The 106,159-nt window shown below is 64.2% G+C and carries 90 protein-coding genes, 3 tRNA genes, 2 rRNA genes and 4 pseudogenes (1 of these 99 running past the window's edge); 36 read left to right on the forward strand and 63 right to left on the reverse strand.

What is annotated here, in order from left to right; genetic code table 11:
• Positions 1-53: 53 nt before the first annotated feature.
• Both gap and tkt read right to left on the reverse strand, forming a co-directional pair.
• Positions 54-1,064, reverse strand: coding sequence for a type I glyceraldehyde-3-phosphate dehydrogenase (gene gap, locus OKW28_RS32925; RefSeq protein WP_184066779.1), 1,011 nt, complete (start codon positions 1,062-1,064; stop codon positions 54-56).
• A gap of 109 nt (positions 1,065-1,173) precedes the next feature.
• Positions 1,174-3,195: a transketolase gene (gene tkt / locus OKW28_RS32930; RefSeq protein ID WP_429451726.1), complete on the reverse strand. Its 2,022-nt coding sequence runs from the start codon at positions 3,193-3,195 to the stop codon at positions 1,174-1,176.
• 269 nt (positions 3,196-3,464) lie between these two features.
• Here tkt and speE point away from each other — a divergent pair, with 269 nt between their 5' ends.
• From speE to OKW28_RS32945, 3 genes are all read left to right on the forward strand, one after another.
• Complete coding sequence (gene speE / locus OKW28_RS32935; protein WP_429347496.1) at positions 3,465-4,367, forward strand: polyamine aminopropyltransferase; 903 nt, start codon at positions 3,465-3,467, stop codon at positions 4,365-4,367.
• Between the two features lie 104 nt (positions 4,368-4,471).
• Complete coding sequence (locus OKW28_RS32940; RefSeq protein WP_090801864.1) at positions 4,472-4,885, forward strand: VOC family protein; 414 nt, start codon at positions 4,472-4,474, stop codon at positions 4,883-4,885.
• A 19-nt stretch (positions 4,886-4,904) separates the two neighbouring features.
• A complete protein-coding gene (locus OKW28_RS32945) occupies positions 4,905-5,645 on the forward strand; it encodes a 16S rRNA (uracil(1498)-N(3))-methyltransferase (protein WP_429451728.1) in 741 nt (246 codons plus the stop codon).
• 129 nt (positions 5,646-5,774) lie between these two features.
• Here the strand turns inward: OKW28_RS32945 and OKW28_RS32950 are convergent, their stop codons facing one another.
• The 3 genes from OKW28_RS32950 to OKW28_RS32960 form a co-directional block, all read right to left on the reverse strand.
• Complete coding sequence (locus tag OKW28_RS32950) at positions 5,775-6,335, reverse strand: barstar family protein (protein ID WP_090805466.1); 561 nt, start codon at positions 6,333-6,335, stop codon at positions 5,775-5,777.
• Positions 6,336-6,351: 16 nt separating this feature from the next.
• Positions 6,352-6,765 carry a ribonuclease gene (locus OKW28_RS32955; protein ID WP_429451729.1) on the reverse strand — a complete coding sequence of 138 codons (414 nt, stop codon included), beginning with the start codon at positions 6,763-6,765 and terminating at the stop codon, positions 6,352-6,354.
• 421 nt (positions 6,766-7,186) lie between these two features.
• Positions 7,187-9,526, reverse strand: coding sequence for an NADP-dependent malic enzyme (locus OKW28_RS32960; RefSeq protein WP_429451732.1), 2,340 nt, complete (start codon positions 9,524-9,526; stop codon positions 7,187-7,189).
• Between the two features lie 177 nt (positions 9,527-9,703).
• Between OKW28_RS32960 and thiL the strand changes: the two genes are divergently transcribed.
• From thiL to OKW28_RS32980, 4 genes are all read left to right on the forward strand, one after another.
• The gene (gene thiL / locus OKW28_RS32965) at positions 9,704-10,705 is read left to right on the forward strand and encodes a thiamine-phosphate kinase (protein WP_429451734.1); all 1,002 of its coding nucleotides are present in this window, start codon (positions 9,704-9,706) and stop codon (positions 10,703-10,705) included.
• Positions 10,695-11,270: a phosphatidylglycerophosphatase A family protein gene (locus OKW28_RS32970; RefSeq protein ID WP_429451737.1), complete on the forward strand. Its 576-nt coding sequence runs from the start codon at positions 10,695-10,697 to the stop codon at positions 11,268-11,270. Before thiL ends, OKW28_RS32970 begins: the two co-directional genes overlap by 11 nt.
• A gap of 108 nt (positions 11,271-11,378) precedes the next feature.
• Positions 11,379-11,879 (forward strand): CinA family protein, encoded by a 501-nt coding sequence (locus OKW28_RS32975; protein ID WP_429451739.1) that lies wholly within the window; start codon positions 11,379-11,381, stop codon positions 11,877-11,879.
• 31 nt (positions 11,880-11,910) lie between these two features.
• Positions 11,911-12,441: a cupin domain-containing protein gene (locus OKW28_RS32980; RefSeq protein WP_429451741.1), complete on the forward strand. Its 531-nt coding sequence runs from the start codon at positions 11,911-11,913 to the stop codon at positions 12,439-12,441.
• A 51-nt stretch (positions 12,442-12,492) separates the two neighbouring features.
• Here the strand turns inward: OKW28_RS32980 and pyrF are convergent, their stop codons facing one another.
• The 16 genes from pyrF to mpl form a co-directional block, all read right to left on the reverse strand.
• Entirely contained in the window at positions 12,493-13,308 is an 816-nt protein-coding gene (gene pyrF / locus OKW28_RS32985; RefSeq protein ID WP_429451742.1) for an orotidine-5'-phosphate decarboxylase, read from the reverse strand.
• A 150-nt stretch (positions 13,309-13,458) separates the two neighbouring features.
• Positions 13,459-14,526 (reverse strand): aldose 1-epimerase, encoded by a 1,068-nt coding sequence (locus OKW28_RS32990; RefSeq protein ID WP_429451744.1) that lies wholly within the window; start codon positions 14,524-14,526, stop codon positions 13,459-13,461.
• 243 nt (positions 14,527-14,769) lie between these two features.
• On the reverse strand, positions 14,770-15,711 hold the full coding sequence (locus OKW28_RS32995) for an SMP-30/gluconolactonase/LRE family protein (protein ID WP_429451746.1): 942 nt from the start codon (positions 15,709-15,711) through the stop codon (positions 14,770-14,772).
• The gene (locus OKW28_RS33000; RefSeq protein ID WP_429451748.1) at positions 15,708-16,508 is read right to left on the reverse strand and encodes an SDR family NAD(P)-dependent oxidoreductase; all 801 of its coding nucleotides are present in this window, start codon (positions 16,506-16,508) and stop codon (positions 15,708-15,710) included. The genes OKW28_RS32995 and OKW28_RS33000 overlap by 4 nt, the downstream gene beginning before the upstream one ends.
• A gap of 41 nt (positions 16,509-16,549) precedes the next feature.
• Positions 16,550-17,566 (reverse strand): L-arabinose ABC transporter permease AraH, encoded by a 1,017-nt coding sequence (gene araH, locus OKW28_RS33005; RefSeq protein ID WP_429451749.1) that lies wholly within the window; start codon positions 17,564-17,566, stop codon positions 16,550-16,552.
• A gap of 54 nt (positions 17,567-17,620) precedes the next feature.
• Positions 17,621-19,195, reverse strand: a complete 1,575-nt coding sequence (gene araG, locus OKW28_RS33010) for an L-arabinose ABC transporter ATP-binding protein AraG (RefSeq protein ID WP_429451751.1) — start codon at positions 19,193-19,195, stop codon at positions 17,621-17,623.
• Positions 19,196-19,349: 154 nt separating this feature from the next.
• Entirely contained in the window at positions 19,350-20,348 is a 999-nt protein-coding gene (locus OKW28_RS33015) for an arabinose ABC transporter substrate-binding protein (protein WP_027198868.1), read from the reverse strand.
• 121 nt (positions 20,349-20,469) lie between these two features.
• Entirely contained in the window at positions 20,470-21,258 is a 789-nt protein-coding gene (locus OKW28_RS33020) for an SDR family oxidoreductase (protein ID WP_429451754.1), read from the reverse strand.
• A complete protein-coding gene (locus OKW28_RS33025; protein ID WP_429356159.1) occupies positions 21,255-21,935 on the reverse strand; it encodes a 2-dehydro-3-deoxy-6-phosphogalactonate aldolase in 681 nt (226 codons plus the stop codon). The genes OKW28_RS33020 and OKW28_RS33025 overlap by 4 nt, the downstream gene beginning before the upstream one ends.
• Positions 21,936-21,980: 45 nt before the next feature.
• Positions 21,981-23,096, reverse strand: coding sequence for a 2-dehydro-3-deoxygalactonokinase (locus OKW28_RS33030; protein WP_429451756.1), 1,116 nt, complete (start codon positions 23,094-23,096; stop codon positions 21,981-21,983).
• Positions 23,093-24,121, reverse strand: a complete 1,029-nt coding sequence (locus tag OKW28_RS33035; protein WP_429451758.1) for an IclR family transcriptional regulator — start codon at positions 24,119-24,121, stop codon at positions 23,093-23,095. The genes OKW28_RS33030 and OKW28_RS33035 overlap by 4 nt, the downstream gene beginning before the upstream one ends.
• 363 nt (positions 24,122-24,484) lie before the next feature.
• On the reverse strand, positions 24,485-25,219 hold the full coding sequence (mtgA, locus tag OKW28_RS33040) for a monofunctional biosynthetic peptidoglycan transglycosylase (RefSeq protein ID WP_429451760.1): 735 nt from the start codon (positions 25,217-25,219) through the stop codon (positions 24,485-24,487).
• Positions 25,220-25,244: 25 nt separating this feature from the next.
• Complete coding sequence (aroE, locus tag OKW28_RS33045; protein WP_429451762.1) at positions 25,245-26,108, reverse strand: shikimate dehydrogenase; 864 nt, start codon at positions 26,106-26,108, stop codon at positions 25,245-25,247.
• Positions 26,105-28,243, reverse strand: a complete 2,139-nt coding sequence (locus OKW28_RS33050; RefSeq protein WP_429451764.1) for a ribonuclease catalytic domain-containing protein — start codon at positions 28,241-28,243, stop codon at positions 26,105-26,107. Before OKW28_RS33050 ends, aroE begins: the two co-directional genes overlap by 4 nt.
• Before the next feature lie 216 nt (positions 28,244-28,459).
• The gene (locus OKW28_RS33055) at positions 28,460-29,074 is read right to left on the reverse strand and encodes a YqiA/YcfP family alpha/beta fold hydrolase (RefSeq protein ID WP_429451766.1); all 615 of its coding nucleotides are present in this window, start codon (positions 29,072-29,074) and stop codon (positions 28,460-28,462) included.
• Positions 29,071-30,465 (reverse strand): UDP-N-acetylmuramate:L-alanyl-gamma-D-glutamyl-meso-diaminopimelate ligase, encoded by a 1,395-nt coding sequence (mpl, locus tag OKW28_RS33060; protein ID WP_429451768.1) that lies wholly within the window; start codon positions 30,463-30,465, stop codon positions 29,071-29,073. Before mpl ends, OKW28_RS33055 begins: the two co-directional genes overlap by 4 nt.
• 188 nt (positions 30,466-30,653) lie before the next feature.
• Here mpl and OKW28_RS33065 point away from each other — a divergent pair, with 188 nt between their 5' ends.
• From OKW28_RS33065 to OKW28_RS33110, 10 genes are all read left to right on the forward strand, one after another.
• The gene (locus OKW28_RS33065) at positions 30,654-31,304 is read left to right on the forward strand and encodes a UDP-N-acetylmuramate--alanine ligase (protein WP_429451770.1); all 651 of its coding nucleotides are present in this window, start codon (positions 30,654-30,656) and stop codon (positions 31,302-31,304) included.
• A gap of 19 nt (positions 31,305-31,323) precedes the next feature.
• Positions 31,324-31,884, forward strand: a complete 561-nt coding sequence (locus OKW28_RS33070) for a TlpA family protein disulfide reductase (protein ID WP_429451771.1) — start codon at positions 31,324-31,326, stop codon at positions 31,882-31,884.
• Between the two features lie 208 nt (positions 31,885-32,092).
• The gene (gene aroQ, locus OKW28_RS33075) at positions 32,093-32,548 is read left to right on the forward strand and encodes a type II 3-dehydroquinate dehydratase (protein ID WP_090801901.1); all 456 of its coding nucleotides are present in this window, start codon (positions 32,093-32,095) and stop codon (positions 32,546-32,548) included.
• A 77-nt stretch (positions 32,549-32,625) separates the two neighbouring features.
• Positions 32,626-33,099, forward strand: coding sequence for an acetyl-CoA carboxylase biotin carboxyl carrier protein (gene accB, locus OKW28_RS33080; RefSeq protein WP_429451773.1), 474 nt, complete (start codon positions 32,626-32,628; stop codon positions 33,097-33,099).
• 116 nt (positions 33,100-33,215) lie between these two features.
• A complete protein-coding gene (gene accC / locus OKW28_RS33085; RefSeq protein WP_184006568.1) occupies positions 33,216-34,580 on the forward strand; it encodes an acetyl-CoA carboxylase biotin carboxylase subunit in 1,365 nt (454 codons plus the stop codon).
• A gap of 3 nt (positions 34,581-34,583) precedes the next feature.
• Entirely contained in the window at positions 34,584-35,486 is a 903-nt protein-coding gene (prmA, locus tag OKW28_RS33090) for a 50S ribosomal protein L11 methyltransferase (RefSeq protein ID WP_429451775.1), read from the forward strand.
• A 47-nt stretch (positions 35,487-35,533) separates the two neighbouring features.
• Positions 35,534-36,916 (forward strand): zinc-ribbon and DUF3426 domain-containing protein, encoded by a 1,383-nt coding sequence (locus OKW28_RS33095; protein ID WP_429451777.1) that lies wholly within the window; start codon positions 35,534-35,536, stop codon positions 36,914-36,916.
• 72 nt (positions 36,917-36,988) lie between these two features.
• Positions 36,989-37,489 (forward strand): thiol peroxidase, encoded by a 501-nt coding sequence (tpx, locus tag OKW28_RS33100; RefSeq protein WP_090801909.1) that lies wholly within the window; start codon positions 36,989-36,991, stop codon positions 37,487-37,489.
• Between the two features lie 95 nt (positions 37,490-37,584).
• A complete protein-coding gene (locus tag OKW28_RS33105; protein ID WP_090801910.1) occupies positions 37,585-38,523 on the forward strand; it encodes a carbohydrate kinase family protein in 939 nt (312 codons plus the stop codon).
• Between the two features lie 25 nt (positions 38,524-38,548).
• Entirely contained in the window at positions 38,549-39,025 is a 477-nt protein-coding gene (locus OKW28_RS33110) for a glycine zipper 2TM domain-containing protein (RefSeq protein ID WP_429451778.1), read from the forward strand.
• A gap of 224 nt (positions 39,026-39,249) precedes the next feature.
• Here OKW28_RS33110 and OKW28_RS33115 read toward each other — a convergent pair whose 3' ends face one another.
• The 7 genes from OKW28_RS33115 to OKW28_RS33145 form a co-directional block, all read right to left on the reverse strand.
• Complete coding sequence (locus OKW28_RS33115; protein ID WP_429451779.1) at positions 39,250-39,891, reverse strand: histone H1-like DNA-binding protein; 642 nt, start codon at positions 39,889-39,891, stop codon at positions 39,250-39,252.
• A gap of 29 nt (positions 39,892-39,920) precedes the next feature.
• Positions 39,921-40,238, reverse strand: a complete 318-nt coding sequence (locus tag OKW28_RS33120; protein WP_429451780.1) for a hypothetical protein — start codon at positions 40,236-40,238, stop codon at positions 39,921-39,923.
• Between the two features lie 87 nt (positions 40,239-40,325).
• Positions 40,326-41,561, reverse strand: coding sequence for a ribonucleotide-diphosphate reductase subunit beta (locus tag OKW28_RS33125; protein ID WP_429451781.1), 1,236 nt, complete (start codon positions 41,559-41,561; stop codon positions 40,326-40,328).
• Between the two features lie 583 nt (positions 41,562-42,144).
• Positions 42,145-45,168, reverse strand: coding sequence for a ribonucleoside-diphosphate reductase subunit alpha (locus tag OKW28_RS33130; RefSeq protein WP_429451782.1), 3,024 nt, complete (start codon positions 45,166-45,168; stop codon positions 42,145-42,147).
• Between the two features lie 535 nt (positions 45,169-45,703).
• A complete protein-coding gene (ampD, locus tag OKW28_RS33135) occupies positions 45,704-46,300 on the reverse strand; it encodes a 1,6-anhydro-N-acetylmuramyl-L-alanine amidase AmpD (protein WP_429451784.1) in 597 nt (198 codons plus the stop codon).
• Positions 46,297-46,611 (reverse strand): PP0621 family protein, encoded by a 315-nt coding sequence (locus tag OKW28_RS33140; protein WP_429451785.1) that lies wholly within the window; start codon positions 46,609-46,611, stop codon positions 46,297-46,299. The genes ampD and OKW28_RS33140 overlap by 4 nt, the downstream gene beginning before the upstream one ends.
• A gap of 8 nt (positions 46,612-46,619) precedes the next feature.
• Positions 46,620-47,543, reverse strand: a complete 924-nt coding sequence (locus OKW28_RS33145; protein WP_187610004.1) for a cytochrome C assembly family protein — start codon at positions 47,541-47,543, stop codon at positions 46,620-46,622.
• An 81-nt stretch (positions 47,544-47,624) separates the two neighbouring features.
• On the opposite strand from OKW28_RS33145, the gene ffh reads away from it, so the two are divergent.
• Together ffh and OKW28_RS33155 are read left to right on the forward strand one after the other, a co-directional pair.
• Positions 47,625-48,992: a signal recognition particle protein gene (gene ffh, locus OKW28_RS33150; RefSeq protein ID WP_429451787.1), complete on the forward strand. Its 1,368-nt coding sequence runs from the start codon at positions 47,625-47,627 to the stop codon at positions 48,990-48,992.
• Positions 48,993-49,149: 157 nt separating this feature from the next.
• Positions 49,150-49,701 carry a hypoxanthine-guanine phosphoribosyltransferase gene (locus tag OKW28_RS33155; protein WP_429451789.1) on the forward strand — a complete coding sequence of 184 codons (552 nt, stop codon included), beginning with the start codon at positions 49,150-49,152 and terminating at the stop codon, positions 49,699-49,701.
• A 93-nt stretch (positions 49,702-49,794) separates the two neighbouring features.
• On the opposite strand, the gene OKW28_RS33160 is transcribed toward OKW28_RS33155, so the two are convergent.
• Both OKW28_RS33160 and OKW28_RS33165 read right to left on the reverse strand, forming a co-directional pair.
• Positions 49,795-50,394, reverse strand: coding sequence for a MarC family protein (locus OKW28_RS33160; RefSeq protein ID WP_429451791.1), 600 nt, complete (start codon positions 50,392-50,394; stop codon positions 49,795-49,797).
• A gap of 12 nt (positions 50,395-50,406) precedes the next feature.
• Positions 50,407-52,143, reverse strand: a complete 1,737-nt coding sequence (locus tag OKW28_RS33165; RefSeq protein WP_429451793.1) for a proline--tRNA ligase — start codon at positions 52,141-52,143, stop codon at positions 50,407-50,409.
• A gap of 300 nt (positions 52,144-52,443) precedes the next feature.
• Here OKW28_RS33165 and OKW28_RS33170 point away from each other — a divergent pair, with 300 nt between their 5' ends.
• The 5 genes and pseudogenes from OKW28_RS33170 to OKW28_RS33190 all read left to right on the forward strand — a co-directional run.
• The gene (locus OKW28_RS33170; RefSeq protein ID WP_429451795.1) at positions 52,444-53,193 is read left to right on the forward strand and encodes an RNA pyrophosphohydrolase; all 750 of its coding nucleotides are present in this window, start codon (positions 52,444-52,446) and stop codon (positions 53,191-53,193) included.
• A 77-nt stretch (positions 53,194-53,270) separates the two neighbouring features.
• Complete coding sequence (locus tag OKW28_RS33175; protein ID WP_429451797.1) at positions 53,271-53,828, forward strand: CNP1-like family protein; 558 nt, start codon at positions 53,271-53,273, stop codon at positions 53,826-53,828.
• Between the two features lie 165 nt (positions 53,829-53,993).
• Positions 53,994-54,793, forward strand: a pseudogene (locus OKW28_RS33180) (IS110 family transposase); the annotation flags it as partial.
• 129 nt (positions 54,794-54,922) lie between these two features.
• A pseudogene (locus OKW28_RS33185) lies at positions 54,923-56,054 on the forward strand (IS110 family transposase).
• 271 nt (positions 56,055-56,325) lie between these two features.
• A pseudogene (locus tag OKW28_RS33190) lies at positions 56,326-56,550 on the forward strand (IS110 family transposase); the annotation flags it as partial.
• 287 nt (positions 56,551-56,837) lie between these two features.
• On the opposite strand, the gene proB reads toward OKW28_RS33190, so the two are convergent.
• From proB to rplU, 4 genes are all read right to left on the reverse strand, one after another.
• Complete coding sequence (proB, locus tag OKW28_RS33195) at positions 56,838-57,956, reverse strand: glutamate 5-kinase (protein WP_184022882.1); 1,119 nt, start codon at positions 57,954-57,956, stop codon at positions 56,838-56,840.
• 69 nt (positions 57,957-58,025) lie between these two features.
• Positions 58,026-59,147, reverse strand: a complete 1,122-nt coding sequence (gene cgtA, locus OKW28_RS33200) for an Obg family GTPase CgtA (RefSeq protein ID WP_184051016.1) — start codon at positions 59,145-59,147, stop codon at positions 58,026-58,028.
• 236 nt (positions 59,148-59,383) lie between these two features.
• Positions 59,384-59,644 carry a 50S ribosomal protein L27 gene (gene rpmA / locus OKW28_RS33205; RefSeq protein ID WP_008923994.1) on the reverse strand — a complete coding sequence of 87 codons (261 nt, stop codon included), beginning with the start codon at positions 59,642-59,644 and terminating at the stop codon, positions 59,384-59,386.
• 25 nt (positions 59,645-59,669) lie between these two features.
• A complete protein-coding gene (rplU, locus tag OKW28_RS33210; protein WP_007180329.1) occupies positions 59,670-59,981 on the reverse strand; it encodes a 50S ribosomal protein L21 in 312 nt (103 codons plus the stop codon).
• Between the two features lie 285 nt (positions 59,982-60,266).
• On the opposite strand from rplU, the gene OKW28_RS33215 reads away from it, so the two are divergent.
• Complete coding sequence (locus OKW28_RS33215) at positions 60,267-61,259, forward strand: polyprenyl synthetase family protein (protein ID WP_429451798.1); 993 nt, start codon at positions 60,267-60,269, stop codon at positions 61,257-61,259.
• 49 nt (positions 61,260-61,308) lie between these two features.
• A tRNA-Pro gene (locus OKW28_RS33220) sits at positions 61,309-61,385 on the forward strand.
• Here OKW28_RS33220 and OKW28_RS33225 read toward each other — a convergent pair.
• Positions 61,374-61,532, reverse strand: coding sequence for a hypothetical protein (locus OKW28_RS33225; RefSeq protein ID WP_429451800.1), 159 nt, complete (start codon positions 61,530-61,532; stop codon positions 61,374-61,376). The genes OKW28_RS33220 and OKW28_RS33225 overlap by 12 nt on opposite strands.
• Positions 61,533-61,627: 95 nt before the next feature.
• Between OKW28_RS33225 and OKW28_RS33230 the strand changes: the two genes are divergently transcribed.
• From OKW28_RS33230 to yacG, 7 genes are all read left to right on the forward strand, one after another.
• On the forward strand, positions 61,628-62,926 hold the full coding sequence (locus OKW28_RS33230; protein ID WP_429451801.1) for an HlyC/CorC family transporter: 1,299 nt from the start codon (positions 61,628-61,630) through the stop codon (positions 62,924-62,926).
• A 147-nt stretch (positions 62,927-63,073) separates the two neighbouring features.
• Entirely contained in the window at positions 63,074-64,330 is a 1,257-nt protein-coding gene (locus OKW28_RS33235; RefSeq protein ID WP_429451802.1) for a GspE/PulE family protein, read from the forward strand.
• Positions 64,327-65,562, forward strand: a complete 1,236-nt coding sequence (locus tag OKW28_RS33240) for a type II secretion system F family protein (protein ID WP_429451804.1) — start codon at positions 64,327-64,329, stop codon at positions 65,560-65,562. Before OKW28_RS33235 ends, OKW28_RS33240 begins: the two co-directional genes overlap by 4 nt.
• 27 nt (positions 65,563-65,589) lie before the next feature.
• On the forward strand, positions 65,590-66,531 hold the full coding sequence (locus tag OKW28_RS33245; protein WP_429451806.1) for a prepilin peptidase: 942 nt from the start codon (positions 65,590-65,592) through the stop codon (positions 66,529-66,531).
• 3 nt (positions 66,532-66,534) lie between these two features.
• The gene (gene coaE / locus OKW28_RS33250) at positions 66,535-67,149 is read left to right on the forward strand and encodes a dephospho-CoA kinase (RefSeq protein WP_429451808.1); all 615 of its coding nucleotides are present in this window, start codon (positions 66,535-66,537) and stop codon (positions 67,147-67,149) included.
• Between the two features lie 188 nt (positions 67,150-67,337).
• Positions 67,338-68,093 carry a cell division protein ZapD gene (gene zapD, locus OKW28_RS33255; RefSeq protein WP_008921182.1) on the forward strand — a complete coding sequence of 252 codons (756 nt, stop codon included), beginning with the start codon at positions 67,338-67,340 and terminating at the stop codon, positions 68,091-68,093.
• Positions 68,094-68,216: 123 nt separating this feature from the next.
• Entirely contained in the window at positions 68,217-68,420 is a 204-nt protein-coding gene (gene yacG, locus OKW28_RS33260) for a DNA gyrase inhibitor YacG (RefSeq protein ID WP_090801947.1), read from the forward strand.
• A gap of 87 nt (positions 68,421-68,507) precedes the next feature.
• Here the strand turns inward: yacG and OKW28_RS33265 are convergent, their stop codons facing one another.
• From OKW28_RS33265 to secA, 4 genes are all read right to left on the reverse strand, one after another.
• Entirely contained in the window at positions 68,508-68,954 is a 447-nt protein-coding gene (locus tag OKW28_RS33265; protein ID WP_429451809.1) for an NUDIX domain-containing protein, read from the reverse strand.
• A complete protein-coding gene (locus OKW28_RS33270; RefSeq protein ID WP_090801949.1) occupies positions 68,951-69,820 on the reverse strand; it encodes an ATP-binding protein in 870 nt (289 codons plus the stop codon). The genes OKW28_RS33265 and OKW28_RS33270 overlap by 4 nt, the downstream gene beginning before the upstream one ends.
• A 37-nt stretch (positions 69,821-69,857) precedes the next feature.
• Complete coding sequence (gene argJ, locus OKW28_RS33275; protein ID WP_429451811.1) at positions 69,858-71,099, reverse strand: bifunctional glutamate N-acetyltransferase/amino-acid acetyltransferase ArgJ; 1,242 nt, start codon at positions 71,097-71,099, stop codon at positions 69,858-69,860.
• Between the two features lie 153 nt (positions 71,100-71,252).
• On the reverse strand, positions 71,253-74,069 hold the full coding sequence (gene secA / locus OKW28_RS33280) for a preprotein translocase subunit SecA (RefSeq protein ID WP_429451813.1): 2,817 nt from the start codon (positions 74,067-74,069) through the stop codon (positions 71,253-71,255).
• Positions 74,070-74,354: 285 nt separating this feature from the next.
• On the opposite strand from secA, the gene OKW28_RS33285 reads away from it, so the two are divergent.
• Positions 74,355-74,837: a DciA family protein gene (locus OKW28_RS33285; protein ID WP_429451815.1), complete on the forward strand. Its 483-nt coding sequence runs from the start codon at positions 74,355-74,357 to the stop codon at positions 74,835-74,837.
• Positions 74,838-74,900: 63 nt separating this feature from the next.
• Here OKW28_RS33285 and lpxC read toward each other — a convergent pair whose 3' ends face one another.
• The 18 genes and pseudogenes from lpxC to coq7 form a co-directional block, all read right to left on the reverse strand.
• Positions 74,901-75,818, reverse strand: coding sequence for a UDP-3-O-acyl-N-acetylglucosamine deacetylase (lpxC, locus tag OKW28_RS33290; protein WP_429451817.1), 918 nt, complete (start codon positions 75,816-75,818; stop codon positions 74,901-74,903).
• A gap of 288 nt (positions 75,819-76,106) precedes the next feature.
• A complete protein-coding gene (locus tag OKW28_RS33295; protein WP_090801956.1) occupies positions 76,107-76,610 on the reverse strand; it encodes a peroxiredoxin in 504 nt (167 codons plus the stop codon).
• Positions 76,611-76,876: 266 nt separating this feature from the next.
• The gene (gene ftsZ / locus OKW28_RS33300) at positions 76,877-78,079 is read right to left on the reverse strand and encodes a cell division protein FtsZ (RefSeq protein ID WP_184058571.1); all 1,203 of its coding nucleotides are present in this window, start codon (positions 78,077-78,079) and stop codon (positions 76,877-76,879) included.
• Between the two features lie 116 nt (positions 78,080-78,195).
• Positions 78,196-79,428: a cell division protein FtsA gene (ftsA, locus tag OKW28_RS33305; RefSeq protein WP_008921172.1), complete on the reverse strand. Its 1,233-nt coding sequence runs from the start codon at positions 79,426-79,428 to the stop codon at positions 78,196-78,198.
• Between the two features lie 27 nt (positions 79,429-79,455).
• The gene (locus tag OKW28_RS33310; RefSeq protein ID WP_429451819.1) at positions 79,456-80,208 is read right to left on the reverse strand and encodes a cell division protein FtsQ/DivIB; all 753 of its coding nucleotides are present in this window, start codon (positions 80,206-80,208) and stop codon (positions 79,456-79,458) included.
• Between the two features lie 23 nt (positions 80,209-80,231).
• Positions 80,232-81,173 carry a D-alanine--D-alanine ligase gene (locus OKW28_RS33315; protein WP_429451820.1) on the reverse strand — a complete coding sequence of 314 codons (942 nt, stop codon included), beginning with the start codon at positions 81,171-81,173 and terminating at the stop codon, positions 80,232-80,234.
• 1 nt (position 81,174) lies between these two features.
• Positions 81,175-82,578, reverse strand: coding sequence for a UDP-N-acetylmuramate--L-alanine ligase (murC, locus tag OKW28_RS33320; protein WP_429451822.1), 1,404 nt, complete (start codon positions 82,576-82,578; stop codon positions 81,175-81,177).
• Complete coding sequence (gene murG, locus OKW28_RS33325; RefSeq protein WP_429451824.1) at positions 82,575-83,699, reverse strand: undecaprenyldiphospho-muramoylpentapeptide beta-N-acetylglucosaminyltransferase; 1,125 nt, start codon at positions 83,697-83,699, stop codon at positions 82,575-82,577. Before murG ends, murC begins: the two co-directional genes overlap by 4 nt.
• On the reverse strand, positions 83,696-84,961 hold the full coding sequence (gene ftsW / locus OKW28_RS33330) for a putative lipid II flippase FtsW (protein ID WP_429451826.1): 1,266 nt from the start codon (positions 84,959-84,961) through the stop codon (positions 83,696-83,698). The genes murG and ftsW overlap by 4 nt, the downstream gene beginning before the upstream one ends.
• A complete protein-coding gene (gene murD / locus OKW28_RS33335; protein WP_429451827.1) occupies positions 84,958-86,469 on the reverse strand; it encodes a UDP-N-acetylmuramoyl-L-alanine--D-glutamate ligase in 1,512 nt (503 codons plus the stop codon). Before murD ends, ftsW begins: the two co-directional genes overlap by 4 nt.
• A gap of 25 nt (positions 86,470-86,494) precedes the next feature.
• Positions 86,495-87,664: a phospho-N-acetylmuramoyl-pentapeptide-transferase gene (mraY, locus tag OKW28_RS33340; RefSeq protein ID WP_429451829.1), complete on the reverse strand. Its 1,170-nt coding sequence runs from the start codon at positions 87,662-87,664 to the stop codon at positions 86,495-86,497.
• 17 nt (positions 87,665-87,681) lie between these two features.
• Complete coding sequence (locus tag OKW28_RS33345; protein WP_429451831.1) at positions 87,682-89,094, reverse strand: UDP-N-acetylmuramoyl-tripeptide--D-alanyl-D-alanine ligase; 1,413 nt, start codon at positions 89,092-89,094, stop codon at positions 87,682-87,684.
• On the reverse strand, positions 89,091-90,653 hold the full coding sequence (locus OKW28_RS33350) for a UDP-N-acetylmuramoyl-L-alanyl-D-glutamate--2,6-diaminopimelate ligase (RefSeq protein WP_429451833.1): 1,563 nt from the start codon (positions 90,651-90,653) through the stop codon (positions 89,091-89,093). The genes OKW28_RS33345 and OKW28_RS33350 overlap by 4 nt, the downstream gene beginning before the upstream one ends.
• Positions 90,650-92,515: a peptidoglycan D,D-transpeptidase FtsI family protein gene (locus OKW28_RS33355; RefSeq protein WP_429451835.1), complete on the reverse strand. Its 1,866-nt coding sequence runs from the start codon at positions 92,513-92,515 to the stop codon at positions 90,650-90,652. The genes OKW28_RS33350 and OKW28_RS33355 overlap by 4 nt, the downstream gene beginning before the upstream one ends.
• Positions 92,512-92,862, reverse strand: a complete 351-nt coding sequence (gene ftsL / locus OKW28_RS33360) for a cell division protein FtsL (RefSeq protein WP_090801975.1) — start codon at positions 92,860-92,862, stop codon at positions 92,512-92,514. The genes OKW28_RS33355 and ftsL overlap by 4 nt, the downstream gene beginning before the upstream one ends.
• Positions 92,859-93,801 (reverse strand): annotated as a pseudogene (gene rsmH / locus OKW28_RS33365) (16S rRNA (cytosine(1402)-N(4))-methyltransferase RsmH). The gene ftsL and the pseudogene rsmH overlap by 4 nt, the downstream one beginning before the upstream one ends.
• Before the next feature lie 27 nt (positions 93,802-93,828).
• On the reverse strand, positions 93,829-94,257 hold the full coding sequence (gene mraZ / locus OKW28_RS33370) for a division/cell wall cluster transcriptional repressor MraZ (RefSeq protein ID WP_013090620.1): 429 nt from the start codon (positions 94,255-94,257) through the stop codon (positions 93,829-93,831).
• Between the two features lie 456 nt (positions 94,258-94,713).
• On the reverse strand, positions 94,714-95,352 hold the full coding sequence (coq7, locus tag OKW28_RS33375; RefSeq protein WP_429454541.1) for a 2-polyprenyl-3-methyl-6-methoxy-1,4-benzoquinone monooxygenase: 639 nt from the start codon (positions 95,350-95,352) through the stop codon (positions 94,714-94,716).
• 304 nt (positions 95,353-95,656) lie between these two features.
• On the opposite strand from coq7, the gene OKW28_RS33380 reads away from it, so the two are divergent.
• Positions 95,657-96,862, forward strand: coding sequence for a porin (locus OKW28_RS33380; protein ID WP_429451837.1), 1,206 nt, complete (start codon positions 95,657-95,659; stop codon positions 96,860-96,862).
• A 126-nt stretch (positions 96,863-96,988) separates the two neighbouring features.
• Here OKW28_RS33380 and OKW28_RS33385 read toward each other — a convergent pair whose 3' ends face one another.
• The gene (locus tag OKW28_RS33385) at positions 96,989-98,662 is read right to left on the reverse strand and encodes a long-chain fatty acid--CoA ligase (protein ID WP_429451839.1); all 1,674 of its coding nucleotides are present in this window, start codon (positions 98,660-98,662) and stop codon (positions 96,989-96,991) included.
• A 147-nt stretch (positions 98,663-98,809) separates the two neighbouring features.
• Complete coding sequence (locus tag OKW28_RS33390; protein ID WP_429451841.1) at positions 98,810-100,888, reverse strand: molybdopterin-containing oxidoreductase family protein; 2,079 nt, start codon at positions 100,886-100,888, stop codon at positions 98,810-98,812.
• Positions 100,889-101,074: 186 nt separating this feature from the next.
• Between OKW28_RS33390 and OKW28_RS33395 the strand changes: the two genes are divergently transcribed.
• Positions 101,075-102,271, forward strand: coding sequence for a M20 aminoacylase family protein (locus OKW28_RS33395; RefSeq protein WP_429451843.1), 1,197 nt, complete (start codon positions 101,075-101,077; stop codon positions 102,269-102,271).
• Between the two features lie 118 nt (positions 102,272-102,389).
• Here OKW28_RS33395 and rrf read toward each other — a convergent pair.
• The 4 genes from rrf to OKW28_RS33415 form a co-directional block, all read right to left on the reverse strand.
• A 5S ribosomal RNA gene (rrf, locus tag OKW28_RS33400) occupies positions 102,390-102,503 on the reverse strand.
• 252 nt (positions 102,504-102,755) lie between these two features.
• A 23S ribosomal RNA gene (locus OKW28_RS33405) occupies positions 102,756-105,637 on the reverse strand.
• 366 nt (positions 105,638-106,003) lie between these two features.
• A tRNA-Ala gene (locus tag OKW28_RS33410) sits at positions 106,004-106,079 on the reverse strand.
• A gap of 53 nt (positions 106,080-106,132) precedes the next feature.
• Positions 106,133-106,159: transfer RNA gene (locus tag OKW28_RS33415), tRNA-Ile, on the reverse strand; it runs 50 nt beyond the window's last position.

Here is a 106,159-nt window from a genome sequence, read left to right on the forward strand (position 1 = left end):
CGAAAAAAGCCGCTCCGAGGAGCGGCTTTTTCATGCAGCGTGAAACCCGAAACTTACTTCGCGTTCGCGAGCGCCACAGCCGTGTCCAGCATGCGGTTCGAGAAGCCCCACTCGTTGTCGTACCAGCTCGACACCTTCACGAGTCGGCCCGACACCTTGGTCAGCGTCGAGTCGAACGTCGACGAAGCCGGGTTGTGGTTGTAGTCGATCGACACGAGCGGTGCGTCGTTGTAACCGAGGACGCCCTTCAGCGCGCCTTCCGATGCTTCCTTCATGATCGCGTTGACTTCCTCGACCGTCGTGTCGCGCGCGGCGATGAACGACAGGTCAACGACCGACACGTTGATCGTCGGGACGCGTATTGCGTAGCCGTCCAGCTTGCCGTTCAGTTCCGGCAGCACGAGGCCGACCGCCGATGCCGCGCCGGTCTTGGTCGGGATCTGGCTATGCGTGGCCGAACGCGCGCGGCGCAGGTCTTCGTGGTACACGTCGGTCAGAACCTGGTCGTTCGTGTACGCGTGGATCGTCGTCATCAGGCCGTTCACGAGGCCGATCTTGTCGTTCAGCGGCTTGACCAGCGGCGCGAGGCAGTTGGTCGTGCACGATGCGTTCGAGATGACCGTGTCCGATGCCTTCAGCACGTTGTGGTTCACGCCGTAGACGACGGTCGCGTCGACGTCCTTACCGCCCGGCGCCGAGATGATGACCTTCTTCGCGCCGCCCTTGATGTGCGCGCTCGCCTTTTCCTTGGTCGTGAAAAAGCCCGTGCACTCCATCACGACGTCGACGCCCAGCTCGCCCCACGGCAGTTCGGCCGGGTTGCGGTTCGCCAGCACGCGGATCTTGTCGCCGTTCACGACGAGGTAGTCGCCGTCCACCGACACGTCGCCCGGGAACTTGCCGTGCGCGGTGTCGTACTGCGTCAGGTGGGCGTTGGTCTTCGCATCGCCCAGATCGTTGATGGCAACGATTTCGATATCGTGCTTCTTGCCGTTTTCATAGAAGGCGCGCAGGGTATTGCGGCCGATCCGGCCGTAGCCGTTGATTGCGACGCGAATCGTCATGATTTATCTCCTGATGGCTAAAAAATCCGTGTATCGGCTGGTCGGACTTCCGGTTCGGTGCGTTGCCGCGCGCAGCCACGAGGGGCACGACGGCAACGCGACTCAACCATCAGCCGAGCGCGGCCTTGACCGTCGCCACCACGTGCTCGACGGTGAAACCGAAATGCTTGAACAGCACGCCTGCCGGGGCCGATTCGCCGAACGTGTCGATGCCGACCACGCCGCCTTCCAGACCCACGTACTTGCGCCAGAAATCCGACACGCCCGCTTCGATCGCGACGCGACGCACGCCATGCGGCAGCACGCGTTCGCGGTACTCGGCGTCCTGCTTGTCGAACACGGTCGTCGACGGAATCGACACGACGCGGGCGGCGATGCCTTCGCGCGCGAGCGGCTCGACGGCTTTCATCGCGAGTTCGACTTCCGAGCCCGTCGCGATCAGGATGATCTTACGCGCGACGATCTCTTCATCCCAGTCGCGCAGCACGTAGCCGCCCTTCTCGATGTTGGCGATCTGCGCGTCGGTGCGCTCGTTGAACTGCAGGTTCTGGCGACTGAAGATCAGGCACGACGGACCTTCATGCTCGATCGCATGGGTCCAGGCCACCGCGGTTTCGACCGTGTCGGCCGGGCGCCACGTTTGCAGATTCGGGATCAGGCGCAGGCTCGCGACGTGTTCGATCGACTGGTGGGTCGGGCCGTCTTCGCCGAGACCGATCGAGTCGTGCGTGAATACGAAGATCGACGGCGACTTCATCAGCGCGGCAACGCGCAGCGCGTTGCGGCTGTAGTCGGAGAACGTCAGGAACGTGCCGCCGAATGCCTTGAAGCCGCCATGCAGCGCGAGGCCGTTGATCGCGGCGCTCATGCCGAATTCACGCACGCCGTAGTTCACGTAGTTACCGGCGGCACGGCCTTCGGCGTTCACGCGCACGGGCTTCGCGGCCTTCCAGTTGGTCAGGTTCGAGCCGGTCAGGTCGGCGGAACCGCCGAGCAGTTCGGGCAACACGGCCGACAGACCTTCGATGGCCTGCTGCGATGCCTTACGCGTCGCCACGGTTTCAGCGCGCTCGTTCGCGCCGGCGATGATCGCTTTCGCCATATCTTTCCAGTCGGCCGGCAGTTGCTTCGCGCTGCGGCGCTTGAATTCGGCCGCTTCCTGCGGGTACTTCGCCGCGTAGGCAGCGAACGCCTCGTCCCATTCCGCTTCGAAGCGCGCGCCCGCTTCCTTCGCGTCCCATGCCGTGTAGACTTCCTGCGGAATCACGAACGGCTCCCACTTCCAGCCGATCGCTTCGCGCGTCGCCGCGATTTCCTTGTCGCCGAGCGGCGCGCCGTGCGAATCGTGCGAGCCCGCCTTGGTCGGCGCGCCTTCCCCGATCACGGTCTTGCAGCAGATCAGCGTCGGCTTGTCCGACAGCTTTGCCTGCTTGATCGCCGCGTCGACCGCGTCGACGTCGTGGCCGACCACGCTCGGGATCACGTTCCAGCCGTACGCTTCGAAGCGCTTCGGCGTGTCGTCGTGGAACCAGTGCACCACTTCGCCGTCGATCGAAATGCCGTTGTCGTCGTAGAACGCGATCAGCTTGTTCAGCTTCAGCACGCCCGCGAGCGAGCAGGCTTCGTGCGAGATGCCTTCCATCAGGCAGCCGTCGCCGACGAACACGTACGTGTGGTGATCGACGATCCTGGCGTCGGGCTTGTTGAATTCGGTGGCGAGCAGCGATTCGGCGAGCGCCATGCCGACCGCGTTCGCGAGACCCTGGCCGAGCGGGCCGGTGGTCGTCTCGACGCCCGGCGTGATGCCGTATTCCGGGTGACCCGGCGTCTTCGAATGGAGCTGCCGGAAGTTCTTCAGCTCGTCCATCGGCAGGTCGTAGCCGGTCAGATGCAGCAGCGAGTACAGCAGCATCGAGCCGTGACCGTTCGACAGCACGAAGCGGTCGCGATCGGCCCATTGCGGGTTCTTCGGGTTATGGCGCAGATGACGCGACCACAGGGCGACGCCGATTTCGGCCATGCCCATCGGCATGCCGGGGTGACCGGAGTTCGCCTTTTGAACGGCGTCCATGGCCAACGCGCGGATCGCGTTGGCCATCAGGGAGGTGGGTGCGGGAGACGGGGTCGTCATGTCGAGTCCGGAGACAGAGTCAGAAAGCGGGGGCGCGCTTGAGGCCCGGAAGCTCGGCGGTCACTTCGCTACGGCGCACGATGCGGCGCCAGGAGACGCGAAACGGGCAGAGCAAGCGGACAAGGCTGAAAGCGTTACATTCTAGCAGAAGGTTAACCCCTATCCGGCCGGAAAGCCGCCTGGCCGCGTGGTTCAACGCACACCGCCAGGCGGCGGCATTTACAATTCGAGCAGCTGTGTGCCCGCACTACCGATCGAGCCCGTCCGCCGTGAACGCCCCGCTATTGTTCCAGCCTTGTCCCGACGCCGTCTACGGCTTTCCTCACGCGCGCCTCGTCGAGCGTGTCGAATCCCGTTATCAGACGATCGAGATCTGGGACACGCCGCAGCTCGGCGCGCTGTTCACGCTCGACGGCCGTCCGATGACGTCCGCAGGCGACGAGTTCATCTACCACGAATGCATGGTGCATCCGGCCGCGCTCGCGCATCCGGCGCCGCGCGCGGCGCTGGTGCTCGGCGGCGGCGATGGCGGGGCCGCGAGGCAATTGCTCAGGCATCCGGGCATCGAGCGGATCGTCGTCGCGGAGCTCGATCCCGAGGTCGTGCGGCTCACGCGCGGACATTTGCCGCAGGTGCATGGCGGTGCGTTCGACGATCCGCGCGTCGAGCTGGTGATCGGCGATGCGGCGGACTACGTCGCGGCGGCGGCCCGCGCGACGCAGGGTGCAACGAACGTCGCGGCCGCGCAGTTCGACCTCGTCGTATTCGACCTGACGCCACCCGATTCGCCCGCGGCCGGTCTGTACACGCCGACCTTCTACGCGCAGTTGAAGCGCGTGCTGCGTGCTGATGCGTTGCTGTCGCTCCATCTCGGTTCGCCGTACCACCACGCGCCGCGCATCGCCGCGCTGCTCGGCGATCTGCACGCCGCGTTCGCACAGGTGCGCACGCTGGGCACCTTCGTGCCGCTCTACGGCTCGCTATGGCTGATGGCGATCGCCAGCGACACGCTCGACCCCGCCGCGCTCACCGCCGACACGCTCACCGAGCGTCTCGCCGCGCGCGGCATCGATTCGCTGCGTCATTACGAACCAGCCCTGCACGCGGGGCTATTCTCGGCGGCGCGATCGGCGCGCGATAAACTGAGCCCGTTGACGAAGTCGTCCTTTTGAAGTGCGGACACCTTGCGCGAATCGGTTCGTGTGATGCCGGCGTGCCGCGCCCGACCGAAACCCGCAACCGTGGCCTCGCCGCCTCACGAGATCCGGAGAACTCCATGACCGCCCCCCACCCCGCCGGTGTGCCCTGGCTCACCCCCTATCTGACTGTGCGCGACGCGCGCGCGTCGACGGCATTCTTCTCGGCGGCGTTCGGTTTCGACGTGCGCGACAGCGTGCAGGACGACGGCGTCGTCATGCACGTCGAGATGACCTATCAAGGCCAGCTGATCGTGATGTTCGCGCCTGAAGGCGCGTTCGGCTCGACCGCGAAGACGCCGAAAAGCGCGGGCACGATCGCGCCACAATCGTTCTATGTCTATGTCGAGGACGTCGACGCCGTGTATGCTCGCGCGCTCGCGGCCGGCGCGAAGTCGCTGAGCGAGCCACAGGACCAGTTCTGGGGCGACCGCTTCGCCCAGGTCGAGGATATCGACGGCTATCGCTGGGCACTCGCCCGCCACCTGTCCTGAATTCAAGAGTCTCCCGTCGATGCCCCGTTTTTTTGTTGATATGCCGCTTTACGCCGACGACGTGATCGCACTGCCCGACGACGTCGTGCGCCACGTGGCCGTGCTGCGTCTGCAGCCAGGCGATTCCCTGGCGTTGTTCAACGGCCAGGGCGGCGAATACGGCGCCGAACTCGTCGAGGTCGAGCGTCGTGCGGCTCGCGTGAAAATCGGCGAATTTCGCGCGATCGAGGTCGAGCCGCCGTATCGGCTGACGCTCGCCCAAGGCATCGCGGGCGGCGACAAGATGGACTGGCTGATCGAGAAGGCGGTCGAACTCGGCGCCTCGGGCTTCGTGCCGCTCGCGACCGCGCGCAGCGTCGTGCGGCTTACCGCCGAGCGCGCGCAGCGGCGGCAGCAGCACTGGCAGGGTGTGGTGCGGGCGTCGTGCGAACAGTGCGGACGTAATCGGCTGCCGGACGTGATGCCGGTGTGCGAGATTGGCGCGTGGCTCGATACGCTGTCGCGCGAGCCGGCGCCTGATGAGCTGCGCCTGCTGTTATCGCCGCGCGCGAGCATCGGCTTTGCGGCGCTGCCTGACGCGCCGCCGCCTGGTGGCGTGACGCTGCTGATCGGCCCCGAAGGCGGCCTTTCCGCCGACGAGGAAGCCGCCGCCGGCGAACAGGGCTTTACCGCGATTGGCTTGGGACCGCGTGTGCTGCGCACCGAGACCGCCGGAATCGCAGTGTTGGCGGGGCTCGCGGCGCGCTGGGGCGGCTGGTGAGCGGGAGCTTGCCCAAGCAGCGCGACAAAAGCAAAGGCCCGCCAATTAGCGGGCCTTTGCCGTTTATACCGCGACGTTCACTGTCAGACTCAAGCAGCTACGCCTGAACAGGCGAAAATCCGGCGAACTTCAAGCGAACGAGTAGAACACCCGGAACGCGACCTTGCGCTCGGCCCAGAATTCGGCCGCTTCACGGAACACGTCGAGCAGCGTCTCGCGCCCTTCCTTGTCGAATTTCTGCGCGATCGGCAGGTGTTCGAGCACGATCACGAAGCCGGGCTGCGCGCCGGCCTTGTGCACGAGGTCGGTCAGGCAGTCGTAGAGCGCGTCGTAGTTCTTGCCGAAATGCTTGGGAAACAGGAACGACGTCGCGATCGTCTCGAGCACTTCCTGCTTCGAGGCGGCGTTCGCGCAGTACGCATACAGAAAGTGCTGGCCGAGCAGGTTGGCCTCGTCGGCGAGATCCTGCACGCGGAACGCGCGGATCGACTGCACGATGTTCGGCCGCACCGTCCTGAAAAGGCTCATGGGCTCCTCGTTCGATGAAACCACCGTGGCAGCCTCGCTTTGATTGTCGCGACCCTGCTGGTCGGCGCGCATCTTCATGACGCGTTGGAACAAATTGCCGTCGCCGGCCGCGAAAAGATCCGTCGCGACTCCGGAATCGTGCGCGTAGATGTTGTCGCTCATGCCGTTCATCCCAATGTCATTCAACAATATGGTTAAAACTGGTGTAATGGTCGTCCGAGTAATAACAATTGTCGGTCCGCTGTAGCGGACCTCCGCAGACGATGCGGCGCGCCCCGCGATTACGCGCGTGAGGCGTGGGGACGGTGTATTCGTGGTAATAGCCGCGCCGATGGGCGGGTAGGACCCGCTCGTAGTTGCCGAATACGATGCCGTCCTTCTGATACGGGTAAGGCCCGCCGGCGGCAATGAGGTTCAACGTATCGACCGCCTCGCGCGGCAATTGCGCCAGCGCGATGGTGCCCACCTGCGCTTCCACCCCAGCTGGCGCCGAGTAATCTCGCGCCAGCGCTTCGGGCGCGGAACTGGACAACGCGCAGAGTGCGGCGGCACCGATCAGCACGCCTTTCACGCGCAACCAGTTGCGTGCCATGTATCAGGTTTCCCCAGCTGTCAGATCACGAGTTTGACGACCATGAAAGTCGTAAGGGTATCGCTAATAGCCTTTGGAATCAACGTTCGACGGCCGATGGCGCCCCGCCTCACCCCGCGGAAAAGCCGGTGGCGGGGACTTTGACGACATTTGACAGAATGTTTAGCTCGATCGGGCTAAACTGAGCTCAACCGTGATCGAATGCAGAGCGGGCGGTGCAAGCGGCCGCTGGCCGAGGCGCTCGATTACGGTTGTTGGAGCCTGAAACCACTCAGCCGAAAGGCCGTGTCATTGCCATTTTTCGGGGTGGCGATCCCCAGCTTGCCCTGAGGGCGTGCCCATTGCGGGCACGCCTTTTTTTTCAGGTGCGCTGGTGGGAAAACCGGCGCCGGGCCTGTCGCGGCCCGATCACGATGCGCAGTTAGCGGGTTGCGCTGACGTCCGCGACCAGCAGCGCCGTCATGTTGACGATTCGGCGCACCGTCGCCGACGGCGTCAGCACGTGCACCGGCTTGGCCGCGCCGAGCAGGATTGGGCCAATCGCAATGTTGTTGCCGGCCGCCGTCTTCAGCAGGTTGTACGAGATATTGGCCGCGTCGATGTTCGGCAGCACCAGCAGGTTCGCGTCGCCTTCGAGCGTCGAATCGGGCAATACCTCACGGCGCAGGTTGGCGTCGAGCGCGACGTCGCCGTGCATTTCGCCGTCGACTTGCAGCTCCGGCACGCGTTCGCGCAGGATCTCGAGGGTGTCGCGCATCTTCTGCGCCGTCGGCGCGTTGCTCGAACCGAAGTTCGAGTGCGACACGAGTGCAACCTTCGGCTCGATGCCGAAACGGCGCACTTCCTCGGCAGCCATGATCGTGATCTCAGCAAGCTCGGCTGGTGTCGGATCGACGTTCACGTGCGTATCGACGAGGAAAATCTGCCGATTCGGCAGCACCAGCGCGTTCATCGCCGCATAGACTTTCGCGCCGGGCTTCTTGCCGATCACCTGATCGATGAAGTGCAGGTGGCGGTGTGTGGTGCTGACCGTACCGCAGATCATGCCGTCCGCCTCGCCCTTCTTGACCATCATCGAGCCAATCAGCGTGGTGCGGCGGCGCATCTCGAGCTTGGCCATCTGCGTGGTGATGCCCTTGCGCGACATCATCTTCGCGTATTCCTGCCAGAACTCGCGGTAACGTTCGTCATGATCGGTGTTGACGACCGTGTAGTCCTGCCCCGCGACGAGCCGCAGGCCATAACGCGCGATCCGCTGCTCGATCACGGCCGGCCGGCCGATCAGGATCGGCTTCGCGAGCTTTTCGTCGACGATGATCTGCATCGCGCGCAGCACACGCTCTTCTTCGCCTTCCGCGAACACGATGCGCTTCTTCTCCGGCTCGACGCTGCGTGCGAGCTGGAAGATCGGCTTCATCGTCGTGCCGCTTTGATAAACGAACTGCTGCAGATGCTGCGCGTATGCGTCCATGTCCTCGATTGGACGCTCGGCGACGCCGCATTCCATCGCGGCCTTCGCCACCGCGGGCGCGACCTTCACGATCAGACGCGGATCGAAGGGTTTCGGAATCAGGTATTCCGGTCCGAACGATAGATCCTGGATGCCGTACGCGGTCGCGACGATGTCGCTCTGCTCCTGGCGCGCCAGCTCGGCGATCGCGTTGACGGCGGCGATTTCCATTTCGCGCGTGACCGTCGTCGCGCCGGCGTCGAGCGCGCCGCGGAACAGAAACGGGAACACGAGCACGTTGTTGACCTGGTTCGGGTAGTCGGTGCGGCCCGTGCACAGCACCGCGTCCGGACGCACTTCGAGCGCGAGTTCCGGCAGGATTTCCGGCGTCGGGTTCGCAAGCGCGAGGATCAGCGGCCTGGCGGCCATCTGCTTGACCATGTCCTGCTTGAGCACGCCGCCAGCCGACAACCCGAGGAACACGTCCGCGCCTTCGATCACCTCGGCAAGCGAGCGCGCGCCGGTTTCACGCGCGAAACGCTCCTTGTCCGGGTCCATCAGTTCGGTGCGGCCCTTGTACACGACGCCCGCGAGGTCGGTCACGGTGATGTTTTCGAGCGACAGGCCGATGTCGACCAGCAGGTCCAGACACGCGAGCGCCGCCGCGCCCGCGCCCGACGCGACCAGCTTGACTTCCTTGATGTCCTTGCCGACGACCTTCAGGCCGTTGGTGACCGCCGCCGCGACGACGATCGCGGTGCCGTGCTGGTCGTCGTGGAAGACCGGAATCTTCATGCGCTTGCGGCATTCGCGTTCGACGATGAAGCAGTCCGGCGCCTTGATGTCTTCGAGGTTGATGCCGCCGAAGGTCGGTTCGAGCGCGGCGATCACCTCGACCAGCTTGTGCGGGTCGTTCTCGTTGATCTCGATATCGAACACGTCGATGCCGGCGAACTTCTTGAACAGGACGGCCTTGCCTTCCATGACCGGCTTCGACGCGAGCGGCCCGATGTTGCCGAGGCCCAGCACCGCGGTCCCGTTCGTGACGACGCCAACGAGGTTGCTGCGCGCGGTGAAGCGCGCGGCGTTCAGCGGGCTCTCGACGATTTCCTCGCACGCGAACGCGACGCCAGGCGAATACGCCAGCGCGAGGTCGCGCTGGTTGATCATCTGCTTGGTCGGGGCGATCGCGATTTTGCCAGGAGTCGGGAACTCGTGGTAATCGAGAGCTGCTTCGCGGAGTTTGGTATTGACGGGATTCGACATAAGGCGGGCTTCGGAGGGCAGATTAGAATAGACGTTCGACGGCATTGTAGCCCCAATTGCCTACGCAATTCCTTCAATACGGGTACAACAGCCGCGACTGAAACAGCGTGAAAGCGCGCGTTGCCCGTCGTCCGGATGGTCCGGCGCTTGCGACGGGGCATCACGCTCAATCGCCTGATCCGCGCCATTTCTCCAATCATTCTCCTCTCATCGTCCGCCCTCATGCTTTCCGAGTTTTCGCTGATCGACCGTTTCTTTGCCCGCCGCGCCGCCGCCGTGCGGCCCGCCAATGCCGAAGGCGGCACGCTCGGCATCGGCGACGATTGCGCGTTGCTGGCGCCGCCTGCCGGCGAAATGCTGGCGATTTCGACGGACATGCTGGTCGAAGGCCGTCATTTCTTTGCCGATATCGATCCCGAAGCGCTCGGTCACAAGGCGCTTGCCGTCAATCTGTCGGACCTCGCCGCAATGGGCGCGCAGCCGCGGGCGTTCACGCTGGCCTTCTCGCTGCCGAAAGCCGACGAAGCCTGGCTTTCCGGTTTCAGCGAAGGCCTGTTCGCGCTCGCCGAGCGCTACGGTTGCGAGCTGATCGGCGGCGATACGACGGGCGGGCCGCTCAATCTGTGCATTACGGTATTCGGCAGCGTGCCGCCACGAACAGCCTTGCGCCGCGATGCCGCGCAACCCGGCGACGACATCTGGATCTCCGGCACTCTCGGCGACGCGCGCGCCGGCCTCGGCGCGCAGCGCGGCGAATGGTCCGCCACCCCGAATGACGCCGCGACGTTCCGCCGGGCGCTCGAACGCCCCGAGCCGCGCATCGCGCTCGGCCTCGCGCTGCGCGGCATCGCACACGCGGCGCTCGACCTGTCGGACGGACTCGCCGGCGATCTGCGGCACATCCTCGAACGCTCGTCGGTGGGCGCGAGCGTCGACGTCGATGCGGTGCCGCGCTCGGCCGCGCTACGCCGCCTGCCGCCCGACGTCCAGCAGCGTTGCACGCTCGCCGGCGGCGACGACTACGAGCTGTGCTTCACCGCGCCCGCCGCCGCGCGCGCCGCGGTCGAGGCCGCCGCGCAGAAGGCCGCCGTGCCGGTCACCCGCATCGGTACAATAAGCGCACTGGAGGCGGCCACCGACCGCCCGGCCATCGCGTGGCGCGACGCCAGCGGCGCGCCGCTCACTCTGACCTTGCAAGGTTTCGATCACTTTCATGCAGAATGACCCCCCGCTCGGCCCCGCCGACGAGTTCCTCGGCGGCGAGCCGCCCCAGGCGCCTGGACCGCGCGCGCCGAAGCGTGCTCAGCCGCGCCGCGCGACCGCGCGCTTCATGCTGTCGCATCCAGTCCACCTTCTGTCGCTCGGCTTCGGCAGCGGGCTGTCGCCCGTCGCACCGGGCACGATCGGCACGCTGTTCGGGTGGGCCTCGTTCGCGGTGCTGAGTCGTTATCTGACAGTTATGGAATGGGGCGTGCTGATCGGCGTCGGCTTTCTCGGCGGCATCGCGGTGTGCGGCTTTACCGCGAAGCGGCTCGGCGTCGAGGATCCGTCGGCGGTCGTGTGGGACGAAATCGTCGCGTTCTGGCTCGTGCTGCTGATGGTCACGCCTGCCACGCTCGCCGGCCAGGTGTGGGCGTTCCTGATCTTCCGCTTCTTCGACATGGTGAAGCCGCCGCCGATCGGCTACTTCGACCGCCGGCTGAAAGGTGGTTTTGGCATCATGTTCGATGACTTGATCGCCGCTTTTTTTACGTTGCTCGTGATTGCGCTGTGGCGGATGTCGGTTTGAGCGCTGCCTGTTCACCGTTCGAGTACCGTTCGACTCTTTTGCTCGCCGCCCGGCCCTGCCGTTCGCCGCGCCGCCCGGCCGGCTTCATTTTCGGGATTGACTGACGCCATGCCTACCGATTCCGTCGTTCACCAGCTTGCGATCCGCGCGAGCAACCGTCTGCGCGACGAGCGCCTGATGCTCGTGACCGCCGAGTCCTGCACGGGCGGCATGGTCGCGACCGCGATCACCGACATCTCCGGCAGCAGCGGCTGGTTCGAACGCGGCTTCGTCACGTATTCGAACCAGGCGAAGAGCGAAATGATCGGTGTGCCGGCCGACCTGATCGAAAAGCACGGCGCGGTCAGCGAGCCGGTCGCACGAGCGATGGCCGAAGGCGCGCTGCGCAACAGCCGAGCGCAGGTGTCGCTGTCGATCACCGGCGTCGCCGGCCCCGGCGGCGGCACGGACACCAAGCCTGTTGGCATGGTGTCGTTCGGTTGGAGCAACCGGCTGCACACGTCGGTGGAAACGAAGATTTTCAAGGGCGACCGCGAGCAGATCCGCGTGCAGGCCGCGGCGCACGCGCTGCGCGGCCTGCTGGCGCTACTCGACGAACGCGAGCATTGAGCGGCGTCTAACTATCACTGAGGAGGCGGACATGCTGGATTCGCGCGCGATCGCAGACGAACTGATCCGCCGCTTCGATCTGAAGCCCCATCCTGAAGGCGGCTTTTTTGCGGAAACCTACCGCTCGGCCGCGCGCGTGCTGCGCGCCGGCGAACCGAGCGAGGTTGGGAACGCCCGTGCGGCGTCGACCGCGATCCATTACTTGCTGTGCGACGGCGCGCATTCGGCGTGGCATCGGATCCGTTCCGATGAAGTCTGGCATTTCTATGCCGGCGAACCGCTGCTGGTCCACGTGCTCGATGAAAGCGATGCCGGCGGTGCGCTCATCACGTACCGGCTCGGCAATCCGCTCACGCATTCCGATACGGTCTGTCAGGCCGTCGTGCCGGCCGGCTTGTGGTTCGCGGCCGAGTGCGCCGATCCGGCATCGTTCGCGCTGGTCGGCTGCACGGTCGCGCCGGGTTTCGAATTCAGCGAGTTCGAACTCGCGGAGGTGGACGCGCTGAAGGCGCGGCATCCGCGGCATGCGGGGTTGATCGGGCGGCTCGCACCGGCGCGCTGACGCGCCGCGCCGCCCGTCGCGGGATCGCCCGCCGCGGGATCGCCCGGCGGTTCAACGAAACGCGTTGATCCGGTCGCGCGTGTCCTTCGCGGCCTGCGCGGCCGCTTGCGCGAAATCGTCGCCCCTGCCCGCGTAGATGATCGCGCGCGAAGAGTTGATCAGCATGCCGGTGCCGTTCGCGGTGCGTCCGGCGCTCACGGTGGCCTGCACGTCGCCGCCTTGCGCGCCGATGCCCGGAATCAGCAGCGGCATGTCGCCGACGATCCCCCGCACCACTTCAATTTCCTTCGGAAACGTCGCGCCGACCACGAGCCCAAGCTGGCCGCTCGCATTCCACTTCTGCGCGACCAGTTGCGCGACGACCTGATACAACGGCCGACCGCTTGTCTCGAGAAACTGCAGATCCGAGCCGCCCGCGTTCGACGTGCGACACAGCACGATCACGCCCTTGCCTGCGTGCTCGAGATACGGCTCGATCGAATCGAAACCCATGTACGGATTGACCGTCACCGCGTCGGCCTGGTAGCGCTCGAAGGCCTCGCGTGCGTATTGCTCGGCCGTGCTGCCGATATCGCCACGCTTGGCGTCGAGAATCACCGGCAGGCCCGGATGGTTCGCGTGAATGTGGGCGATCAGCTGCTCGAGCTGCTCTTCTGCGCGATGCGCGGCGAAGTAGGCGATCTGCGGCTTGAACGACGACGCGTACTGCGCGGTTGCATCGACGATCGTGCGGCAGAACTCGAAGATCGCGTCGGCGCGGCCCGCGAGCGCACCCGGGAATTTGCTGGGCTCGGGATCGAGCCCAACGCACAGCAGCGAGTTCGTGCGCTGCCAGGCGTCGATGAGTGTCTGGATGAAATTGGACATGGTGAGTCTCGCGGCGAGCCGGTAATCGGAGGAGGCGCGTATTTTACCTGTCCCACGAACGCCGTCCGTCGATGGCGGTCACTGCGCGGCCCGCGCCTCATTGGCGATAGCAGCGCCAGGCGCACGTTCGGACGTTCGCCGGCCCGGCGGCTACGGCTGCGGCCTGCGCCGCGCGCCACGCCCGCCCGGCATTGAGCGCAGTCCAGTCCGCTCGACCGTGAAGCGGAACGTGCGCGTCAACCGCTCGCCGCGCTTGAGCAGCGTCATGCCGTTTTCGCTCGCGCCGCCCGCCAGGTTCATCGCATTGATCGGATGATCGACCGGTTCGAAGCAGAAGAAGTCTTCGCCGGGCGGCGTGTACAGCACGTAATAGTCGGTGTCGGCGGCGATGTTCAGCGACAGACGGCGCTTCGGCCACACCACTGCCGCCTGGCCGCTCCAGCCGGTGAACGCGTGATTGACGATCGTCTCCGGCAGCGGATACGCGACGCCGAACTGCCACGCGGGGGGCGCCGGCACGTGGCGCACCGGCAGCCAGTCGTCGCCCGAGAGCCACAGGCCGCCGGCCGCCGCCGACAGCTCGGTGTCCGCGTCGCGCACGAAGAACGGATGCACGCCGAGCCCGAACGGCAGCGTCTCGCGGCCAGCGTTTTCGATGTCGAGCGAGACGACCAGCGTCGGGCCGTCCAGCGTGTAGGTTTGTGTCGCGCGGAACGCGTACGGCTTGCCGTCGCTGCGGTCGAGCGCGAGACGCACGTGCTCACGGCCCGCGTCGAGCACCTGCCATTGCGCGAGCCAGCCGTCGCCGTGAATCGGCAGCGGCTCGTCGGCGCGGTTGCGCGGTACCTCGACGCGCCGCCCGGCCACGCTGAAATGGCCGCCGCCGATGCGGTTCGAGTACGGCAAGAGCGGATAGCAGGCCAGCTGGTTCGGTTGCGTATCGACACCGACGTGACTGCAGCGCCGAAAGATCGGCGTCAGCGCGCCGTCGTCGCGCCAGTCGAAGCGGGTCACACCGCCGCCGAGCGTCGGCGCGACATCGAGACGCAATTGCGAGTTGGCGAGCGTGATGCACGCGACATCGCCGGCGCTGCCTTCGCCGAGGGCCACTGCCGACGTGCTCGGGCCCGCCAGCACGGGATTGGCCGCCGCGGCGAGTCGCGAGCGTCGCGTTTGAGAGGTTGGGGATGAGGCTGAAACGAGATTCGCAACAGTCATATCTGGCTCCATCGAGAGGCGTGGGACGTTGCCGTCAGGGTTGACGGGAGTTGCGGGCGACTTTTTGTTACCAATTCGCCTCGAGTCCGAACTGCATGCTGCCGATTCGTTGCCGGCCGGTCGCGGGAGTATTGCTCGCGGACCGAAACTGCCACATCGACTTCTGCTTCACCTTCACATCGATTTCTGCTTCACCTTCAGGATCGCGGCCCCGGCGTGCGGCCGGGGCTGCGTCATTCTGCGCTAGATAGGCGCGCCCTGGAACTGCGGCTCCGCAACACCGCGCCGCGCGAGCGTCGCGACGAACAGGTCGCCCGCGAGCGTATCGGCCGCGCGCGCCGTCGCATCGAGCTCGGCGTAGGCGCTCGTGATGTACAGCGTGTCGAGCGCCGTCTCGCCCTGGGCGCTGCCCGTGGCCTGGCCGAGCGCGGCACCGCCGATCGCGACGCAGCTCGGCTGCGTGGTCGGCACGTCGATGCGCTCGGTTTCCACGCCATCGGGACCATAACGCACCACGCGCGCGCCGCCCCATTGCGCGTTCCACAGGCCGCCGTCGCTGTCGACGGTCGAGCCATCGGGGATGCCGTTCGCATCGGTCAGGCGAGTGAACAGGCGATCGTTCGCGATGCCGCCGTCCGCGCGATAGTCGCACGCGCGGATTTCACGCGTCGGCGAATCGCAGTAGTACATCGTGGCGCCGTCGGGACTGAATGCGATGCTGTTCGAAATCGCCGGCGCTGGCAACGGTAAACGTTCGAGCGACAGATCGTGATTCAACCGGTAAAAGCCGCCGACCGCCTGCAGTTGCCCACTTTCGTCCTTGGTGCCGAACACGAAGCGCCCTTGCCGATCGCAGCGGCCGTCGTTGACCCGTGTATTCATGCCGGGTTCGACGTCGACGATGCGCTGTGTGCTGCCTGTCTGCAGATCGAAAAACGCGAGGTGCGATGCGAGCCCGAGCAGCACGTAGCGCGGGTTTTCGCACAGCGCGAAAGTGGCGAGCCGCTCCGGCATGTCGAACGAATCGCTGCGGCCGTCGGCCGGATCGTAGCGCCACAGCCGCGCGCCTTCGATGTCGGTCCAGTAGAAGCGGCCGCTCCTCGCGCACCAGGTCGCGCCTTCGCCGAGCTCGCATTGCGCGTCGAGCAGCAGCGTGGCCCGCTGCACGCGCGGGCTGGCGCTCACGCCCAGCCTCCGTCGACGACGATGTCCTGCGCGGTGATCATGCGGCTGTCGTCGGCGGCGAGGAACAGCGCCATGCGCGCGAGGTCGGCCGGCATCAGCTCGGCGTCGATGCACTGCCCTTCCTTGATCTGGCGGCGGCCGTTGTCGTCGAGCCACAGGCGCAGCTGCTTGTCGGTCATCACCCAGCCCGGCACCAGCGTGTTGACGCGGATATTGAAGTGGCCGAGGTCGCGCGCGAGTCCGCGCGTCAAACCCTGCACCGCCGACTTCGACATCACGTACACCGGATAGCCGCCGTTCTTCAGCATCCAGCTGATCGAGCCGAGGTTGATGATCGAGCCGCTACGCGCGGCCTTCATGTCCTCCATCACGGCCTGCGCCGCGAAGAACTGATGGCGGATGTTCACGGCGATGCCCGCGTCGAACGACTCGCGCGTCACGTCGCCGATCTGATGGCGCTTGTCGTTCGCAGCGTTGTTGATGAGCACCTGGATCGGACCCAGCGCGGTCTTCACGTCGGCGATCGCTTTTTGCAGCGCGTCGACGTCGGTCAGATCGCAGGCCAGAAACAGCGGCTTGTGCTTCGAATCGCCGAGCTGGTCGGCGAGCGGTTCGCCCGCGCTCGCGTCGATATCGAAGAACGCGACGCGCGCGCCCTGCGCCGCGAAGTGCTCGACGAACGATGCGCCGATGCCGGTCGCGCCGCCCGTGATCAGCACCGTACGGTCGACGAGGCTCGGATAACGCGCGTACGCGGTGTCAGCGAGGCTGGCGTTTGCATTGGCCGGAGACGACATCGTTCGATTCCTTTATGAGCTTGGGATAAGGTGAAAGCGACTCAATCGCGCGAGCCGCGGTTCTTCAACTGGTCGAGCAACACGGCCGCGAGCAGGATCGCGCCGCGCACCAGGTACTGATAGAACGCGTCGATGTTCAGCAGGTTCATCACGTTCTCGACCGTACCCATGATCAGCACGCCGATCACGACGCCGGAGATCGTCGCGCGGCCGCCCAACAGCGACACGCCGCCGAGCACGCACGCGGAGATCACGTTCAGCTCGAAGCCTTCGGCGGCGTTCGGCTGACCCGACGTGATACGCGACGCGAGAATCACGCCGGCAAGCGCGGTGACGGCGCCCTGGATCAGAAAGATGTAGACGCGCGTGCGCTCCACGTTGATACCGGCGAGCCGCGACGCTTCCGGATTACCGCCGATCGCCAGCGTATTGCGGCCGTACACGGTCTGGTTCAGCATCACGCCGAACACGATGAAGCAGATCAGCGTGACCCAGATCGGCAGCGACACGCCGAAGAACGTCAGGCCGCCGAGCGCGATGAACGTATCCGACGACACGCCGACCGCCTGCCCATGCGACACGATGAAGCCGAGGCCACGGACGATTTCCATCGTCGCGAGCGTCGTGATCAGCGCGTTGATGCGCAGATAAGCGATCACCGCGCCGTTGACGAAGCCGATCACCGCGCCCGCCGCGACCGCCGCGATGATCGCGATGACCGTGCTGTTGGTCGCGTTGAGCACCATCGCGCACAGCACGCCGGCGAACGCGACGGTCGAGCCGACCGACAGGTCGAAGTCGCGCGACGCGAGGCAGAACATCATCGTGCACGCGACCATGCCGATCTGCGAGATCGACAGCGCGAGGCCGAGCATGTTCTCGATCGAGAAGAAATGATCGACGGTCAGCGACATCGTGACGAACATCAGGATGAAGATCACGATCAGGCTGTATTCGGTGATCTGCTGCCACCATTTGGCCTTGTCGCTGGTCTGCGGAATCAGCGCGTCGGCCGCGCTCTTGGCGGTCTGCTGCGCGAGGTTTTCTCTGGCTTGCATGTTCAATACTCCTCCCCGTTCCCCACGGGTTGCGGACTCACGTCCGGATAAGGTTCAGGCCGCGCGCGACGCGCTCTGGTCGGCGGCGTTGGCATTCCCATTTGCGTTCGGGTTTGCGTTATCAGGCAGAGCGGTCGAGCTTTGCGGCAGCGCGAGGCTGAGCACCGACTGCTCGGTCGCGTCCTTGCGCGCGAGCTCGCCGGAAATGCGGCCCTGGCGCATCACGACGATCCGGTCGGACACGCCGAGCACTTCTGGCAATTCCGACGAAATCATCACGATCGCGCAGCCGCGCTCCGCGAGCTGATAGATCACGTTATAGATCTCGTGTTTCGCGCCGACGTCGATGCCGCGTGTCGGTTCGTCGAGAATCACGACTTTCAGATCGGGCTCGGCGAGCCAGCGCGACAGAATCGCCTTCTGCTGGTTGCCGCCCGACAGGAAGCGGATCTTCTGCCGCCGATGCGGCGTCTTGATTTTCAGCAGCTTGATGAAACGGTCGGCCGTCTGCGCCTCCTTCTTGCGATCGAGAAACACGCCCGCGCGCAGATAGTGACGGCGGCAGCTGATGTTGATGTTCTCCGCGACGCTCGCCATCGCGACGATACCCTCTTCCTTGCGATCCTCGGGGCACAGCACGATGCCGTGCTTAATGGCCTCGCCCGCGCTGCGCACCTTGATCGGCTTGCCGTCGAGTATGAGTTCGCCGCCCTTGCGATGCTCGGCGCCGTACACCAGATGCATCAGTTCGCTGCGGCCCGCGCCGACGAGTCCGAAGAAGCCGACGATTTCGCCGCGCCGCACCTCGAAGCTCGCCGGCTGCGCGAGCGGATGACCTTCGATCGCCTTCGCCGCGAAACGCACTTCGCCGAGCGGCCGCGCCGAATAGCTATAGATGTCCGAAATTTCGCGCCCGACCATCTCGCTGACGATCGTGTCGCGCGACACGCCTTCTAGCGTGGGATGCGAGGCGACCTTGCGGCCGTCGCGGAAGATCGTGCACGCGTCGCACAGCTCGTAGATCTCGTCCATCCGATGCGAGATGTAGATCATCGCGCGGTTGTCGGCGCGCAAATCGCGCACCAGCTTGAACAGCACCTCGGTCTCGCGGTGCGACAGCGAGCTGGTCGGCTCGTCGAGCGCGATCACGCGCGCGTTGCGCATCAGCGCCTTGCAGATTTCGACCATCTGCCGCTGCGCGATCGACAGCTTGCGCAGCTTCGCGTTCGGATCGAGCGCGACGCCCATCGCTTCGAGCCGTTCGCGCACGAAGCGCTTCGCCTCGCGCTTGTTGACCCAGCCGAGCGCATTGGGCAGCTGGCCGAGTAGCAGATTCTCCGCGACCGTGAGGTCGGGCACGTACTGCAGTTCCTGGTGAATCACCGCGATGCCGGCATTGATCGACGCGGCCGCGCTCGGAAAGCGCACCTCTTTGCCGTCGATCATCATGCGGCCCGAATCGGGCTGATACTCGCCGCCGAGAATTTTCAGCAGCGTCGATTTCCCGGCGCCGTTTTCGCCCATCAGGCCGTGCACCTCGCCGACGTTGACGTCGAAGGACACACCGTCGAGCGCACGCACGCCTGGAAAAACCTTGCCGATATTGTCAAAACGTAGCGTCGCTGACACTTCGCCTCCTTTGCTTCATGTTGACCGTACGCGTATCGCGGGCGGTCCGTCTGTCTACCGCAGATCGTCGCTCGCCGCCGGCGCGCCGTCCCCTGCGATAGGCAGGGAAAGCGACGCGCCGGCGGTGTACTTCATACCCCCGCAAGTCTTGCGACTACTTCGACGCGAGGCCCATCTTCTCGCGCACTTCGCCGACGTTGTCGCGCGTCGCCAGCATGCCGGTCGTCAGCGTCAGCAGCGGCGGCTCCTTGCCCTGCGTGATCCACGCGTACATCAGTTCCGAGGTTTCCTCGCCGTGGCGTTTCGGGCTGATGATCACGGTGCCGTAGAAGCCCGTCGGCTGCGGCTTCTTGAACTCGTTCATCGCGGACTCCGAACCGCCGATGCCGATGCCGATCATGTTGTCGGCCTTGAAGCCACGGCCTTCCGCCGCGCGCACCGCGCCGAGCACGCCTTCGTCGTTCAGCGCGTATGCGACCCAGTGCTTGAACTGCGGGTTCTTCGTCAGCGCGATGTTGGCGGCGTTGAAGGCGTTTTCCGTGTCGGTCTTCGCCTGCGGCGCGGTGATGATGTTCGCTTTCGGGAAGCCCGCTGCGACCAACGCGTCGGTCGCGCCGGTGGTGCGGTCATGCGCGGTCGGCAACTGCTCGTAGGTCACGTCGATCGCGCCGACGTCCTTCATGTCCCAGCCGCGCTTCTTGATTTCAGCCGCGATGCCGTCGCCGACCTGCTTGCCGATGTTATACGCCGAGATGCCCATGTGCGGCACCGCTTCGATCGGCTTGCCCGCGCCGTCGACGAGGCGGTCGTCGACCGTCATCATCTTCAGGCCGTCCGCCTTCGCCTTCGCGACGATGCCCGGCCCGAGCTTGACGTCGGGCGTGCAGATCACGAAGCCCTGTGCCTTCTGCGCGGCGAGGTTATCGATTGCGCTCATCACCTTCTCGCCCGACGGCGCGCCGATCTTCACGAGCGTGAAGCCCTTCTGCTTGGCGGCCATCTCGGCGAACTTCCATTCGTCCTGGAACCACGGCTCTTCCGGCTGCTTCACGAGGAAGCCGATCTTAACCGAATCGGCGGCCTGTACGACCGGTGCGTTGAACAGCACACCCGCCGCCGCCGCTGCCAGCGTGAGGAAAATTCTGCGTTTCATAATGCGTGTCTCCTGACTAATTGATAACGAGAAGGTAATCGGCCGCGTCTTCTTGTACCGGTCTGACACACGCGGCCAGCGCGTCGTCCGGTGTTCTGTGCGTCTTTTGGCGGACGCAAATTCAGTCGTGGTAAAGCACCGAGCGTCCGCCATCGACGGTAATGCAGCTCGCGTTGATGAACGGCGCTTCGTCCGACGCGAGGAACACCGCGGTCATCGCCACCTCCTCCGGACGGCCGATGCGCTTCATCGGCTGCAGATCGAGTGTCGCCTGCTGCGCGGCGGCCGGATCGGACTGCTCGTTCCACCAGTCGTGCGTCAGCTGCGTTTCGATGTAGCCCGGCGCGATCGCGTTCACGCGCACGTTGCGCGGCGCGTACTCGATGCCGAGCGCGCGCGTGAGGCCAATCACGCCGTGCTTCGCGACCGGGTACGGAAAGCAGCCCGGAATGATCTTGAACGCGTGCGTCGACGCGATGTTCACGATGCTGCCCGCCCCACGCTCGACCATGCCCGGCAGCACCGCGCGACAGCCGTTCCACACGCCGTCGAGATCGACCGCGAAGCAGCGCCGCCAGTCGGCGTCGGTCATCGTCAGCGGATCGCAGAACACGTTGATGCCCGCGTTGTTGACGAGGATGTCGAGCGCGCCGAACGCGCGTTCGCCTTCGCCGACCGCATGCTGCACCGAGGCGGGTTGCGTCACGTCGGTCTGCACCGCGAGCACGCGCGCGCCGGCGCCGGTGCCAACGTCTGCCTCGATCTGCGCGGCCGTACGCTGCGCCAGGTCGAGGTCGAGTTCCGCCAGCACGACCGCCGCCCCCTCGCGCGCGAACGCCAGCGCGATCGCCGCGCCTATGCCGCGCCCAGCGCCCGTCACGAGAGCGGCTTTGCCGGCGAGCCGGTTCATTTCTTCGCGCCCGCGCGGGCGATCCGCAAACCGTTGATGAACGCCTTCGCATGCGACGCGGTCACCGCCGCGCTCTGGCCCGGCTTATACAGCGCCGAGCCGAGGCCGAAACCGTTCGCGCCGGCGCTCAGGAACGGCCCCATGTTGTCGGGCGTGACGCCGCCGACCGGCACGAGCGGCACCTGCGCGGCGATCACCGCGCGCCATGCCTTGACGACCTGGCAGCCGAGTTGCTCGGCGGGGAACATCTTCAGCACGTCCGCGCCGTTCTTCAGCGCGATGAACGCCTCGGTCGGCGTCGCGACGCCGGGCGCGCAGGCGAGGCCCCGCGCCTTCGCGGCGATCACGACTTCCGGATCGCTGTGCGGCATCACGATGAGTTCGCCGCCCGCGGCCTTCACGTCGTCCACGAACAGCGGATGCAGCACCGTGCCCGCGCCGACGATCGCGTCGGCCGGCAGCACCTTGCGGATCGCCGAGATGCTGTCGAACGGCTGCGGCGAATTGAGCGGTACTTCGACGATGCGAAAACCGGCTTCGTACAGGGCCTGACCGTGATCGGCCGCGTCGGCGGGCGTGACGCCGCGCAGAATCGCGATCAGCGGACAGGCTTCGAACGCGGCGATCAGACCCGCGTGCGGCATGTACGGTGCGGGCAGATTGATGTGTGGTTGCATGTCGGTTCCTTGTTTCGTGAGCGTCGTAAAGGGCTCTGCCGCCGGTCAGCCTGCGCGCGCCGCGTGGGCGGACGGCCGGACGAGCCCCGCTTCGACGGCGACGCGCCACAGGCCGCGTTCGGTTGCATGCCTGACCGGCTCCGCGCGCAGACAGCCGAATTGCGCGAGCGCGAGGCGGTAGCGCTCGCACAGCGCGTCGTTGCCGATCAGCCGCAGACTCTGCTGCGCGAGCGAGCTGCGTTGCTGCGCGAGTACCGCTTCGAGGCCGGCGAGTTCGTGCCCGATCAGCAGGCCCGACAGATAGTCGGGCTGTGCCTCGCTCGACAGCGCGCCGGTCAAGCCGAGCGTGCGCGTGCTGAACACGGTCGCGAGCACGCCTGCCTGGCCCTTCTCGCGCGCGATGTTCACGCCGCGCAGAAATGCTTCGGTATCCGGGCGATCGGGCGTGACCATCGTGCGGCCGAGAATCGTGTGCTCGCGCAGCGCGGCGAACACCTCGCCGGTCATGAACGTATAAAAACGCTCGATGCGCTCCGCCTGCACGACCGCCCATTTCGCGTGCGTGCCGGGCAGGCCGATCAGCGAGCGGGCGTTGCTGTCGACCGGGTTCGCGTCGTGCGACCCGTCCGCGTCCGCGCTGAGCGCGCCGAAAATTTGCGTCTCCTCGCCGCGCATCACGTTCGGCAGTTCACCGCGTTGCAGCACGCCCGGCACGATATGCAGTGTCGCGCCGCGCGCGGTCTGCACGCGGACGATACCGGCCACCAACGCATCGGCGTTCGCGGGTGTCTCGACATACGGCGCTTCGAGCCAGCCCTGCGCGCTGCCGACCATCCCCGCCGCGATCACCGGCACGCCGCGCGCATGCTCGAGCCATGCGCCGCAGGCGTCGTCGAACGCGGCGTCGAAGCCGCCCTCGGCTGCGCTACGCGGCAGATTCATGATGCCGGCCGTCGATGCGCGCGTCGCCAGCACGCGACCGTGCGCGTCGAACAGATAGGCGCGCAGCGACGTCGTGCCCCAGTCGAGCGCGATCAGCGCGGCGTGCGTGAAATCGACGGCGGCGGTATCGGCGGCGGCTGGCGCGTCCGGCCTCACGCCCGTGTCGGGCGCGGCGGCCGCCCGGTGGTTCGCCAGCGTGGCGGTGCCCGCTTGTTTCATCGCTTGATCCTGCGCGTGGCCGGTCGCGGTGCGCGCCAACCGAGTTCTTCCGAAATCGCGCGCGCCTCGCGCTGCACGACCGGAATCAGTTCGTCCATCCGTTCGAGCGGCATATAGGGAATCGTGCTGGCCACCGACAACGCCGCGACGATCGCGCCCGACGCATCGCGCACCGGCGCCGCGACGCAACGGATCGCCGCTTCGTTCTCTTCGAGATCGAACGTGTAGCCGCCGGCCGCGTAGTTCGTCATGCGCTGCAGGAAGGTCGGCGCATCGGGGCGGTTGTCCGGCTTGAAGCTGACGCCTGCGAGCGCGCGGCGCGACGCGTCGAACAGCGACTGCCATGCGTCCGGCGCGAGGTCGAGCATCATCGCCTTGCCGATGCCGGTCGACGCGAGCGGCATCCGATGGCCGACGCGCGAGCGCATTTCGAGGCCGCGCGTGCCGGGGATCTTGTCGATGTACAGCACGTCGTCGCCGTCGCGCACGCCGAGGTGGATCGTGTCGAGCGTCTGCTCGGCCAGCGACTCGAGGTGCGGACGCGCGACGGCCGTCAGCGGCATCTGTTCGAGCGCGATCGTGCCGAGCTCGATCAGCTTCGGCCCGAGCAGATAGCCGCCCTGCACCTGGCGCAGATAGCGCGCCTGCACGAGGCTGCTGACGAGCCGGTGCGTGGTGCTGCGGGTCGTGCCGAGCGCGGCGCCGAAGCTGCGCAGGTCGCGCACGCCGGCGGCGGCGGCCTCGAGAATCGCAAGGCCGCGCAACAGTGTCTGCGTGCCGGCCTGCTGCGGCGTGATTTCCAGCAGCGTGACCGGCAGCCCGAGACCGTCGACGGTCGCCGCGCGCGCCACCGGGCGCGACGCCCTCGCGGTAGCGGACGCACTGGCGGCGACATTGGCGGTGACGGCTGAAGCATCGCGCGGCGCGGAATTCACCACGGGATTCGCGGCGCTGTTCGGCCCGCCGTTCGAGCCCTGCGCGGCCTCGGCCGCGCTGGCGGCGGGAGTGGGCATCGCTTTGTTCATGGCGATTCGCCTTCGGATGGTTTCTGCGCTTAGCGCGCGGGGCCGGAGAACAGGGCGGGAACGGGTGCGGCGCCGCGCTCGCGCGGCTGCTGTGGTTGGCTGCCAGACATGGTCGGTCTCGTCTCCGTTTTTTCTGTCGCTGTTCGCTGCTTCGGCGCGCTGGGGCGCCGACTCGCGATGCATGTTGGCTTGGATTGTAGGGCGACTTTTGAGAATCACCAATATGTGAATGTTGAGTCCATATAGTGAGATTTTAGTGGGCGATCGAGTGTGTGTAGCGAACTGTCGCGGTCGCGGTCTGCTGACGCAAAAAAGCCCGCGCGAGACGGGCTTCGAAGCAGGACAACGAGATCGAGGGCTCTTTCAATCCGGCAATTCAGCCGCGCCCATCCGCCGCGCAATCACGCGCGCGCGTTGCGTGAGATACGCCGAATTCCTGTGTTCATCGAAATACCTGGGGCGTGGCAGCATCACCGCGAGCCGCGCCGACTGCGCGGCCGTGAGCTTGCTCGCCGAGGTCTTGAAGTAGTACTGCGCGGCCGCCTCGGCGCCGTACACGCCGTTGCCCCATTCGATCGAGTTCAGATAGATCTCGAAGATGCGCTGCTTGTCCATCAGCGTTTCGAGCATCCACGTGATGATCAGCTCCTGGCCCTTGCGGATATAGCTTTTCTCGCGCGACAGAAACAGGTTGCGCGCAAGCTGCTGCGAGATCGTCGAGCCGCCGCGCACGATCCGGCCCTGCGCCTTGTTGCGCTCCCACGCCTGCAGGATCGCGTCGGTTTCGTAGCCTTTGTTGTTGACGAAGTTCGCGTCTTCGGACGCGATGATCGCGCGCTTCAGGTTGCGCGAAATCTGATCGTACGGCACCCACGTTCGCTGCACCGACAGATCCGGCCGGTCCTGCGACAGACGCCATGCGTCCGAGCGCATGAACGCGGTCGAGCGCGGATTGACGACGTTCCAGATTGCGATCTGCGCGAAGTAGTACGCCTGCGTCGCGAGCCAGGCGATAGCCACGACCGCGGTCAACCAGGCGAGCCAGCGCAGCGGGCCGGACTGGCCGCGCGAACCGCTGGCGCGCCGCGTCGCTGTCATGGTGCGTGCTATCCGCGCGCCGACGTTACGCGGGCGACGGCGCCGTCAGCAACGCGCGCAATTCGGCGAGCACCGGCGCACTGTCCGGACGCACGCCGCGCCACACATGGAACGATTCGGCGGCCTGCTCGACCAGCATGCCGAGTCCGTCGGCGCCGCGCGCGCCGAGTTTCGCCGCGTGCTGCATGAAGATGGTCGGATGCGCGCCGTACATCATGTCGTAGGCGAGCGTGCCGTTGCCGAACGCGCGATCGTCGCACTCGGGCAGCGACGCATCGAGGCTGCCCGCGGTCGCGTTGACGATCACGTCGTACTGGCCCGCTTCGATCGCGCGGGCGCTGCCGCCGGTCAGACGGCAGTGCGCGCCGCTGGCAGCCTGCGCGAACTGGTCGACCAGCGCTTCGGCCTTCTGCGCCGTGCGATTGACGATCGTCAGCGTATGCGGTGCGCGCTCGAGCATTGGCAGCACGACACCGCGCGCGGCCCCGCCCGCGCCGAGCAGCAGGATGCGCGCTCCCTTCAGCGACACGCCGAGATTCACCTCGATGTCGCGCACGAGGCCGAAGCCATCAGTGTTGTCGCCGTAGATGCCGTCGGCGTCGACCCGCAGCGTGTTCACCGCGCCGGCCGCCGCCGCGCGCGGCGACAGCGTATTCGCGAATGCATGCGCGTCGAGCTTGAACGGTACCGTCACGTTCAGGCCGCGTCCGCCCGCTTCGATGAACGCGCGCACGTGCGGCACGAACGCGTCGACCGGCGCGAGCAGATGACCGTACTCGACCGGCTCGCCGGTTTGCGCGGCGAAGCGGCCGTGGATGAACGGCGACTTGCTATGCCCGACGGGGTTGCCGATGACCGCGTAGCGCTCGCGCGTTGGGTTGCCGCTCATCGTCCCGGCTCCGTGATGTGTTGGTCGTTGTCGGCGTTGTTCGCGGCGTCGTTGCCGTCGCCGGTCGCCGCCGATTCGTCTGCGCTGGGGTTGTCGTTGGGATTGCCGCCGTCGGCTTCGGCTTCCGCCTCGGCCTCCGCTTCGCTTTCGGCGCTGTCATCGGTTGCGTCGAGCAACTCTTCCTCGCCCTCGTCCTCGCCTTCTTCGGCTTCGGCGCCGCTCGTCACGGTCGGTGCATCGAGCACGTGTAACAGACGCACCGACGCTTCGATCGTCAGTTCATCGATCGACATGACTTCCATCTGCAAACGCGTGCCGCGCGCATGCACGCCGAGGCCCGGCACGTGCAGCAGCAGCGGAATTTCCTCGAGACGCACGAGATCGCCCTTCACGACCGACGCGACCACCTGCTTGCGGTTTTCCTGCGTGAGCCAGCGCAGACACCAGAAGTACTCCATGCGACGCTGATAGTCGGCGTACGCGGTGTAGGTGTCGTCGAAGCCTTGCACGACCGCGAACAGATCGGCGTCCTTCGGCTTGAACGGCGCGGCGAGCTTGGCGGTCACGCCATGCTGCACGCACGCGATCAGCTGCCACTGATTCACGAGGTCGACGTAGCGGCGCAGCGGCGACGTGCTCCACGCGTACTGCGTGACGCCGAGCCCTTCGTGCGGCGCGGCGTTGGTCTGCATGCGCGTGCGCTTCGGGCCACTCGGCACGCCGAACGCGCGCTGCGTGCGATAGATACCCGGCACGCCGTGATCGTGCAGGAACCCGCCCCACGACGAGTTCGCGAGAATCGCCAGCTCGGCGACGATCGTGTCGAGCGGCGAGCCGCGCCGGCGCGGCGTAATCGTGATGTGCTCGCCGTCGACGTAGAAATTGAAGTCGGTATTGCGCTGCACTTCGCGGCGCAGGCCGTAGCCGGCGCGCGCGGTCTGGCGCTTTTCGAACAGCGCTTGCGCGAACGGCCACAGCACGGCGATATCGTCCTTGTGCGGATACTCGCCGGTGCCCTCGGCGAGCGCCTTCTCGTTGACGATTTCGTCGAGCGTGTTGTGGCGCAGATTGTTCTTCACGAACACGCGCTCGGCGCGCGTTTCGCTCGCGACGATCTCCTGCGTCTCGCGATTGACGATCACGTACAGCGACAGCGCCGGCCGATACCCACCCTCGGCAAGCGTGAAGGTGTCGACGACGCTGTCGGGCAGCATCGTGATCTTGTCGCCGGGCATGTAGACCGTCGACAGACGCGCGCGCGCAATCGCATCGACTTCGTCGCCACGCTGGATGCCGAGCGCCGGCGCGGCGATGTGCACGCCGATGCGCACACGGCCGTCGGCCAGATGCTCGACCGAGAACGCGTCGTCGATTTCGGTCGTGGTGATGTCGTCGATCGAGAACGCTTCGACGTCCGCCTGCGGCAGATCGTCGGGCACGTTCGCGGCCGCGACGGACGGGAAGCCGGTGCCGTGCGGGAAGAACTCGGACAGGAACTTCGCTTCGTGCAGCGCGCGCGGCGACGCGATCGCGCCGCATTCGAGCATCAGCCGCGCCTGCGAGATGCCGCGCGCGGCCGCGGCGCCCTCGAGCGCCTTGTACTCGATCGTGTTCTTGTCGGGCTTCGTCAGGAGCGCGAGCCCCTTGCCGCCCGCGAACGCTTCAGGCAGACGGCCTGCCTTCAGCTCTTCCTCGTACTGCGCCTGCACGAGCGCCTGCTGACGCTTGCGCTCGAGGCCCGCGAGCGCCATCTTCAGTTGCTCCTGCGGCGCGCGCTGGTACATGCCGCGGCCCTTGCGGCGGAAGTACACCGGCGAGCCGTGCATGCGCAGCACCAGCGCCGCGCGCTCGATCGCGCCGAAGCTCGCGCCGAAGTACTCGGCGCCCAGCGTCGCGAACGGGAATTCATCGTCCGGCGCGCATTCCCACAGGAAGTCCAGATCGATCTCTTGCGCCAACGCGTCGGCCTGCCGCATCAGTTCGGCCGCGGTGGGCTTCTCGAACTCGATCAGCACATCCTTCGCGCGCACCTTCGCGCGCCGCCCGCCCGGCAACTCGACCTGAAACGCGTCGCCCTGGCGCGACAGCACGCTGCCGGCCTTGAAACTGCCCGATTCCTCGAAGAAAACGTTCACTCAATACTCTCGTTCTGACTTGCATCTGCCGTCGCGCCCGACGCCCTGTGGCGATCGATCACTGCATGCGCGGCACGGCAACCTGTTCGTGATAGTGAATCCGCGGCGCGCACTGCGCGTGCCAGCGGGTTGAATCTTGCGACCAGCGGTGGCGGTCGGTGTGTCTTTCTGACTGACGTCCTTGCAGGGTTCGATGCCGCCGCTCTTTGCGTGCCGTCAGGCCGCCGCGCGCGGCGCCGGCGGCTCGACGTGTTCGGCGTCGCAAAAGCCCAGCACGTCGTCGAGATACTGCGCGAACTCGCTGATCGCGTGGTCGCTGCCCTCGATCAGCGTGGTGCGCGCGCCCGGATAGTGCGCGAGCATTTCGCGGTAGTCGAGCACTTCGTCGCCGGTGGCTGCCATCAAATAATAGCGTTCGGGCCGCGTGATCGACGCCACGCCGAGCGCGCGCAATTCATCCAGATGATGCGGCTCGACGACGATGCTGCCGCCACCGTGCCACAACGGCTGCTCGCCGAGATAGGCGCTCAGGTCGCGCTGCGGCACGACCGCCGGGTTCAACAGCACGGCCGGCCAGCCGTGTTTCTCGGCCAGATGGGTGGCGAAGTAGCCGCCGAGCGAACTGCCGATCACGGTCACCTGCCGCGCATCGCCCTTCGCGCGTGCCTCGGCCACCAGCGATTCGGCGAGCGCCACGGTTTCGAACGGCGACACCGGCAGCATCGGGCAGCACCACTCGCCGGCGCGACCCAGTTCGGCGAGACGCGCCGCGAGCAGGCGCGCCTTGAACGAATTCGGCGACGAACGGAAACCGTGCAGATACAGAATCACGACGCGCCTCGCGTCGAAAGACCGTCGAGCAGCTTCTGATGCACGCCGCCGAAGCCGCCGTTGCTCATCACCAGAATCTGGTCGCCGGGGCGCGCCGCGTGGACCACCGCCTTCACGAGCGCGTCGAGGTTGTCGAACGCCTGCGCCTTGCCGTCGAGCGGCGCGAGCGCTTCGCCGAGGTTCCAGCCGAGCGCGTCGCGCCCGCCCGGCGCGCCGTAACCGAACACGAGATCGGCGTCGGCGAGGCTCGCCGGCAGTTGCGCTTTCATCACGCCGAGCTTCATCGTGTTCGAGCGCGGTTCCAGCACCGCAAGGATTCGCGTGTTGTCGCGGCCGACCCGCGCGCGCAGGCCGGCCACCGTCGTCTCGATCGCGGTGGGGTGATGCGCGAAGTCGTCGTACACGGTCACACCCTCGACGCTGCCACGCACTTCCATGCGGCGCTTCACGTTGCGAAAGCCGGACAGCGACTTCGCGGCCTGCGCGGGCGGCACGCCGACATGGCGCGCGGCGGCGATCGCGGCGAGCGCGTTCATGCGGTTATGCTCGCCCTGCACCTGCCAGTCGACCATGCCGACGCGCTCGCCGTTGTGATAGACGGCGAAGCGTTCGTCGACGGGCACGCCCTGCTCCGCCGCCTGGATCTCCCAGCCGCCCTGGACGCCGAAGCGCTCGACCTCGCTCCAGCAGCCGCGCGTCAGTACGCGCTCGAGCGCGTCCTCGCGGCCGTTCGTGACGACGCGGCCCAAGCGCGGCACCGTGCGGATCAGATGATGGAACTGCGTTTCGATCGCGGCGAGATCAGGGAAGATGTCGGCGTGATCGAATTCGAGATTGTTCAGCACCGCCGTTTTCGGGCGGTAATGGACGAACTTCGAGCGTTTGTCGAAGAATGCGGTGTCGTATTCGTCGGCTTCGATCACGAAGAAGCTCGAATCGGTGAGCCGCGCCGACACGCCGAAATTGAGCGGCACACCGCCGATCAGGAAGCCGGGGTTCAGGCCCGCGTCTTCGAGCAGCCAGGTCAGCATCGAGCTCGTGGTGGTCTTGCCGTGCGTGCCGGCCACGGCCAGCACCCATTTGCCGTTCAGCACGTGCTCGCCGAGCCACTGCGGACCGGACACGTACGGCAGGCCGCGGTCCAGAATCGCTTCCATCAGCGGGTTGCCGCGCGTGACCACGTTGCCGATCACGAACAGATCCGCATTCAGGCCGTTCAGTTGGTCCGCGTCATAACCCTCGATCAGACCGATGCCTTGCGCCTCGAGCTGCGTGCTCATCGGCGGATAGACGCCGGCGTCGCAGCCGGTCACGGTGTGGCCCGCATTGCGCGCGAGCACCGCGAGACCGCCCATGAAGGTGCCGCAGATGCCGAGGATGTGGATATGCATAAGCCTGTCGTGCCGCGGGGGCGTTTCTTGCGAGGGATGAGAGAGCCACAGGACGGTCGGAACGACCGTCTGCAAAGGACGCCTATTGTAACCGACGCGACGCGCGCTGCCCCCTGCCGGCCACGCCCGGCGCCGCCCCGTGCGGGCCGCCGAACCGCGTCGCAGGCTCGATCGAGTATCATGCAAGGATGGTCCGCAAATCACATTTCGATCCGCAGCGCGTGCGCGAGGAAATCGCAATCGCGGCGGCACGCCTGATTGCCGAAGACGGCCTGGATTACGCCAGCGCGAAGCGCAAGGCGGCCCGGCAGGTCGTCGGCGAGACTCGTGTTGCCGGCGAATGGCTGCCGGACAACGATCAGATCGAACAAGAGATCCGCGAATATCAGTCGCTGTTCCAGAGCGACAGCCAGCCGGCGCTGCTGCGGCGCCTGCGCATGATCGCGGTCGACTGGATGGAGCGGTTCGCGCCGTTCAATCCGTATCTGACGGGCGCGGTGCTCGGCGGTACGGCCGGCGAGCATTCGGATGTGCATCTGCAGGTGTTTTGCGACAACCCGAAGGAAGTCGCGATCTACATGCTCAATGCAAACATCCAGTACGACGTGTCGGAAACGCGCCACTTCGCGGGCCGCGGCTACGTGGAGACGCTGAGCTTTCTGTGGCGCCCCGCTGGCGAGCGCAACGCCGAGCCGGTCGGCATCCACGTCGCGCTGTACGAAACCGACGACCTGCGTGGCGCGGTACGCGCCGACGCGCGCGGCCGCACGGCGCGGGCCAATTTGCCGGCGGTGCAGGCGCTGCTCGACGGCGACGAAGTGCCGTCCTTCACCAATTGATCAGACAGAACGGAGCACGATGAACACGAGGCGTATGCTGGCGGGCGCGGTCGTCGCGCTGATTGCCGCGGGCGGCGGCGTGCTGGCCAATCACTGGCTCGATCGCGGTGCCGACGTCGCGTACGCGGCGCAGGCCGGGGCGCAGCCTGCCACCTCTGCGAGTCCCGTGCAGCAACTGTGGACCGCGCCGGTCACGAACGTCGACGGCAAACCGCAGTCGCTGAGCCTGCTCAAGGGCCACCCGATCGTCGTCAACTTCTGGGCGTCGTGGTGCGCTCCGTGCGTCGAGGAAATGCCGGCGCTGTCGCAGATCCAGCGCGAGTACGCGAAGAAAGGCATCCAGTTCGTCGGCCTCGGCGTCGACTCGGAAAAGAACATCCAGACCTTCCTGCAGAAGGTCAAGGTCGCGTACCCGATCTACGTGACCGGCTTCGGTGGCGCCGACCTCGCGCGCGCGTTCGGCAACAATGCGGGAGGTTTGCCGTTTACCGTCGTGATCGACGCAAAAGGCAACATCCGCTCCACAAAATTGGGCCAGATCGACCCAACGGCGCTGCGCCAGACGCTCGACGCGCTGTAAATTTCCCGATTTCCCACGCTACGCTTTTTGGCATGCGATTCCGTGCAGAACGAGCAAAAATACACGGATAATTCCCGAATTTGAGTGAAGTTGGACCCAAGGCTGCGCCGCGGCCCGCGCCGGCCATCGCCGCGTACGCGCGCGAAACTAGACAAGTTTCTCTAATCAGCGCTAAAGTGCGCGCAATTCCACGGAAAAAGAAGCGACCATGACGCGACTGCTGGTACTGCACGGACCCAACCTCAATCTTCTCGGCAGCCGGGAACCCGAGGTCTACGGTCGCGTGACCCTGCCGCAGATCGATCAGGCGCTGGCGGACCGGGCAGCCGACGCAGGCGTTGAACTCGCGTCGTTTCAGAGCAATCACGAAGGCGCGCTGGTCGACCGTATTCAGGCGGCCCGCACCGAGCAAACTGATTTCATCCTGATCAATCCCGCCGCGTACACGCACACAAGCGTGGCCATTCGCGACGCACTGGCGGGGGTCGGCATCCCGTTCGTCGAGATTCATCTGTCGAACGTGCATCGCCGCGAACCGTTCCGGCATCACTCGTATTTCTCCGACCAGGCTGAGGGCGTCATTTGCGGCCTCGGCTGGAAGGGGTATCTGTACGCGCTCGAATTCGCGCTCGACCGGCTCGCGGCCGGGTCGTCGCGCGGCTGAATCCAAACACGTCCAATTTGAGCCGGCTACTGCGACTTGCACACGCCGGCACACTACGCATTGAAAGGGGCACCCTGATGGATCTACGTAAACTCAAAACTCTGATCGACCTCGTCTCGGAGTCCGGTATTTCCGAACTCGAAGTGACCGAGGGCGAAGGCAAGGTCCGCATCGTCAAGAATGCGCCGCCGGTTTACGTCCAACCGTCCGCCCCATACGCCGTACCGCAATTCGCACAACCGGCACCGTTCGGCGCTGTCGAAGCGCCGGCAGCCCCCGCGGGCGCTCCAGCCACGCCGGCCGCCGCCGCGCCGCAGGGTCACGTCGTTACCTCGCCGATGGTCGGCACGTTCTACCGCGCGCCGTCGCCGGGCGCCGATCCGTTCGTGCAGGTCGGCGACACGGTCAAGGAAGGCCAGACCATCTGCATCATCGAAGCGATGAAGCTGCTCAACGAGATCGAGTCGGACAAGTCCGGCGTGGTCAAGGAAATCCTCGTCGAAAACGGCCAGGCGGTCGAATACGGCCAACCGCTGTTCGTGGTCGGCTAACGCGGCACGCACTATCCGCCGCCCGCGCGCCGCTCATCCCAGGCGCGCGACCGATCCTCTGCGGCAGCCGGCGTCCTGACCGACCCCGGCGCCCATTGATGAGTCGAAAACCCGCTATGTTTGAAAAAATCCTCATTGCCAATCGTGGCGAGATCGCGCTTCGCATCCAGCGCGCCTGCCGCGAGCTCGGCGTCAAGACGGTCGTCGTCTATTCGGAAGCCGACAAGGAAGCGAAGTACGTGAAGCTCGCCGACGAGGCGGTCTGCATCGGCCCGGCACCGTCGAATCTGAGCTATCTGAACATGCCCGCGCTGATCAGCGCGGCCGAAGTCACCGACGCCGAAGCGATCCACCCCGGCTACGGCTTCCTGTCGGAGAACGCCGACTTCGCCGAGCGCGTCGAGCAGTCCGGCTTCACCTTCATCGGTCCGCGTCCGGAAACGATCCGCATGATGGGCGACAAGGTCACGGCCAAACAGACCATGATCAAGACCGGCGTGCCTTGCGTGCCGGGTTCGGAAGGCGCGCTGCCGGACGATCCGAAGGAGATCGTGAAGATCGCCCGCCAGATCGGCTATCCGGTCATCATCAAGGCGGCTGGCGGTGGCGGCGGCCGCGGCATGCGCGTAGTCCACACGGAAGCGGCGCTCGTCAACGCAGTCATCATGACCCGCGAGGAAGCCGGTCGCGCGTTCGGCAACCCGCAGGTCTACATGGAGAAATTCCTCGAGAACCCGCGGCACATCGAAATCCAGGTGCTGGCCGACTCGTTCAAGAACGCCGTGTGGCTCGGCGAGCGCGACTGCTCGATGCAACGCCGTCACCAGAAGGTGATCGAGGAAGCGCCGGCGCCGGGCATCGCGCGCCGTCTGATCGACCGTATCGGCGATCGTTGCGCGGACGCGTGCAAGAAGATGGGCTATCTCGGCGCGGGCACCTTTGAGTTCCTGTATGAAAACGGCGAGTTCTACTTCATCGAGATGAACACGCGCGTGCAGGTCGAGCATCCGGTGACCGAACTGATCACCGGTGTCGACATCGTGCAGGAACAGATCCGCATCGCGGCCGGCGAGAAGCTCACGTTCCGTCAGCGCGACATCCAGTTCCGCGGCCATGCGATCGAATGCCGGATCAACGCCGAAGATCCGTTCAAGTTCACGCCGTCACCGGGACGCCTGACCTCGTGGCATATGCCGGGCGGTCCCGGCATCCGCGTCGATTCGCACGCCTACAATGGTTATTTCGTGCCGCCGAACTACGATTCGATGATCGGCAAGCTGATCGCTTACGGCGCCACGCGCGAACAGGCGATCATGCGGATGCGCATCGCGCTGTCGGAAATGGTGGTCGAAGGTATTCAGACCAACATCCCGCTGCACCGTGAGCTGATGCTCGACGCGAAGTTCGTCGAAGGCGGCACCAGCATCCACTACCTCGAAAACCGGCTGGCCGCGCGTCAGCAGGTCGCGGAAGAAGCGTAAGTCATGAGCTATCGGGAACTGGTTGCCGAACTGGCGCGCGAGCACGCGGAGGAGTTGTCCGACGCGCTGCTCGAGCTGGGCGCGTTGTCGGTGTCGGTCGAAGACGCCGACGCCGACACGCCCGACGAGCAGCCGCTGTTCGGCGAGCCCGGCCTCACGCCGGATCGCACGGCATGGCAGCATTCGCGCGTGATCGCGCTGCTCGCGCCGGAACACGATCCGGCCGTGCTGCTGACCGCCGCGGCCAACGAGATCGGACTCGATGCCGCGCCGGCATATACCGTGCGCGAGGTCGAGGAGCAGGACTGGGTGCGGCTCACGCAGTCGCAGTTCGATCCGATCCAGATCGGCGAGCGCATCTGGGTCGTGCCGTCGTGGCACGATGCGCCGGACCCCGGCGCGCTCGTGCTCGAACTCGATCCGGGTCTCGCGTTCGGCACCGGCAGCCACCCCACCACGCGTCTGTGCATGGAGTGGATCGAGCAGTCGATCAAGCCCGGCCAGTCCGTGCTCGACTACGGCTGCGGCTCGGGTATCCTCGCGATTCTCGCGAAGAAGTGCGGCGCCGATCCGGTGATCGGCATCGATATCGATCCGCAGGCGGTCGAATCGGCGCGTCACAATAGCGAACGCAATCACGCCGAAGTCACCTATGGCCTGCCCGACGCCTGTCCGGCCGGCGAGTTCGACGTCGTGGTCGCGAACATCCTGTCGAATCCGCTGAAGCTGATGGCGTCGATGCTGTCGTCGAAGGTGAAACCGGGCGGCCACATCGCGCTGTCGGGCATTCTCGCGCGCCAGGCCGAGGAAGTCGCGCAGGTCTACGCGCGCTGGATCGATATCAGCGTGTGGCGCGAACATGAAGGTTGGGTGTGCCTCGCCGGAACGCGCCGCGAAAGCAATTAGAATAAGGCGTATTGTCAACCTAACGGCCTCAGGCTCACCGGCTCGATATGCACCTGGCAACGCGTTGCCCCTTCTGCGAAACTGTCTTCCTTCTGCAACCGGCGCAGCTTGCGCAGCGCCGCGGCCTCGTGCGGTGCGGGCATTGCCAGGAAGTCTTCGACGCGTCGAGCAGTCTGTTCGACGTCTCCGAAGGCGGCGATTTTTCCACGGCCAAACCGGTTGCCGCCGCGGCGGCAATCGAAGCGCTGTCGGGTGTGCGGCAACCCAACCCGGACTTCAGCGGTGACGCGTGGGACCCGTGGGCGCCGGCTTCGGAACAAGACTCCACCAGCATTTCCCGCAGCACGCTCGATGCCCGTTTGCGCGACCACGCGAGCAGCGTGCCGCTCGCGCCGCTGCCGCTTGGCGGCAACGAGCACGCACCCGTCACATCGGGCACTCCTCGCCAGGCGATCGAACCGGAATTGCGCGCCGGCGCTTTCACGGCACCGCTACCCGCGGACGATGAGCCGACGCTGGCCGACGCGCCACTCGAACCCTTCGCCTATCCCGCCGACAACGAGGTCGATGAACTGCCTGTCGTCCCGCCCACCGCGCCTGCTCCCCCACCGCGAGTCGAAGACGAAGCGCCGCGCGTCTGGCACAAGATCGAACGCCCCGAGCCGTCCACGCTCGATGAACCGGCGCTGCGCGAACCAGCAAGTCTGCATGGCATGCCCGACAACGAGCCGCACTTCGGCCCGGTCGGTGGGGGCGTGGGCGGCTTCGGCGCCGCCGCGGGCATGGGTGCCGCAGGTGCTTCGGGCGCCGGCGGTCCCGGCGGCCCCCGCCCGCCGGGCGGTCCGTCGCTCGCCCCATCGAGCGGCGAGCCATTCTCGGTCAAGCCGCCCGTCAGCGATGGCGACGATCCGTTCCCGGTCGTGCGCGAAACCCGCCCGGTGGACGCCGGACGCGTCGGCTGGATCGTCGCCGGTGTGGTGCTCGCCGCGCTGCTCGTCATTGCGCTGCTCGCGCAACTCGCGTGGTGGCAACGCGAGACCGTGATGGTCAACCTGCCGCGCTCGCAGATCCTGTACGCGCAGGCCTGCGCGCATCTCGGCTGTCAGCTGACGCCGCCGCACGATATCGAAGGCCTGCTCGTCGAGCCCTCCGATCTGCGGCAGATCGACGGCCCGCACAAGCTCGAGCTGAAGATGCCGCTGCACAACCGCCTGAACATCGCGCTCGCCTACCCCGCGATCGAACTCACGCTGCTCGACGATCAGAACAACGTCGCCGTGCGGCGCGTGCTGTGGCCGCAGGATTACGTGCCGCCCGGCACCGTGATCGCGTCCGGCCTGCCCGCGCACGCGACGCAGACGATGATCGTGCACCTCGACACCGGCACCGCGATTGCCTCCAATTTTCGCGTACAGATTTTTTATCCGTAACGCGCCCTCGCGCGCCCGCTCCCTGGCGGGCGCATCATTCTCATCACTGACGCCCTTTTCGGAGCACAACACATGAGTCAAGTCACGCTGGGTGGCAACCCGATCGAAGTAAGCGGCACGTTCCCGTCGGTCGGCCAGCAGGCCGCCGCATTCTCGCTGATCGGCCGAGACCTGAAGCCGCTGACGCTCGCCGACTTCGCCGGCAAGCGCAAGGTGCTCAACATCGTCCCGAGTCTCGACACGCCGACCTGCGCGACGTCGACGCGCAAGTTCAACGAAGCCGCCGCGAAGCTCAGCAACACGGCCGTCATCGTCGTGTCGGGCGACCTGCCGTTCGCGGCGTCGCGCTTCTGCACGACCGAGGGCATCGAGAACGTGGTGACCGCGTCGACGTTCCGCGGCCATGAGTTCGCGCAAGCGTACGGCGTCGACGTGACGAGCGGTCCGCTGACCGGCCTGACCGCGCGCGCGGTCGTCGTGCTCGACGAAAACGACAAGGTCGTGCACGCCGAGTTGGTCGGCGAGATCAAGAACGAGCCGAACTACGACGCAGCGCTCGCCGCGCTGAAGTAAGCCCTCTCGCGCGCGAACGACGGCGCCGCGCCCCGCGCGCGGCGCTGGCGGCGCGGCGCGTCTCTTTCCACCGCTTTCATACAGGAACGCTCGCCTTGGCTACGCTCATCTGCGGCTCGCTCGCGTACGACAACATCATGACCTTCGAAGGCCGCTTTCGGGAGCACATCCTGCCGGAGCAGGTCCACATCCTCAACGTAAGCTTTCTCGTGCCGACCATGCGTCGCGAGTTCGGCGGCTGCGCGGGCAACATCGCCTATGCGCTGAATCTGCTCGGCGGCGACGCGCGCATCATGGGCGCGATCGGCGCCGTCGACGCACAGCTCTATCTTGACCGGCTCGCGCAGCTCGGCCTGTCGACGGAAAACGTGCTCGTCGTGCCCGACACCTACTCGGCGCAGGCGATGATCACGACCGACCTCGAGAACAACCAGATCACCGCTTTCCATCCGGGCGCGATGATGCAGTCGCATCAGAACCGCGCCGACGAAGTGGCGGGCCTGACGCTCGGCATCGTCGCGCCGGACGGCTATGACGGCATGGTCCAGCACTCCGAACAGCTTGCCGCCGCAGGCGTGCCATTCATCTTCGATCCGGGCCAGGGCTTGCCGCTGTTCGACGGCGAGACGCTGCGGCGCATCATTGAACTTGCTACCTATGTAGCGGTCAACGATTACGAAGCCGCGCTGGTGAGCAACAAGACCGGCTGGTCGATCGAACAGATCGCCGGCAAGGTCGACGCGCTGATCATTACGCTCGGCGAGAAGGGTGCGCAGATCCATCACGGCGGCGGTATAGAAGAGATTCCGGCGGTAACGGCCAGGCAGGTGCTCGATCCCACCGGCTGCGGCGACGCGTTTCGCGGTGGCTTGCTCTACGGTATCGAGAAGGGTCTCGGGTGGGCCACGACCGGCCGTCTCGCCAGCCTGATGGGCGCACTGAAGATCGAGCATCAAGGCCCGCAAAACTACGCGCCCAGCCGGGCGGAAATCAACGAGCGGTTCAAGCAGGCCTTCGGATACGACCTGCACTGATATCGCGTGCTATGGGAGTTTGGGAATGAGAACATCGAGTCGCCTGATCATCGTCACCTTGATCGCCGGTTCGCTGGCCATGTCGGGGTGTGCGGTCAACAGCAGCTCTCCCGACGTTTTCACCGCCTCGCAGGCGCAGCGTGAACAGACGGTTCGCATGGCCACGGTGGAGAGCGTGCGCGCGGTGCGGATCAGCACGAACGACGGTCAGCCGATCGGCATCGGCGCACTCGGTGGCGCGGCGCTCGGCGCGCTCGCCGGCAGCACGATCGGCGGCGGACGTGGCTCGGTCGCGACGGGTATCGTCGGCGGCATCGGCGGTGCGGTCGCCGGCAATGCAATCGAAAACCGCGTCGCCATGCGCGACGGTATCGAAATCACCGTGCGCCTCGACAACGGCGACATGCGCGCCGTCACCCAAACTGCTACCGGCGAAATCTTCCGCGCCGGCGATCGCGTGAGGCTGCTGTCGAGCGGCGGCGTCACGCGCGTCACACACTAAGCGCACCTCCCGCGCGGCGGCGCGTAGTTCAGCGCCGCGACGACGACTTCACACGCATGGGTCCTCACGGGTCCATGCGTGTTTTTTCTTTTCGGGACGACGGGCAAAAAAAACCCGCCACCGGCACACCGGTAACGGGTCGTTGACCGGGTGGCGCTCGCAAGAAATCGAGCACGACCCGGTCATCCGACACATCGTACGATGTGTCGACTTACTGCTACTGCTTACGGACGGCTGCCCGTCGGGAACGGCCATGCCGCTGCCGGGTTCAGCGCGGTCTTCACCGTCGCCGCCGGTGCGCTCGAGACAGCAGGCGCAGCGGGAGCAGGCGCGGCCTTCTTGGCGACAGCCTTCTTCGCAGGGGCAGCCTTCTTCGCAGGCGCAGCGGCCTTCTTCGCGGCAGCCTTCTTGGCAGGTGCAGCTTTCTTGGCTGCAGCCTTTTTGGCAGGCGCCGCCTTCTTGGCAGCGGCCTTCTTCGCCGCGACCTTCTTCGCCGGTGCTGCCTTCTTCGCTGCGGCCTTCTTCGCCGGTGCTGCCTTCTTCGCTGCGACCTTCTTCGCTGCGACCTTCTTCGCTGCGACCTTCTTCACCGCGGCTTTCTTCGCCGGTGCTGCCTTCTTCGCCGCGACCTTCTTGGCTGCAACCTTCTTCGCCGCGACCTTCTTCACTGCGGCTTTCTTCGCCGGTGCTGCCTTCTTCGCCGCGACTTTCTTCGCTGCAACCTTCTTCGCGGCGACCTTCTTCACTGCGACCTTCTTCGCGGCGACCTTCTTGGCCGGAGCAGCCTTCTTAGCCGGAGCAGCCTTCTTTGCTGCGGTCTTTTTTGCTGCGGGCTTCTTGGCCGCGGCCTTCTTTGCAGTTGCCATCATTTTCTCCTTCAGGTTTTCAGATGAGGTCAGTTCAAACTACACCCTTCGTCAAAACCCGCTTCCCGCGGACGCTTCTCAGGGCGCGCGCTACGAAGCGGGCTATTCATCGGCGTACGCAGGTGCGGCGCGCTTACGCTAATGAATGCGGTAAGGCGCGCCGTGCCCGAAGGCAGCGCGCGCCAAATCTGGTCGGCGTCGCAAGGCGACGCCGGCAATTGCTTGATCGGGCCGCCGGCGACGACGCCAGCGGCTTTTTCCGGGGGGAAGTTTGCCCATCCCACTGAAGGGTCCGCAAAGTGCCTGTCATGTTTGTGGGCCGTCAAGGCACCGGGCACGCTTTGCATCAGGCCGTTCTGCTCCTAACCCGGGGCGCCGCGGCCACAGGCGGCGGCATCCCCATCAATGAATACATCCGCGATACGAATCCCGGCTTACTCCCAGGAAAGCGCACCGCCAGTCTGATATTCGATCACTCGCGTCTCGAAGAAATTGCGTTCCTTCTTCAGGTCGATCATCTCGCTCATCCACGGGAACGGGTTTTCCTCGTTCGGGTACAGCGGATCGAGACCGATCTGCTGGCAACGGCGGTTGCAGATGAAGCGCAGATAGCTCTTGAACATCGACGCGTTGAGGCCGAGCACGCCGCGCGGCATCGTATCTTCGGCGTAGCGGTATTCGAGCTCGACCGCCTGCTGGAAGATCGCGCGAATTTCGGCGCGAAACTCAGCCGTCCACAGGTGCGGGTTTTCGAGTTTGATCTGGTTGATCAGGTCGATGCCGAAGTTGCAGTGCATCGACTCGTCGCGCAGGATGTACTGGTACTGCTCCGCCGCGCCGGTCATCTTGTTCTGGCGGCCGAGCGCCAGGATTTGCGTAAAGCCGACGTAGAAGAACAGGCCTTCCATCACACAGGCGAACACGATCAGCGAGCGCAGCAGCGTCTGGTCTGCTTCGAGCGTACCGGTCTTGAAGGCCGGGTCGGTCAGCACGTGGATGTACGGAATCAGGAATTCGTCTTTCGCGCGGATCGACGGGACCTCGTGATACGCGTTGAAGATTTCGCCCTCGTCGAGACCCAGCGACTCGACGATGTACTGGTAAGCGTGCGTATGGATCGCCTCTTCGAACGCCTGGCGCAGCAGGAACTGGCGGCATTCGGGCGCCGTGATGTGGCGGTAGGTGCCCAGCACGATGTTGTTGGCGGCGAGGGAATCTGCCGTCACGAAGAAGCCCAGGTTGCGCTTGACGACGCGGCGCTCGTCTTCGGTCAGCCCGTTCGGGTCTTTCCACAGGGCGATGTCGCGCGACATGTTCACTTCCTGCGGCATCCAGTGGTTGGCGCAACCCGCCAGATACTTTTCCCAGGCCCACTTGTACTTGAACGGCACCAGCTGATTGACGTCGGTCTGGCCGTTGATGATGCGCTTGTCGGCGACATTGACGCGCGCTTCGGAAGCGGCCGCCGCGTTGGCAACCGCGTTGCCAACATGAGCGACGGGAGCGACAGCGATGTCGTTCGCGAAGACTTCTTGAGCGAAGGGAGCATGCGGGGCGGAACGCGTTCCGATTTGCGAACCCACAGCCGACCCCGCAGCGTTGCGCAACACGTTCGGTTGCGTCGCGCTCGACGGAGTTACGGCAGTGATCTCGTCATCCCAGTTGAGCATAAATGTCACCATCAATTTAGAACGGTTTGTACCATCTTTTCACGAGCGATAAAAGAGTTCACTCGCGAAAATTCCTGTTTTCGATTCGCGTTGCTACGTTCATACAACACTTTGTTCGACATACTGCGTGTGACCCATCCAGTGACGCATCGAGTGACGCGTGATGAACGCGTGTTGAACATGTGTTGCCGAGGTCCTTCGCGAACTCGAAGAGCAACGTTTCGACACGACGTTTCGTTGCTCTATCTATATGTATTGCGCGGTGCGTTCACGGCATCCGCCGACTGATCGATGGACTGATCGATGCCGCACGAGCCACGCATCGCGAGAGTCGGCGGTGAGCCGTGCTGAGCATGTTGCGTCAGCGTTGGCGGTCGAGGTGCGATGCCATGTCGAGCGATCGTCTTGTTGCCAACGGCTGGGTTGCTTCACTGCATCGACGAGCGGTGAGACTTCGATACTGCTCACCGCTCGTCGACCTGCGTCTACTTCATCGACGGGGCGCGTCGCTCACCGCCTGCGGATCACCACCTACGACCCTCGCGTGCAGTTAGCAAGCATCGCTCCCGCTGCTTGCCAATCTTTACTGGCAAGCCTCGCACTCGTCGAAGCCAGGATCGCCCGGACGCATCATGCAGACCGGACCATCCGCTTCGGGTGCCGCGTCGACCGCGACCGCGGCAGTCGCTGCGACCGCTGCAGCAGCCTGCAAGCCGCCGCCCACACCACCCGCCGCGCCACCGCCCACGCCGAAGCCGCCTGCCGCGCCGCCTGCGCCACCCGAGCCGTCATGACCCGAGCTCACCGCGTTCAGCGCGCCGTGCGCGACCGTCGACTTCTCGACGTGCGTCGCCGCCATCGTGCGCAGGTAGTAGGTGGTCTTCAGACCGCGCAGCCATGCGAGCTTGTAGATCTCGTCGAGCTTCTTGCCCGATGCGCCCGCCATGTAGATGTTCAGCGACTGCGCCTGGTCGATCCACTTCTGACGACGCGAAGCCGACTCGACGAGCCACACCGGATCGACTTCGAACGCGGTCGCGTAGATCGCGCGCAAGTCGGCCGGGATGCGGTCGATGCGCGACAGCGTGCCGTCGAAGTACTTCAGGTCGGCGACCATCACTTCGTCCCACAGGCCGCGCGCCTTCAGGTCGCGCACCAGGTAGTCGTTGACCACCGTGAACTCGCCCGACAGGTTCGACTTCACGTACAGGTTCTGATAGGTCGGCTCGATGCACGCCGACACGCCGATGATGTTCGAGATCGTCGCGGTCGGCGCGATCGCGACGCAGTTCGAGTTGCGCATGCCGTAGGTCGAGATACGCGAGCGCAGCGCGGGCCAGTCCATCGACTCGCTCGAATCGACCTCGACATAACCGCCGCGCGCTTCGGCGAGCAGCGCCACCGAATCCTGCGGCAGGATGCCGCGATCCCACAGCGAACCGCGGTAGCTCGAGTAGCGGCCGCGCTCTTCGGCCAGCTCGGTCGACGCGTAGTACGCGTAGTAGCAAACCGCTTCCATCGAGCGATCGGCGAACTCGACCGCTTCCTGCGACGCGTACGGCGTGCGCAGCACGTGCAGGCAGTCCTGGAAGCCCATGATGCCGAGGCCGACCGGACGGTGCTTCAGGTTCGAGTTACGCGCCTTGGCGACCGCGTAGTAGTTGATGTCGATCACGTTGTCGAGCATGCGCATCGCGACGCTGACCGTGCGCTTCAGCTTGTCGTGGTCGAGCGCGAGCGTGCCGTCGGCCTGCTCCTTCAGGTGCGCGACGAGGTTCACCGAGCCGAGGTTGCAGACGGCGATTTCGGCGTCGCTCGTGTTCAGCGTGATTTCCGTGCACAGGTTCGACGAGTGGACGACGCCGACGTGCTGCTGCGGCGAGCGCACGTTGCACGGATCCTTGAACGTGATCCACGGATGGCCGGTTTCGAATAGCATGCCCAACATCTTGCGCCACAGTTGCGCCGCCGGGATCTTCTTGAACAGCTTGATCTCGCCGCGGGCGACCTTGTCTTCGTAAGCCGTGTAAGCCGTTTCGAACTCGGCGCCGAACTTGTCGTGCAGGTCCGGGCAGGTGGACGGCGAGAACAGCGTCCAGTCGCCGCCTTCCATCACGCGCTTCATGAACAGGTCGGGAATCCAGTTCGCGGTGTTCATGTCGTGCGTGCGACGACGGTCGTCGCCGGTGTTCTTGCGCAGCTCGAGGAATTCCTCGATGTCGAGGTGCCACGATTCGAGGTACGCGCACACCGCGCCCTTGCGCTTGCCGCCCTGGTTCACTGCGACCGCCGTGTCGTTGACGACCTTCAGGAACGGCACCACGCCCTGCGACTTGCCGTTGGTGCCCTTGATGTGCGAGCCGAGCGCGCGCACACGCGTCCAGTCGTTGCCGAGGCCGCCGGCGAACTTCGACAGCAGCGCGTTTTCCTTCAGCGCTTCGTAGATGCCGTCGAGGTCGTCGTCGACCGTGGTCAGATAGCAAGACGACAGCTGCGAGCGGCGCGTGCCGGAGTTGAACAACGTCGGCGTCGAACTCATGAAGTCGAAGCTCGACAGCACGTTGTAGAACTCGATCGCGCGCGCTTCGCGGTCGATCTCGTTCAGCGACAGACCCATCGCGACACGCATAAAGAATGCCTGGGGCATTTCGATACGCACGTTGTCGTGATGCAGGAAGTAGCGGTCGTACAGCGTCTGCAGACCGAGGTAGCCGAACTGCAGGTCGCGGTTCGCGTCGAGCGCGGCCCCGAGGCGCTTCAGGTCGAACTGCAGCAGCTTGTCGTCGAGCAGCTCGGCTTGCACGCCGCGCTTGATGAACTGCGGGAAGTACTCGGCGTAGCGCTCGCCCATCTCGGCTTGCGTGACTTCCTCTTCGAGAATCTCGCGGCGGATCGTATGCAGCAGGATGCGCGCGGTGGCCTGGCTGTAGGCCGGGTCCTTTTCGATCATCGTACGGGCAGCGAGGATCGCCGAGTCGTACACCTGGCTCATCGGCACGCCGTCGTACAGGTTCTTCACCGTTTCCGCGACGATCGGCTCGGCGCTTACCGCGTCGCCGAGGTTCGCGCACGCGGACTCGATGATGCCGCGCAGCGCAGCCATGTCCAGCGGACGCGTGATGCCGTTGTCGGTCACGTTCAGGCCCGGGGTGCTGGCGCCTTCCGCTGTCTGACCTTCATGAGCGTCATGCGCGCGCGCCTGGTTGCGCTTCTCGCGATACAGCACGTAAGCACGCGCGACGTTGTGTTCGCCGCCGCGCATCAGCGCGAGTTCGACCTGATCCTGAATGTCTTCGATATGGAACGTGCCGCCATTCGGACGGCTGCGCACCAGCGCGCGCACCACGTTCTGCGTGAGTTGCTCGACCAGTTCGCGCACCCGTGCCGACGCCGCGCCCTGACCACCGTTGACGGCGAGGAACGCCTTCGTCACGGCGATCGCGATTTTCGACGGCTCGAACGACACCACGCTGCCGTTGCGGCGGATCACCTTGTAGTCGGCGTAATTCGCTTGCGGCGCGAGCGCCTGCGCGCCTTGGGTCTGGCCGAAGGCCTGGCCAGTCGGTGAGCCCTCGTAACGGGTCGTCACGTTGTCGGTGGTTTGCATGTGCAAAGCTCCTGGTCTTGGAAATATTGCGGCGAGTGCCGCGGATTAAATCGAACGCCGCGCCGCCGCGTGCGCGTGCGATGAGGTGCAGGTAGGCCGGCTACGCCGGTTGGCGGGATGCAACTGCGAGGAAGCCTGGTTCGATTTGATGACGGTCTTCATCGGGTCGGTCGCGATCACTGGCTGGTCCTTTCCTGAAATGCTTCTGGATGCGGCCGGAGATCCCCTACCGGCTGCGCCCCAGGAATTTTTTTCGCTGTCTGGAATGCTTGCGGCGCCATGCTCGGGGAGCGGGACGCCGCAGACTTATCCACTCTTATTCACCCGGTTATGCACATGGTTATTCACAGCACAACACAAGATATAGTGCGAAACTCAGTTGTCGGCACCAAGTATAGTGGAGTTTCGAGACAGGTCAAACGGTTTTATTTGCGTTCGCAGTCTTGACTTTTGCTTCACGCAGCGCGCAGAAGCCCCCCGGAGAAGCACGCTGCGCCTCGTTCTCCGTGGATCACGCAAGATCGTGCGAAGGGGGTTACCGCGTTTCGGAAAACTTGAGATAGGGGAAATACCGACCGTCGAGCAACGTGTCGCGCTGCAGTCGCGGCCATTCGAAATACGGACCGGGATCGGTCTTGCGACCGGGTGCGATGTCGGAGTGGCCGGCAAGCGCGTCGATCGGATAGCGTGCCGTCAGTGCTCTGACGAGCGCGGCGAGCGTGCGGTATTGCGCCGCTTCGAAGGCGGTGGTGTCGCTGCCTTCGAGCTCGATGCCGATCGAGAAATCATTGCAGCGCTCGCGGCCGAAAAAATTCGACGGCCCCGCGTGCCACGCGCGCTCGTTGCACGACACGAACTGCTCGAGCGCGCCATCGCGATGAATCACGAAATGCGCGGACACGCGCACGCCGCGCAGATGCGTGTCGTAGTACGGGTGAGTGTTGCAGTCGAGCGCGTTCTGGAACAGCTCGGCAATCGCGGCGCCGCCGAACTGGTTCGGCGGCAGGCTGATGTTGTGAACGACGATCAGCGTCGGCAGCGCGCCTTGCGGACGCGCTTCGAAGTTTGGCGAGGCAAGCTTGCGTGCGGCAGGAACCCAACCGTCGGCATCGACGGTGTACGCGCCGCTCATCGGGCGTCGCGGCCGCTCGGACGCGCGCCGTGGCGCTGCGCGTGCGCGGCGCAGCAGAACGCCTGCCCCGCGACGCTGACCGAGTCGCTCTTCGGTGCGTGCACGCCGCACTCGACGCAGCGGATCATCGGCTCGGCAGCAAGCTGCGGCTGTTGCCCATTCGAAGAACGCGCGCCGCCATTCGCGGTGCCGGCAGCGTTGGCGCCGCCGGCTCCGGTGCGTTGCGCGGATTGCGCGTCGTGGCGGCGCAGCGCCTTCACGAGCCATTGACCGACGATGAACAGCAGAATCAGCAAAAAGATTTGTCGCATGGGGACACTCACACCACGGGCCGGTGCAACAGCACCTCGAAAACAAAACGGCTGCCGACGTACGCGAGCAACAGCGCGACGAACGAGGCCAGCACCCAGCGCAATGCCGCACGGCCGCGCCAGCCGGACACCTTGCGCGCGGTCAGCAGCGCGCCGAACATCACCCACGAAAGAATCGCGAACACGGTCTTGTGATCGAGCCGCAACGCGCGGTCGATCAGCTGCTCGCTGAACAGGATGCCCGACAGCAGCGTCAGCGTGAGCAGCACGAAGCCGGCGCCGATCAGACGGAACAGCAGCTTCTCGAGCGTGAGCAGCGGCGGCAGCGCGTCGAGCCAACTCGACCACCAGCCATTGTCCGCCGCCGCGTGCCTTTGCGCGAGACCACCGCGCATCGAATGCAGACGCCGCTCGACCGCCAGCATCAGCACCGCGTGCAGCGCCGCGATCGCGAACAGACCGTACGCGATATTCGCAATCAGGAAGTGCAGCTTGAACATCGGCGCGGCCGCATACGGCAGCACGCGCACGCCGCCGAACGCGAGCGGCAGCAGCGACGCGACGCACGCGAGTGGCAACACCAGCAGGCGCAGTCCGTCGAGCGGGAAAAAGAAACTCTCGATCCAGTAGATGCCGGCGCCGAGCCAGAACATCGCCGACAGCGCGAACGCGAAGCCGAACACCATCGCGTTCTGCGGGAAGATCGTGGTATGCAGCAGCACGCCGTGAGCGAGCAGCGCGACGAAAAGCAGCGCGCGCCCGGGCGCGCTCATGCCGGAGGCCACCAGAGCGCCCGCGTTGGCGGCATGACCGGGCAGCGGCGGCACGCTCTCGAGCAGCGGACGCACGGCCGCGTGCCGGTGCGAGCGCCAGCCGGCCACGGCAAGACCGCCGTAGAGAAGCGCGGTGAGGGCATACAGTACAATATCCATATTCGAAGTTTACACTAGGGCCCTACTCCGCGACGTCTTGCGCTTCGCGCGCAGCGCGGGCCCCACCGTTCATCGCTCCCCATGCTCGACAATCTGACTCAACGGATGGCGCGCGTCGTCAAGACGCTGCGCGGCGAAGCCCGGCTCACCGAGGCGAACACCCAGGAAATGCTGCGCGAGGTGCGTCTCGCACTGCTCGAGGCCGACGTGGCGCTGCCCGTCGTGCGCGAGTTCATCGCGAAGGTCAAGGAGAAGGCGCTCGGCGAGGAAGTGATCTCCAGCCTGTCGCCGGGTCAGGCGCTCGTCGGCGTCGTGCAGCGCGAACTGACCGCGGTGATCGGCGGCGATTATGAAGGCAAGGCCTCCGAGCTCAATCTCGCCGTCGCGCCGCCCGCGATCATCCTGATGGCGGGTCTGCAGGGCGCCGGCAAAACGACCACGGTCGGCAAGCTCGCCAAGCTGCTGCGCGAGCAGTACAAGAAGAAGGTGCTGACCGTTTCGTGCGACGTCTATCGTCCCGCCGCCATCGCGCAGCTGAAAACGGTGACCGAGCAGGTCGGCGCGGACTTCTTCCCGTCGGATCCGAACCAGAAGCCGGTCGACATTGCCCGCGCCGCGCTCGACTGGGCCAAGCGCCACTATCACGACGTGCTGCTCGTCGACACGGCCGGCCGTCTCGGTATCGACGAGGCGATGATGAACGAAATCACCGCGCTCCACGCCGAGCTGAAGCCGGCGGAAACGCTGTTCGTCGTCGACGCGATGCTCGGCCAGGACGCGGTCAACACCGCGAAGGCGTTCAGCGACGCGCTGCCGCTCACCGGCGTCGTGCTCACCAAGCTCGACGGTGATTCGCGCGGTGGCGCGGCGCTCTCGGTGCGTCACGTGACGGGCAAGCCGGTCAAGTTCGTGGGTGTCGCCGAAAAACTCGACGGCCTCGAAGTGTTCCACCCGGACCGCATGGCGAGCCGGATTCTCGGCATGGGCGACATTCTCGCGCTGGTGGAGGAAGCGCAGCGCGGCGTCGACGTGCAGGCCGCGCAGAAGCTCGCCGACAAGGTCAAGAAAGGCGGCGACTTCGACCTCAACGATTTCCGCGCTCAGCTCACGCAAATGAAGGGCATGGGCGGCCTGTCGTCGCTGATGGACAAGCTGCCCGCGCAGTTCCAGCAAGCCGCGGCCGGCGCCGACATGAGTCAGGCCGAGAAGCAGATGCGACGCATGGAAGGCATCATCAACTCGATGACGCCGGCCGAGCGCGCCAAACCCGAACTGATCAAGGCGACCCGCAAGCGCCGCATCGCCGCGGGCGCGGGCGTGCAGGTGCAGGAAGTCAACCGCATGCTGAACCAGTACGAACAGATGCGCACGATGATGAAGAAGCTCAAGGGCGGCAACCTGCAGAAGATGATGCGCGGCATGAAGGGCATGATGCCCGGCATGCGCTAAGCTTGATGGGACCGGCGCGCCCTCGCGCCGATTGCGGCGCGGCTGACTTCGGCATCGTGCGGGTTTATTCTGTAGCGCATCGCGCCGTCCCTCGCGGGAACGTCCCTCGGGACGTTGCCACTCACACTATGTATACAGTTACCGTCCGTCAGACGTCATGAACCGCGAAGAAGCCCTCCATATTTTTCGACACTCCGAAGAGATAGTTTCGGCTTCGGACGTTACTGCGTCGATCGCCCGCATGGCGGCTGCCGTCCGCGACGAGATGAGCGAGGACTTCCCGCTCGTGCTGTCGGTGATGGGCGGCGCCGCGGTATTCACCGGCATGCTGCTGCCGCACCTCGATTTCCCGCTCGAGTTCGACTACATCCACCTGACGCGCTACCGCAATACGACGAAGGGCAGCAACGAGATGCAATGGCGCGTCGCGCCGGCCGAGTCGGTCAAGGATCGCGTGGTGCTCGTGCTCGACGACATCCTCGACGAAGGCGAGACGATGGCCGCAATCCGTGACCGCATCCTCGCGATGGGCGCGAAGCGCTTCCTGTCCGCGGTGCTGTGCGAGAAGATCATTCCGAAGGCGAAACCGCTGCGCCCCGATTACTGCGGCTTCGAAGTGCCGGACCGGTACGTGTTCGGCTGCGGGATGGATGCGAAGGGCTACTGGCGCAACCTGCCGACCATTCGGGCGTTGACCGAGGGACCGTGAGCGGGGCATCCGCCCTACCGGCGAAAAAAAAGCAGCCTGCCTGGCTGCTTTTTTATGGCTGCGACGGTGGCAATGCGCGCACCGGCTCGCGTTTCACAGCTTGTGCACGAAAGAGCGGATTCCACCGAGCATCATCTCGACTGAAATCGCGACGAGCACGAGCCCCATCAGCCGCTCGAACGCCGCCATCACACGTTCACCGAGCCACGCCTGAATGCGCTCGGCGAGCATCAGCACGATCGCACAGATGGTCATTGTGACGGTCAGCGCGCCGACCCACTCGAACGTTTTGCCCGGCGCCTGCGAGGTCAGCAGCATAACCGTCGCCAACGCCGACGGACCCGCTAGCGCCGGAATCGCGAGCGGCACGATCAGCGGCTCGCCGCCGCGCGCGTCGCCGCCGAACGGACCGTCCGGATGCGGAAACACCATGCGCAGCGCAATCAGAAACAGCACGATGCCGCCGCCGATCCGCAACGACTGGTCGCTGAGGCTCATCATGCGCAGAAAGCTCTGCCCGAGCACCATGAACATCAGCAGGATCGCAAACGCGATCGCGACCTCGCGCAGGATCACGACCGTGCGACGCTCCGGCGACACACCTCGCAAGCAACTGACGAAGATCGGGATGTTGCCGAGCGGATCGGTGATCAGGATCAGCAGCACCGTCGCGGACAGGAAGGTGTACTCCACTGCCCGATCCGCTTAGTTCGCCAGCGCCGCGCGCACTTTGTCGATCACGGTCTGCGCGGCGTCCGCGACCGGCAGCAGCGTCGCTTCGGCCTCGCGACGGCCCTGATACTCGATCTTGCCGTCCTTCAGACCACGGTCGCCGATCACCAGTCGATGCGGCACGCCGATCAGTTCCCAGTCGGCGAACATCACGCCCGGCCGCTCGCCGCGATCGTCGAGGATCACGTCGATACCGGCCGCGACGAGTTCCGCGTACAGCTTGTCGGCCTGCTCACGCACCGCGTCGCTGCGGTCATAGCCCATCGGGCACAGCACGACTTCGAACGGCGCAATCGACTCCGGCCAGATGATGCCCTTGTCGTCGAAATTCTGTTCGATCGCGGCGCCGAGAATCCGCGTGACGCCGATGCCGTAGCAGCCCATTTCCATCGGCCGAGGCTTTCCGGTTTCGTCGAGACAGGTCGCGTTCATCGCTTCGGAATACTTGGTGCCGAGCTGGAACACGTGGCCCACTTCGATGCCGCGGCAGATGTCGAGCACGCCCCTGCCGTCCGGCGACGGATCGCCCTTCGTCACATTGCGGATGTCGGCGACGACCGGCTCCGGCAGGTCGCGGCCCCAGTTCACGCCGGTGGTGTGATAGTCGACGTCGTTCGAGCCGACCACGAAGTCGCTCATGTTCGCGACCGTGCGGTCCGCGATCACCTTGACCGGCTTCTTCGTCTCGATCGGACCGAGATAGCCCGGCGGTGTGCCGAACGTCTCGACGATCTCGGCTTCGGTCGCCATGCGGAAATTACCGAGGCCCGGGAGCTTGGCCGCCTTGATCTCGTTCAGATCATGGTCGCCACGCAGCATCAGCAGCCAGATCGTCGGCTCGGCGCCTTCGTTCTCGGCGGCGAGCACCACCGACTTGATCGTGCGTTCGAGCGGAATGTTCAGCAGTTCGGCAACCGCCTCGCACTTCGCCTTGCCGGGCGTCGCGGTCTTCTTCATCTCTTCTGCCGGCGCCGCGCGCTCTGCGATCAGCGGTAGCGCTTCGGCTGCCTCGACGTTCGCGGCGAAATCGGAGGTCGGGCAATACGCGATGTCGTCTTCGCCGGTGTCGGCGATCACATGGAACTCATGCGAGCCGCTGCCGCCGATCGAGCCGTTGTCGGCCGCCACCGCGCGGAAGTCCAGACCGAGGCGCGTGAAGATGCGCACGTACGCGTCGTACATCTTGCGATACGACTCGCGCAGACCCTCCGCGTCCTTGTCGAACGAGTACGCGTCTTTCATGATGAACTCGCGGCCGCGCATCACGCCGAAACGCGGACGGATCTCGTCGCGGAACTTCGTCTGGATCTGATAGAAGTTGACCGGCAGTTGGCGATAGCTCTTGATCTGGTTGCGCGCGATGTCGGTGACCACTTCCTCGTGCGTCGGGCCCATCACGAAATCGGCCTGCTTGCGGTCTTTGAAGCGCAGCAGCTCGGGACCGTACTTCTCCCAGCGCCCCGATTCCTGCCACAGTTCGGCCGGCTGCACGGCCGGCATCAACAGCTCGATGGCGCCCGCCCGGTTCATTTCCTCACGCACGATCGCTTCCACCTTGCGGATCGAACGCAGGCCGACCGGCAGGTAGTTATAGATACCGCCCGCGACGCGACGGATCATGCCCGCGCGCACCATGAGCTTGTGGCTGATGATTTCGGCGTCGGCGGGCGCTTCTTTGAGAGTGCCGATAAAGAAACGGGAAGCTTTCATTCAAGGTGTCCAAAAGCGGCGGCTTCCGGTAGGACCGCCAGAAAAGGGGAAAATGGGGGAAATCGACACAGATCCGCGGCGAAGCCGGCAGGGTTCGCCCGACTGACGGCGCCCTGCCCCCGTGCGGCGCCGAAACCGCCGCGCAAAGCCTCTCTCACAAGGGATAGGCACGGAAAACCGACAGGCTACCGCAAACCCGGGCCTGTTGCGGCGAATCGTTCCGTTCTTATGCGATTCGGTGCGTAGGGTCCGTTATCTGTTTATAATCAAAGCAATTTTAAAGGATTCGAAGGTGGTTGTATGCTGGATCGTGAAGGCTTTCGCCCGAACGTCGGCATCATCCTCTTGAACGCGCACAACGAGGTGTTTTGGGGCAAACGGCTCCGTGAACATTCCTGGCAGTTTCCGCAAGGGGGCATCAAATATGGTGAGACCCCCGTGCAAGCGATGTATCGGGAGTTACACGAAGAGACCGGGCTGCTTCCTGAGCACGTCAAGGTGATCGGTCGCACGCGCGACTGGTTGCGTTATGAGGTGCCTGACAAGTTCATCAAGCGCGAAGTACGCGGTCATTACCGCGGCCAGAAACAAATCTGGTTTTTGCTCCGGATGGTAGGACGCGACTGCGACATCTGTTTGCGCGCCACCGACCACCCTGAGTTCGATGCGTGGCGTTGGAACGAGTATTGGGTGCCGCTCGACTGTGTGATCGAGTTCAAGCGGGATGTGTATCAGCTGGCGCTGACGGAACTGTCCCGTTTCATGCGCCGGCCTGCGCCGCGTGCGGAAAAACCTGGCGGGCATCATGGGTCGCGTTATCCCCGGATAGCGTCGTCGATGCAAAGCCCGCCGGATTCCATGGTAAGCACGGTGGTCACCGCCGTCACGACCGTAGCTTCGGTCAGCGTCGAAACTTCGACGCACGTGCTGGTCGCGCCGGATTGCGGTCCCGGCTCACCGGATGCGAACATGAGATCGGAGCATGAGCGCGAAACGGCCGAAGCTGACGAGGCCATCGCCCCGTTAGTCCGACGAGGCGTGCGCGATTAACCATTCCTAGGCGGCGGCTCGCGCCGCCTCTCTCTGGCGCGGCTTTCGAGCCGCGCCCGTCTCTCGAGGGAATCAGATTGAAAGCATTTGCATTCGCCGTGGCGTGCGTCGCCACCGGCGCCCTGCTGGCAGGCTGTTCGAGCGCCGGCAAACCGACCAACAAAGACGACAGCGAGTTCACCTATCTGCTTGACCGCAAGAGCAACTGGGTTGAAAACAAGGTCGACACGTTGCCGCCGCTGCCCACCGACGAGAACCTGCTGCCGTTCGAGGTTTCCGGCAATACGCCGCTGCAATTTGCGATCGACCCGAAGTCCGTCAGCGTCGGCGATGACGGCGTGGTGCGTTACACGGTGGTCGTCACGAGCCCGGGCGGTGCGCGCAACGTCAATTACGAGGGCATCCGCTGCGACACGTATGAATGGCGTCAGTATGCGGGCCTGAACGCCGATCACGACGGCTGGGACACGACGGTCGCAAACCCGTTTTCGCGGATAGAAAACGGCGCGCTGAATGCGTACCAGGCCGCGTTGTATCAGGACTATATGTGCGCAAACAAGATTCCGACCGGCAGCGCGCAGCACATCGTCGAGAACATTCGTTACAAGCGCACGCAGACGTCGCAGATTCATTGAGGCCGGTTGCGCGGCGCGCGCCCGACTCAGGCGCCGTTGCTTATCCGTGACGATTAAAAAGCCGTTCCAGCCTGCGCTGGAACGGCTTAATGAGATGGTCAGCCTGACCGAAACGGCCCGATCGGCTTACGCTGATCGGGCCGTTTCCTTTTTCGGGAGATCATCATGGGCACCATCGCGTTGATCGGGATCGATCTGGGCAAGTACTGCTTCTTCCTGCATGCGCAGGACCCACGGCCATGAGGTATGGCGCAAGAAGGCCACACGAGCGCGACTTCTCATGTTGCTTGCAAACTGCCCGGCCTGCACGATTGCCATGGAAGCCTGCGCAGGCGCGCACTGCCTCGCGCGCAAGCTCCAAACGTTCGGGCATCGGGTTCTGCTGATCGCGCCGCAATTCGTGCGGCCTTTCGTAAAGGGTAACAAGACCGACTTTGCCGATGCCGAGGCCATCTGCAAAGCGGCGTCCCGTCCGTCGATGCGCTTCGTGGCCGTGAAGACGCCCGAGCAGCAGACGCTGCTTGCCCTGCATCGCGTACGCGAAGCGTTGGTGGCCGAGCGTACGGCCACGGCCAATCAGATCCATGGCTTCCTGCTTGAATTCGGCGTGAGCCCGCCGGTAGGCGCGCGGGCTATTGCGAAGCTCCCCACCTTGCTGGACGATGTGAGCCAGGCGCTGCCGCCGCGACTGGTCTGCATTCTGCTGCGTCTTCATCGGCGTTATGGCCAGCTCTGCGACGAGATCGCGCAGATCGAAGGCGAACTCAAGCTTCAACTCGCCGAAGACGAGGCAGGCCAGCGGCTGCTGACGACCCGGTATCGGCCCCATCACGGCCAGCAGCCTGCTCGCGATGGCTGGCGACGTACATGGCTTCCGGCGAGGGCGGGATTTCGCTGCTTCTCTCGGCCTCGTACCACGACAGCACTCAACGGGAGGGCGCTCAACGCTGCTGGGCATCAGCAAGTCAGTATGACTCCCGTTCGGCAAGGCTGGCCGCCGCGAGGAATTATGCGCGGGTTAGCATGGCTACCAGAGCCGCATTGAGTGGGGACGGAACCGCCACTCAATGGTGTTTTCCGCCGCGGAGGCCAGCATGGAACACAATAGCACGCTGTATGTGGGGCTGGATGTCCACAAGGATTCGATCCCGATCGCCTATGCGATCGGGATGAGCGAAGTGGAATTGTTCGGCAAGGTCGGCACTATGCAGATTGATGTCGACCGGTTGTGCAAGCGGCTGCAGCCGAAGGCGCAGCACATCTGCTTTGTCTATGAAGAGGGCCCGTGTGGGTACGGCCTGTACCGATGACTGGTCGATAAAGGTTTTGACTGCATGGTCTGCGCACCATCGCTCATTCCACGCAAGCCAGGTGATCGCGTCAAGACGGACCGCCGTGACGCGATCAATCTGGTGCGCTCGCTGCGCGCCGGCGACCTGTCAGCCGTGCACCTACCGACGGTCGAAGACGGGGCATTCCGCGATCTGGCACGCGCCTGGTCGGCTGCCAGAGAAGATCTGAAGGCAGCACGCTGCAGGCTCAAATCTTTCCTGCTGGCCCACGGCGTCCACTATCTCGGCCGTCCCAACTGGGGGCCGACACACAGGCGCTGGTTAAGTACGTTCTCGTTCGACAGCGCCTGGCAGCAACTGGTGTTCGACGAACATCGGCGCTCGATTGAGGACCGCCTCGCGCAATGCGAGCGGCTGGCACTGGCCTTTGCATGAAGCCGTCATCAGTTGGCGGTTCTATCCAGTTGTACTTGCTTTGCAAGCGATGCGCGGAATCAACTTCACGTCGGTAATCGGCCTGGTGTCCGAACGGGGTGACCTCACGCGTTTCGAACATCCACGGCAACTGATGGCCTGGATTGGCGTGACGCCTTCGGAGCATTCATCAGGCGGAAAGCGGCGGCAAGGTAGCAATACCAAGACCGGCAACAGCTATGCACGTAAGCTGCTGGTTGAATCCGCCTGGAGCTATCGACATCCGGCACGCGTGAGCATCGATATTCAGCGCCGTCATGAAGGTCTACCCAAACCGATAATCGATCGTGCCTCGGATGCGCAACTGAGGCTGTGCAGGCGATATCGTAAGCTCGTCGCCGGAGGGAAGACCGCACACGTCGCCATCATCGCCGTCGCACGCGAGCTCGCTGCCTTCATCTGGGACGTCGGTCGGCTGGGGATGACTCTGGCTGTACCGCACAGCGAACAAGCGGCATAAGCGAAGGACGTAACTGACGAAAGCCAGCCACCATCGAAAGTTTGCTGAAGGCGGCGCAGCCCGGTATTCGAGTAACCCGCGACCGCGTTTGGCAACGACATCAGTCGACTTGCGTAGTAAGGAAGCGGCAGGCTCATGAGGCGGACCTCTGTAATGCGGTAACCAACCCGCGAATATCAGCTTGATCCACCGTCGAGATCTACTGCTACGCCGCCCTCTAACCATGGAGTAGATCTTGAAAACCGATCCCGATTGACACCGGGAGTCATGTCAGCGCGGCGACAAGCATTTGCGAAGCCTGCTGGTGCAGGGCGCGCGGGCTGTGATGCAACGTGCCGAGCGCCGCACCGACGCCCTGGGCACCTGGTTGAAGGCCTTGATGCAGCGCCGTCACAGCAATGTGGTCGCCTGCGCGCTGGCCAACAAAATGGCCAGAATCGTCTGGGCGATTCTGGCCAGGGGAGGCGAGTACCGGTCGCATCCGGCCATCGCCTGATCGACCTACTGCCTGCTTTTGCGACCTCTGACCCGTGATGAAGATAATCGGCTCACGGCCCGGCTGAAAACCTGACAACAAATTCAGTCCTGCAGACTGACGGCTTTTTCAGGACTGCCGGGCGCGGCTTCTCATCGAGGGCCGGGCGCGATCCGCTCCCATTTCGAGCCTAGATAGATTTGCGCAAGCCCTTCTATCTTGGATCACAGGCCATGATTGCAAAAATCAAGCTGACCATACATTATTGTTGGCTCTTCATACGCGCGATCTGCGCGCCGCCTCGCAGATCAAAGCACCACGAGATTGTCGCGATGAATCAGTTCGGGCTCGAGCATATAGCCGAGCACTGACTCAATTTCGCCGCTCGGACGCCGCTGGATCAGTTTGGTTTCCGCGCTGCTGTAGTTCGTCAAACCACGTGCGACCTCGCGGCCTGACGCGCTCAGACACGCGATCACCTCGCCGCGCGCGAATGCACCCTGCACACCGACGATGCCAATCGGCAGCAAGCTCTTGCCGCCGGCGGTCAGTTTTTCGACCGCGCCGTCATCGATCACGACGTGGCCGCGCACCTGCAGGTGATCGGCCATCCATTGCTTGCGCGCCGCCATGCGCGCGGTGCGCGCGATCAGTTGGGTGCCGATCGCCTCGCCGGCCGCCAGTCTCACCAGCACGTCCGACTCGCGCCCACTCGCGATCACCGTATTGGCGCCGCTATGGGCCGCACGCTTCGCAGCGAGAATCTTGGTCAGCATGCCGCCGCGGCCGAGGCTCGAGCCCGCACCGCCCGCCATCGCCTCGAGCTCGGGCGCGCCGGCGTCGGCTTGCTGGACGAGTGTCGCGGTCGGGTCCTTGCGCGGATCTGCGGTGAAGAGGCCTTGCTGGTCCGTCAGAATGATCAGCGCGTCGCCCTCGATCAGATTGGCAACCAGCGCGCCGAGCGTGTCGTTGTCGCCGAACTTGATTTCGTCGGTGACGACCGTGTCGTTCTCGTTGATGATCGGTACAACTCCGAGCCCCAGCAGCGTGAGCAGCGTGGAGCGAGCGTTCAGATAGCGCTCGCGGTCAGCAAGGTCAGCGTGTGTAAGCAGGATCTGCGCAGTCTGGATGGAATGTTCGGCGAAGCGGCTTTCGTACACTTGCGCGAGCCCCATCTGACCGACCGCCGCGGCCGCCTGCAGCTCATCGATTTCACGCGGTCGCTTCGTCCAGCCGAGCCGCTGCATGCCCTCGGCGATCGCGCCCGAGCTGACCAGCACGACTTCCTTGCCTTGCGCGCGCAGTGCGGCAATTTGCGCGGCCCAGCGGCCGATCGCCGCATGATCGAGGCCGCGCCCGTCGTTCGTGACGAGACTCGAACCGACTTTGACGACCAATCGCCGTGAATCTGCGATGACGGAACGCATTGTGCGCTGTCTCCCAAGATGACGCGTGATGCATACCGGCACCCGCCGCTGGCGCCGACGCTCGAGTTGTTATTCCTGCGGATCGGTGCCGGCTTCGCGGGTCGCGGCCGGTACTTGCGTACCGTCGCGGAAACGCACGTCGGAGGCCAGGTCTTCAGCTTCGGCCGCGCGTTGCGCGTCGGAGTGCTCGGCGAGGTAGTCGAACACCGCGTAGCAAAGATTTTCACAGCCCTGGCCAGTCAGCGCCGAGATCTCGAACACCGGGCCGTCCCAGCCGAAGCCTTCGAGGAACGCCGCCACGCGCGCTTCGCGATCGTCCTCAGGCACCATGTCCAGCTTGTTCAGCACAAGCCAGCGCGGTTTCTGATAAAGCTCTTCGTCGTACTTGCGCAGTTCGTTGACGATCGCCTTCGCTTCCGCGACCGGATCGATCGATTCATCGAACGGTGCGATGTCGACGATGTGCAGCAGCAGCCCGGTGCGCTGCAGGTGACGCAGGAATTGATGGCCTAGGCCGGCGCCTTCCGCCGCGCCTTCGATCAGCCCCGGAATGTCGGCGATCACGAAGCTGCGGCTCGGCCCGACGCGCACGACGCCGAGGTTCGGCGCGAGCGTGGTGAACGGGTAATCGGCGATTTTCGGCTTCGCGTTCGACACCGACGAGATAAACGTCGACTTGCCTGCATTCGGCATGCCGAGCAGACCGACGTCGGCCAGCACTTTCAGTTCGAGGCGGACCATGCGGCGCTCGCCCGGCTTGCCGTCGGTCTTCTGACGCGGCGCGCGGTTCGTGCTGGACTTGAAATGGAGGTTGCCGAGGCCGCCGGCTCCCCCTTGCGCGATTTGCACGCTCTGGTTGTGCTCGGTCAGATCGGCGATCAGCTCGCCGGTTTCCATGTCCGTGATGGTGGTGCCGACCGGCATGCGCAGCGTGATGTCATCACCGCCCTTGCCGTAGCAATCCGAGCCGCGGCCGTTTTCGCCGTTGCGCGCCAGATGTTTTTTCGCGTAGCGGTAATCGATCAGCGTGTTGATGTTGCGGTCAGCCACCGCGATCACGCTGCCGCCCCGGCCGCCGTCACCGCCATCGGGGCCACCGAACGGGACGAACTTCTCGCGGCGCATCGACGCGCTGCCATCCCCTCCGTCGCCGGCGATGACTTCAATCCTCGCTTCGTCAATGAACTTCATGTGTTACTCCGTCCCGTGGTGTACTGCCCGATTCGATGCAGGGGTTGACACTGATTGGATGCTGCCATTTTCCGCGCGCGCCGTGCGTTGATCAATCGACCGAACGGCATAGTCCGCCGATGAGGAGCGGTCGGCTGCGCGGCTTCGGCGCCCAGCTAAAGAGACGCCGCAATAAAAAAAGCCCCGCGAACTTCGCGAGGCCTTTTTCCGGTCCTGAAGCCCGTGCCTGATTAAACTCAGGCTGCAGGGACGACAGAAACGGTGTGCTTCTTCGCCGCGCCCTTGGTCGAGAACTGGACGTGGCCGTCCTTCAGCGCGAACAGGGTGTGATCCTTGCCCATGCCGACGTTCTCGCCAGCGTGCATGCGCGTACCGCGCTGGCGCACGATGATGCCACCAGCGTTGATAGCCTGGCCGCCGTAAACCTTAACGCCGAGGCGCTTCGATTCGGAGTCGCGGCCGTTCCGGGACGATCCGCCTGCCTTTTTGTGTGCCATTTGATTTGCTCCTTAACCGGTGCGCTTACGCGTTGATCGCGTCGATGCGCAGTTCGGTATAGTTCTGGCGGTGGCCGCCATGCTTCTGGTAGTGCTTCCGGCGACGCATCTTGAAGATCGTCACTTTGGCGTGACGACCTTGCGACACGACGGTAGCCTTGACGGAAGCCCCACTGACCAGCGGCGTACCGAACTTAATCGATTCGCCTTCGCCCACTGCGAGAACCTGGTCGAGCGTGATTTCAGCGTCAATGTCTGCCGGTATCTGTTCTACTTTAAGTTTTTCGCCGACGGCAACCTTGTACTGCTTGCCACCGGTTTTTATGACCGCGTACATTGAAAACCTCACTCTGTATTCATTTTTCCCACGCACCGCGCGCGGAAACTGTCGATTATACATAGAGTTAGCTGCTCGGTCAAAACCTGCTTACCAAACCGTCTACCGTCCGGCTTCGCCCTCCCTCGCAGGCGCTCGCAGATGGCAAACCTGCGACGCGCGGCGCCCCGCAGACGGCCTTGGCAGGCGCCCCGCGCGCCATGCGGAACGCATCCACGCCGCAGCCGACGACCCGGAAGCGCCCCGATCGCCTTATAATTCGCGGCACTACCCAATTCAGCCATCATGTCGTCGACTGCCACCACCTCCCCCAACGTCGCCAGCCTGCTTGCTCCGATCGCCGAAGACATGCAGCAGGTCAATCGCGTCATCCGGCAACGTCTTGCGTCGGACGTGATGCTGATAAATCAGATTTCCGAGTACATCATCAGCGCCGGCGGCAAGCGGCTGCGGCCCGCGCTGCTGTTGCTGGTGGCGGGCGCGCTGGGCGATACGACGGGGCACCGGCACGAGCTGGCAGCGGTCGTCGAATTCATCCACACGGCCACGCTGCTGCATGACGACGTGGTCGACGAATCCGACCTGAGGCGCGGCCGCCAGACCGCCAATGCGCTGTTCGGCAACGCGGCGAGCGTGCTGGTCGGTGACTTTCTTTACTCACGGTCGTTCCAGATGATGGTCGGCGTGGGCAAGATGCGCGTGATGGAAATTCTGTCGGAGGCGACCAACATCATCTCTGAAGGCGAGGTGCTGCAGTTGTTGAACATGCACGATGCCGACGTCGACGAAGCCCGTTACATGCAGGTGATCCGCTACAAGACCGCAAAGTTGTTCGAGGCAGCCGCCCAGCTCGGCGCGGTGCTGGCCGGTACGGACGCGAAAACCGAAGCTGCCGCCGCCGAGTACGGCCGTCGCATCGGCACCGCGTTCCAGATCATGGACGACTGGCTCGACTACACGGGGACGGCCGAGTCGATGGGCAAGAACGCCGGCGACGATCTGCGCGAAGGCAAACCGACGCTTCCGCTCATCTATCTGATCGAACGCGGCACGCCCGAGCAGTCGGCGCTCGCGCGCGAAGCCATCGAACAAGGTGGCACCGACCGTTTCGATACCATTTTCGACGCGATCACACGCTCGGGTGCGCTGGACCACACGCTCGAGTGCGCGAAACAGGAGGCGCAGGCAGCAGCGGCAGCAATTTCGTCATTTCCCGATTCCATTTTCAAAGAGAGCCTGCTAGAATTGTGCTCTTACTCAACGGCAAGACAGTCTTGAACAAGACTGAAATGCCGAATTAGTGTGAATCGAGTCAGCAGTACTAAATCGGGGTGTAGCTTAGCCTGGTAGAGCGCTACGTTCGGGACGTAGAGGCCGGAGGTTCGAATCCTCTCACCCCGACCAGATTCTCCTTGTTAGCTCAAGGTTCAAAACCGCCGCAGCGTTGCTGGGCGGTTTTTTGTTTTGCGCGGCGCTTTTTTCGTTGCTCTCGTGCTGCCCTTCGCCGCTTTCTTTCCTCCGGCTCGTCAGGCCCAGCGCGTACTTTGCCACGTTGTCGTCCTAGCGGCGTCAGCCGTCGTCCACACCGGAGCGCGCGGCCCCCTCTGCTATATTCTCTCCATCCTTTCCCTTATTTTTCACGACGCGTGGAACAACTTCCCTTATGGGCGCAGATCGGCGCCGTCCTTCTGCTGCTTGTCTGCTCCGCCTTCTTTTCCATTTCCGAGACAGCGATGATGGCGCTCAATCGTCATCGCCTCAAACATCTCGCCAGCAAGAACACGCTCGGCGCAAAGACGACTCAGGGCCTGCTCGCAAAAACCGATCAGCTGCTCAGCGTGATCCTCATCGGCAACAACCTGTTCAATACGATCATTCCGGTACTGACGACATCGCTCGCGCTGCATACGTTCGGCCGCAATAGCCTCGTGCTGTCGATCGCGACCGGTATCGTCGCGTTCCTCATTATCGTGTTCGCGGAGATCACGCCGAAGATCGTCGGCGCGACGTTTCCCGAGAAAATCGCGCTGCCCGCGAGCCTGCTGATCGCGCCGTTGATGCGCGTCGCGAGACCACTGATCTGGTTTGTCAACCTGTTCGCGACCGGCATCCTGCGCGTGCTGCACATCAACACGAAGGGCGCGCGCGACCAGCGGCTGTCCACCGAAGAACTGCGCACCATCGTGCTCGAGTCGGGAAGCTTCATGCCCACCAAGCACCGCAGCATCCTGCTGAACCTGTTCGACCTCGAAAACATCTCCGTCGATGACGTGATGATCCCGCGCCGCCGTATCGAGGCGCTCGACTTCGATGCGCCGTTCGAACAGATCCTGCATCAACTGGAGACCTGCTATCACAACAAGCTGATCGTCTACCAGGGCGACATCGACCGCGTGCTCGGTGTGCTGCACGTGCGCAAGACGCTGTCAGCGCTGCACAACCAGGAGCTCGAGCGCGATACCTTGCGCGAGCTGCTCGCCGAGCCGTACTTCGTGCCAAGCGGCACGCCGGTGTTCCAGCAGCTGCAGTACTTTCAGGAGAGCCGGCAACGCATCGCGCTCGTCGTCAACGAATACGGCGAACTGCAAGGCCTCGTCACACCGGAAGACATCATCGAGGAACTGATCGGCGAATTCACCACGTCGATTCCGCGCAGCGCCAGCTCACGCGGTGGCTGGAACGAGGCGGGCGAATGCATCGTCGCGGGAAGCATGCCGTTGCGCGAGCTGAACCGCTGGCTGCAACTCGGGCTGCCCACCGATGGTCCCAAAACGCTGAACGGCCTGATTCTCGAGATCCTCGAAGACATCCCCGACGGCGACGTCTGCGTGCACATCGGAGACACCAAGCTCGAAGTGATGCGCAGCGACGATCAGGCGATCCGCACCGTCAAGATTTTTAAACCGCCGTCGCGCACGAAGGCCGGTAAAGCAAGGTCAGGCTGAACTTCGCGCCGCCGCACGCTGATTTACGGTCAGCATCGCACAGGCTCGCGAAACGCGCCATTAGCCGAATGGCCGAATGGCATTCGGACGCCCGCAACCGGAAGATGAAGCCGTCATGTTCTAAAGGCGGTTCATCACCGGTCTCTCATGCAAACACCCTTTGCCACCGCCGCGGCATTGCCGCGCCCACTCGCTGTCGACGGCGAATCCAGCGCAACGAGTCTGAACGATCCCGACAACGCCCCAGCCGTGCGTCTGTTGACCGACACGTTGCACGAAGCGACGCGGCGCAATGCGTCGGATATCCACATCGAGCCGGCCGAGCATGGCTGGCGTGTGCGCCTGCGTATCGACGGCGTGCTGCATGAAATCCCGCGGCCGCCCGCCCATCTGCGCGACGCGTTCGTCACGCGTGTGAAAGTGCTCGCGCGCATGGACATCGCCGAGCGACGCGTGCCGCAGGACGGCCGGCTACGCCTAGCGACGTCGCCAGGGCGGCTCGAGGATTACCGCGTCAATTCGCTGCCGACACTGTTCGGCGAAAAGCTCGTGCTACGACGGCTCGACGCGTTGCCCGCCGATCTTTCGCTCGATTCGCTCGGCCTCGATCCGCGGCAGCGCGAAGCCGTCGACGGCGCGATCCGCGCGCCGCACGGTCTGATGCTCGTCACCGGACCGACGGGCAGCGGCAAGACACTATCGCTGTACTGCTTCCTGAACCTGCTGAACGGCGAGGCACGCAACCTCTGCTCGGTGGAAGACCCAGCCGAGATCCAGCTGGCCGGCATCAACCAGGTCAGCGTGCGCGAAAAAGCCGGACTGACTTTCGCGGTCGCGCTGCGGGCTTTTCTGCGTCAGGACCCGGACGTGATCATGGTCGGCGAAATCCGCGACAACGAAACCGCCGACGTTGCCGTGAAGGCCGCCCAAACCGGTCACCTCGTGCTGTCCACGCTGCATACGAACGACGCGCCCGCGGCCATCGCGCGGCTCATCGACATCGGTGTCGAGCCGTACAACCTTGCCGCCGCGCTGCGCATGGTGACCGCGCAGCGGCTGGTGCGGCGACTGTGCGTCGCATGCCGCGCGCCCGCGCCGCATTCGCCGGCGGCACTCCACGCTGCGGGCTTTAGCGAACATGAGCTCGACGGCTGGCAACCGTATGCGGCGACCGGCTGCGCGGTTTGTCATGGCATCGGCTATCGGGGGCGCGTCGGCATTCATCAGGTGATGCCCGTCTCCGACGCGATGCGTGAGCAGATCGTCGCAAGCGCGGGCGCGCACGAGCTGGCCCGCCTCGCCCAGATGGAACAGGTCGCGACGTTACGCGACGCGGCGCTTGCGCGCGTGCGCGACGGCACCACGAGTCTCGCCGAAGCGCTCGCCGCCACGGAGGTCGCATGAGTACCGCGCTGTCACCAACCCGGTCCGCCTCAGCCGACCTACGCTTCAGATGGCGCGGCGTCGACGCGGACGGCACGCGCCAAAGCGGCACGCTGATCGCGCCCGACGCGAGCGCCGCACGCACGATGCTCAAACGCGACAACCTCTTTATCGTCGAACTCGCAACGCAAGGGCCGGCGCCACGCCCGAAGACGAGCGCGGCCGCTGTCACGCTGTTCACGCGACAACTGTCCAGTCTGCTGCGTGCCGGTTTGCCGCTCGCGCCCGCGCTCGAACTACTCGCGCAGGCGTCGACGTCGGGTCAGCGGCAAGGCATGCCGCGCATCGTCGGCACTGTCGCGCGCGACATCACCGCCGGCCTGCGGTTTTCGGCGGCCTTGCAGCGGCACCCGGCGCAGTTCAATGCGCTGTATTGCCAGCTCGTCGAGGTGGGCGAAGCGGCGGGCGCGCTCGTCACCGTGCTCGCCCGCCTCGCCGACGATCGCGAACGCGCCGCTGCGCAGCGCGCGAAGGTGCGCGCGGCTCTCACCTATCCAGCCGCAATCCTGCTGCTCGCGCTCGCGATAACTGCCGCATTGCTGGTGTGGGTCGTGCCGACGTTCAAGCAGATCTTCGATGGCTTCGGCGCGAAGCTGCCCGCGCCGACGCAGTTCGTGCTGGCGCTCTCGGCGGCCGCCGCGCGCTGGAGTGTGCCGCTGTTCATACTGATGCTCGCAATGAGCTCGGCCATCACGCTCGTGCTGCGTCGTTCGGTAAGCGCGCGCATCCGCTTCGCGCGCCTGTCGCTCGACCTGCCGGTGGCCGGCCCGCTGCTGCGCACGCTGTGCGCGGCGCGCTGGAGTCGCGCGCTTGGCACCTTGCTGTCCGCCGGCACGCCGCTCGCCGACGCATTCGATTCGCTCACTCAGGCGACCGGCAATGCCTTCTTCGATCGCGCGACGGCAAGCATCGCCATCAGATTGCGGCGCGGCGAACGGCTCGCCGCGGCTATGTTCGCGGCCCGCTGCTTTCCTCCCGAAGTCGTGCAGCCCGTTGCGGTCGCGGAGGAATCCGGCGCGCTCGACAGCATGCTGCTCGATGTCGCGTCGCTTGCGGATCGCCAGGTCGACGACAGGATCGGCACGCTATCGAGCCTGTGTGAACCGCTCGTGATCGTCGTGCTCGGCACACTGGTCGGCGGCCTCGTCATCGCGATGTATCTTCCCATTATTCAACTCGGCAACGTGGTGTAGCATCGCAGCCGAATCCACTTCGTCACCATGCAGGCTCCTCTTCCACTCGTGTCACAAACTTCCTCCAGCCTGCTCGCGGGCTTACTGTCGGGCCGCTTTGCCAGCGATATCGGCCTCGCGCTCGCGAGCCTGCCCGCCGGCGCGCAGATCGCATTCGCGATCGTGATTGGCCTCGTGATTGGCAGCTTCCTGAACGTGGTCGTGCATCGATTGCCGATCATGCTTGAGCGTGCATGGCGCGCCGAAATCAGCGAGACCACCGACGAGCCGCCGCCCGACCACGGACTGCCCGCGCGCTACAACCTGTGGGTGCCGCGCAGCGCGTGCCCGCATTGCGGCCATGTGCTGAGCGCGTGGGAAAACTTGCCGGTGCTGAGCTACCTGCTGTTACGCGGCCGTTGTTCCGCGTGCGGCACGCATATCAGCGCACGCTATCCGCTGCTCGAAATCGCGAGCGCCGCTTTCGCGGCAGGCGCACTGATAGCGTTCGGCCCGACGCTGATGGCACTCGCCGCGTTCGGCCTGTGCGCGACGTTGCTCGCAATGAGCGCGATCGACGTCGACACGCATTTGCTGCCCGACTCCTTGACGCTGCCGCTGTTGTGGGGCGGCCTGATCGTCAATTTCAACGGCATGTTCACGAATCTGCATGATGCGGTGCTCGGCGCTATCTTCGGATATCTGGCGTTGTGGGCCGTGCATTGGGTGTTCAAGCTCGTGCGTGGTATCGAAGGCATGGGCTATGGCGACTTCAAGCTGCTCGCCGCGCTCGGCGCGTGGCTCGGCTGGCCTGCGCTGCCGCAGATCGTGCTGGTCGCCGCGGTGGCCGGTGCCGTGATCGGCCTCGCGGCGACGTGGCGCGGCCGAATGCGCTTCGAGGAGCCGCTGCCGTTCGGGCCGTTTCTCGCGGCGGGCGGTGTGTTGACGCTGTTTGCCGGCACGCCGCTTTATCTGGCTCTGGGGGGCTGAACCATGTTCGTTGTGGGACTCACTGGCGGCATCGGCAGCGGCAAATCGACGGTGGCCGATCTGTTCGCCGCGCTCGGCGTGCCGCTCGTCGACACGGACGTGATCGCGCATCGCATCACCGCGCCGCATGGCCTCGCAATGCCGCACATCGCCGCCGAATTCGGCGCGCAATTCGTCGCCGCCGACGGCTCCCTCGATCGCGCGCGCATGCGCACGCTCGTGTTCAGCGACGAGACCGCGCGCAAACGTCTCGAAGGCATCACGCATCCGCTGATTCGCGCGGAAACCGAGCGCGAAGAGCGCGAAGCGAAAGGACCGTATGTGATCGTCGTGGTGCCGCTGCTGGTCGAGTCCGGGACCTGGAAGAACCGCGTGAATCGCGTGCTCACCGTCGATTGCAGCGTCGACACGCAGATCGCGCGTGTGATGAGCCGCAACGGCTTCAGCCGTGAGCAGGTGCTCGCAATCATTGCGCGCCAGGCCACGCGCGAAGCGCGGCTCGCCGCCGCCGACGACGTGATCGTCAATGACAATGCGCCGCTCGAAGAACTCGAGGCGCAGGTGGACGCTCACCATCAAGCCTATCTGTCGCTGGCGAAGGGCGATGCCGAGTTGTAGCGCGCGCAGACGCGTCGTCACCGGCACATTGAACTTTGCGCGCACGCGGGAGCCGAAGCGCTCACAACACCGGGAACTCACAAAAAAGTTGCGAAAGCGCGCAGAAAAAGTGCGTGATTGCCTGGGTAGTCCCACGGCATTAGAATGTTTTGCATTCCTGTCACCGACCACGCCCGAGGCGAGCCCGCTTGATCCTTTACGAGTACCCCTTCAATGAGCGAATCCGGACGCTGTTGCGGCTCGAAGATCTGTTCGAGCGCTTCACGTTCTTTCTGACTCAGGAAGACGCGCGGGAACATCACGTCGCACTGACAACGCTGTTCGAAATCTCCGAAGTGGCGGGCCGCGCGGATCTGAAATCGGATCTGATGAAAGAGCTCGAGCGGCAGCGGCAAACGCTCGCGCCATTTCGCGGCAATCCGGGCATCGAGCAGAACGCGCTCGAAGCGGTGCTCGGCGAAATCGAGCAGACGCTTGCGGGGCTCACGCAGATGCAAGGCAAGACCGGCCAGCATCTTGCAGACAACGAGTGGCTCGCGAGCATTCGCAGCCGCGCAATCATCCCCGGTGGTACCTGCAAATTCGACCTGCCCTCGTACTACGCGTGGCAACAGTTGCATCCCGATCAGCGTCGCCAGGACATCGCCAAGTGGGTGACACCGCTTTTGCCGCTGCGCGACGCGGCCACCATCGTGCTGCGGCTCGCGCGTGAGTCGGGCCAGGCGTCGAAGGTGATGGCGATGCAAGGCAGCTATCAGCAAATGCTGTCGGGCCGCTCGTATCAATTGATGCAGGTTCGCGTCGCTCCCGAATTGCGCGTGATTCCCGAAGCGAGCGCCAACAAGTACATGCTGTGGGTGCGCTTTACGGTGCAGGACGGCGATCTGCGGCCGCGCGCGGTCGACGTCGACGTGCCGTTCCAACTCACGCTCTGCAGCCTGTAATCGCCTGTCAATCACCGCCGCATTGAGCAGCGCACACCGGATTTGACCGAACGCGCCTTTGAACCGGCGCGAAATAGCCCTATATTCGTTACTTGTTCCGTTTGCGATTGACCGTCCGACCGTATGCCTACCGTCGTCAAATGTCCTACCTGCGGTAAAGATGTCCGCTGGACCTCCGAGAGCCGCTTCCGTCCGTTCTGCTCCGAGCGCTGCAAACAGATCGATCTGGGCGCATGGGCCGCTGAAAAATACAGGATTGGCGGCAACGAACAGGAAGGATCTTCGTCCGAAGAGGAAACGCCGCGCGGCGACTACAACCCGCACTGAGCGAGTCAGTAAAAAAGCCACGCGAACCGGCGCTGCCGATACAGCGCCCGCTACCGCGTGGCTTTTTCAGTCACTGCCTTCAATCAATCACTTCTTCTCAGCCGCGAGCCACTCCAGCACCGGGATCGTGGCCGGCAGCAACGGCGAGACATCCGCAGGCATGCTCTGCCAGACGAAGGCCTGGCCTTCACGCCCGTGCGGCTCGCCCGACCACTGCGTCACCTTGCAGAAGAAGAGGCGCACATAGGCGTGCGGATAATCGTGTTCGAGCGTATGCCACAGATGGCTCGCCTCGACCTCGATTCCCAGCTCCTCGTGCAGTTCGCGCGCGAGCGCGGTCTCGACCGATTCGCCCGCTTCGAGCTTGCCGCCCGGAAACTCCCAGTAACCCTCGTACGGCTTGCCCGTCGGACGCTGCGCGAGCAGATAGCGCCCATCCGGCTGCACCAGCACGCCGACCGCGACTTCGGTGACCGGACGGCCCGCGCCGTTGGCGCCGGCGCTATTGCCGGCGCTTTTGTTAGCGTCGCTCATGCCGGCGTCTTACGGCCGGACCAGTCGCGCGCGAACTGCCATGCGACCCGTCCCGAACGCGAGCCACGTTCGAGCGCCCACACGAGCGCATCGCCGCGCGCCGATTCGATCTCGGCGTCGTCGCAACCGAAATGACGCAGCCAGTGCGCGATGATCGTCAGGTAGTCGTCCTGCTTGAACGGATAGAAGCTGACCCACAGCCCGAAACGCTCGGACAGCGAAATCTTCTCTTCGACCAGTTCACCCGGATGAATCTCGCCGTCCGAGGTGTGCTTGTACGTCTCGTTGTCGCTCATGTACTCGGGCAGCAGATGGCGGCGGTTCGACGTCGCATAGATCAGTACGTTGTCGGACTGCGCGGCCACCGAGCCGTCGAGCGCGACCTTCAGCGCCTTGTAGCCCGACTCGCCTTCTTCGAACGACAGGTCGTCGCAGAATACGACGAAGCGCTCCGGCCGCTTCGCGATCAAATCGACGATGTCGCCGAGGTCGTGCAGATCGTCCTTGTCCACTTCGATCAGGCGCAGACCGTCTTTCGCATACGCGTTCAGGCACGCCTTGATCAGCGACGACTTGCCGGTACCGCGCGCGCCCGTCAGCAGCACGTTGTTGGCCGGCTGACCGCGCACGAACTGGCGCGTGTTCTGTTCGATCAACCCCTTCTGGCGATCGATGTTCTGCAGGTCGTCGAGCGTGATCGGCGAAATGGCATGCACCGGCTGCAAGTAGCCGCGACCCTGGCGCTTGCGCCAGCGGAAAGCGACCGCGGCCGACCAGTCGATGTCCGGCGCGGCGGGCGGAAGCATCGCTTCCAGGCGGCCGAGCACGGCTTCGGCCCGGTTCAGAAACTGTTCGAGTTTGTCCATGGTGAGTAGGCGGCCCGCGGCCGCGCTTTGAAGCTGATTACGAGCGGTAGTCGGCGTTGATGCTCACGTAGTCGTGCGACAGATCGCAGGTCCAGATCGTGGCTTGCGCATTGCCGCGGCCGAGCACGACGCGAATGCCGATCTCGCTTTTTTTCATCACGCGCTGGGCGTCTTCTTCGCGGTAGGCCCGGTTGCGGCCGCCGGCAGTCGCGACCAGCACGTCGTCCAGATACAGATCGATCTTGCCGACGTCGAGATCGTCAACGCCGGCATAGCCGATGGCCGCGAGAATACGGCCGAGGTTCGGGTCCGATGCATAGAAGGCCGTCTTGACGAGCGGCGAGTGGCCGATCGCGTAGGCGATCTGGCGGCATTCGCCGACGCTCGAGCCGCCTTCGACATGCACGGTCATGAATTTGGTCGCGCCCTCGCCGTCGCGCACGATCAGTTGCGCGAGGTTCTGCGCAACCTCGGTCACCGCGTCGCGCAGCGCTGCATAAACGGGCGAATCGGTGGACGTGATCGCGGGCAGGCTCGATTTGCCCGACGCGATCAGGATGAACGAATCGTTGGTCGACGTATCGCCATCGATCGTGATGCAGTTGAACGAGCGATCCGCGACGTGCTTCACGAGTTCGTCGAGGACCGGCTGCGCGACGGCTGCGTCGAACGCGAGGAAGCCGAGCATGGTCGCCATGTTCGGCTTGATCATGCCGGCGCCCTTGCTGATGCCGGTCAGCGTGACCGTGTGACCGTCGATCGTGACCTGACGCGAGCTCGCCTTCGGCAGCGTGTCGGTCGTCATGATCGACTGCGCCGCGCCGTACCAGTTCGCTTCCTTGCGGTTCGCGAGCGCGGCCGGCAAGCCCGCCTTCAGACGATCGACCGGCAGCGGTTCGAGAATCACGCCCGTCGAGAACGGCAGCACCTGCTCGGGCGCGATGTCGGCGAGACGCGCGAGTTCCGCGCAGGTTTCGCGCGTCGCCGCGAGGCCCGGCTCACCGGTACCCGCGTTCGCGTTGCCGGTGTTGATCACCAGCGCGCGAATCGGCTTGCCACCCGTGCGCACGCGCTGCAGGTTCTCGCGGCAGACCGTGACGGGCGCCGCGCAGAAGCGGTTCTGCGTGAACACGCCGCCTACCGTCGCGCCTTCGTCGACGGAAATGACGAGCACGTCCTTGCGGTTCGGTTTGCGGATATTCGCTTCCGCCCAGCCTAGCGTGACGCCGGCGACGGGTTGGAGTTGAGCGGGATCGATCGAGGGAAAGTTGACAGCCATGGTCGCGACCTGTCGAAGAAAATGCCGGCGGACGCCGGCATCGGGGAAACGGAACTGATGACCCGGGTGGGTTGCCGGGTCACCCGCGAAATCAAAACGGCCAAACGGCGCTTAAAAACGACACGGCGCGCCCGGAAGCGCGCCGCATCGCCATCAGGCGATCTTGCCGTGGCACTGCTTGTACTTCTTGCCGCTGCCGCACGGGCACGGGTCGTTGCGGCCGACCTTCGGCACGTTGTCGGTATTCATGTGCACGGCCGCCTGCGGCGCTGCGCCGTGGCCGTGGCTCATCGCGTCGCCGATCATCGCGGCGGCGGCCGCTTCGGCCGCGACCGGCGCGGCGGCGCCGGCTTCCGCGAACTCGGCATGACGGAACTCGACGTTCTCCAGATGACCGCCCTGCTCTTCCATCTGCTCCGCGGCCGCTTCGAGCTGCTCCGGCGACTGGATCTGCACGTTCATCACGATGCGCGTGACTTCGAGCTTCACGGCGTCGAGCATCGCGGCGAAAAGTTCGAACGCCTCGCGCTTGTATTCCTGCTTCGGGTTCTTCTGCGCATAGCCGCGCAGATGGATGCCCTGACGCAGATGATCGAGCGCGGCCAGATGCTCGCGCCACGCGCGGTCGAGCGTCTGCAGCATGATCGAGCGCTCGAACGCGCTGAACGATTCGCGGCCGACCAGCTGGACCTTCGCCTCGTACCCTTCGTCCGCGGCGGCCTCGACCGCTTCGAGAATCTCTTCCGCGCTGATCGAGTTCGACTCGTTGATCATTTCCTGAATCGCGAGGTCGAGCTGCCATTCGTTGCGCAGCACTTCCTCGAGCTCGGGCACGTCCCACTGCTCTTCGATGCTGCCCACCGGCACGAACTGATGCACGATGTCGCCGACCACGCCGTGACGCATCGCGCTGATGGTCTCGGTGATGTCGTTCGCTTCGAGCAGTTCGTTGCGCTGCTGGTAGATCACCTTGCGCTGGTCGTTCGATACGTCGTCGTATTCGAGCAATTGCTTACGAATATCGAAGTTGCGCGCCTCGACCTTGCGTTGCGCCGATTCAATCGAGCGCGACACGATGCCCGCTTCGATCGCCTCGCCTTCCGGCATCTTCAGGCGGTCCATGATCGCGCGCACGCGGTCGCCCGCGAAAATGCGCAGCAGCGGATCTTCCAGCGACAGATAGAAGCGCGACGAACCCGGGTCGCCCTGACGGCCCGCACGGCCGCGCAGCTGGTTGTCGATCCGGCGCGACTCGTGACGTTCGGTGCCGATGATGTGCAGACCGCCCGCAGCCTTCACCTGATCGTGCAGCGTCTGCCATTCGTCGTGCAGCTTCTGGATGCGGCGCTGCTTTTCGTCGGCGGCGAGCGTTTCGTCCTGCTCGATGAACGACGCCTGCTTCTCCGCGTTGCCGCCGAGCACGATGTCCGTACCACGGCCGGCCATGTTGGTCGCGATCGTGATGCGCTGCGGACGGCCCGCTTCGGCGACGATCTCCGCTTCGCGCGCGTGCTGCTTCGCGTTCAGCACTTCGTGCGGCAAGCTGACCTGCTTCAGCAGATGCGACAGCAGCTCCGAGTTCTCGATCGATGTCGTGCCGACCAGCACCGGCTGACCTCGTTCGAAGCACTCGCGAATGTCGCGGATCACCGCGTCGTAGCGTTCCTTCGCGGTCTTGTAGATCTGATCCTGCTTGTCGATCCGCTTCGGCGGACGGTTGGTCGGGATCACGACCGTTTCGAGACCGTAGATCTCATTGAATTCGTACGCTTCGGTGTCGGCCGTGCCGGTCATGCCGGCCAGCTTCGCGTACATGCGGAAGTAGTTCTGGAACGTGATCGATGCGAGCGTCTGGTTCTCGCTCTGGATCTTCACGTGTTCCTTCGCCTCGACCGCCTGGTGCAGACCGTCAGACCAACGGCGGCCGGCCATCAGACGGCCGGTAAATTCGTCGACGATGATCACTTCGCCGTTCTGCACGACGTAGTGCTGATCCTTGAAGAACAGCGTGTGCGCGCGCAACGCCGCGTACACGTGGTGCATCAGCGTGATGTTCTGCGGCGCGTACAGGCTTTCGCCGTCGCCGATCAGGCCCCACTCGGAGAGCAGGCGCTCGGCCTTTTCGTGGCCCGACTCGGTCAGGAAGACCTGACGGCCTTTTTCGTCCAGCGTGTAGTCGCCCGGCTTCTCGACGCCGGTGCCGTCCGCCTTCTCTTCACCGATCTGGCGCTCGAGCAGCGGCGGCAGCGCGTTCATGCGCACGTAGAGTTCGGTGTGATCTTCGGCCTGGCCGGAGATGATCAGCGGCGTACGCGCTTCGTCGATCAGGATCGAGTCCACCTCGTCGACGACCGCGAAGTTCAGGCTACGCTGCACGCGCGCGTCGGTCTCGTAGACCATGTTGTCGCGCAGGTAGTCGAAGCCGAATTCGTTGTTGGTGCCGTAGGTGATGTCGGCGGCGTAGGCTTGCTGCTTCGCCGTGTGCTCCATCTGCGACAGGTTGATACCGACCGACAGACCGAGGAAGTTGTAGAGACGCGCCATCCATTCGGCGTCGCGCTGCGCGAGGTAGTCGTTGACCGTGACCACGTGGACGCCGCGTCCCGACAGCGCGTTCAGGTAGACCGGCAGCGTCGCGACGAGCGTCTTGCCCTCGCCGGTGCGCATTTCGCTGATCTTGCCGTAGTGCAGCGCCATACCGCCGATCAGCTGCACGTCGAAGTGGCGCATCTTCAGCACCCGCTTGCTGGCCTCGCGGCAGACCGCGAACGCTTCCGGCAGGATCTTGTCGAGCGATTCGCCGCTCGCGACGCGCTGGCGGAATTCACCCGTTTTGGCGCGCAGTTGGTCATCCGTCAATTGCTCGATCTGCGGCTCGAGCGCATTGATCGCCGCGACGGTCTTTTGATATTGCTTGACTAGCCGCTGATTACGGCTGCCAAAAATCTTCTGTAGAAAACCGGTGGTCATCGGATCGGTGTCTGCGTCGCGGCTTCGGCTGGCTCGCGGTATGCACTATGCGCATACCGCGCCTGGGTCGGAAAGTCCTCGGCGGCTTAGTCCAAGAGTGAATTCGAATCGGGCATTTTAGCACGCGCCTCCGGCCGCGCTCGTGTCGCAGGCGTGACGGCGCCGGCCTCCGCCAGCCCCGCCCGGCAACCTCCGGCGCGGCGCGGACCGACTTCGCAAGCTGCCCGCGCGGTACAATCGCGGCGTGAGCGCGCATGGGGCGAGTTCACGTCGTCAATCCCAAACATGAGCCGTTTTTCGACCTTTTCAAGATCGCCGAAGCAGTTCGATCGGCGCCGTCCGCAACCGCTTGCCGAGGTACTCGGCCGCACGGACGCGTTCGCTGCGCTGCGCGCAGGCGTCGAGCAGATCGCCGCGCTCGAGAAGGATCTGCGCGAGTTGCTGCCCGATTATCTGGCGACGAGCGTCGAACCTGGCTTCATCAAGGAGGGCGTGCTGGCCCTGTTCGCCGCGCACAACGCGCTCGCGGCGCGTCTGCGGCATCTGGAGCCGCGGCTGCTGGCGGATTTGCAGCAGCGCGGCTGGCCCGTGCAGGCGCTGAAGATTCGCGTGCGGCCGCAGCCGCTGAAAGAACCGCCGCCCGTAAAACAGGCGCGCATGACGCCGGCGGGCGCCGCCGCGCTGCAGGCGTTGAGCGAATCGCTTGAGCCTTCGCCGTTGCAGGAGGCGCTCGCGCGCATGGCCGCGCGGCATCGGCGCAATCGCTGAACGCTCGACGAAAAAAACGGCCCCGAGGGGCCGTTTTTCATTTGCTTGCCTGTTACGCTGGCTTTATGCGAACGCAGTCTGCGTCTCGTACGCGAAGCCGCGCGGGGCCTTCTGCGTGTCGTCGAAAGTGACGATTTCGTACGAGTCTTCGTGCGCGAGCAGTTCACGCAGCAACGCGTTGTTCAGACCGTGGCCCGACTTGTACGCGGTGTACGACGCGAGCAGCGGGTGGCCGACCACGTACAGGTCGCCGATGGCGTCGAGCATTTTGTGCTTGACGAACTCGTCGTCGTAACGCAAGCCGTCGTTGTTCAGGATGCGGTACTCGTCGAGCACGATCGCGTTGTCCATGCTGCCGCCGCGCGCGAGGCCAAGCTCACGCATCATTTCCACTTCATGCGCGAAGCCGAACGTGCGGGCACGCGCGATTTCGCGCACGTACGACGTGTTGGCGAAATCCACTTCCAACGCCTGACCGGTTTTGTCCACGGCCGGGTGACGGAAGTCGATCGTGAATTTGAGCTTGAAACCGAAGTACGGATCGAGGCGCGCGAACTTGTCGCCGTCACGGATTTCAACCGGCTTCGTGACCTTGATGAATTTCTTCGGCGCGTTCTGCTCTTCGATACCCGCCGACTGGATCAGGAACACGAACGAACCCGCGCTGCCGTCCATGATCGGGATTTCCTCGGCGGTGACGTCGACGTAAAGGTTGTCGATGCCAAGACCGGCGCAGGCGGACATCAGATGCTCGATGGTCGACACGCGCGCGCCGTCTTTCTGCAACACGGAAGCCAGACGCGTATCGCCAATCGCCATCGCCGACGCAGGAATGTCCACCGGCGTGGGCAAATCCACGCGCGAAAACACGATGCCAGTGCCCGGCGCCGCCGGCCGGAGCGTCAGATTGACTTTACGGCCGGAGTGCAGCCCGATGCCGACAGTCTTGACGATCGATTTGATTGTGCGCTGCTTCAACATGGTGGTCTTCTATTCGATTGAAAATCCTAATCAGGATTTTTTATTCCATAGCGCGAATTATACTCCAATCCCCAGACCAGCGTCTTTGCGGGGAACGTGACAATCTGTTTCGCTGCATTACCCGCCGGGCTCAGCGACGGAAAGCGTGACGGGCCGATGCCCCGGAACGGAGGCGTTTCCGGTCATCGGCCCGCGTAACGGCCTGTCACAAAAGCGTCGTAATCACCGTTGCCGTAACGCCACGCGGCATACGCGCGCGGGGTCGCGACGATGGTGCGACGTCAGCAACTAGCTCAAGGTGGCGAGAATACTCGCTGCATCGCTGACTTCGAATTTGCCGGCAGCCTCGACGTTCAGCGTCTTGACCACGCCGTCGTCGATCACCATCGCGTAGCGCAGGGAACGGATCCCCATGCCGCGCGCCGACAGATCCTGCTCCAGACCAAGCGCCCGTGTAAAAGCCGCACTACCGTCCGCCATCATGCGCACCTTGCCCGAGGTGTGCTGATCGCGTCCCCACGCGCCCATGACGAACGCGTCGTTGACGGACACGCACCAGATTTCGTCGATGCCGGCAGCGCGCAACTGCTCGGCATGCTCGACATAGCCCGGTACATGTTTGGCCGAACAGGTCGGCGTGAACGCGCCGGGCAATCCGAAGATCACCACGCGCTTGCCCGCTGTCTGCTCGTGCACGTCGAAACTGTTCGGTCCGATCGTGCAGCCCGCCCGGTCGTCTTCGACGTACTCGAAGAGCGTCGCGTCGGGCAGCTTTTCACCTTCCTTGATCATGCTCAGTCCTTTGCATCGATGCGAAGCACGCTCGCACGTCCTCGTGTCGCAGTGAATTTCGGTCCGGCCCATTCAACTATAAGCCAACGCCGTTCGGCGGCAGTCACTTCGTCCGCTTCGCGAATCCGCAGAGGACAGTTGCCCCTGCCGCGAATCAGACGATAAGCGACCTGCTTGCCGTTCACCCGCCACGCTCGTGCGTTCGTCCGCCAGCGCTGCGTCCTGCGACCTTACTCGCAACGCGGCAACGAAGCCTGCCCGTGCGCTCAGTCCGCCTGCTTGCGCAGGAATGCCGGAATGTCGTACGTATCGACGCCCTTTTCCTGCAGCGCCTGCACGTGCGAGGCCGCCGTGTCGCGCGACGTGCGCCACACTGCCGGCGTATCGAGCGCGCCGTAGTCGGCCGTGCTGGCGTGGCCTGCCGCCGGTGCGTACGCCGCATGCGCCATCGCGCCGATCGGCTGGTTGTCGGTGCCGGTGCGCAGCAGCGTCATCGGTGCAGATTGCTGCTTCTTCGCCGCGCGGCCGAGTCCCGTCGCGACGACCGTCACGCGCAGCGCGTCGCCCATCGCGTCGTCGTACACGGCGCCGAAGATCACCGTGGCATCTTCCGCGGCATAGCTCTTGATCGTGTTCATCACTTCGCGCGTTTCCGACAGACGCAGCGACCGGCTCGACGTGATGTTGACCAGCACGCCACGCGCGCCCGACAGATCGACGCCTTCCAGCAGCGGGCTCGCGACGGCCTGTTCGGCCGCGAGGCGCGCGCGATCGACGCCGGCAACGGTCGCCGTGCCCATCATCGCCTTGCCCTGTTCGCCCATCACGGTCTTCACGTCTTCGAAGTCGACGTTGACGAGACCGTCGACGTTGATGATTTCCGCAATGCCCGCGACCGCATTGTTCAGAACGTCGTCAGCGCACTGGAAGCACTTGTCCATCTCGGCGTCGTCGCCCATCACCTCGAACAGCTTGTCGTTCAGCACGACGATCAGCGAGTCGACGTGATCCTCCAGTTGCTGCGAACCGGCTTCCGCCACGCGCATACGCTTGCCGCCTTCGAATTCGAACGGCTTGCTGACGACGCCAACGGTCAGAATACCCATTTCCTTTGCGATCTGCGCGACGACCGGTGCCGCGCCCGTGCCGGTGCCACCACCCATACCGGCGGTGATGAACACCATGTGCGCGCCGCGCAGTGCGTCGGCGATACGCTCGCGTGCTTCCTCAGCGGCGGCGTGGCCCATTTCCGGCTTGGCGCCCGCGCCCAGACCCGTGTTGCCGAGCTGGATCACCGCGGTGGCGCGCGAACGCGACAGCGCCTGCGCGTCCGTGTTCATCACGATGAAGTCGACGCCTTGCACGCCTTTGTTGATCATGTGCTGAACGGCATTGCCGCCAGCGCCACCGACTCCGACGACCTTGATGATGGTGCCGCTCGTTTCGGTTTCCAGCATCTGGAATTCCATGTTGCCTCCGTCAAGATAAAAAGTTACCGCCACTCGGCGTTATCCGGCAGGAGATCGGGCAACCCCCTGTCGCGCGCCGGCCGCCGGCACCAGCGCGAATTTCTCGAAACCCGTGATCAGAAGTTGCCGAGGAACCAGTCCTTCATGCGCGAGAACACCTGTCCCATCGACCCCGACTGCACCGCAACCTTGCGCCCGCGCATACGCTGCGAGCGTCCTTCGACGAGCAGGCCCATCGCCGTCGAATAGCGCGGATTGCGCACGACGTCGGCGAGACCGCCCGCATACTCCGGTACGCCGATGCGCACCGGCTTCAGGAAAATGTCCTCACCAAGCTCGACCATGCCGATCATCATCGACGCGCCGCCCGTCAGCACGACGCCCGAGCTCAGCAGTTCCTCGTAACCCGACTCGCGCACCACCTGCTGCACGAGCGAAAACAGTTCTTCGACGCGCGGCTCGATCACGGCCGCCAATGCCTGGCGCGACAGCGTGCGCGGACCGCGCTCGCCGAGACCCGGCACTTCGATCATCTCGTCCGGATCGGCGAGTGCCTGCTTGGCGATGCCGTAGTCGACCTTGATGTCCTCGGCATCCGGCGTCGGCGTTCGCAGCGCCATCGCGATGTCGCTCGTGATCTGGTCGCCGGCAATCGGAATCACGGCCGTGTGGCGAATCGCGCCTTCGCTGAAGATCGCGATGTCGGTCGTGCCGCCGCCGATGTCGACCAGCACCACGCCCAGTTCCTTTTCGTCTTCCGTCAGCACCGCAAGCGACGACGCGAGCGGCTGCAGAATCAGGTCGTTCACTTCGAGGCCGCAGCGACGCACGCACTTGACGATGTTCTGCGCCGCGCTCACGGCACCGGTGACGATATGCACCTTCACTTCGAGGCGGATGCCGCTCATGCCGATCGGCTCGCGCACGTCTTCCTGACCGTCGATGATGAATTCCTGCGTGAGGATATGCAGCACCTGCTGGTCGGTCGGAATGTTGATCGCCTTCGCGGTTTCAATTACGCGCGCGACGTCGGCCTGCGTGACTTCCTTCTCCTTGATCGCGACCATGCCGCTCGAATTGAAGCTGCGGATATGGCTGCCGGCGATCCCGGTGAACACGTTCGTGATCTTGCAGTCGGCCATCAGTTCGGCTTCCTCGAGCGCGCGCTGGATCGACTGCACGGTGGCTTCGATATTCACCACCACGCCCTTCTTGAGCCCCTTCGATTCGCTCTGGCCGAGACCGATCACCTCGTAGTGACCCTCGCCCTTCAACTCGGCGACGATGGCCACTACCTTCGACGTTCCGATGTCGAGGGCGACCAGCAGATCTTTATAGTCTTTACTCATAGCGTGCTCAGTGCGTGTGATGTCCGTTTACTTCTTGCCCTTGTCGGGTTCGCTGATGAAGCGCATGCCAGTGGCACGAATCGCGAAACCGTTCGGATAGCGCAAGTCCGCATTCTCGATATCCTTTCCCCAACGTTGCGTCACCGCGCTCCATGCCGCGGTCAGGCGCTTGCTGCGATCGGCCAGCGTGTCCTGATTGCGTTCGCGGCCCAACTCCACCTGCGTGCCGTTCGACAGCTTCACCGTCCACGCGTAGCGCGCCGACAGCGTCACTTCCTCGGGCGTCGCGTGGATCGCCGCGAACCACTTCTGGAAGTCGTGATAACGCACGACGACTTCCTTCGCCGTACCGTCCGGGCCGTCGAACGCCGGCAGGTCTCCGTCGAGCTCGGCCTGGTTCGCGGTGAACAGCTCGCCGTCGACGCTCACCAGCTGATCGCTGCCCCACGTCCCAAGCGGCTTGTACTCCTCGAGCGTGACAGCCAGTGCATTCGGCCACACGCGCCGTACGCTCGCGTGACGCACCCACGGCATCTGCTCGAACGCCTGCCGCGCGGCGTCGAGATCGACCGTGAAGTAGTTGCCCTTCAGTCGCCCCACCACGCCGGCGCGTACCGTCGGCGAATTGATGTGCTCGGTATCGCCGTCGATCTGGATCTCGCGCAGCGCGAAATTCGGGCGCTGGATCAGCCAGTAACCGCCCGCCGCCAGCAGCACGAGCACCAGCAACGCGTGCAGCGCGTTGGTGGCGAGATTGAGCTGGCGAACGTTGTTCCACATGGTGTCGCTTGCGGTTGCCTTGGTTAATCCTGCAGCGTCAGCGCCAACACGCCGACCACCAGTTCCTGATAGCTGATGCCGACCGCGCGCGCCGCTTTCGGCGGCAGCGAGTGATCGGTCATGCCGGGCGCCGTGTTCACTTCGAGGAAGTACGGCTTGGCTTCGCCGTCGAGCATGAAGTCCGCGCGGCCCCAGTCGGTGCAGCCGAGCACATCGAACGCGCGGCGCGCGAGCACCTTCAGGCGCGCTTCCTCTTCAGCGCCGAGACCGCACGGAATCAGATACTGCGTGTCGTTGGCGACGTACTTCGCGTGGTAGTCGTAGAACTCGCCGGCCGGCACGATGCGGATCACCGGCAGGTCCAGATTGCCGGCGATGCACGCGGTGTATTCGCCGCCGCCTTCGATGCTCTTCTCGACCACGACGATACGGTCGTACTTCACGGCTTCGATCAACGCGGCCGGCAGCGCGTCCGCGCTCTTCACCTTGATCACGGCGACACTCGAACCTTCGCTCGCCGGCTTCACGAACAGCGGCAGACCGAGCTTCGCGACGATCTCCTTGGCGCGCGCTTCGTAGTCGTCACCGCGCAGCACCGCTTCGAACGGCGGAGTCGGAATGCCGAGCTGCTGCCACACGAGCTTGGTGCGGAACTTGTCGAGACCGAGCGCCGAGCCGAGCACGCCGCTACCGGTGTAACGGATGCCATAGAAATCCAGCGCGCCCTGGATCTGGCCGTTCTCGCCGTAGCCGCCATGCAGCGCGTTGAACGCGCGCACGAAGCCTTCATCCTTCAACGCGGACAGCGGACGCTCGGCCGGATCGAACGGATGCGCGTCGACGCCGGCGTCGCGCAGACCTTGCAACACCAGGCGCCCGGAATTGAGCGACACCTCGCGCTCGGCGGAAATACCGCCGAGCAGCACTGCCACCTTGCCGAATTGTTTAGGGTCGATACTGCTCATCTCACACCTTCTGTTCCTGAGCCAGTCGAACCGGCACACCGCCGATCGAACCCGCGCCCATCGTAATCACCACGTCGCCGTCGCGCACCACCGTGGACAGCGCGTCCGGCACTTCATCCACCGTATCGACAAACACCGGCTCGACCTTGCCCGCGACGCGCAGCGCGCGCGCCAATGCGCGGCCGTCGGCGGCGACGATCGGCGCTTCGCCGGCCGCATAGACTTCGGTCAGCACGAGCGCGTCGACGGTCGACAGCACTTTCACGAAATCCTCGAAGCAATCACGCGTGCGCGTGAAGCGGTGCGGCTGGAACGCCAGCACCAGACGCCGGCCCGGAAATGCGCCGCGCGCCGCCGCCACCGTGGCGGCCATTTCGACCGGGTGGTGACCGTAGTCGTCCACCAGCGTGTAGGAGCCCGCGGCCTGGCCGTCGCTGAGAACCGGCACTTCGCCATAGCGTTGGAAGCGTCGGCCGACGCCGTTGAAATCCGCGAGCGCTCGCTGGATATCGGCATCTTTCACTTCAAGTTCAGTCGCAATTGCAATTGCGGCCAACGCGTTCTGCACGTTGTGCTCGCCCGGCAGGTTCAACGTGACGTCGAGCGGCGCCGCGTCTTCGCGCATCACGGTGAAATGCATGCGGCCTTCGCGAGCTTCGACGTTGACCGCGCGCACTTGCGCATCGGCCGCGAAACCGTAGCGGATGATCGGCTTCGACACGAACGGCAGGATCTCCTTCACGTTCGGATCGTCGACGCACAGCACCGCGATGCCGTAGAACGGCAAACGGTGCGTGAATTCGATGAAGGCCTGCTTCAGACGCGCGAAGTCGTGACCATAGGTGTCCATATGATCGGCGTCGATGTTCGTGATGACCTCGATCACCGGGAACAGGTTCAGGAACGACGCGTCCGATTCGTCCGCCTCGGCGACGATGAAGTCGCCGGTGCCGAGGCGCGCATTCGCGCCCGCGCTGATCAGCCTGCCGCCGATCACGAAGGTCGGATCGAGCCCGCCCGCGGCGAGCACGCTCGCGACCAGCGACGTGGTCGTGGTCTTGCCGTGCGTGCCGGCAATCGCGATGCCCTGCTTCAGACGCATCAACTCCGCGAGCATCACCGCGCGCGGCACGATCGGAATGCGGCGATGACGCGCGGCCAGCACTTCCGGGTTGTCGCTGCGCACCGCGGTCGACACCACCACCGCGTTCGCGCCTTCGATGTTCTCCGCCGCGTGCCCGATCGAAATGCGCGCGCCGAGCCCGGCGAGGCGCTCGGTGACCGCGTTGCCCGACAGGTCCGAGCCGCTCACCTGATAGCCGAGATTGACGAGCACTTCGGCGATGCCGCTCATGCCCACGCCGCCGATGCCGACGAAATGAATGTGTTTGACGATGTGTTTCATTGCTTTCCTTCTGGGCTCACGCCCGCCATCGAACCCGCAGCCGCCACCGTCGCGCAGATCTGCGCGACCTGTTCGGTGGCATCCGGTTTCGCGAGCGAGCGCGAACGCTCCGCCATTTCCGCGAGACTTTCCCGCGTCTGGCTGCGCAACCAGTCGGCGAGCTTTTCCGCCGACAGATCGCGTTGGTGCACGACTAGCGCCGCGCCGTTGTCGGCGAGGAACGCTGCATTAGTGGTCTGGTGATCGTCGACCGCGTACGGGAACGGCACGAACAGCGCCGCGACGCCGACCGCCGAGATCTCCGACACGGTCATCGCGCCCGAGCGGCAGATCACCAGATCGGCTGCTTCGTAGGCGCTCGTCATGTCGTCGATGAACGGCACGAGCGAGACGTCCGTGCCTGCCTGCAAGCCTGCGGCCGCGTAGTTCTCGCGCAGCGCGTCGATATGCTTCGCACCGGCCTGATGCACGATGCGCGGCCTCTCGTTGGAGCCAAGCAGCGCGAGCGCGCGCGGCACGACTTCGTTCAACGCGGCGGCGCCGAGACTGCCGCCCACGACGAGCACGTTCAGCGGACCGTTACGCTGGGCGTAGCGTGCTTTGGGTGCATTCGCGCGCGCAAGTTCCTCACGAATCGGATTGCCGGTCCACTCGCCGTGCGGCAGTGCATCCGGAAACGCGACCAGCACGCGCTTCGCGAGTTTTGCGAGCACCTTGTTCGCGAGGCCCGCGATCGAATTCTGTTCGTGCAGCACGAGCGGCCGGCCGCTCAGCGCCGTCATCAGCCCGGCCGGGAACGTGATGTACCCGCCCATGCCGAGCACCACGTCGGGCTTCACGCGACGCAGCACGCTCAAGCTCTGCGTGCATGCGCGCAGCAGGTTCACCGGCAGCATCAGTTTGGTCTTCAGGCCCTTGCCGCGCACGCCACCGAAGCGCACGTACTCCATCGGAATGCCGTGCTTCGGTACCAGCGTCGCTTCCATGCCCGCGGGGTTGCCGAGCCATACGACTTTCCAGCCCCACGCCTGCATCAGATGGGCGACCGCGAGCCCCGGGAACACGTGTCCCCCGGTGCCGCCGGCCATCACCATCACCGTGCGTTGTGGCAGAGCCGTCATACCTTGCCCCCGCGCATCAGCACACGATTTTCATAGTCGACCCGCATCAGCACCGCGATCGCCACGCAGTTCAGCAAGATGCCCGAACCGCCGTAACTGACGAGCGGCAACGTCAGGCCCTTGGTCGGCAGAAGACCGAGGTTCACGCCCATGTTGATGAAGGTCTGCGCGCCGAACCATATGCCGACGCCCTTCGCGACCAGACCCGCGAACGTGCGATCGAGCGCGAGCGCCTGGCGGCCGATCTCGAACGAACGGCGCACGATCCAGTAGAACATCAGGATCACGACGAGCACCCCGACGAAACCCAGCTCCTCGCCGATCACCGCGAGAATGAAGTCGGTATGCGCTTCCGGCAGATAGTTGAGCTTCTCGACGCTGCCGCCGAGACCGACGCCGAACCACTCGCCGCGCCCGAACGCGATCAGCGAGTGCGTCAGCTGATACGCCTTGCCCTGCGCGTAGCGATCGTCCCACGGATCGAGGTACGCGAAGATCCGCTCACGACGCCACGGCGACGCCCACACCAGCAACGTGAACGTGCCCACCGCGGTCGCGACGAGGCCGCCAAACAGCTTGCCGTTCACACCGCCGAGGAACAGCACGCCCATCGCGATCGCCGCGATCACCATGAACGCGCCCATGTCCGGCTCGAGCAGCAGCAGCATGCCGACGAGACCGACCGCGACGGCCATCGGCAGAAAGCCCTTGGCGAAGCTGTGCATGTATTCCTGCTTGCGCACCGTGTAGTTCGCCGCGTAGATCGTCACCGCGAGCTTCATGATTTCCGACGGCTGCATGTTCGTGATGCCGAGCGGAATCCAGCGGCGCGCGCCGTTCACGCCCTTGCCGACGTGCGGGATCAGCACGATCACGAGCGCGACGAGCGAGATCAGGAAGAGCTTCGGTGCGTACTTGTCCCACGTCGAAATCGGAATGCGGAACGACGCAACGCCGACCGCCGCGCCCATCAGCACGAAGATGATCTGGCGCACGAGGAACGCCCAATCGCGATACGACGCGTACTTCGGCGAATCGGGCATCGCGATCGACGCCGAGTACACCATCACGACGCCGAGCCCGAGCAGGGCGACGACGACCCACAGCAGCGAGTGGTCGTAGTCGAGCATGCGCGAGCGCAGCGGCCGCACGCCGTTGACCGCGCTCGCGAGACCGCTGCCGCCCGTGCGGGTGGACGTGCGCGCCGCGGCGCCGTTGCCGCCGGCGGCTTCGCGCGAGCCGAAACGTTCCGACCAGCTCATATCATCGTCCCCCGTTCGGCCGCGATATCTTCGACCGTGCTGCGGAATACCGCCGCGCGGTGTGCGTAACCCTTGAACATGTCGAAGCTCGCGCACGCGGGCGACAGCAGCACCGCGTCGCCGGGCTGCGCGAGCGCGGTAGCCGCGCGCGTCGCGTCTTCGAGCGTCGCGTGGTCGGTCATCGCGACGCCGCAATGTTCGAGCGCCGCGCGAATCTGTGGCGCGTCGCGGCCGATCAGCATCACCGCGCGGCACCAACGCATCACCGGTGCGGCGAGCGGCTCGAACTCCTGACCCTTGCCGTCGCCGCCGGCGATCAGCACGACGCGCTGCGCGAGACCGTCGAGCGCGGCGACCGTCGCGCCGACGTTGGTGCCCTTGCTGTCGTCCACGTAGTCGATGCCGTCGATCGACGCGATCAACTCCACGCGATGCGGCTCGCCGTGATATTCGCGCAGGCCGTGCAAAAGCGGCGCGCCGGGCAGGCCGATCGCGCGTGCGAGCGCGTACGCGGCCAACGCGTTGGCGGCGTTGTGCAGGCCACGGATGCGCAGTGCGTCGGCGGGCATCAGACGCTTCAACGCGATGTCGGGCGTTGCCGCTGCTTCGTTCTTGCGACGGCGCTTCGGCGTCGGCTCGTCGCTCGCGTCGCGATCTTGCGCTTCAACGAGCCACACCATGCCGTTGTCGCGCAAGAGGCCATAGTCACCGTCGCTCTTCGGCTCGGTCACGCCGAACGTGACGACCTCCGCGTCGCCGCTGGCAGGCGCGATTGCCATTACGCGTGCGTCGTCGCGGTTCAGCACGCGCACCGTCCGTGTACCGAAGATGCGGCCCTTCGCGGCCGCGTACGCATCAAGTCCGCCGTGCCAGTCCAGATGATCCTGCGTGATGTTGAGCACGGCGGCCGCGTCCGGCGTAAACGTATGCGAGGTCTCTAGCTGGAAGCTCGACAGTTCGAGCACCCACACGTCGGGCAGCGCGGTCTGGTCGATCGCTTCGGAGAGCTTGTCGAGCAGCGACGGGCTGATGTTGCCCGCCACCGCGACCTTCTTGCCCGCGCGTTCGCACAGCAAGCCGGCGAGACTCGTCGTCGTGGTCTTGCCGTTCGTGCCGGTGATCGCGATCACCTTCGGCGCGTAGCCGGACTCGCCCAGCGTGCGCAGCGCCTGCGAAAACAGTTCGAGTTCGCCCCACACCGGGATGCCCTGCTCGCGCGCCGCCGTGACCAGCGGCAGCAGATCGGCGGCCAGCGGCGACAGTCCCGGGCTGATCGCGACCAGTTCGACGCCTTCGAGCAGCACCGGCGAAAACGGACCGCCGACGAAATCGGCATCGACGCCATGCGCTTCGAGCGCGGACAGATTCGGCGGCACTTCGCGCGTATCGGCCACGCGCAGCCGACAGCCGTGCCTGGCGCACCAACGCGCCATCGCGAGACCGGATTCACCCAGTCCCAGCACGAGCACCATCGGCTTTTGCCGATCCCGAAACTTCTCGCCGAACATCGCCTGCTTCCTTAAATACTGCTGCTTAACGCAATTTGAGCGTGGACAAACCGAATAGGCACAACATCAACGTGATGATCCAGAAACGCACGACCACCTGCGTTTCCTTCCAGCCCGACAATTCGAAATGGTGATGCAGCGGCGCCATCTTGAAGAACCGCCGCCCTTCGCCGAACCGGCGCTTCGTGTATTTGAACCACGTGACCTGCAGCATCACCGACAGCGTTTCCGCGACGAAAATGCCGCCCATGATGAACAGCACGATTTCCTGACGCACGATCACCGCGACCGTGCCGAGCGCGCCGCCGAGCGCGAGCGCGCCGACGTCGCCCATGAACATCTGCGCCGGGTGCGTGTTGAACCAAAGAAACGCAAGACCCGCGCCGCCCATCGCCGAACAGAAGATCAGCAATTCGCCCGCGCCGGGAATATGCGGGAACAGCAGGTATTTCGAGTAGACCGAGCTACCCATCACGTACGCGAACACGCCGAGCGACGCGCCGACCAGCACGACCGGCATGATCACGAGGCCGTCGAGGCCGTCGGTCAGATTCACCGCGTTGCTCGCGCCGACGATCACCAGGTACGTCAACACGATGAAGCCCCACACGCCGAGCGGATAAGTGATCGACTTGAAGAACGGCAGCAACAGGTCGGCGCGCGCGGGCAGGCCCATCGACAGACCGCTGCGCACCCACGCCATGAACAGGTCGAACACGCGCACGTTGCTCGCCTCGGACACGCTGAACGCGAGATAAACCGCCGCGAACAGGCCGATCACCGATTGCCAGAAATACTTCTCGCGCGATGACATGCCGCGCGGGTCCTTGTAGACGACCTTGCGGTAATCGTCGACCCAGCCGATCACGCCGAAGCCGAACGTGACGAGCATCACGATCCAGATGAAGCGGTTGGTCAGATCGGCCCACAGCAGCGTGGCCACGGCGATGCCGAGCAGGATCAGCACGCCGCCCATCGTCGGCGTGCCCGATTTGACGAGGTGAGTTTGCGGACCGTCCTTGCGAACGGCCTGGCCGACCTTCATCGCGGTCAGCTTGCGAATGACCGCCGGGCCGCAGACGAGCCCGATCAACAACGCGGTGATGGTCGCCATCACCGCGCGAAACGTCAGATAACTGAACACGCGCAAGAAGCTTGCGTCATTCTGCAGCCATTGCGCCAGCGCCAGTAGCATGCCTGGATCCTTCTATTTCAATGTGCAGCGGGCGTCGTGCCCGCGGCGTTGGGTTGTGGACTCGTAACGGCGTCCACCACGCGCTCCATCTGCATGAAGCGCGAGCCTTTCACGAGAAGCGTTGCGGCAGCGCCGAAGCCGGCCTGCTGCAGTTGCGCGACCAGCGCGCCGACATCGGCGACGTGGTGCGCACCCGCGCCGTATGCGGTGCAGGCGTCGCGCGAGGCGTCGCCCATCGCATACAGCGCGTCGATACCGCGCTCTTTCGCATACGCGCCGATTTCGCGGTGAAACGCCGGGCCGTTGTCGCCGACTTCGCCCATGTCGCCCATCACGAGCACACGCGGCGATTCACGTGACGCGAGCACGTCGATCGCGGCGCGCATCGAATCGGGATTCGCGTTGTAGGTGTCGTCGATCACGGTTGCGCCCGCGAGCGTGCCGAGCACGGCCTGCTTGACCTGCAGACGACCCTTCACCGCGCCGAACGATTCGAGGCCGCGCTGGATTGCGTCGAGCGACACACCCGCTGCCAACGCGGCGGAGGCCGCCGCGAGCGCGTTGTGCGCGTTGTGATTGCCAAGCACCTGCAGCGTAACGTCGAGATGGCCTTGCGGCGTGTCGATACTCAAACGCTTGCCGTCGAACCTGCCCTTCACCGCGGCTTCGGTCGTGCGCTCCGCGCTGTTCAACGCGAAATCGATGATGCGACTGCCGGTCGCGGCGACGCGCCAGATGCTCGCGTATGCGTCGTCGGCGGGGAATACCGCCGTGCCTTCCGGCGACAGCGCGTGAATCACGCTCGCGTGTTCGAGCGCGACCGCCTCGACGGTCGCCATGAATTCCTGGTGCTCGCGCTGCGCGTTGTTGACGACGGCAACCGTCGGCTCGGCAAGCTTCGCGAGCTGCTCAGTTTCGCCCGGATGGTTCATGCCGAGTTCGACCACCGCGAGCCGATGCGCGGCATGCAGACGGAAAAGCGTGAGCGGAAGGCCGATGTCGTTGTTGAAATTGCCCGCGGTCGCGAGACGCGCATCCGCGCCGACCGCGGCCGCGAAGATCGAGGCGATCATTTCCTTGACCGTGGTCTTGCCGTTGCTGCCCGTGACCGCGACGAGCGGCAGGTCGAACTGACGACGCCAGCCGCGCGCGAGCGCGCCGAGCGCTTCGCGCGTATCGGCGACGCGGATCGCGGGCACGCTCCAGCTATCCGGCGTGCGCGCGACGAGCACCGCCGCGACGTTGCGCTCGGCGACTTGCGGCAGGAAGTCGTGCGCGTCGAAACGGTCGCCCTTGATCGCGATGAACAGATCGCCGGGGCCAGCGCTGCGGCTGTCGGTCGACACGCGCTCGAAGCGCACGCTGTCGTCGCCGGTGACGCTCGCGCCGGGGATCTGCGCGGCGGCTGCACGTAGCGAGAACATGTTCATTCGCCACCTCCGCGTGTTTGTGTGGCCCGCGCGGCGAGCGCGAGGCGGGCGTGGTCCTGATCGGAGAAAGCGCGTTTCTTGCCCATGATTTCCTGTGTGGCTTCGTGCCCCTTGCCGGCCAGCACGATCACGTCTTCGCGCGCGGCGCCGCGGATCGCCTGCAGGATCGCGCTCGCGCGGTCCTCGATGCGGCGCGCCTTCGACGCATCCTGCATGCCCGCGACAATTTGCTCGATGATCGCGAGCGGATCTTCGCTGCGCGGGTTGTCGCTCGTCACGACGACGTTGTCCGCCAGCCGCTCGGCGATCGCGCCCATCAGCGGACGCTTGGTCGCATCGCGGTCGCCGCCGCAGCCGAACATGCAGACAAGTTCGCCGCCGCGCGCGGTCGCGATCGGCCGCAGTGCTTCGAGCGTCTTTTCGAGCGCATCGGGTGTGTGCGCGTAGTCGATCACGACGAGTGGTTCGTCGTTCTGCAGACGGCCGCCCAGACGCTGCATGCGGCCGTTCACCGGTTCGAGCTTCGCGAGTTCGGCGAGCGCCGCGTCGAACGGCACGTCGGCGGCGAGCAGCACGCCGAGCACCGCGAGCAGATTGCCGACGTTGAAGAGGCCGAGCGTTTGCACTTCGACTTCGGCGTTGCCCCAGTCCGAGGTGCTCAGGTGAAACGCGGTGCCGGTCGCGGTGGCACGCACGTTCGATGCAGTGAGCCACGCGTCGGCTTGCGGTGTGCCCTTAGCGTCGGCGTCGCCATGCTCGCCCTCGATGCCATACGCGATCGTGCGCGCGTGACTACGCGTGCTCGCGAGCAAACGCCGGCCGGCGGCATCGTCGCGATTGATCACGGCCGCGCGCAGCTCGGGCCATGCGAACAGACGCGCCTTGGCGGCTTCATAGGCCTCGAACGTGCCGTGATAGTCGAGATGATCCTGCGTCAGGTTCGTGAACACCGCGATGTCGAAAGCGGTGCCGTTCACGCGCCCCTGGTGCAGCGCATGCGACGACACTTCCATCGCCACCGCCTGCGCGCCCGCGTCGCGCAATTGCGCGAGGCTGCGTTGCAATTGCGGTGCGTCGGGCGTCGTGAAGCCGGTGTGCACGAGTTGGCCGACGAGCCCTGTGCCGAGCGTGCCGACGATCGCACAGCGCGTGCCGCGCGCGGACAGCGCCGCGGCGACCCACTGGCTGCACGAAGTCTTGCCGTTCGTGCCGGTGATGCCGACCGCGAGCATCGCGTCGCTCGGATCGCGATACCACGCGCTCGCGATCGTGCCGGCGAGCTCATTCAACGCCGGCACCGCGTGCGTGACGGACGCATCGAGCGTGCCGCCGAAGCCTTCGGATTGCACGAGCACGGCGGCCGCGCCGCGCTCGATCGCGGCGTCGATGAACGGGCGGTTGTCCGCGCCATCGACCGCGTACGCGAAGAACGCGTCGCCGGCCGCGAGCGAGCGCGTGTCGGCGTGCAGATGCGCGCCTGGCTGCACGTGCGCGTGCAGCCAGGCGAGGGCGTCGGCGATCTGCCGGTGCGCTGGATGTTGCTCGCGCAGCGCGTTCATCGCTCGACTCCTGGATGATTTTTCGGGTTGGCGGAAATGGTCATCTTCTTCACGCCGGGGCTCGTCGACAGCTTCTTCACCACGGGCGGTGTGGCCGGCGCGCCGGGCGCGGGCGGCGCCGAATCGTCGGACACGACCATCTGCTTGACGGGCATGTCGGGCGGCACGTTCAGCGCGCGCAGCGTATCCCCGGCGATGCCCGAAAACACCGGGCCCGACACCTGGCCGCCGAAGTGGCTACCGGCCGTCGGCTCGTCGACCGACACCGCGACGACGATGCGCGGATTCGGCATCGGCGCCATGCCGACGAACGAGGCGCGATATTTGGAGTGGTCGTAGCCGTGCGGACCGTGCTTGTACGCGGTACCGCTCTTGCCGCCGACGCGATAGCCGGGCACCGCCGCATCCGGCGACGTGCCTTGCGGCGACACCACGGTTTCGAGCATCGCGCGCACTTCACGCGCGGTGGTCGGCGAGAAGATCTGCGGACCGGTGGCCGGCTGGTCGCCCGGCGTGTGGAAAATCGTCACCGGCATGATTTCGCCGTCGTGCGCGATCGCGGTGTACGCGCGGCCGAGCTGGAACAGCGACACCGACAGGCCATAGCCGTACGACATCGTCGCCTGCTCGATGCGGCGCCAGCTCTTCCACGGACGCAGACGGCCCGCCGCCGCGCCCGGGAAACCGACCTTCGGCGCCTGGCCGAGACCGATGCTGGTGTACATGTTCCACATCTCTTCGGGCCGCAACTGCATCGCGATTTTGGTCGCACCGATGTTGCTCGACTTCTGGATCACGCCGCCGACCGTCAGCACGCCGAAGCCGCTGTCATCGGTAATCGGCGCGCCGTCGAGTACGAAGTGGCCGTTGCCCGTATCTACCAGTGTAGTCGGCGTCACGCGGTGCAGATCGAGCGCGAGCGATACGGTGAACGGCTTCATGATCGAACCCGGCTCGAACGTGTCGGTCAGGATGCGGTTGCGCAGCTGGTCGCCGGTCAGGTGCGAGCGGTCATTCGGGTTGTAGGTCGGGTAATTGACGAGCGCGAGCACTTCGCCGGTGCGCACGTCGATCACCATCGCCGCGCCGGCCTTCGCCTTGAATTTCTCGACTGCCGCTTTCAGGTTCGTATAGGCGATGTACTGGATCTTGCTGTCGATCGACAGATCGACGTCCTTGCCGTTGTGCGGCACGACCTGTTCGTCGACGTCCTCGATGATGTGGCCCATCCGGTCCTTGATCACGCGACGGCTGCCCGACATGCCCGCGAGCAGCTTCTGGTCGCCGAGCTCGACGCCTTCCTGGCCCTCGTCCTCGACGTTCGTGAAGCCAATCAGGTGAGCGGTGATCTCACCTTCCGGATAGAAGCGCTTGTACTCGTCGCGCGAGTAAATGCCGGGGATGTCGAGCGCCGCGACTTTTTCTGCGACGTCGACCGGCACCTGGCGCTTCACGTAGACGAAGGTCTTGTCTTCCGAGAGCTTCGAGCGCAATTCCTTAGTGGTCATGCCGAGCAGTTTGCCGAGCGCGTCGAGCTTGTCCGCGCCGAGGTCGTCGGGCACCGATTCGGGAATCGCCCAGATTGCACGCACCGGCAGACTCGTGGCGAGCACGAGGCCGTTGCGGTCGAGAATCTTGCCGCGCGTGGCCGGCATGTCGATGCGGCGCTGATAGCGGATCTCGCCCTGCTTCAGATAGAACCCGTTGCCCGGGCCCTGAATCCAGAACGCGCGCGCGGCGAGTGCGACGAACGCCATGAACAGCAGGAACACGACGAGCTTCGAGCGCCACATCGGCAGGCGCACTGACAGAATCGGGTTGGCCGAAAACGCAACGCTCTTGTGGGCCGACGATTTTTTCATCGTGTGGCTCCGCGACGGGTCGCGACCGGCGCCGAGGCCGGCGCGGAAGTCGGAATGGGTGCGTCGATCGCCGTCGCGGCACCCGGGGCGAGCGTCAGGTACTGGGTGCGGCCCGTGGTGACCGATTGCATCTTCAGCGAGGCGGTGGCGAGTTGCTCGATGCGCGACGTTTTGGACAGCGCGCTCTGTTGATATTGAAGCTGCGAATAGTCCTGCTGCAGCTGACGCTCCTGCGACTGCGCGCGCTGCAACTGGATAAAGATCTGACGCTGCTGATTGGTCGCGTTGACGACCGACAAGGCACAGCCCATCACGATGATCAGCAGGAAAATATTGAGGCGGTTCATGGCGCGATCCGCTCCGCCACGCGCATCACGGCAGAACGGGCGCGCGGGTTGCCGGCGACTTCAGCGTCGCTCGCGAATACGCGGCCGATGATCTTGAGCGGAGGGCTCGGCAGGTCGACCGCGCGGATCGGCAGACGGCGATCCACCGCCGGCGTGCTCGCGTGCGCCTGCATGAATCGCTTGACGATCCGGTCCTCGAGCGAATGAAAGCTGATGACCACCAGCCGCCCCCCTTGCTCCAACAACGACAACGCTGCTTCTAGAACGACTTGCAGCTCCGCAAGCTCTTGATTGACGTGAATCCGTATAGCCTGAAAGGTGCGGGTTGGCCGGGTCCTTGCCCTTCTCACGGGTTTTGACGACGTTAGCCACGATTTGGGCAAGCTCGCCCGTGCTGACGAGAGGCCCAAGACGGTCGGACTCTGCCCGGCGAGCAACAAGCGCCTTTGCAATCTGAAAAGCAAACCGTTCTTCCCCATAATCTCGTATCACCTCCGTCAATTCCTGCACCGTGGCCCGCGCGAGCCAGTCAGCGGCGGACTCGCCGCGCGTCGGGTCCATCCGCATGTCGAGCGGGCCGTCGGCGCGGAAGCTGAAGCCCCGCTCCGGATCGTCGACTTGCGGCGACGACACGCCCAGATCCAGCAACACCCCCGACACACGCCCTACCCCGCGCTCCGCCATCGCGGCGCGCAGTGAAGCAAAACTCTCGTGGACGATGGCAAAGCGCGGATCGGCGATCTTCTGCGCCGTCGCGATCGCGAGCGGATCTTTATCGAACGCGATCAGCCGCCCTGCTTCACCGAGCCGTTCCAGCACGAGGCGGCTATGGCCGCCACGGCCGAACGTGCCGTCCACATACGTGCCGTCGGCGCGCGTGACCAGCGCATCGACCGCTTCGTTCAACAACACCGTGCGATGCTGCAATTCGTTTCCCATCGCAGAAGCCATATAAATAAGCCGCGATCAGAACGTGAAATCTTTCAACGCGTCGGGCATGCCCTCGGCGATCGCCGCCTGTTCCTTCGCGGCGTAGATCTGTGCATCCCACAGCTCGAAATGGCGGCCCATGCCGAGCAAGGTCACTTCTTTCTCCAGCGAGCCAGCCGCTCGCAACTCCGGCGACACGAGCACACGGCCTGCGCCGTCCATATCCACATCCATTGCATTGCCGAGAAAAATGCGTTTCCACCAGGCGGCGTTCATGGGCAGCTTGTCGACCTTGTCACGGAAGATTTCCCATTCGGGGCGCGGAAAGAGCAACAGGCAGCCGTCCGGGTGCTTGGTGATCGTCACCCGGCCCTCTGCCTGTGTTTGCAGCGCATCCCGATAACGAGAGGGAATCGACATCCGCCCTTTCGCATCGAGCGTCAGCGCCGACGCCCCTTGGAACACTTCGCTCTCCCCTATTGCGGCGCTGTTTGCGCCGCCCGCCCGGTCCGTGAAAATCTACCCGAAAGTGATGCTGAGAACACACAAAAATACACTTTCTCACACTGTCTCCCACTTTAGAGGAACGCTAAACACGGGTCAAGGGAGCGGCGCGCTTTTCGAGCGGATTTTGTTTGCTAGAACAAGGACTTAGCGCGACTCCTTCACGTCCAGCATAAAACAGAAAACCGTTATAAATGAAAGGGCTAGTGCAACTTGTGAAGGTGATACGTGAAAAGTGCGAGGAAACAGCGCGAATTGAAAGAGATCGTTAAGGGAGTCTGAAAGGGAAAAGGCGGCGTCGCCCGGACGGACGACGAACGGGGCGCGCGGCGCCGTCTCGCTTGCGAAAATGCGTTCAGCGATGGCTGAGGCGATACGTGCGGCGCGCCGGTTAGCGAAGCGAAGCGGGTGAAACGCTCATATGTAATAGGCGGTGCGCGTCATTACCTTCGACATCGCACGCATCAACGCGCGTGCAGGAGACGGCAACTCGATGCCGCCCGCGTCCATCGCGGCCTTGCCGTGCTGCGCTTCATCGACGCGCATCTGCTCGACGATCGCGCGCGATTCATGGTCCGCGGCGGGGAGCTGATCGAGATGACTGTCGAGATGCTGCTCGACCTGGCGCTCCGTTTCGGCCATGAAGCCAAGACTCACGCGATCGCCGAGACGCCCCGCGGCGAGTCCGATCGCGAGCGCGCCGGTGTACCACAGCGGATTGAGCAGACTCGGACGCGAGTCGAGCGCCTGGAGGCGTTTGGCGGTCCACGCCAGATGATCCTCTTCTTCCGACGCGGCGTGATCGAACATGGCGCGCAATGAAGGTGAGTCGGTGGCGAGTTTCTGCGCCTGGTAAAGCGCCTGCGCGCACACTTCGCCGACGTGGTTCACACGCATCAAACCCGCCGCATGCGCGCGCTCCGCGGGCGAGAGTTCGGGAGCTTCGGCCGTCGCCGCGGAAGCCTGCGGAAGCGGCAGCGGACGGCTCATCCGCGAGACCCCCGTCAGTGAGCGTAAACCCCGATCAAACTCGCCAATCAACTCGTCCAGCAACATAAAGCGCTCCCTGATTCGATAACCGCCGCATCGTTCCGGAAGGTCCGTGCGACAAGGCCTCGCGACGCGAAACCCGTGGCCCGACAGGCACCAATCCGCATGAAATGGGCGGTTAATTTGCGATTCTAGACCATGTTGCGTAAACGAAACAGCGGCCTTCCGGAGCGACTCCTTTTTCTTTGTTCCATGTATGCCTTTTGTTACATTACGTGGCAACTTCTCGCGAAGTTGGACAGCAAGGCCCTCAGCACTAATTAAATATTTCGCCTTGTACAAAAGATTCGTATTCCTTGGAGATCATTCGATGAAAAAGTCGCTTCTCGCTCTCGCAGCACTGGGCGCATTCGCAGGCGTCGCACATGCTCAGAGCAGCGTGACCCTGTACGGCATCGTTGACGTTGGTATCAACATGAACACCAACTCGGGCGGTAAGCATCTGTACAACATGTCCAGCGGTGTCCTGCAAGGCTCGCGTTTCGGCCTGCGTGGCACGGAAGATCTGGGCGGCGGTCTGAAGGCCCTGTTCGTTTTGGAAAACGGCTTTGACACGACGAATGGCAAGCTCGGTCAAGGCGGCCTGATGTTCGGTCGTCAGGCATATGTCGGTCTGTCGAGCCAGTTCGGCACGGTCACGCTGGGTCGTCAGTACGATTCCGTCGTCGACTACGTGGGTCCGTTCGAAGCGGGTGATCAGTGGGGCGGCTACATCGCCGCTCATCCGGGCGATATCGACAACTTCAACAACGCTTATCGCACCAACAACACGGTCAAGTACACGAGCGCGAACTACAACGGCCTGACGTTCGGCGGTACGTACAGCTTCGGCGGCGTCGCCGGTGACTTTACGCACAACCAGATCTGGTCGTTGGGTGGTGGCTATAACAACGGTCCGCTGCAGTTGGGCGTGGGTTATTTGAACGCACGGACGCCGGCAGCGTCGGGCGGTCTGTTCAACAACGGCGGCACGATCGCAGCGAACACGCCAGGCGCCGGTTTCTCAACCGCGAACCCGGCGGGTTTCGCGGTGTCGAGCCCGGTGTACGCCGGCTTCTCGTCGGCTAACACGTACCAGGTCATCGGCGCAGGCGGTGCATATACGTTCGGTGCGGCAACCATCGGCCTGACGTATTCGAACGTCCAATTCAGCAACCTCGGCAAGACGTTCGCGTCGCCGTTCACTGGCCAGAAGGCAACGTTCAACAACGGCGAAATCAACTTCAAGTATCAGTTGACCCCGGCACTGCTGGTCGGCGCAGCGTATGACTACACGCGCGGCACGCAGGTCGAAGGCAACTCGCGTGCTCAGTACCATCAGGGCGCACTGGGCGTGGACTACTTCCTGTCCAAGCGTACCGACGTGTACCTGGTCGGCGTGTACCAGCACGCTCTGGGCGACACGGTCAATGCGACAGGCCAGGTGGTCGCGGCAACGGCAGCCATCAACGGCCTGACCGGTTCGACGACCAACAACCAGTTCACGGCTCGCGTCGGTATCCGTCACAAGTTCTAATAAGTCGTAAAAAAACGCAGTTTGTCTCAAAGGCGCCTTCGGGCGCCTTTTTTTATGCGCGGATTTTGTACGGGCAACAAAAAGCCCGTCGCACTTTCGTGCGCCGGGCTTATGTTCTTGGCTCGCTTAAGCCCTGCCGTCGCGCAACTCGCGGCGCAGGATCTTGCCGACATTGCTCTTCGGCAACTCGGTGCGGAATTCGACGACCTTCGGCCGCTTGTAGCCGGTCAGTTGCGTTTTGCAGTACGCGAAGATCTGTTCGTCGGTCAGCGACGGATCCTTTTTCACGACGAACAGCTTCACTGCCTCGCCGGAATGCTGATCCGGTACACCCACCGCCGCGACTTCGAACACACCCGGCAGCTTTGCGACGACGTCCTCGACTTCATTCGGATACACGTTGAAGCCGGACACCAGAATCATGTCCTTCTTGCGATCGACGATCTTCACAAAGCCGTCCGCGCCCATGATGCCGACGTCGCCCGATTTTAAGAAGCCATCCGCCGTCATCACCTTGGCGGTTTCGTCGGGCCTGTTCCAGTAGCCCGCCATCACCTGCGGGCCGCGGATGCAGATCTCGCCGGACTGGCCGGGCGGCACTTCGTTGCCTTCGTCGTCGCGGATCGAGACTTCGGTCGACGGCAGTGGCAGGCCGATCGTGCCGGTGTATTCGGTGGCGGTGACGGGATTGCAGGTCACGCACGGCGACGTTTCCGACAGCCCGTAGCCCTCGACGATCGGCGTGCGCGTCAGCTCGAACCAGCGCTTCGCGACCGCCTCCTGCACCGCCATGCCGCCGCCGTTCGCGGTCAGCAGCTTCGAGAAGTCGAGCTTGTGGATGTCGGGGCTGTTCAACATCGCGTTGTAGAGTGTGTTGACCGCGGGAATCGTCGTGATCGCATACCCCTCGAGCGACTTGATCATGCCGGGGATATCGCGCGGATTCGGAATCAGCACGCCGAGACCGCCGGTGCGGATCGTCAGCAGCCCGCACACGGTCAGTGCGAACACGTGATACAGCGGCAACGCGACGACCGTAATGAACTGATCGATATCCGTGCGGTTCGCGCGCACCGGATTGAGCCAGACCTCCGACTGCAGCACGTTCGCGATCAGGTTCCGGTGCAGCAGCGTCGCGCCCTTGGCCACGCCGGTGGTGCCGCCCGTGTATTGCAGGAACGCGATATCGTCGGGTCCCTGCTGGACCGGCTTGAACGTCAGACGTGCGCCCTCCGAGACCGCGTCGTTGAACTTGACGTGCCCAGCCAGGCTCCACGCCGGCACCATCTTCTTGACCTTGCGCACGACGAAGTTCACGAGCGGGCCTTTGATGCCCATCAGGTCCCCCATCGCCGCGACGACCACATGCTTGACCGGCGTATTGCGCACGATTGCCTGCAAGGTCCCCGCGAAATTCTCGAGCAGAATGATCGCCGCAGTGCCGCTGTCCTTCAGTTGGTGCTCGAGTTCGCGCGGCGTGTACAGCGGATTCACATTCACGACCACATAGCCCGCGCGCAGAATCGCGGCGAGCGCGACTGGATACTGCAGCACGTTCGGCATCATGATCGCGACACGCGAGCCGCGCGTGAGCCCTTTCGACTGCAGCCACGCTGCAAGATTGCGCGAAAGCTCGTCGAGTTCACCGTAGCTGATCTGCTTGCCCATGCACACGAACGCCGGCTTTGCGCGGTGTTCGCGAAAGGCTTCCTCGAGCAACTCGGCCACCGACGAATAGCGTGTCGGGTCGATCTCTGCTGGAACGCCGGGCGGATAAGATTTCAGCCAGATTTTCTCCATGCAGCGTCTCCTGAATTATTTTCGAATGGTCGTGCTAAAAACGCATCGTAGCATGGGCATATTGCGGCCAATGGGCAAAGCGATGAGGTTAGACGGCAGCCTCGAACTTGCGAGACTGGGCGCCAGCTTCAATGTGCGGCGCGGCTTTCAGGCCCGCTCGACTTCGACGAGACAGTCGTAAAACGTCGCCGAACCGCCGAGATCGGTGAGTGCCTGGCTCGTCAACTGGTTCGCGTTGCGGCCGTCCGGCGCGAGCTTCTTCCACCAGATCGACAACCCGACGACCAGGCCTTCGCGCGCCCGGTCGGTCACGCGGGCACGCGCTTGCATCGAGCCGCGGTCGTTGAAGATGCGCACCTGATCGCCGTCGCCGATGCCGCGCGCGTGCGCGTCGGCAGGGTGGATGTCCAGATGCGGCTCGCCTTCCGTCGCGCGCAGACTCTCGATGTTCACGAAGGTGCTGTTCAGGAAGTTGCGCGCGGGCGGTGAAATCATCGCGAGCGGATAGCGGGCCGCCAGTTCGGGCGCGCCGTCGGCCGATTCGTAGGGTGGCAGGTAGTCTGGCAGCGGGTCGAGGCCCTGTTGCGCAAGGCGCTCGCTGTAGAACTCGCACTTGCCGGATGGCGTGCGAAAACCACCGTCGGCAAATGGCGCGTCAGGCAGATTGAGACGGGCCCAGCCGGCTTGCTTCAGCATCGTCCAGTCGACACCGTCCAGCGTCTTGTCGTCCCAGCGAAATGCGGCTTGCGCGACGGCTTCGTCGCTGTCGAAGAGCGCCGGTTCCGTCATGCCCATGCGGCGCGCGAGGCTGCGGAAGATCTCGGTATTCGGCCGTGCGTCGCCGAATGGCGCGATGGCGGGCAGGTTGACCATCACGTGCGTGTGACCGTACGACTTGTGCACGTCGAGATGCTCGAGCTGCGTCGTGGCAGGCAACAGCAGGTCGGCGTAATCCGCGGTGTCGGTCTGGAAATGCTCGAGCACGATCGTGAACAGATCCTCGCGCGCAAAACCCGCCGCGACGCGTTCGGAGTCCGGTGCGACCGCGACCGGATTCGAGTTGTAGACCACGATCGCCTCGACCTTGGGGCCGAACGTCGCGTCGCCCGGATGCAGCAACGCGTCGCCGATCGCATTCATATTGATCACGCGGCTCGGCTTCGACGGCCAACCCGGCATCAGGTCGGGACGCTGCAACGCGTGCGAGTCGACCGGTGCCCAACCGCTCGACGACAGCAGCGCCCCGCCCGCGCGCTCGCGCCATGCGCCGGTCAGCGACGGTAGACACGCGATTGCGCGCACCGCATTGCCGCCGCCACGCACCCGCTGCAGACCGTAGTTCAAGCGGATCGCGGCTTTCTGCGTGCTGGCGTAAAGTCGCGCAAGATCGGCGATTTCCTCTTCTTCGACGCTACAGATTTCACTAACCCGAGACAGTGGATAGCTGAGCGCACGCGCCTTCAAGTCGGCGAAGCCCAGCGTGTGCGCCGCGATGTACCCGTGGTCGAGCAGATTCTCGGTAATCAGGACGTTCATGATGCCGAGCGCGAGAGCGCCGTCTGTGCCTGGCTTTAGCGCGATGTGTTGATGGCATTTCTCCGCGGTCAGCGAGCGATACGGGTCGATTGCGATCAGCCGGGCGCCGCGACGCTTGGCTTCCTGCGCGCGCGTCCAGAAATGCAGATTCGATGCGATCGGATTCGCTCCCCAGATCAGGATCACCTCGCTCTCGGCGAAGAACTCGGTGTGCATACCGATGCCGGCGCCGTACGTGTATTTGAGGCCGGCAGCGCCGGCCGCCGCGCAAATCGCGCGATCCAATTGCGAGGCGCCGAGCTTGTGGAAAAAGCGTTGCGCGATGCTATCGCCCTGCACCAAGCCCATCGTGCCCGCGTAGCTGTAAGGCAGAATCGCTTCCGGCGCGCGACGGACAATCTCGCCGAGGCGGCTTGCGGCAAGGTCGAACGCTTCGTCCCAGTTGATTGGCTCGAAACGGCCCTCGCCCTTGCGGCCGACACGCTTCAGGGGCGTCGTCAATCGGTTCGGATGGTATACACGCTCCGCGTAACGACTGACCTTCGTGCACAGCACGCCCTGAGTCGGCGGATGGTCGGGATCGCCGGCGACCTTGATCGCCCGTCCATTGTCGATTGTCACGCGCATCGCGCAGGTGTCGGGGCAATCGTGCGGGCACACGGCGCGCGCGAATTCGGTCGGGGCGTTCATCGGCAATGTGTCCTGGCGAGCAGTAAGCGGTCGCGCAAAGTGGAATTTTATTACGTCTATAGGCCGCCGACTCGGCGGCGCCACCAAAAATGCCTTCGGCGTAGAATGAATTATCCGCAGTGCCCGGGCCGACGTGGTCCGCGGCGATCTCAGGCTCGTCAAGCACAAACGCATAATCACTCCATCATGAAACTCATCCCCGAAATTCAGGCCGCTCGCGGCGAAATCCAGACCCTTCGACGAACCATCCATGCCCACCCGGAGCTGCGCTACGAAGAGACGGCGACTGCTGATCTCGTCGCGCGTTCGCTCGAGTCCTGGGGCATCGAGACTCACCGTGGTTTCGGCAAGACGGGCGTGGTCGGCGTATTGAAGCGAGGTAACGGCTCGCGCGCGATTGGCCTGCGAGCCGACATGGACGCGCTGCCGATCCAGGAGCTCAACAGCTTCGATCATCGTTCGACGAACGACGGCAAGATGCATGCGTGCGGGCACGACGGACATACGGCGATGCTGCTCGGTGCCGCGCACTACCTGGCCAGACATGGTGCTTTCGACGGCACGATCGTGTTCATTTTCCAGCCGGCTGAAGAAGGCGGCGCCGGCGCGAAGGCTATGATGGACGACGGCTTGTTCAACAAATTCGCCGTGGACGCCGTGTTTGGCATTCACAACTGGCCGGGCATGCCGGCGGGCCACTTCGGCGTGACCGAAGGCCCGATCATGGCGTCGAGCAATGAATTTCGCATCGAAATCAAGGGCGTCGGCTCGCATGCAGCGCTACCGCACAATGGCCGTGATCCGGTCTTTGCGGCGGTGCAAATTGCCAACGGGCTGCAAAGCATCATCACGCGAAACAAAAAGCCGCTGGATACTGCGGTATTGTCGATAACGCAGATACATGCGGGCGATGCGGTCAATGTGGTACCGGACGACGCTTGGATCGCGGGGACCGTTCGGACCTTCACTACAGAAACGCTCGACCTGATCGAGTCACGCATGCGCAAGATCGCGCACAGTACAGCCGAAGCATACGATTGCTCCGTTCAGATCCAATTCCACCGGAACTATCCCCCGACGATCAACAGCAGCGAGGAAGCGCGTTTTGCGGCGTCGATCATGAAAGAGATCGTTGGCGCGGAAAATGTCGATGACGCGGTTGAACCGACCATGGGTGCCGAGGATTTTTCGTTCATGCTGCTGGCGAAACCGGGTTGCTATGCGTTTTTGGGCAACGGCGATGGCGGCCACCGCGAGGCGGGCCACGGCGCGGGCCCTTGTATGCTGCACAACGCAAGTTATGACTTTAACGACGAGTTGTTGCCGGTGGGATCGACGTATTGGGTCCGACTGGCGCAGAAGTTTCTGGCGCAAGGGAAGTAGAGAGTTGAAAAGCGTTGAGGCGGGCGGAGGTGTCGCTTGCTTCAATGCTGTTTGTTAATTTTGACCGTGTAAACGCAAAAACCCCACCGCGGCGGGTGGGGTTTCTGACTGGGGAGGAGCCTGACGATTACCTACTTTCACACGGGCAATCCGCACTATCATCGGCGTGGAGTCGTTTCACGGTCCTGTTCGGGATGGGAAGGGGTGGGACCGACTCGCTATGGTCATCAGGCATGACGGGTTGCTGCGTCGCAGGGTTGGAGTCAACCGGTTGCGCCACAGCCAATCGGGAAGAAGCGTAAAGGATTCGGGTGGGGGTTGTGTTGTTTCTGGCACAACACCGATCTCAACCGTGTGCGTGTTCCTGCCCCCTTCGGGGGTGGGGTCCGGGTAAGCGCTTTGCATGGGCCCGGAGTAAGTGCTGAAGCACTAACTCCGGCCGACAGCTGAAGCGCTCACGCTGACCGCAAAACACACCGGTTATAGGATCAAGCCTTACGGGCAATTAGTATCAGTTAGCTCAGTACATTACTGTACGTGCACACCTGACCTATCAACGTCCTGGTCTTGAACGACCCTTCAAGGGGCTCGAAGCCCCGGGGATATCTCATCTTAAGGCGAGTTTCCCGCTTAGATGCTTTCAGCGGTTATCTCTTCCGAACATAGCTACCCGGCGATGCCACTGGCGTGACAACCGGTACACCAGAGGTTCGTCCACTCCGGTCCTCTCGTACTAGGAGCAGCCCCCTTCAAATATCCAGCGCCCACGGCAGATAGGGACCAAACTGTCTCACGACGTTTTAAACCCAGCTCACGTACCTCTTTAAATGGCGAACAGCCATACCCTTGGGACCGGCTACAGCCCCAGGATGAGATGAGCCGACATCGAGGTGCCAAACACCGCCGTCGATATGAACTCTTGGGCGGTATCAGCCTGTTATCCCCAGAGTACCTTTTATCCGTTGAGCGATGGCCCTTCCATACAGAACCACCGGATCACTATGACCTGCTTTCGCACCTGTTCGACTTGTCAGTCTCACAGTCAAGCACGCTTATGCCATTGCACTATCAGCACGATTTCCGACCGTACCTAGCGTACCTTCGTACTCCTCCGTTACACTTTGGGAGGAGACCGCCCCAGTCAAACTGCCTACCATGCACTGTCCCCGACCCGGATCACGGGCCAAGGTTAGAACCTCAAACAGATCAGGGTGGTATTTCAAGGACGGCTCCACGCAGACTGGCGTCCACGCTTCATAGCCTCCCACCTATCCTACACAGACCGGTTCAAAGTCCAATGCAAAGCTACAGTAAAGGTTCATGGGGTCTTTCCGTCTAGCCGCGGGGAGATTGCATCATCACAAACACTTCAACTTCGCTGAGTCTCGGGAGGAGACAGTGTGGCCATCGTTACGCCATTCGTGCAGGTCGGAACTTACCCGACAAGGAATTTCGCTACCTTAGGACCGTTATAGTTACGGCCGCCGTTTACCGGGACTTCAATCAGGAGCTTGCACCCCATCATTTAATCTTCCGGCACCGGGCAGGCGTCACACCCTATACGTCCACTTTCGTGTTTGCAGAGTGCTGTGTTTTTATTAAACAGTCGCAGCCACCAGTTTATTGCAACCCTTTCACCCTTCTGGCGCAGGCCAGTCAGGCTATGAGGGCGTACCTTATCCCGAAGTTACGGTACCAATTTGCCGAGTTCCTTCTCCCGAGTTCTCTCAAGCGCCTTAGAATACTCATCTCGCCCACCTGTGTCGGTTTGCGGTACGGTCACTGTGAAACTGAAGCTTAGAGGCTTTTCCTGGAACCCCTTCCAGTTGCTTCGTCGCCTGAGCGACTCGCCTCGCACCCTTGAATTCCGCGCCCGGATTTGCCAAAGCGCCTTCTCCAATGCAAGGACCGGGACTTCCAACACCCGGACAACCTTCCGCGATCCGTCCCCCCATCGCATTTCACAATGGTGCAGAAATATTAATCTGCTTCCCATCAGCTACGCATTTCTGCCTCGCCTTAGGGGCCGACTCACCCTACGCCGATGAACGTTGCGTAGGAAACCTTGGGCTTACGGCGAGGGGGCCTTTCACCCCCTTTATCGCTACTCATGTCAGCATTCGCACTTCCGATACCTCCAGCACACTTTCCAGTGCACCTTCGCAGGCTTACGGAACGCTCTCCTACCATGCACATTGCTGTGCATCCGCAGCTTCGGTATATGGCTTAGCCCCGTTACATCTTCCGCGCAGGACGACTCGATCAGTGAGCTATTACGCTTTCTTTAAAGGGTGGCTGCTTCTAAGCCAACCTCCTGACTGTTTTAGCCTTCCCACTTCGTTTCCCACTTAGCCATATTTGGGGACCTTAGCTGGCGGTCTGGGTTGTTTCCCTCTTGACACCGGACGTTAGCACCCGATGTCTGTCTCCCGTGATTGCACTCTTCGGTATTCGGAGTTTGCTATGGCGTAGTAATCCGCAATGGACCCCACAACCATGACAGTGCTCTACCCCCGAAGGTGATACACGAGGCACTACCTAAATAGTTTTCGGAGAGAACCAGCTATTTCCAGGTTTGTTTAGCCTTTCACCCCTATCCACAGCTCATCCCCTAACTTTTCAACGTTAGTGGGTTCGGTCCTCCAGCACGTGTTACCGTGCCTTCAACCTGGCCATGGATAGATCACCTGGTTTCGGGTCTACACCCAGCGACTGGACGCCCTGTTCGGACTCGCTTTCGCTACGCCTGCCCTAATCGGTTAAGCTCGCCACTGAATGTAAGTCGCTGACCCATTATACAAAAGGTACGCCGTCACCCCTTCGCAGAGGCTCCGACTGTTTGTATGCATGCGGTTTCAGGATCTGTTTCACTCCCCTCCCGGGGTTCTTTTCGCCTTTCCCTCACGGTACTGGTTCACTATCGGTCGATCACGAGTATTTAGCCTTGGAGGATGGTCCCCCCATCTTCAGACAGGATTTCACGTGTCCCGCCCTACTTCTCGTACACCCAGTTCTTCCATGCTGTTTTCGTCTACAGGGCTATCACCTGCTATGGCCGCACTTTCCAGAGCGTTCGACTAACAATACAGATAACGTGTACAGGCTGATCCCATTTCGCTCGCCACTACTCTGGGAATCTCGGTTGATTTCTTTTCCTGCGGTTACTTAGATGTTTCAGTTCACCGCGTTCGCCTCACGCAGCCTATGGATTCAGCTACGGATACTCCATTAGGAGTGGGTTTCCCCATTCGGACATCTCCGGATCAATGCTCGTTTGCCAGCTCCCCGGAGCTTTTCGCAGGCTACCGCGTCCTTCATCGCCTGTGATCGCCAAGGCATCCACCACATGCACTTGTTCGCTTGACCCTATAACGGGTGTGTCTCTGTCGACCAGTGTTAGCGCTTTAGCGCTTACTCTGGTCCCATCCCCGGAGGGGACAGGTTCCCGAAGGAGTCGACCATTCACGTTCCGTTACAGGTTGAGTATTCGTGTTGCGCCGTATTCCAAGGCAATCTTTCGATCACCTTTAAAATACATCGATACAATCACAACCCTGATTCACCTACTCACACACCCATCTCCAGGTATGCTTTCGTGAATCTCTTTACTACTTCTTCCTGATTGTTAAAGAACGGCAGCCGGTATGAAGCCTGTGCCTCATACCGCTCTGACTGGCTCAATCGCCAATGCGCAACGCTCTGCCTTCAGGCAGAACCCTGCGCATTGAGGATTGGTGGAGGATGACGGGATCGAACCGACGACCCCCTGCTTGCAAAGCAGGTGCTCTCCCAGCTGAGCTAATCCCCCAGTCCCACAGATATTCCAGCGGCCCCAGCCCTTCAGCTCACCAGACAAGACCGTGGTGGGTCTGGATGGATTCGAACCAT

The sequence above is a fragment of the Paraburkholderia sp. 40 genome (assembly GCF_050434105.1).
Lineage (GTDB): Bacteria > Pseudomonadota > Gammaproteobacteria > Burkholderiales > Burkholderiaceae > Paraburkholderia > Paraburkholderia tuberum.

What these genes read in the sequence shown, in the direction of transcription:
- gap (WP_184066779.1), bottom strand. Translation starts at nt 1,064, where the DNA reads ATGACGATTCGCGTCGCAATCAACGGCTACGGCCGGATCGGCCGCAAT.
- tkt (WP_429451726.1), bottom strand. Translation starts at nt 3,195, where the DNA reads ATGACGACCCCGTCTCCCGCACCCACCTCCCTGATGGCCAACGCGATC.
- OKW28_RS32940 (WP_090801864.1), top strand. Translation starts at nt 4,472, where the DNA reads ATGACCGCCCCCCACCCCGCCGGTGTGCCCTGGCTCACCCCCTATCTG.
- OKW28_RS32945 (WP_429451728.1), top strand. Translation starts at nt 4,905, where the DNA reads ATGCCCCGTTTTTTTGTTGATATGCCGCTTTACGCCGACGACGTGATC.
- OKW28_RS32950 (WP_090805466.1), bottom strand. Translation starts at nt 6,335, where the DNA reads ATGAGCGACAACATCTACGCGCACGATTCCGGAGTCGCGACGGATCTT.
- OKW28_RS32955 (WP_429451729.1), bottom strand. Translation starts at nt 6,765, where the DNA reads ATGGCACGCAACTGGTTGCGCGTGAAAGGCGTGCTGATCGGTGCCGCC.
- OKW28_RS32960 (WP_429451732.1), bottom strand. Translation starts at nt 9,526, where the DNA reads ATGCCGTCGAACGTCTATTCTAATCTGCCCTCCGAAGCCCGCCTTATG.
- thiL (WP_429451734.1), top strand. Translation starts at nt 9,704, where the DNA reads ATGCTTTCCGAGTTTTCGCTGATCGACCGTTTCTTTGCCCGCCGCGCC.
- OKW28_RS32970 (WP_429451737.1), top strand. Translation starts at nt 10,695, where the DNA reads ATGCAGAATGACCCCCCGCTCGGCCCCGCCGACGAGTTCCTCGGCGGC.
- OKW28_RS32975 (WP_429451739.1), top strand. Translation starts at nt 11,379, where the DNA reads ATGCCTACCGATTCCGTCGTTCACCAGCTTGCGATCCGCGCGAGCAAC.
- OKW28_RS32980 (WP_429451741.1), top strand. Translation starts at nt 11,911, where the DNA reads ATGCTGGATTCGCGCGCGATCGCAGACGAACTGATCCGCCGCTTCGAT.
- pyrF (WP_429451742.1), bottom strand. Translation starts at nt 13,308, where the DNA reads ATGTCCAATTTCATCCAGACACTCATCGACGCCTGGCAGCGCACGAAC.
- OKW28_RS32990 (WP_429451744.1), bottom strand. Translation starts at nt 14,526, where the DNA reads ATGACTGTTGCGAATCTCGTTTCAGCCTCATCCCCAACCTCTCAAACG.
- OKW28_RS33000 (WP_429451748.1), bottom strand. Translation starts at nt 16,508, where the DNA reads ATGTCGTCTCCGGCCAATGCAAACGCCAGCCTCGCTGACACCGCGTAC.
- araH (WP_429451749.1), bottom strand. Translation starts at nt 17,566, where the DNA reads ATGCAAGCCAGAGAAAACCTCGCGCAGCAGACCGCCAAGAGCGCGGCC.
- OKW28_RS33015 (WP_027198868.1), bottom strand. Translation starts at nt 20,348, where the DNA reads ATGAAACGCAGAATTTTCCTCACGCTGGCAGCGGCGGCGGCGGGTGTG.
- OKW28_RS33020 (WP_429451754.1), bottom strand. Translation starts at nt 21,258, where the DNA reads ATGAACCGGCTCGCCGGCAAAGCCGCTCTCGTGACGGGCGCTGGGCGC.
- OKW28_RS33025 (WP_429356159.1), bottom strand. Translation starts at nt 21,935, where the DNA reads ATGCAACCACACATCAATCTGCCCGCACCGTACATGCCGCACGCGGGT.
- OKW28_RS33030 (WP_429451756.1), bottom strand. Translation starts at nt 23,096, where the DNA reads ATGAAACAAGCGGGCACCGCCACGCTGGCGAACCACCGGGCGGCCGCC.
- OKW28_RS33035 (WP_429451758.1), bottom strand. Translation starts at nt 24,121, where the DNA reads ATGAACAAAGCGATGCCCACTCCCGCCGCCAGCGCGGCCGAGGCCGCG.
- mtgA (WP_429451760.1), bottom strand. Translation starts at nt 25,219, where the DNA reads ATGACAGCGACGCGGCGCGCCAGCGGTTCGCGCGGCCAGTCCGGCCCG.
- aroE (WP_429451762.1), bottom strand. Translation starts at nt 26,108, where the DNA reads ATGAGCGGCAACCCAACGCGCGAGCGCTACGCGGTCATCGGCAACCCC.
- mpl (WP_429451768.1), bottom strand. Translation starts at nt 30,465, where the DNA reads ATGCATATCCACATCCTCGGCATCTGCGGCACCTTCATGGGCGGTCTC.
- OKW28_RS33065 (WP_429451770.1), top strand. Translation starts at nt 30,654, where the DNA reads ATGGTCCGCAAATCACATTTCGATCCGCAGCGCGTGCGCGAGGAAATC.
- OKW28_RS33070 (WP_429451771.1), top strand. Translation starts at nt 31,324, where the DNA reads ATGAACACGAGGCGTATGCTGGCGGGCGCGGTCGTCGCGCTGATTGCC.
- aroQ (WP_090801901.1), top strand. Translation starts at nt 32,093, where the DNA reads ATGACGCGACTGCTGGTACTGCACGGACCCAACCTCAATCTTCTCGGC.
- accB (WP_429451773.1), top strand. Translation starts at nt 32,626, where the DNA reads ATGGATCTACGTAAACTCAAAACTCTGATCGACCTCGTCTCGGAGTCC.
- accC (WP_184006568.1), top strand. Translation starts at nt 33,216, where the DNA reads ATGTTTGAAAAAATCCTCATTGCCAATCGTGGCGAGATCGCGCTTCGC.
- prmA (WP_429451775.1), top strand. Translation starts at nt 34,584, where the DNA reads ATGAGCTATCGGGAACTGGTTGCCGAACTGGCGCGCGAGCACGCGGAG.
- OKW28_RS33095 (WP_429451777.1), top strand. Translation starts at nt 35,534, where the DNA reads ATGCACCTGGCAACGCGTTGCCCCTTCTGCGAAACTGTCTTCCTTCTG.
- tpx (WP_090801909.1), top strand. Translation starts at nt 36,989, where the DNA reads ATGAGTCAAGTCACGCTGGGTGGCAACCCGATCGAAGTAAGCGGCACG.
- OKW28_RS33110 (WP_429451778.1), top strand. Translation starts at nt 38,549, where the DNA reads ATGAGAACATCGAGTCGCCTGATCATCGTCACCTTGATCGCCGGTTCG.
- OKW28_RS33115 (WP_429451779.1), bottom strand. Translation starts at nt 39,891, where the DNA reads ATGGCAACTGCAAAGAAGGCCGCGGCCAAGAAGCCCGCAGCAAAAAAG.
- OKW28_RS33120 (WP_429451780.1), bottom strand. Translation starts at nt 40,238, where the DNA reads ATGCAAAGCGTGCCCGGTGCCTTGACGGCCCACAAACATGACAGGCAC.
- OKW28_RS33125 (WP_429451781.1), bottom strand. Translation starts at nt 41,561, where the DNA reads ATGCTCAACTGGGATGACGAGATCACTGCCGTAACTCCGTCGAGCGCG.
- OKW28_RS33130 (WP_429451782.1), bottom strand. Translation starts at nt 45,168, where the DNA reads ATGCAAACCACCGACAACGTGACGACCCGTTACGAGGGCTCACCGACT.
- ampD (WP_429451784.1), bottom strand. Translation starts at nt 46,300, where the DNA reads ATGAGCGGCGCGTACACCGTCGATGCCGACGGTTGGGTTCCTGCCGCA.
- OKW28_RS33140 (WP_429451785.1), bottom strand. Translation starts at nt 46,611, where the DNA reads ATGCGACAAATCTTTTTGCTGATTCTGCTGTTCATCGTCGGTCAATGG.
- OKW28_RS33145 (WP_187610004.1), bottom strand. Translation starts at nt 47,543, where the DNA reads ATGGATATTGTACTGTATGCCCTCACCGCGCTTCTCTACGGCGGTCTT.
- ffh (WP_429451787.1), top strand. Translation starts at nt 47,625, where the DNA reads ATGCTCGACAATCTGACTCAACGGATGGCGCGCGTCGTCAAGACGCTG.
- OKW28_RS33155 (WP_429451789.1), top strand. Translation starts at nt 49,150, where the DNA reads ATGAACCGCGAAGAAGCCCTCCATATTTTTCGACACTCCGAAGAGATA.
- OKW28_RS33165 (WP_429451793.1), bottom strand. Translation starts at nt 52,143, where the DNA reads ATGAAAGCTTCCCGTTTCTTTATCGGCACTCTCAAAGAAGCGCCCGCC.
- OKW28_RS33170 (WP_429451795.1), top strand. Translation starts at nt 52,444, where the DNA reads ATGCTGGATCGTGAAGGCTTTCGCCCGAACGTCGGCATCATCCTCTTG.
- proB (WP_184022882.1), bottom strand. Translation starts at nt 57,956, where the DNA reads ATGCGTTCCGTCATCGCAGATTCACGGCGATTGGTCGTCAAAGTCGGT.
- cgtA (WP_184051016.1), bottom strand. Translation starts at nt 59,147, where the DNA reads ATGAAGTTCATTGACGAAGCGAGGATTGAAGTCATCGCCGGCGACGGA.
- rpmA (WP_008923994.1), bottom strand. Translation starts at nt 59,644, where the DNA reads ATGGCACACAAAAAGGCAGGCGGATCGTCCCGGAACGGCCGCGACTCC.
- rplU (WP_007180329.1), bottom strand. Translation starts at nt 59,981, where the DNA reads ATGTACGCGGTCATAAAAACCGGTGGCAAGCAGTACAAGGTTGCCGTC.
- OKW28_RS33215 (WP_429451798.1), top strand. Translation starts at nt 60,267, where the DNA reads ATGTCGTCGACTGCCACCACCTCCCCCAACGTCGCCAGCCTGCTTGCT.
- OKW28_RS33235 (WP_429451802.1), top strand. Translation starts at nt 63,074, where the DNA reads ATGCAAACACCCTTTGCCACCGCCGCGGCATTGCCGCGCCCACTCGCT.
- OKW28_RS33240 (WP_429451804.1), top strand. Translation starts at nt 64,327, where the DNA reads ATGAGTACCGCGCTGTCACCAACCCGGTCCGCCTCAGCCGACCTACGC.
- OKW28_RS33245 (WP_429451806.1), top strand. Translation starts at nt 65,590, where the DNA reads ATGCAGGCTCCTCTTCCACTCGTGTCACAAACTTCCTCCAGCCTGCTC.
- coaE (WP_429451808.1), top strand. Translation starts at nt 66,535, where the DNA reads ATGTTCGTTGTGGGACTCACTGGCGGCATCGGCAGCGGCAAATCGACG.
- yacG (WP_090801947.1), top strand. Translation starts at nt 68,217, where the DNA reads ATGCCTACCGTCGTCAAATGTCCTACCTGCGGTAAAGATGTCCGCTGG.
- OKW28_RS33265 (WP_429451809.1), bottom strand. Translation starts at nt 68,954, where the DNA reads ATGAGCGACGCTAACAAAAGCGCCGGCAATAGCGCCGGCGCCAACGGC.
- OKW28_RS33270 (WP_090801949.1), bottom strand. Translation starts at nt 69,820, where the DNA reads ATGGACAAACTCGAACAGTTTCTGAACCGGGCCGAAGCCGTGCTCGGC.
- argJ (WP_429451811.1), bottom strand. Translation starts at nt 71,099, where the DNA reads ATGGCTGTCAACTTTCCCTCGATCGATCCCGCTCAACTCCAACCCGTC.
- secA (WP_429451813.1), bottom strand. Translation starts at nt 74,069, where the DNA reads ATGACCACCGGTTTTCTACAGAAGATTTTTGGCAGCCGTAATCAGCGG.
- OKW28_RS33285 (WP_429451815.1), top strand. Translation starts at nt 74,355, where the DNA reads ATGAGCCGTTTTTCGACCTTTTCAAGATCGCCGAAGCAGTTCGATCGG.
- lpxC (WP_429451817.1), bottom strand. Translation starts at nt 75,818, where the DNA reads ATGTTGAAGCAGCGCACAATCAAATCGATCGTCAAGACTGTCGGCATC.
- OKW28_RS33295 (WP_090801956.1), bottom strand. Translation starts at nt 76,610, where the DNA reads ATGATCAAGGAAGGTGAAAAGCTGCCCGACGCGACGCTCTTCGAGTAC.
- ftsZ (WP_184058571.1), bottom strand. Translation starts at nt 78,079, where the DNA reads ATGGAATTCCAGATGCTGGAAACCGAAACGAGCGGCACCATCATCAAG.
- ftsA (WP_008921172.1), bottom strand. Translation starts at nt 79,428, where the DNA reads ATGAGTAAAGACTATAAAGATCTGCTGGTCGCCCTCGACATCGGAACG.
- OKW28_RS33310 (WP_429451819.1), bottom strand. Translation starts at nt 80,208, where the DNA reads ATGTGGAACAACGTTCGCCAGCTCAATCTCGCCACCAACGCGCTGCAC.
- OKW28_RS33315 (WP_429451820.1), bottom strand. Translation starts at nt 81,173, where the DNA reads ATGAGCAGTATCGACCCTAAACAATTCGGCAAGGTGGCAGTGCTGCTC.
- murC (WP_429451822.1), bottom strand. Translation starts at nt 82,578, where the DNA reads ATGAAACACATCGTCAAACACATTCATTTCGTCGGCATCGGCGGCGTG.
- murG (WP_429451824.1), bottom strand. Translation starts at nt 83,699, where the DNA reads ATGACGGCTCTGCCACAACGCACGGTGATGGTGATGGCCGGCGGCACC.
- ftsW (WP_429451826.1), bottom strand. Translation starts at nt 84,961, where the DNA reads ATGAGCTGGTCGGAACGTTTCGGCTCGCGCGAAGCCGCCGGCGGCAAC.
- murD (WP_429451827.1), bottom strand. Translation starts at nt 86,469, where the DNA reads ATGTTCGGCGAGAAGTTTCGGGATCGGCAAAAGCCGATGGTGCTCGTG.
- mraY (WP_429451829.1), bottom strand. Translation starts at nt 87,664, where the DNA reads ATGCTACTGGCGCTGGCGCAATGGCTGCAGAATGACGCAAGCTTCTTG.
- OKW28_RS33345 (WP_429451831.1), bottom strand. Translation starts at nt 89,094, where the DNA reads ATGAACATGTTCTCGCTACGTGCAGCCGCCGCGCAGATCCCCGGCGCG.
- OKW28_RS33350 (WP_429451833.1), bottom strand. Translation starts at nt 90,653, where the DNA reads ATGAACGCGCTGCGCGAGCAACATCCAGCGCACCGGCAGATCGCCGAC.
- OKW28_RS33355 (WP_429451835.1), bottom strand. Translation starts at nt 92,515, where the DNA reads ATGAAAAAATCGTCGGCCCACAAGAGCGTTGCGTTTTCGGCCAACCCG.
- ftsL (WP_090801975.1), bottom strand. Translation starts at nt 92,862, where the DNA reads ATGAACCGCCTCAATATTTTCCTGCTGATCATCGTGATGGGCTGTGCC.
- coq7 (WP_429454541.1), bottom strand. Translation starts at nt 95,352, where the DNA reads ATGTTGCTGGACGAGTTGATTGGCGAGTTTGATCGGGGTTTACGCTCA.
- OKW28_RS33380 (WP_429451837.1), top strand. Translation starts at nt 95,657, where the DNA reads ATGAAAAAGTCGCTTCTCGCTCTCGCAGCACTGGGCGCATTCGCAGGC.
- OKW28_RS33385 (WP_429451839.1), bottom strand. Translation starts at nt 98,662, where the DNA reads ATGGAGAAAATCTGGCTGAAATCTTATCCGCCCGGCGTTCCAGCAGAG.
- OKW28_RS33390 (WP_429451841.1), bottom strand. Translation starts at nt 100,888, where the DNA reads ATGAACGCCCCGACCGAATTCGCGCGCGCCGTGTGCCCGCACGATTGC.
- OKW28_RS33395 (WP_429451843.1), top strand. Translation starts at nt 101,075, where the DNA reads ATGAAACTCATCCCCGAAATTCAGGCCGCTCGCGGCGAAATCCAGACC.